The organism is Streptococcus minor DSM 17118 (assembly GCF_000377005.1).
GTDB classification, from domain to species: Bacteria; Bacillota; Bacilli; order Lactobacillales; family Streptococcaceae; genus Streptococcus; species Streptococcus minor.
This window is the reverse complement of the sequence record NZ_AQYB01000033.1, coordinates 1-115,343: the sequence shown is the minus strand read 5'-3', so window position 1 is coordinate 115,343 and position 115,343 is coordinate 1. Positions and strand designations below refer to the sequence as shown.

The 115,343-nt window shown below is 40.0% G+C and carries 109 protein-coding genes and 5 pseudogenes (1 of these 114 running past the window's edge); 20 read left to right on the top strand and 94 right to left on the bottom strand.

Annotated elements, in window-relative coordinates; all coding sequences use genetic code 11:
• Nucleotides 1–1,289, bottom strand: the 5' portion of a protein-coding gene (gene uvrB, locus F602_RS0106885) for an excinuclease ABC subunit UvrB (protein ID WP_026183350.1). Its footprint begins 703 nt before the window's first position; only the first 1,289 of its 1,992 coding nucleotides appear in the window; it begins with the start codon at nucleotides 1,287–1,289; its stop codon lies off the left edge, out of view.
• 169 nt (nucleotides 1,290–1,458) lie between these two features.
• Nucleotides 1,459–2,382 carry a CPBP family intramembrane glutamic endopeptidase gene (locus F602_RS0106880; RefSeq protein ID WP_018167234.1) on the bottom strand — a complete coding sequence of 308 codons (924 nt, stop codon included), beginning with the start codon at nucleotides 2,380–2,382 and terminating at the stop codon, nucleotides 1,459–1,461.
• A gap of 170 nt (nucleotides 2,383–2,552) precedes the next feature.
• On the opposite strand from F602_RS0106880, the gene F602_RS0106875 reads away from it, so the two are divergent.
• The gene (locus tag F602_RS0106875) at nucleotides 2,553–4,763 is read left to right on the top strand and encodes an ABC transporter substrate-binding protein/permease (protein WP_018167233.1); all 2,211 of its coding nucleotides are present in this window, start codon (nucleotides 2,553–2,555) and stop codon (nucleotides 4,761–4,763) included.
• On the top strand, nucleotides 4,763–5,503 hold the full coding sequence (locus F602_RS0106870) for an amino acid ABC transporter ATP-binding protein (RefSeq protein WP_018167232.1): 741 nt from the start codon (nucleotides 4,763–4,765) through the stop codon (nucleotides 5,501–5,503). The genes F602_RS0106875 and F602_RS0106870 overlap by 1 nt, the downstream gene beginning before the upstream one ends.
• A gap of 42 nt (nucleotides 5,504–5,545) precedes the next feature.
• On the opposite strand, the gene F602_RS0106865 is transcribed toward F602_RS0106870, so the two are convergent.
• The 4 genes from F602_RS0106865 to F602_RS0106850 all read right to left on the bottom strand — a co-directional run bounded on the left by F602_RS0106865 (nucleotide 5,546) and on the right by F602_RS0106850 (nucleotide 8,998).
• Nucleotides 5,546–6,421 carry a DUF4097 family beta strand repeat-containing protein gene (locus F602_RS0106865; protein WP_018167231.1) on the bottom strand — a complete coding sequence of 292 codons (876 nt, stop codon included), beginning with the start codon at nucleotides 6,419–6,421 and terminating at the stop codon, nucleotides 5,546–5,548.
• Between the two features lie 8 nt (nucleotides 6,422–6,429).
• Entirely contained in the window at nucleotides 6,430–6,981 is a 552-nt protein-coding gene (locus F602_RS0106860) for a DUF1700 domain-containing protein (protein WP_018167230.1), read from the bottom strand.
• Nucleotides 6,978–7,292 carry a PadR family transcriptional regulator gene (locus F602_RS0106855; RefSeq protein WP_018167229.1) on the bottom strand — a complete coding sequence of 105 codons (315 nt, stop codon included), beginning with the start codon at nucleotides 7,290–7,292 and terminating at the stop codon, nucleotides 6,978–6,980. Before F602_RS0106855 ends, F602_RS0106860 begins: the two co-directional genes overlap by 4 nt.
• A 131-nt stretch (nucleotides 7,293–7,423) precedes the next feature.
• A complete protein-coding gene (locus F602_RS0106850) occupies nucleotides 7,424–8,998 on the bottom strand; it encodes an L-lactate permease (protein WP_018167228.1) in 1,575 nt (524 codons plus the stop codon).
• Between the two features lie 400 nt (nucleotides 8,999–9,398).
• On the opposite strand from F602_RS0106850, the gene F602_RS11005 reads away from it, so the two are divergent.
• Nucleotides 9,399–9,545, top strand: coding sequence for a hypothetical protein (locus tag F602_RS11005; RefSeq protein ID WP_018167226.1), 147 nt, complete (start codon nucleotides 9,399–9,401; stop codon nucleotides 9,543–9,545).
• A 26-nt stretch (nucleotides 9,546–9,571) separates the two neighbouring features.
• Nucleotides 9,572–11,077, top strand: coding sequence for an ATP-binding cassette domain-containing protein (locus tag F602_RS0106835; RefSeq protein WP_018167225.1), 1,506 nt, complete (start codon nucleotides 9,572–9,574; stop codon nucleotides 11,075–11,077).
• Between the two features lie 32 nt (nucleotides 11,078–11,109).
• On the opposite strand, the gene F602_RS10920 is transcribed toward F602_RS0106835, so the two are convergent.
• The 14 genes from F602_RS10920 to F602_RS0106765 form a co-directional block, all read right to left on the bottom strand.
• Nucleotides 11,110–11,277: a hypothetical protein gene (locus F602_RS10920; protein ID WP_018167224.1), complete on the bottom strand. Its 168-nt coding sequence runs from the start codon at nucleotides 11,275–11,277 to the stop codon at nucleotides 11,110–11,112.
• 292 nt (nucleotides 11,278–11,569) lie between these two features.
• Complete coding sequence (gene obgE, locus F602_RS0106825; RefSeq protein WP_026183349.1) at nucleotides 11,570–12,886, bottom strand: GTPase ObgE; 1,317 nt, start codon at nucleotides 12,884–12,886, stop codon at nucleotides 11,570–11,572.
• A 101-nt stretch (nucleotides 12,887–12,987) separates the two neighbouring features.
• The gene (locus F602_RS10775) at nucleotides 12,988–13,113 is read right to left on the bottom strand and encodes a DUF4044 domain-containing protein (protein WP_018167222.1); all 126 of its coding nucleotides are present in this window, start codon (nucleotides 13,111–13,113) and stop codon (nucleotides 12,988–12,990) included.
• Between the two features lie 167 nt (nucleotides 13,114–13,280).
• A complete protein-coding gene (gene uvrC / locus F602_RS0106815; protein WP_018167221.1) occupies nucleotides 13,281–15,065 on the bottom strand; it encodes an excinuclease ABC subunit UvrC in 1,785 nt (594 codons plus the stop codon).
• Between the two features lie 175 nt (nucleotides 15,066–15,240).
• Nucleotides 15,241–15,933 (bottom strand): pyrimidine 5'-nucleotidase PynA, encoded by a 693-nt coding sequence (gene pynA / locus F602_RS0106810; protein WP_018167220.1) that lies wholly within the window; start codon nucleotides 15,931–15,933, stop codon nucleotides 15,241–15,243.
• 372 nt (nucleotides 15,934–16,305) lie between these two features.
• Nucleotides 16,306–17,199, bottom strand: a complete 894-nt coding sequence (locus F602_RS0106805) for an ROK family protein (protein WP_018167219.1) — start codon at nucleotides 17,197–17,199, stop codon at nucleotides 16,306–16,308.
• Nucleotides 17,200–17,206: 7 nt separating this feature from the next.
• Nucleotides 17,207–19,075 (bottom strand): alpha-amylase family protein, encoded by a 1,869-nt coding sequence (locus F602_RS0106800; protein WP_018167218.1) that lies wholly within the window; start codon nucleotides 19,073–19,075, stop codon nucleotides 17,207–17,209.
• The gene (locus F602_RS0106795) at nucleotides 19,065–20,396 is read right to left on the bottom strand and encodes an alpha-L-fucosidase (protein WP_018167217.1); all 1,332 of its coding nucleotides are present in this window, start codon (nucleotides 20,394–20,396) and stop codon (nucleotides 19,065–19,067) included. Before F602_RS0106795 ends, F602_RS0106800 begins: the two co-directional genes overlap by 11 nt.
• A complete protein-coding gene (locus F602_RS0106790; protein ID WP_018167216.1) occupies nucleotides 20,393–21,232 on the bottom strand; it encodes a carbohydrate ABC transporter permease in 840 nt (279 codons plus the stop codon). The genes F602_RS0106795 and F602_RS0106790 overlap by 4 nt, the downstream gene beginning before the upstream one ends.
• Nucleotides 21,229–22,152, bottom strand: coding sequence for a carbohydrate ABC transporter permease (locus F602_RS0106785; protein ID WP_018167215.1), 924 nt, complete (start codon nucleotides 22,150–22,152; stop codon nucleotides 21,229–21,231). The genes F602_RS0106790 and F602_RS0106785 overlap by 4 nt, the downstream gene beginning before the upstream one ends.
• Nucleotides 22,153–22,244: 92 nt before the next feature.
• Nucleotides 22,245–23,531, bottom strand: a complete 1,287-nt coding sequence (locus F602_RS0106780; RefSeq protein ID WP_018167214.1) for an ABC transporter substrate-binding protein — start codon at nucleotides 23,529–23,531, stop codon at nucleotides 22,245–22,247.
• A gap of 30 nt (nucleotides 23,532–23,561) precedes the next feature.
• Nucleotides 23,562–24,206: an L-fuculose-phosphate aldolase gene (locus F602_RS0106775; protein WP_018167213.1), complete on the bottom strand. Its 645-nt coding sequence runs from the start codon at nucleotides 24,204–24,206 to the stop codon at nucleotides 23,562–23,564.
• Between the two features lie 12 nt (nucleotides 24,207–24,218).
• On the bottom strand, nucleotides 24,219–26,006 hold the full coding sequence (locus F602_RS0106770) for an L-fucose isomerase (protein ID WP_018167212.1): 1,788 nt from the start codon (nucleotides 26,004–26,006) through the stop codon (nucleotides 24,219–24,221).
• Complete coding sequence (locus F602_RS0106765) at nucleotides 25,990–27,420, bottom strand: rhamnulokinase (RefSeq protein ID WP_018167211.1); 1,431 nt, start codon at nucleotides 27,418–27,420, stop codon at nucleotides 25,990–25,992. The genes F602_RS0106770 and F602_RS0106765 overlap by 17 nt, the downstream gene beginning before the upstream one ends.
• 168 nt (nucleotides 27,421–27,588) lie before the next feature.
• Here F602_RS0106765 and F602_RS0106760 point away from each other — a divergent pair, with 168 nt between their 5' ends.
• Nucleotides 27,589–28,359, top strand: coding sequence for a DeoR/GlpR family DNA-binding transcription regulator (locus F602_RS0106760; RefSeq protein WP_018167210.1), 771 nt, complete (start codon nucleotides 27,589–27,591; stop codon nucleotides 28,357–28,359).
• Between the two features lie 307 nt (nucleotides 28,360–28,666).
• On the opposite strand, the gene F602_RS11120 is transcribed toward F602_RS0106760, so the two are convergent.
• From F602_RS11120 to nox, 22 genes and pseudogenes are all read right to left on the bottom strand, one after another.
• Nucleotides 28,667–29,419, bottom strand: coding sequence for a glycerophosphodiester phosphodiesterase family protein (locus tag F602_RS11120; RefSeq protein WP_018167209.1), 753 nt, complete (start codon nucleotides 29,417–29,419; stop codon nucleotides 28,667–28,669).
• Between the two features lie 12 nt (nucleotides 29,420–29,431).
• Nucleotides 29,432–30,514: a glycerophosphoryl diester phosphodiesterase membrane domain-containing protein gene (locus F602_RS11115; protein WP_018167208.1), complete on the bottom strand. Its 1,083-nt coding sequence runs from the start codon at nucleotides 30,512–30,514 to the stop codon at nucleotides 29,432–29,434.
• A gap of 196 nt (nucleotides 30,515–30,710) precedes the next feature.
• Complete coding sequence (locus tag F602_RS0106750; RefSeq protein ID WP_026183347.1) at nucleotides 30,711–32,129, bottom strand: cryptochrome/photolyase family protein; 1,419 nt, start codon at nucleotides 32,127–32,129, stop codon at nucleotides 30,711–30,713.
• 105 nt (nucleotides 32,130–32,234) lie between these two features.
• Nucleotides 32,235–32,435, bottom strand: a complete 201-nt coding sequence (locus F602_RS0106745; RefSeq protein ID WP_018167206.1) for a cold-shock protein — start codon at nucleotides 32,433–32,435, stop codon at nucleotides 32,235–32,237.
• Nucleotides 32,436–32,596: 161 nt separating this feature from the next.
• A complete protein-coding gene (locus F602_RS0106740; RefSeq protein ID WP_018167205.1) occupies nucleotides 32,597–33,079 on the bottom strand; it encodes a YkgJ family cysteine cluster protein in 483 nt (160 codons plus the stop codon).
• 206 nt (nucleotides 33,080–33,285) lie between these two features.
• Nucleotides 33,286–33,945: a GNAT family N-acetyltransferase gene (locus tag F602_RS0106735; protein WP_018167204.1), complete on the bottom strand. Its 660-nt coding sequence runs from the start codon at nucleotides 33,943–33,945 to the stop codon at nucleotides 33,286–33,288.
• A gap of 23 nt (nucleotides 33,946–33,968) precedes the next feature.
• Nucleotides 33,969–34,328 (bottom strand): DUF6054 family protein, encoded by a 360-nt coding sequence (locus F602_RS10630; RefSeq protein WP_018167203.1) that lies wholly within the window; start codon nucleotides 34,326–34,328, stop codon nucleotides 33,969–33,971.
• Nucleotides 34,329–34,345: 17 nt separating this feature from the next.
• Nucleotides 34,346–36,178 (bottom strand): translation elongation factor 4, encoded by a 1,833-nt coding sequence (gene lepA, locus F602_RS0106725; protein WP_018167202.1) that lies wholly within the window; start codon nucleotides 36,176–36,178, stop codon nucleotides 34,346–34,348.
• A 146-nt stretch (nucleotides 36,179–36,324) separates the two neighbouring features.
• Entirely contained in the window at nucleotides 36,325–36,750 is a 426-nt protein-coding gene (gene ndk, locus F602_RS0106720) for a nucleoside-diphosphate kinase (protein ID WP_018167200.1), read from the bottom strand.
• A 322-nt stretch (nucleotides 36,751–37,072) separates the two neighbouring features.
• Complete coding sequence (gene addA / locus F602_RS0106710) at nucleotides 37,073–40,723, bottom strand: helicase-exonuclease AddAB subunit AddA (RefSeq protein ID WP_018167198.1); 3,651 nt, start codon at nucleotides 40,721–40,723, stop codon at nucleotides 37,073–37,075.
• A gap of 26 nt (nucleotides 40,724–40,749) precedes the next feature.
• Nucleotides 40,750–43,968 carry an ATP-dependent nuclease subunit B gene (gene rexB / locus F602_RS0106705; protein WP_018167197.1) on the bottom strand — a complete coding sequence of 1,073 codons (3,219 nt, stop codon included), beginning with the start codon at nucleotides 43,966–43,968 and terminating at the stop codon, nucleotides 40,750–40,752.
• Between the two features lie 262 nt (nucleotides 43,969–44,230).
• On the bottom strand, nucleotides 44,231–46,510 hold the full coding sequence (pcrA, locus tag F602_RS0106700; protein WP_026183345.1) for a DNA helicase PcrA: 2,280 nt from the start codon (nucleotides 46,508–46,510) through the stop codon (nucleotides 44,231–44,233).
• Nucleotides 46,511–46,657: 147 nt separating this feature from the next.
• Nucleotides 46,658–46,820, bottom strand: a pseudogene (locus F602_RS11110) (ClbS/DfsB family four-helix bundle protein); the annotation flags it as partial.
• A 37-nt stretch (nucleotides 46,821–46,857) separates the two neighbouring features.
• Nucleotides 46,858–47,262, bottom strand: a complete 405-nt coding sequence (locus F602_RS0106690; RefSeq protein WP_018167194.1) for a DUF6608 family protein — start codon at nucleotides 47,260–47,262, stop codon at nucleotides 46,858–46,860.
• 120 nt (nucleotides 47,263–47,382) lie between these two features.
• Complete coding sequence (locus F602_RS0106685; RefSeq protein ID WP_018167193.1) at nucleotides 47,383–48,732, bottom strand: glycoside hydrolase family 32 protein; 1,350 nt, start codon at nucleotides 48,730–48,732, stop codon at nucleotides 47,383–47,385.
• 30 nt (nucleotides 48,733–48,762) lie between these two features.
• Nucleotides 48,763–50,373: an ABC transporter substrate-binding protein gene (locus F602_RS0106680; protein ID WP_018167192.1), complete on the bottom strand. Its 1,611-nt coding sequence runs from the start codon at nucleotides 50,371–50,373 to the stop codon at nucleotides 48,763–48,765.
• A 107-nt stretch (nucleotides 50,374–50,480) separates the two neighbouring features.
• A complete protein-coding gene (locus tag F602_RS0106675) occupies nucleotides 50,481–51,368 on the bottom strand; it encodes a carbohydrate ABC transporter permease (protein ID WP_018167191.1) in 888 nt (295 codons plus the stop codon).
• A 9-nt stretch (nucleotides 51,369–51,377) separates the two neighbouring features.
• Nucleotides 51,378–52,295: an ABC transporter permease gene (locus F602_RS0106670; protein WP_018167190.1), complete on the bottom strand. Its 918-nt coding sequence runs from the start codon at nucleotides 52,293–52,295 to the stop codon at nucleotides 51,378–51,380.
• 175 nt (nucleotides 52,296–52,470) lie between these two features.
• Entirely contained in the window at nucleotides 52,471–53,460 is a 990-nt protein-coding gene (locus F602_RS0106665; protein WP_018167189.1) for a LacI family DNA-binding transcriptional regulator, read from the bottom strand.
• Nucleotides 53,461–53,860: 400 nt separating this feature from the next.
• Nucleotides 53,861–54,262, bottom strand: a complete 402-nt coding sequence (locus tag F602_RS11160) for a hypothetical protein (RefSeq protein ID WP_281158436.1) — start codon at nucleotides 54,260–54,262, stop codon at nucleotides 53,861–53,863.
• Nucleotides 54,156–54,812 (bottom strand): hypothetical protein, encoded by a 657-nt coding sequence (locus F602_RS10620; RefSeq protein WP_018167187.1) that lies wholly within the window; start codon nucleotides 54,810–54,812, stop codon nucleotides 54,156–54,158. The genes F602_RS11160 and F602_RS10620 overlap by 107 nt, the downstream gene beginning before the upstream one ends.
• A 197-nt stretch (nucleotides 54,813–55,009) precedes the next feature.
• Nucleotides 55,010–56,380, bottom strand: a complete 1,371-nt coding sequence (nox, locus tag F602_RS0106650) for a H2O-forming NADH oxidase (protein WP_018167186.1) — start codon at nucleotides 56,378–56,380, stop codon at nucleotides 55,010–55,012.
• A gap of 213 nt (nucleotides 56,381–56,593) precedes the next feature.
• On the opposite strand from nox, the gene F602_RS0106645 reads away from it, so the two are divergent.
• Complete coding sequence (locus F602_RS0106645; protein ID WP_083915256.1) at nucleotides 56,594–57,031, top strand: NusG domain II-containing protein; 438 nt, start codon at nucleotides 56,594–56,596, stop codon at nucleotides 57,029–57,031.
• Between the two features lie 23 nt (nucleotides 57,032–57,054).
• Here the strand turns inward: F602_RS0106645 and menA are convergent, their stop codons facing one another.
• The 5 genes from menA to F602_RS0106620 all read right to left on the bottom strand — a co-directional run bounded on the left by menA (nucleotide 57,055) and on the right by F602_RS0106620 (nucleotide 62,808).
• On the bottom strand, nucleotides 57,055–58,014 hold the full coding sequence (gene menA, locus F602_RS0106640) for a 1,4-dihydroxy-2-naphthoate polyprenyltransferase (protein ID WP_018167184.1): 960 nt from the start codon (nucleotides 58,012–58,014) through the stop codon (nucleotides 57,055–57,057).
• Nucleotides 58,004–59,056, bottom strand: coding sequence for an FAD:protein FMN transferase (locus F602_RS0106635; protein ID WP_018167183.1), 1,053 nt, complete (start codon nucleotides 59,054–59,056; stop codon nucleotides 58,004–58,006). Before F602_RS0106635 ends, menA begins: the two co-directional genes overlap by 11 nt.
• A gap of 138 nt (nucleotides 59,057–59,194) precedes the next feature.
• Nucleotides 59,195–59,704 (bottom strand): FMN-binding protein, encoded by a 510-nt coding sequence (locus F602_RS0106630; protein WP_018167182.1) that lies wholly within the window; start codon nucleotides 59,702–59,704, stop codon nucleotides 59,195–59,197.
• Between the two features lie 100 nt (nucleotides 59,705–59,804).
• On the bottom strand, nucleotides 59,805–60,800 hold the full coding sequence (locus F602_RS0106625) for a polyprenyl synthetase family protein (protein WP_018167181.1): 996 nt from the start codon (nucleotides 60,798–60,800) through the stop codon (nucleotides 59,805–59,807).
• Between the two features lie 160 nt (nucleotides 60,801–60,960).
• Nucleotides 60,961–62,808 carry an NAD(P)/FAD-dependent oxidoreductase gene (locus F602_RS0106620; RefSeq protein WP_018167180.1) on the bottom strand — a complete coding sequence of 616 codons (1,848 nt, stop codon included), beginning with the start codon at nucleotides 62,806–62,808 and terminating at the stop codon, nucleotides 60,961–60,963.
• Between the two features lie 165 nt (nucleotides 62,809–62,973).
• On the opposite strand from F602_RS0106620, the gene F602_RS0106615 reads away from it, so the two are divergent.
• Entirely contained in the window at nucleotides 62,974–63,519 is a 546-nt protein-coding gene (locus F602_RS0106615; RefSeq protein WP_018167179.1) for a Gx transporter family protein, read from the top strand.
• A gap of 152 nt (nucleotides 63,520–63,671) precedes the next feature.
• Nucleotides 63,672–65,156, top strand: a complete 1,485-nt coding sequence (locus F602_RS0106610) for a DUF1846 domain-containing protein (protein WP_018167178.1) — start codon at nucleotides 63,672–63,674, stop codon at nucleotides 65,154–65,156.
• A gap of 169 nt (nucleotides 65,157–65,325) precedes the next feature.
• Here F602_RS0106610 and F602_RS0106605 read toward each other — a convergent pair whose 3' ends face one another.
• The 8 genes from F602_RS0106605 to miaA form a co-directional block, all read right to left on the bottom strand.
• Nucleotides 65,326–65,727 carry a PaaI family thioesterase gene (locus tag F602_RS0106605; protein ID WP_018167177.1) on the bottom strand — a complete coding sequence of 134 codons (402 nt, stop codon included), beginning with the start codon at nucleotides 65,725–65,727 and terminating at the stop codon, nucleotides 65,326–65,328.
• A gap of 90 nt (nucleotides 65,728–65,817) precedes the next feature.
• Nucleotides 65,818–66,489 carry a ribose-5-phosphate isomerase RpiA gene (gene rpiA / locus F602_RS0106600; RefSeq protein ID WP_018167176.1) on the bottom strand — a complete coding sequence of 224 codons (672 nt, stop codon included), beginning with the start codon at nucleotides 66,487–66,489 and terminating at the stop codon, nucleotides 65,818–65,820.
• A gap of 199 nt (nucleotides 66,490–66,688) precedes the next feature.
• On the bottom strand, nucleotides 66,689–67,138 hold the full coding sequence (locus F602_RS0106595; RefSeq protein ID WP_018167175.1) for a hypothetical protein: 450 nt from the start codon (nucleotides 67,136–67,138) through the stop codon (nucleotides 66,689–66,691).
• Between the two features lie 261 nt (nucleotides 67,139–67,399).
• The gene (locus F602_RS0106590; protein ID WP_018167174.1) at nucleotides 67,400–68,155 is read right to left on the bottom strand and encodes an SDR family NAD(P)-dependent oxidoreductase; all 756 of its coding nucleotides are present in this window, start codon (nucleotides 68,153–68,155) and stop codon (nucleotides 67,400–67,402) included.
• Nucleotides 68,152–69,081 (bottom strand): ribonuclease Z, encoded by a 930-nt coding sequence (gene rnz / locus F602_RS0106585; protein ID WP_018167173.1) that lies wholly within the window; start codon nucleotides 69,079–69,081, stop codon nucleotides 68,152–68,154. The genes F602_RS0106590 and rnz overlap by 4 nt, the downstream gene beginning before the upstream one ends.
• A 6-nt stretch (nucleotides 69,082–69,087) precedes the next feature.
• Nucleotides 69,088–69,720: a cystathionine beta-lyase gene (locus F602_RS0106580; protein ID WP_026183343.1), complete on the bottom strand. Its 633-nt coding sequence runs from the start codon at nucleotides 69,718–69,720 to the stop codon at nucleotides 69,088–69,090.
• Nucleotides 69,717–70,955 (bottom strand): GTPase HflX, encoded by a 1,239-nt coding sequence (gene hflX, locus F602_RS0106575; RefSeq protein ID WP_026183342.1) that lies wholly within the window; start codon nucleotides 70,953–70,955, stop codon nucleotides 69,717–69,719. The genes F602_RS0106580 and hflX overlap by 4 nt, the downstream gene beginning before the upstream one ends.
• Nucleotides 70,948–71,832: a tRNA (adenosine(37)-N6)-dimethylallyltransferase MiaA gene (gene miaA / locus F602_RS0106570; RefSeq protein ID WP_018167170.1), complete on the bottom strand. Its 885-nt coding sequence runs from the start codon at nucleotides 71,830–71,832 to the stop codon at nucleotides 70,948–70,950. Before miaA ends, hflX begins: the two co-directional genes overlap by 8 nt.
• A 149-nt stretch (nucleotides 71,833–71,981) precedes the next feature.
• Between miaA and F602_RS10770 the strand changes: the two genes are divergently transcribed.
• The gene (locus F602_RS10770) at nucleotides 71,982–72,152 is read left to right on the top strand and encodes a DUF3042 family protein (protein WP_018167169.1); all 171 of its coding nucleotides are present in this window, start codon (nucleotides 71,982–71,984) and stop codon (nucleotides 72,150–72,152) included.
• Between the two features lie 32 nt (nucleotides 72,153–72,184).
• On the opposite strand, the gene F602_RS0106560 is transcribed toward F602_RS10770, so the two are convergent.
• The 10 genes from F602_RS0106560 to F602_RS0106515 form a co-directional block, all read right to left on the bottom strand.
• On the bottom strand, nucleotides 72,185–72,538 hold the full coding sequence (locus tag F602_RS0106560; protein ID WP_245537563.1) for a hypothetical protein: 354 nt from the start codon (nucleotides 72,536–72,538) through the stop codon (nucleotides 72,185–72,187).
• 83 nt (nucleotides 72,539–72,621) lie between these two features.
• Complete coding sequence (locus tag F602_RS0106555; RefSeq protein ID WP_040840052.1) at nucleotides 72,622–73,803, bottom strand: MFS transporter; 1,182 nt, start codon at nucleotides 73,801–73,803, stop codon at nucleotides 72,622–72,624.
• 78 nt (nucleotides 73,804–73,881) lie between these two features.
• On the bottom strand, nucleotides 73,882–74,223 hold the full coding sequence (locus F602_RS0106550; protein WP_018167166.1) for a VOC family protein: 342 nt from the start codon (nucleotides 74,221–74,223) through the stop codon (nucleotides 73,882–73,884).
• A 163-nt stretch (nucleotides 74,224–74,386) separates the two neighbouring features.
• Nucleotides 74,387–74,761: a VOC family protein gene (locus tag F602_RS0106545; protein ID WP_018167165.1), complete on the bottom strand. Its 375-nt coding sequence runs from the start codon at nucleotides 74,759–74,761 to the stop codon at nucleotides 74,387–74,389.
• A 231-nt stretch (nucleotides 74,762–74,992) separates the two neighbouring features.
• Nucleotides 74,993–75,784: a helix-turn-helix transcriptional regulator gene (locus F602_RS10415; RefSeq protein ID WP_051070667.1), complete on the bottom strand. Its 792-nt coding sequence runs from the start codon at nucleotides 75,782–75,784 to the stop codon at nucleotides 74,993–74,995.
• A gap of 62 nt (nucleotides 75,785–75,846) precedes the next feature.
• A complete protein-coding gene (locus tag F602_RS0106535) occupies nucleotides 75,847–76,602 on the bottom strand; it encodes a DNA alkylation repair protein (protein ID WP_018167163.1) in 756 nt (251 codons plus the stop codon).
• Nucleotides 76,595–77,173: a TetR/AcrR family transcriptional regulator gene (locus F602_RS0106530; RefSeq protein ID WP_018167162.1), complete on the bottom strand. Its 579-nt coding sequence runs from the start codon at nucleotides 77,171–77,173 to the stop codon at nucleotides 76,595–76,597. Before F602_RS0106530 ends, F602_RS0106535 begins: the two co-directional genes overlap by 8 nt.
• Complete coding sequence (locus tag F602_RS0106525) at nucleotides 77,166–77,576, bottom strand: VOC family protein (RefSeq protein ID WP_018167161.1); 411 nt, start codon at nucleotides 77,574–77,576, stop codon at nucleotides 77,166–77,168. The genes F602_RS0106530 and F602_RS0106525 overlap by 8 nt, the downstream gene beginning before the upstream one ends.
• Before the next feature lie 190 nt (nucleotides 77,577–77,766).
• The gene (locus tag F602_RS0106520; protein WP_018167160.1) at nucleotides 77,767–78,234 is read right to left on the bottom strand and encodes a GNAT family N-acetyltransferase; all 468 of its coding nucleotides are present in this window, start codon (nucleotides 78,232–78,234) and stop codon (nucleotides 77,767–77,769) included.
• A 64-nt stretch (nucleotides 78,235–78,298) separates the two neighbouring features.
• A complete protein-coding gene (locus tag F602_RS0106515; RefSeq protein ID WP_018167159.1) occupies nucleotides 78,299–79,033 on the bottom strand; it encodes a PHP domain-containing protein in 735 nt (244 codons plus the stop codon).
• Between the two features lie 183 nt (nucleotides 79,034–79,216).
• Between F602_RS0106515 and F602_RS0106510 the strand changes: the two genes are divergently transcribed.
• A complete protein-coding gene (locus F602_RS0106510; RefSeq protein ID WP_018167158.1) occupies nucleotides 79,217–80,365 on the top strand; it encodes a cobalamin-independent methionine synthase II family protein in 1,149 nt (382 codons plus the stop codon).
• 32 nt (nucleotides 80,366–80,397) lie between these two features.
• Here the strand turns inward: F602_RS0106510 and F602_RS0106505 are convergent, their stop codons facing one another.
• The gene (locus F602_RS0106505) at nucleotides 80,398–81,057 is read right to left on the bottom strand and encodes a DUF4956 domain-containing protein (protein WP_211205364.1); all 660 of its coding nucleotides are present in this window, start codon (nucleotides 81,055–81,057) and stop codon (nucleotides 80,398–80,400) included.
• A 1-nt stretch (nucleotide 81,058) separates the two neighbouring features.
• Complete coding sequence (locus F602_RS0106500; RefSeq protein WP_018167156.1) at nucleotides 81,059–81,805, bottom strand: polyphosphate polymerase domain-containing protein; 747 nt, start codon at nucleotides 81,803–81,805, stop codon at nucleotides 81,059–81,061.
• A 144-nt stretch (nucleotides 81,806–81,949) separates the two neighbouring features.
• Here F602_RS0106500 and F602_RS0106495 point away from each other — a divergent pair, with 144 nt between their 5' ends.
• A complete protein-coding gene (locus F602_RS0106495) occupies nucleotides 81,950–82,264 on the top strand; it encodes a hypothetical protein (protein ID WP_018167155.1) in 315 nt (104 codons plus the stop codon).
• 36 nt (nucleotides 82,265–82,300) lie between these two features.
• Here the strand turns inward: F602_RS0106495 and F602_RS10410 are convergent, their stop codons facing one another.
• The 7 genes from F602_RS10410 to F602_RS0106455 form a co-directional block, all read right to left on the bottom strand.
• Nucleotides 82,301–82,666 (bottom strand): cytidine deaminase family protein, encoded by a 366-nt coding sequence (locus F602_RS10410; protein ID WP_245537572.1) that lies wholly within the window; start codon nucleotides 82,664–82,666, stop codon nucleotides 82,301–82,303.
• Between the two features lie 114 nt (nucleotides 82,667–82,780).
• Entirely contained in the window at nucleotides 82,781–85,186 is a 2,406-nt protein-coding gene (pheT, locus tag F602_RS0106480) for a phenylalanine--tRNA ligase subunit beta (RefSeq protein ID WP_018167152.1), read from the bottom strand.
• 47 nt (nucleotides 85,187–85,233) lie between these two features.
• Nucleotides 85,234–86,277, bottom strand: a complete 1,044-nt coding sequence (pheS, locus tag F602_RS0106475) for a phenylalanine--tRNA ligase subunit alpha (RefSeq protein ID WP_018167151.1) — start codon at nucleotides 86,275–86,277, stop codon at nucleotides 85,234–85,236.
• 518 nt (nucleotides 86,278–86,795) lie between these two features.
• Nucleotides 86,796–87,641 (bottom strand): DNA/RNA non-specific endonuclease, encoded by an 846-nt coding sequence (locus F602_RS0106470; RefSeq protein ID WP_018167150.1) that lies wholly within the window; start codon nucleotides 87,639–87,641, stop codon nucleotides 86,796–86,798.
• A 26-nt stretch (nucleotides 87,642–87,667) separates the two neighbouring features.
• Nucleotides 87,668–87,844 (bottom strand): DNA-directed RNA polymerase subunit beta, encoded by a 177-nt coding sequence (locus F602_RS0106465; protein ID WP_425423265.1) that lies wholly within the window; start codon nucleotides 87,842–87,844, stop codon nucleotides 87,668–87,670.
• A gap of 7 nt (nucleotides 87,845–87,851) precedes the next feature.
• A complete protein-coding gene (gene murA / locus F602_RS0106460; RefSeq protein ID WP_018167148.1) occupies nucleotides 87,852–89,135 on the bottom strand; it encodes a UDP-N-acetylglucosamine 1-carboxyvinyltransferase in 1,284 nt (427 codons plus the stop codon).
• 19 nt (nucleotides 89,136–89,154) lie between these two features.
• Nucleotides 89,155–89,385, bottom strand: a complete 231-nt coding sequence (locus F602_RS0106455) for a DUF1146 family protein (RefSeq protein WP_018167147.1) — start codon at nucleotides 89,383–89,385, stop codon at nucleotides 89,155–89,157.
• A 149-nt stretch (nucleotides 89,386–89,534) separates the two neighbouring features.
• On the opposite strand from F602_RS0106455, the gene F602_RS0106450 reads away from it, so the two are divergent.
• Entirely contained in the window at nucleotides 89,535–89,861 is a 327-nt protein-coding gene (locus F602_RS0106450) for a hypothetical protein (RefSeq protein ID WP_018167146.1), read from the top strand.
• Between the two features lie 77 nt (nucleotides 89,862–89,938).
• Here F602_RS0106450 and F602_RS0106445 read toward each other — a convergent pair whose 3' ends face one another.
• The 13 genes from F602_RS0106445 to F602_RS0106385 form a co-directional block, all read right to left on the bottom strand.
• Nucleotides 89,939–91,120: a TPM domain-containing protein gene (locus tag F602_RS0106445; RefSeq protein ID WP_018167145.1), complete on the bottom strand. Its 1,182-nt coding sequence runs from the start codon at nucleotides 91,118–91,120 to the stop codon at nucleotides 89,939–89,941.
• A gap of 10 nt (nucleotides 91,121–91,130) precedes the next feature.
• Nucleotides 91,131–92,222 (bottom strand): TFIIB-type zinc ribbon-containing protein, encoded by a 1,092-nt coding sequence (locus F602_RS0106440; protein ID WP_018167144.1) that lies wholly within the window; start codon nucleotides 92,220–92,222, stop codon nucleotides 91,131–91,133.
• Nucleotides 92,223–92,259: 37 nt separating this feature from the next.
• Nucleotides 92,260–93,486, bottom strand: coding sequence for an SPFH domain-containing protein (locus tag F602_RS0106435; RefSeq protein WP_018167143.1), 1,227 nt, complete (start codon nucleotides 93,484–93,486; stop codon nucleotides 92,260–92,262).
• 182 nt (nucleotides 93,487–93,668) lie between these two features.
• Nucleotides 93,669–95,255 (bottom strand): hypothetical protein, encoded by a 1,587-nt coding sequence (locus tag F602_RS0106430; protein WP_018167142.1) that lies wholly within the window; start codon nucleotides 95,253–95,255, stop codon nucleotides 93,669–93,671.
• Between the two features lie 474 nt (nucleotides 95,256–95,729).
• Nucleotides 95,730–97,139: a 6-phospho-beta-galactosidase gene (gene lacG, locus F602_RS0106425; protein ID WP_018167141.1), complete on the bottom strand. Its 1,410-nt coding sequence runs from the start codon at nucleotides 97,137–97,139 to the stop codon at nucleotides 95,730–95,732.
• 99 nt (nucleotides 97,140–97,238) lie between these two features.
• Nucleotides 97,239–98,927, bottom strand: a complete 1,689-nt coding sequence (locus F602_RS0106420) for a lactose-specific PTS transporter subunit EIIC (RefSeq protein ID WP_018167140.1) — start codon at nucleotides 98,925–98,927, stop codon at nucleotides 97,239–97,241.
• Nucleotides 98,924–99,244 (bottom strand): PTS lactose/cellobiose transporter subunit IIA, encoded by a 321-nt coding sequence (locus F602_RS0106415; protein ID WP_018167139.1) that lies wholly within the window; start codon nucleotides 99,242–99,244, stop codon nucleotides 98,924–98,926. Before F602_RS0106415 ends, F602_RS0106420 begins: the two co-directional genes overlap by 4 nt.
• Before the next feature lie 38 nt (nucleotides 99,245–99,282).
• Nucleotides 99,283–100,116 carry a PRD domain-containing protein gene (locus tag F602_RS0106410; RefSeq protein ID WP_018167138.1) on the bottom strand — a complete coding sequence of 278 codons (834 nt, stop codon included), beginning with the start codon at nucleotides 100,114–100,116 and terminating at the stop codon, nucleotides 99,283–99,285.
• A 233-nt stretch (nucleotides 100,117–100,349) separates the two neighbouring features.
• The gene (gene lacD, locus F602_RS0106405; protein WP_018167137.1) at nucleotides 100,350–101,330 is read right to left on the bottom strand and encodes a tagatose-bisphosphate aldolase; all 981 of its coding nucleotides are present in this window, start codon (nucleotides 101,328–101,330) and stop codon (nucleotides 100,350–100,352) included.
• A 6-nt stretch (nucleotides 101,331–101,336) separates the two neighbouring features.
• Nucleotides 101,337–102,269, bottom strand: a complete 933-nt coding sequence (lacC, locus tag F602_RS0106400) for a tagatose-6-phosphate kinase (protein WP_018167136.1) — start codon at nucleotides 102,267–102,269, stop codon at nucleotides 101,337–101,339.
• 10 nt (nucleotides 102,270–102,279) lie between these two features.
• The gene (gene lacB / locus F602_RS0106395; RefSeq protein ID WP_018167135.1) at nucleotides 102,280–102,795 is read right to left on the bottom strand and encodes a galactose-6-phosphate isomerase subunit LacB; all 516 of its coding nucleotides are present in this window, start codon (nucleotides 102,793–102,795) and stop codon (nucleotides 102,280–102,282) included.
• 36 nt (nucleotides 102,796–102,831) lie between these two features.
• Nucleotides 102,832–103,257: a galactose-6-phosphate isomerase subunit LacA gene (lacA, locus tag F602_RS0106390; RefSeq protein ID WP_018167134.1), complete on the bottom strand. Its 426-nt coding sequence runs from the start codon at nucleotides 103,255–103,257 to the stop codon at nucleotides 102,832–102,834.
• 286 nt (nucleotides 103,258–103,543) lie between these two features.
• Nucleotides 103,544–104,299 carry a DeoR/GlpR family DNA-binding transcription regulator gene (locus F602_RS0106385; RefSeq protein WP_018167133.1) on the bottom strand — a complete coding sequence of 252 codons (756 nt, stop codon included), beginning with the start codon at nucleotides 104,297–104,299 and terminating at the stop codon, nucleotides 103,544–103,546.
• Between the two features lie 306 nt (nucleotides 104,300–104,605).
• On the opposite strand from F602_RS0106385, the gene F602_RS0106380 reads away from it, so the two are divergent.
• The 4 genes and pseudogenes from F602_RS0106380 (at nucleotide 104,606) to F602_RS0106360 (ending at nucleotide 106,842) form a co-directional block, all read left to right on the top strand.
• The gene (locus F602_RS0106380) at nucleotides 104,606–104,974 is read left to right on the top strand and encodes a hypothetical protein (RefSeq protein WP_018167132.1); all 369 of its coding nucleotides are present in this window, start codon (nucleotides 104,606–104,608) and stop codon (nucleotides 104,972–104,974) included.
• Nucleotides 104,961–105,254: a DUF5960 family protein gene (locus F602_RS0106375; protein WP_018167131.1), complete on the top strand. Its 294-nt coding sequence runs from the start codon at nucleotides 104,961–104,963 to the stop codon at nucleotides 105,252–105,254. The genes F602_RS0106380 and F602_RS0106375 overlap by 14 nt, the downstream gene beginning before the upstream one ends.
• A 267-nt stretch (nucleotides 105,255–105,521) precedes the next feature.
• Nucleotides 105,522–105,674 (top strand): annotated as a pseudogene (locus F602_RS10765) (aminomethyltransferase beta-barrel domain-containing protein); the annotation flags it as partial.
• A 79-nt stretch (nucleotides 105,675–105,753) separates the two neighbouring features.
• A complete protein-coding gene (locus tag F602_RS0106360; RefSeq protein WP_018167129.1) occupies nucleotides 105,754–106,842 on the top strand; it encodes a bifunctional transcriptional activator/DNA repair enzyme AdaA in 1,089 nt (362 codons plus the stop codon).
• A gap of 199 nt (nucleotides 106,843–107,041) precedes the next feature.
• Here F602_RS0106360 and F602_RS11105 read toward each other — a convergent pair whose 3' ends face one another.
• Entirely contained in the window at nucleotides 107,042–107,266 is a 225-nt protein-coding gene (locus F602_RS11105; RefSeq protein ID WP_072353678.1) for a FanG protein, read from the bottom strand.
• Between the two features lie 28 nt (nucleotides 107,267–107,294).
• Between F602_RS11105 and F602_RS0106355 the strand changes: the two genes are divergently transcribed.
• The 3 genes and pseudogenes from F602_RS0106355 to F602_RS10405 all read left to right on the top strand — a co-directional run.
• Entirely contained in the window at nucleotides 107,295–107,909 is a 615-nt protein-coding gene (locus F602_RS0106355; protein WP_018167128.1) for a CadD family cadmium resistance transporter, read from the top strand.
• A gap of 11 nt (nucleotides 107,910–107,920) precedes the next feature.
• Nucleotides 107,921–108,259: a Cd(II)/Zn(II)-sensing metalloregulatory transcriptional regulator CadX gene (cadX, locus tag F602_RS0106350; RefSeq protein WP_018167127.1), complete on the top strand. Its 339-nt coding sequence runs from the start codon at nucleotides 107,921–107,923 to the stop codon at nucleotides 108,257–108,259.
• Nucleotides 108,260–108,302: 43 nt separating this feature from the next.
• Nucleotides 108,303–108,770: pseudogene (locus F602_RS10405) on the top strand (helix-turn-helix domain-containing protein); the annotation flags it as partial.
• Between the two features lie 416 nt (nucleotides 108,771–109,186).
• Here F602_RS10405 and F602_RS11100 read toward each other — a convergent pair.
• The 4 genes and pseudogenes from F602_RS11100 to F602_RS0106325 all read right to left on the bottom strand — a co-directional run.
• Nucleotides 109,187–109,548: pseudogene (locus F602_RS11100) on the bottom strand (recombinase family protein); the annotation flags it as partial.
• A 92-nt stretch (nucleotides 109,549–109,640) separates the two neighbouring features.
• Nucleotides 109,641–110,483: a nucleotidyl transferase AbiEii/AbiGii toxin family protein gene (locus F602_RS0106335; RefSeq protein WP_018167124.1), complete on the bottom strand. Its 843-nt coding sequence runs from the start codon at nucleotides 110,481–110,483 to the stop codon at nucleotides 109,641–109,643.
• Nucleotides 110,480–111,073: a type IV toxin-antitoxin system AbiEi family antitoxin domain-containing protein gene (locus F602_RS0106330; RefSeq protein ID WP_018167123.1), complete on the bottom strand. Its 594-nt coding sequence runs from the start codon at nucleotides 111,071–111,073 to the stop codon at nucleotides 110,480–110,482. Before F602_RS0106330 ends, F602_RS0106335 begins: the two co-directional genes overlap by 4 nt.
• A gap of 265 nt (nucleotides 111,074–111,338) precedes the next feature.
• Nucleotides 111,339–112,226 (bottom strand): hypothetical protein, encoded by an 888-nt coding sequence (locus F602_RS0106325; protein WP_018167122.1) that lies wholly within the window; start codon nucleotides 112,224–112,226, stop codon nucleotides 111,339–111,341.
• A 319-nt stretch (nucleotides 112,227–112,545) separates the two neighbouring features.
• On the opposite strand from F602_RS0106325, the pseudogene F602_RS11095 reads away from it, so the two are divergent.
• Nucleotides 112,546–112,743, top strand: a pseudogene (locus F602_RS11095) (nucleotidyl transferase AbiEii/AbiGii toxin family protein); the annotation flags it as partial.
• Between the two features lie 190 nt (nucleotides 112,744–112,933).
• Here F602_RS11095 and F602_RS10905 read toward each other — a convergent pair.
• Complete coding sequence (locus F602_RS10905) at nucleotides 112,934–113,362, bottom strand: SWIM zinc finger family protein (RefSeq protein WP_156801871.1); 429 nt, start codon at nucleotides 113,360–113,362, stop codon at nucleotides 112,934–112,936.
• A gap of 326 nt (nucleotides 113,363–113,688) precedes the next feature.
• Nucleotides 113,689–114,984 carry a hypothetical protein gene (locus F602_RS0106305; RefSeq protein ID WP_018167119.1) on the bottom strand — a complete coding sequence of 432 codons (1,296 nt, stop codon included), beginning with the start codon at nucleotides 114,982–114,984 and terminating at the stop codon, nucleotides 113,689–113,691.
• Nucleotides 114,985–115,343: the final 359 nt, after the last annotated feature.

The window sequence follows — 115,343 nt, the reverse complement described above, 5'->3', positions numbered from 1 at the left end:
CGTACTTCTACTTCTGGATCCAAGAGTCCTGTTGGACGAATGATTTGCTCAATCACTGTATCAGTCTGCTCACGCTCATAATCACCCGGTGTAGCAGATACGTAAACAATTTGATGGACATGGCTTTCAAATTCTTCCCTTCTCAAGGGACGATTATCCAGAGCAGATGGCAGGCGGAATCCGTAGTTGACCAACATTTCCTTACGAGATCGGTCTCCGTTGTACATCCCCTTAATCTGTCCCATGGTCATATGGCTTTCGTCAATCATGATGAGAAAGTCCTCAGGAAAGAAATCTAACAGTGTATACGGAGGTTCCCCTTCTGCACGTCCATCCATATGACGAGAGTAGTTTTCGACCCCGTTGGTATAGCCCATCTCACGTAGCATTTCCACATCATATTCTGTCCGCTGGCGAATGCGTTGGGCCTCAATTAGTTTACCTTCTGCCTCAAAGAGTTTGACTTGCTCCTCCATTTCAGCCATGATTTGGGAAATAGCCATTTCCATATGCTCCTCATTTGTCATGAAGTGCGTGGCAGGAAATAGAACAAGATGCTCCACCTCTCCTAACTGTTTGCCTGTCAAGCTTTCAACTTCTCGGATTCGGTCAATCTCATCCCCAAAGAATTCCACACGAAAGGCGTGTTCATCACGACTAGCTGGAAAAATCTCTACCACATCTCCGCGCACACGAAAGCGCCCCCGCTGAAAATCAATATCATTGCGCTCAAACTGAATGTCTACCAGTTGGTTCAAAAGCTGGTCTCTAGAAATTTCCTGCCCAGGACGTAGACTGACGGCGGAGTCAGCATATTCTTTTGGAGAACCCAGGCCATAAATACAGGAGACCGATGCGACTACAATGACATCATTTCTTTCCAGAAGTGAGGAGGTAGCCGAATGGCGTAGTTTGTCAATCTCATCATTAACAGAGCTATCCTTCTCGATATAGGTGTCGCTTGAAGGCACGTAAGCTTCTGGCTGGTAATAATCATAGTAGGACACAAAATATTCAACAGCATTATCTGGGAAAAATTCTTTGAACTCTCCGTAAAGCTGGCCTGCAAGTGTCTTGTTGTGGGCAATAACTAGAGTTGGTTTATTGACCTGAGCGATGACTTGGCTCATGGTATAGGTCTTTCCTGTACCAGTTGCCCCCATAAGAATTTGAGCCTTTTCTCCTCCTTCAATATTGTCCACCAAGGCCTCGATAGCCTGAGGCTGATCACCAGATGGTTCATACTTGGATACCAATTTAAATGGTTGGTGTTCTCTTCTATCAATCATATCTTTACTACAAAGGACACTGTAACCAATCGGCCCACGTTCCTTCCCCTTCATTTTCTATAGGTATTCCTATTTTATCATATCGGACAAAAAAAGACTGGGTTGACAAAGCCCAGTCTATGTTTATTTTCATTCATCCAGTAATGAGACTGGCTTCATTAGTTTTTTGTCATTGCTCATCAATAGCTTTAAGCTTACTTCCTTGGTACAAATTCCAGGTAAGGTAGAAAATATACACACTCATAACTAAAGATGAAAAGAGGCTAGCTTCTGGTCCAAAAAAACCACCCGACATCAGTTCAGGAACATCTCCATTTTCAAACCGCATAGGAGCATAGCCTGTAGACAAGCCTGATACACTTAATCCAAAGAAACTTCCCTGAAAGCAATTCCAAGCTGCGTGGATCGCAGAGATGCCCCAAATATTGTCAGTTTTGAGAACATAAAGACAAGCCAGCAGACCAAACAAGGCAATATTAAGCAGAGAAATCCAGCTGACCGATGGATTCTGTAAATGAAGAATAGCAAAGAGAAGGCTGGAAACCGCTCCACCAATCCAGATACGAGTATGCTTTGATACGACTGGGAAAAGCCAACCACGGGTCAGGAGTTCCTCAGTGCCACTTTGAATAAACCAAAAAGGCATAATCAAGATAAAACTGAGAATATTTTCCCTTGAAAAATCAACTTGAGAAAGTCGAATACTGCCTGTCAGAACTTGAATCCCCACTACTGAACCAATCAATAGAAAACCAATAAACCAGCCTTTGAGAAGCTCCCATCCAGCCTTTTCTTTGAAAAAACCAAGTCCCTTGGGCGAACGTCGCTCAACAGCCAAAACCCAAATACAAACAAGGGCAGCCGGAAATATGAAAATAAATAAATCCACAAAAATCGGATCAATCGTATACATCAGAAATTGTATGACATCTGGAGAGCCAGCCATGATGAGATTCCAAACCACCAGTCCTCCTAAGAATGAACCCAGATTAATAAATAAAACCAATAAAAAGATAACTGCCAAAGCATAAAGCCAGCCAAATAGCTTATTATTAAATGGCTTAACTGCTCCTATCATGCGTGTCTCTTTCATTTGATTCCTCCCATAATTTTATTGCTTTATTGTACCAAATTTCTTTCAAAATGGGAAGCTTCTCATTTTCAGTTTCTATGTAATAAAACCTAACATGAGAAAAGGGTAAAGTTTGATAATTTTCAGAATTTATGCTATACTCTTCATTATATCTAGAGAAGGAGATTGACATGAAGAAAAAAATGTTACTGTTGATGGCAACAATTTTGCCATTATTCTTTGTCTATTCGAATGTGAAGGCAGATGAGAAGATTACCATTGTCTCAGATACAGCCTATGCACCCTTTGAGTTTAAAGACTCCGATCAAGTTTATAAGGGAATTGATGTAGACATTATCAATGAAGTGGCCAAGCGTGCTGGTTGGAATTTTGATATGAACCATCCCGGCTTTGATGCAGCTGTCAATGCGGTTCAAGCAGGTCAGGCTGATGCTATCATGGCTGGTATGACCATTACAGAAGCCCGCCAAAAAGTCTTTACTTTTTCCGATCCTTATTATGATACCAAGATTGTCCTCTATACTCGTTCTGATCAAAAGGTTAAGGATTACAGCGAATTAAAAGGCAAGGCAGTTGGAGTTAAAAACGGTACGATTTCTCAAACCTTCCTTGAAGAGAATAAAGAAAAGTATGGTTATACAGTAAAAACCTTTGATACAGGTGATTTGATGAATAACTCTCTGGATGCTGGTGCTGTTGATGCGGCTATGGATGACCAGCCTGTTGTTCAATTTGCTATCAATCAAGGTAAACCATATGCTATCAATATAGCCGGTGAATCTGTTGGTAGTTTTGGCTTCGCTGTAAAAAAAGGAAGCAAGCACGAGCAACTTGTTGAAGACTTTAACAAGGCTTTATCAGAAATGAAAAAAGATGGTACCTATGCTACTATCATGGCGAAATGGTTAGGGGAAGAAGAAAACTCAAGTGATACCACTTCAACTGCTGTGGCTTCTAGCAGCTTAACACTAACCGGTAATGCCACTGCTAAAGCTACTCCTGTCAAATCCAACTATAAAATTGTCATGGATTCCTCTTTTGCCCCCTTTGAATACCAAAACGATGCTGGCCAATATGTGGGGATCGATGTTGATTTGATTAAAGCGATTGCCGAGCAACAAGGTTTCACTGTTACCCTATCTAATCCAGGTTTTGACGCAGCCCTTAATGCTGTACAGGCAGGGCAAGCAGATGCGGTCATGGCTGGAATGTCTATCACCGATGCACGTAAGAAAATCTTTGATTTCTCAGATGCTTACTACACTTCCAATATCCTTTTAGCAGTAAAACAAGGAAGTTCTTATACTACTTATGCTGACCTAAAAGGCAAGACAGTTGGTGCAAAAAATGGCACTTCATCTTATACTTTCTTAGAAGAGCATGTTGCTGAGTACGGCTATACATTAAAGGCTTTTGACGAAGCATCTACTATGTACGATAGCCTGAATTCTGGTTCTATTGAAGCTCTTATGGATGACGAAGCAGTCCTTCGTTATGCTATCCAACAAGGTCGTAAATTTGATACTCCAATTCCAGGTGAGCCATCTGGCGAGTATGGTTTTGCTGTGAACAAAGATGCAAATCCTGAGCTAATTGAAATGTTTAATAACGGTTTGGCTGCCTTAGTCAAGTCAGGCAAATACGACGAAATCGTTCAGAAGTACCTCGGTAACAATAACACCAATGAGGAGGTAAAAACCAACACAGTTGATGAAACCACCATCTTTGGCTTACTTTCTAATAACTACAAACAACTATTGTCCGGTCTTGGTACAACACTGAGCCTAACGCTAGTATCCTTTGCCATTGCTATGGTTATCGGTATTATCTTTGGTATGATGAGCGTCTCCCCAAACAGTGCCCTTCGTACTATCGCTTCCGTCTTTGTTGATGTAGTCCGTGGTATTCCCTTGATGATTGTTGCAGCCTTCATCTTCTGGGGAATTCCAAACTTGATAGAGTCCGTAACTGGCAACCAAAGTCCTATCAACGACTTTGTGGCTGCTATGATTGCTCTCTCTCTCAACGGTGGAGCCTATATTGCTGAAATTGTCCGAGGTGGTATCGAAGCTGTGCCGATTGGACAGACAGAAGCCAGTCGTAGTCTAGGAATTAGCTACAGCAAGACCATGCAAAAGGTCATCTTACCTCAAGCAGTCAAGCTGATGCTCCCAAGTTTAATCAACCAATTTGTCATCTCTCTGAAAGATACCACTATCGTATCAGCTATCGGTTTGGTTGAACTCTTCCAAACTGGTAAAATCATCATCGCCCGTAACTACCAATCCTTCCGTATGTACGCAATCTTGGCAGTTATTTACTTGATTATGATTACCCTACTGACTCGCTTGGCAAAACGATTAGAAAAGAAGGTTAAATAATGGCAGAATTGAAAATTGATGTCCAAGATTTACATAAATCCTTTGGAAAAAATGAAGTATTAAAAGGAATTGATGCCAAATTCTACGAAGGAGATGTTGTCTGCATCATCGGTCCTTCAGGTTCTGGCAAATCAACTTTCCTCCGTACCCTCAACTTGCTTGAATCAATTACAAGCGGTAAGGTGGTTGTGGATGGCTATGAACTATCCGACAAAAACACCAATGTTGATAAGGCTCGTGAAAATATTGGAATGGTATTCCAACACTTCAACCTCTTCCCACATATGTCGGTTTTAGACAATATCACCTTTGCTCCTATCGAACTTGGAAAAGAAAGCAAAGAAGCTGCTGAGCAACGCGCTCGTGAACTGTTGGAAAAAGTTGGACTTTCCGACAAAGCCGATGCCATGCCTGAGAGCCTATCAGGCGGTCAAAAACAACGTGTGGCTATCGCTCGCTCGCTAGCAATGAATCCTGATATTATGCTCTTTGATGAGCCTACATCCGCCCTTGACCCAGAGATGGTTGGCGATGTACTCAATGTTATGAAAGACTTGGCGGAACAAGGTATGACCATGTTGATTGTAACTCACGAAATGGGCTTTGCGCGCAAGGTAGCCAATCGTGTTATTTTTACAGATGGGGGGCAGTTCCTTGAAGATGGTACACCCGAAGAAATTTTTGACAACCCTCAACACCCACGTCTGATAGATTTCTTAGACAAGGTTTTGAATGTCTAATAGATAAAAAACGGAGCTCAAATGAGCTCCGTTTTTGCTGTCTTATTGATCAAATCGAATAGTGATATCACCTGAAGTTGCTTCTACTCGAAGTTGCTTGCTCCCACCTTCCAGATGTTGAGGTAGGCTATTGTCTCCAGAAGTGACTTTCGATTGAATGGTGTACTCAATCATTTGGCCAACTAAACTACCGCTAATATCACCAGAGGTGGTTGATAAATCCGTTTTTTGTCCAGCTTTAAATTGAGAAAGGACAATGTCACCAGAAGTTACCTCCATCGTCGATTGATTCGCTACTATTACACGATCAACATCCAAGTCACCAGAGGTAGCTTTCAAATATAAATCTTTTGACACTATGTTGGTCAGCTCAATCTCACCACTGCTCAACCGTACAGAAGTTTCACCTGCAACGGTGGTATCTTGAAGATAGACATCACCCGAACGTAGACTAAGTGCTAAGTTTTTCTTAATCACCAATTTGGAAATATCTACATCACCAGATGCCCCATTTAATGTCAATGTCTCAAGACTATCTACAGGTAGAACAATCTGAATAGTCCATTTTTTCAAGTTAAAGAAATCAATATCGAATCTAAAGAAATTTAAAATCCGATCATGTTTTTCTGTAATCGTTACCTTCCCATTTTCCTCTGTTATGCTGTAACTTTGCTTTTTACTTTCAGGATATTTTATCACCACCTTGTCTGTATCTGCACTGCCAACCACTTCGACATCTGTTGAAGACATATCAAAGTTCAACTCTTTCATTTGACTAGCCTGAAAACTTTTTTCTTTCTGCTCAACTGTTTCATTGTTCAATCGTGAAAAATCACCACCAGTCCTAACCAGAACGATTCCTCCAATAATGACTCCAAGAAGAAGAAAGACACCTGCAATCCGTTGAATGGTTTTCATAGAACCACCTACTTTCTATGTTGTTTGGCATAAGTCTTAGCAAAACGGAAAAGTTGTACAATCCAGCTGAAGACCAGCAGTCCCAATCCAATGCTGAGAAGGGACAAAGCAATACTAAGCAATTGACCATCTAAGCTATTGTTGGTGCTAAAAGGTACTGCAAAGAGTAGGGCAACTCCAGTTAAAATACCCGCAATAGCCCCCAATCCAATAGAAATAACAGTGATGATAAGAGAGAGGATGACAGTCGCCAACGCTAGGAGTAAACTCCCCCAAATTGGAAATCCAAGAATGATGAGAATCATTTCCCAAGTAGCTAGACGACGTTTGGGGATAAATTTATCCTTGACTCTCTTTACCAAGGTCTGATTTTCTACCAATAATTTGGTAGCAATCTCATCGACATGCCCCATATCAGTAACTGCTTCTTCTTCAGTCATCCCATCATCCATCCGGTCATCTATCATTTCATTAAAATAAGCTAAAGATGATTGAATTTCTTGCTCTGGTAAATCCTTCAAGGCTAATTTCAGTGCCTCTAAAAATGCTTGCCTTTTCATAATTTCTCCTTTCCAGCAATAAAATCATAAGCTTTTTGTAACTTGTGCCATTCATCCTTAAAAGCTTCAATCTTATCCAAACCAGTCTGGGTAATCCTGTAATATTTACGTAAACGACCGTTATGCTCGATAGAATAAACGGTCAGACTCCCACTGGCTTCCAATCGTTTTAGAATAGGATAAAGGGTGGATTCGGAAATAGATAGATAAGGAGATATGTCCTTTATAATTTGATAGCCATAAGAATCTTGAGTCCGAATAGCAGCCAAAACGCAAACTTCAATCAAACCACGTTTGAGTTGTGATTCCATACTTATACCTCCTTTACAATTATACTATACAATACATAGTATATCGTGTCAAGTAATAATATATAAATTTTGAATTATCTTGATCAAAAAATAAAAACCTCACTTACCTATGAGGTTTTTATCTTACTATGTTATCTAAGAAACAAGCCAACTAGAGCTGCAACAATACCATAGATTAGCATCGGCACAGCTGTTTTCTGCATGATATAACCTTCTTTCCGATGAACACCTGATACAGAAGAAGCTGCAATGATGTTATTGATACAAGTCATATTACCCATAGCACCACCGACAGATTGCATAGCTAAAATAGTCGTCATATTGAGTCCTGTTTGGGTGGCTATTGACTGCTGGACACCCCCAAAAATGAGATTGGAGATTGTGGCAGAACCAGAGAAAAAGGCGCCAATTGCTCCCAGATAGGAAGCAAAGATACCCCAGTAGGGACCTGTTGCTGTGGCAAGAGAGAGGCCGATGATAGATACCATCGAATGTTCTCCATTTAGGAGCATAAACTTAACCATGGTCACTCCACCCAAGAGGGCGAAAAAGGGGACCTGCATCTGTTTAGCTGTCTGTGCAAACATCTTACCAACCTGCCCTCTCATACTCCTATAGAGACCTGCGTGAGTCAGGATAATAAAGAAGAAAGGAATAAAGGCTGGGGCGTAAAGCAGTTCATAAGACTCACTAGAAGTTGTTCCAAAAACATGGCTCAAGGTGAATTTAAGAGCCTTTGTGACTTCAAAATCCGCAAATCCTAGATTGGCCCTGAAAAGGATAGCATCTGTCCGCAACAAACCTTTCAAGCCCAATTGAGGTACACGCGTGATGACTAGAATCATGACTAAAGAAATGAGGGGGAGAATGGCTAAGAAAAGATCTTTTGGAGTTACTTTTTCTATTGTTTGAACTGTTTTTTCTGTCTTGGCTAGGCCAATATCTTTCTTGGCCATCCAGATAGAAATCATAAAGCCGCTAGCTCCACCTAACAGGGAGGGGAATTCGTAATTAAATGTTGCTAAGAGGGTCATTGGCAGTGCACAGGCAAAAACAGTCAAATAAATATAAATTATATTATTTTTAATCTCCTGCCAACTGAAGACCTGTTTCAGTGCTAACAGAGGAATAATCAGGCCTGCTATTAAGTGAATCATGGAAGCCTTCAAGCCTAGATCGGTGATTTGTTCAGTAGAAAGACCCAAGGAACCAAAACCAAACCAGGTGGGTGTACCAACAGCTCCGAAGGAAACAGGGATAGAATTGAAAATCAAAACCGCAATCACGACTTTTAGGGGTTCAAAACCCAAGGAAATCAGAATGGGAACCGCAATGGCAACAGGAGTTCCAAAACCAGATGCCCCCTCAATCATAAAGGCAAAGGCATAGCCAATAATCATTATTTGTGCGATAGGATTGGATGTCAAAGAAGACATCCAGCGATTGATAATTGCTTGGTTGCCTGTCTGCTTCTGAAAGTTATTAAAGAGTACAGCTCCCATAATAACGGTGATTGGGGTCAGCGTTGCCCAAAAACCCGTGGCCATTCCAGAGTTCAAAAGAGCAAAATCTGTCCTGAAATAGAGCAGCAAGATAAGATAGACCAAAAACGCAATACTAGGTAGGGCGTAGTGAGCAGGTACTCTCATCCTAATCATTAAAAAAATCAAGATGATAATTGGTAACACACTTAGTATAGTATCCATAATATATATCGTATCCTCAATTCGTTTTGTAGCTACTGCTAAAGGAGATAGCCTACAATCATATCATCCTATTATACCTTATGGTCGATGAGATTGGTATTTTAATACTCATTTTTAGTAATATTATCCGTTTTTTAAATTGACAACGCTTCCAATATGTGCTATAATCCCCTTAGAAATATAAGGAGGTAAGGGAGTCATGAAAAACTAAGAAATCACAGATGAATGCAGCATTTTTGTTTATCAACTGGATGCTAAACTTTATCAAGTTGTGGTTTTTTAGTGCGCTCTACTTCTCCCTCCTGCTAGCCATCTATGGTCTAGTCTTTTTGAAGTAGCCAAACTATCCCTGCTTGATAAAGTAGGGATTTTTTATTGCACTTACAGAAAGGAAGATACTATGAAACACTTAACTGACCTAAAAAAACAAATCAAACAACCACAAGGAACTCATCAGACCAGAAAGATAGCTAAAAAACATGTCCATCCTGGTCATACCAATCAGCATAGCAAACCGATTATCAGCCATAATCAAGGAAATCGCTAACTAACAACTACCAAAAAGGAGGTAACATGTTACACATTCAAAACCTCACTATTACCCATCAAAATGACTTACAAGAGCTCATCAAAGATCTCAATTTGCTACTCAATACCGGCGAAAAATTAGCTGTTATCGGTGAAGAAGGTACTGGCAAATCCAGTCTTATAAAAGCTATCGTTCAACCTGATATGCTAGCTTCCTATGCTCATCTTACTGGGACCATCACCAATAAATTTCATTTAATTGGCTATTTACCACAAGAGCTGGAAAAAGAGACTCTCAAATGGACAGTGACAGACTTTCTCTATCGAGAGGTAGATTATGGACACTTTGATTTTAACCTTTTATACAAATATGCTGGGCTCTTCAATCTAGATTTGAACAGGTTTGAAACTCACCATCAAACTTTGTCCAGTCTTTCTGGTGGAGAGCTTCTAAAAGTACAGTTGCTAAAAATTCTAGCCATTAATCCTGATTTGCTGATTTTGGATGAGCCATCCAGTGACCTAGACTTAGAGACCCTCCAATGGTTAGAAGGGTTTATCTGTCATTCAGAAAAGACTATCCTCTTCGTCTCTCATGATGAAAGCCTACTAACTAGAGCAGCTACTGCTATCTTGCACTTGGAATTGCTAAAAAGGCGGACAGTTCCTCGAGCAACCTATTTCAAAGGACAGTATGAAAGCTACAAGCAAGAACGAAAAGAACGGTTTGAGCATCAACTACAAATCGCTAGGAAAGAACGAGAGGAGCATTCAAAAAAGATGGCGCGCCATCATCGGATTCACCAAAGTGTCGAGCATGCCCTACGCAATACCCACGATAGCACAGCTGGGCGACTCTTGGCTAAGAAAATGAAAAATATCCTCAGCCAAGAAAAAAGACTTACTAAGGAAGGTGAGAACTTGACAGAAATTCCTCAAGATATGGATGCTATGGCTCTCTTTTTCTCTGAAATCCAGACCGTGCCTGCTAGCAAAAAAATTCTTTTCTGGGAAAATAAGGTCTTATCAACCGGTCAAACGATTGATTTGCAAATTCGCGGTCAGGATAAGCTGGTTATTACCGGTAAAAATGGTATTGGAAAAACAAGGTTACTCAAAGAGATTTTAAAAACCTTACAAGCACGAAGGGATATATCTGTTGGCTACATGCCCCAATATTATGAGGAAGAGTTTGCAGAAAACGAGACTTCTCTTTCCTTTTTGAGACCAGTTGCTGATGAAGAAAAGGCACGAAGTCTTCTTGCTAGCCTAAAATTTACCAGCCAGGAAATTAAGCATTCTGTACATGATTTGTCAGGGGGACAAAAAGCCAAACTTTTCCTAGCCCGCATGGTACTGGCTGGGAACAATGTATTAGTTCTAGATGAGCCTACTCGACACTTTTCTCCGACCAGTCAACCTCTCATTCGTCAAGTTCTGACCGATTATCCAAGCGCTATTATCAGTGTTTCCCACGACCGATTCTTTACTGAGGAGGTAGTTGATATAGAATATCACCTAAAAGAAAATACTTTGGTTCGAACCAAATAAGAAAAACCTACTGTTTTTTAGCAGTAGGTTTTTTAGTTTTCTTTAGATTCTTCCTTAGCTAAGCGCTCACGTTCTAAACGTAACTTGCGGTTAGGATTGAGCTTGTTAAAGAGTTCTTCTAGTTTTTCAGCATTCCAGACATCGGCTGCCGAAACGAAATTTCCATCTTTGTCCTTAAAAGATATAGGCTTATCTCCCATGTCAGGTCCTCCTTTAGTTGATTGGTTAGAAGGCTAAAAATTGTTCTAGTCTATTCATTTCTAGGATCGGGTACTTTATGGTCTCTTTCTCATTTCAAGGTGACCAGCTGAAAGAGTCTATTCCTAGACTCTTTCAGTCCCCCAGACTGCCTCGCTTTTCATTTCTAGGCTCGGGTTAAAACAGTCCCCCAAACTGCCTCGCTTTTCACTTCTAGGCTCGGGTTAAAACAGTCCCCCGGACTGCCTCGCTTTTCATTTCTAGGCTCGGGTTAAAACAGTCCCCCGGACTGTTTTAATCCACAAACTCAAATTCAAAATTGCCAATACGAACCATATCGCCGTCTTTAGCACCTCGGGCACGGAGTGCTTCATCTACTCCCATTCCTCGCAGTTGACGGGCAAATTTCATGATGGATTCATCACGATCCATATTGGTCATAGCAAAGAGGCGCTCTAACTTCTCACCGTATAAAACCCAAGTGGCATCATCATCACGAGTGATTCCAAACGGCGCTTCGTCACTCTGGAAGCCATAGTAAACTTCCTCTTCATCTTGAAATTCTGCTTCTTCATAAAGCAAGAATTCTGGTGTTTTCTCTAGCAATTCAGCTGTTGCTTCTAAAAGATTTTCTAAGCCTTGATGGGCCAAAGATGAAATCGGGAAAATCATTGGCAACTCGTCAAATTCATCATAATTAGTAGCTAATTTTTTCTTGAAAACTTTGAGATTTTCCTCAGACTCTGGCATGTCCATTTTGTTGGCTACAATAATCTGAGGACGCTCCATCAGACGCAGATTATATGTCTCCAGCTCATTGTTGATGGCTAGGTAATCTTCATAAGGGTCACGACCTTCACTGGCTGACATATCAATGACATGGAGGATAACACGTGTCCGCTCAATGTGGCGAAGGAACTGGGTTCCAAGACCAACTCCCTGACTCGCTCCCTCAATCAGTCCAGGTAGGTCTGCCACAGCAAAAGATTCACCTGACTTAGTACGAACCATCCCCAGATTGGGCACAATGGTAGTAAAATGATAGGCTCCTATTTTGGGTTTTGCTGATGTAATCACACTGAGGAGGGTTGATTTACCAACAGATGGAAAACCAACTAGGCCTACATCTGCTAAGACTTTCAGCTCTAATTCCAGCTGGCGCTCTTCCCCTGGCTCTCCATTCTCAGATATTTCTGGAGCTGGGTTGCGCGGGGTAGCAAAACGGATATTGCCGCGACCACCACGACCGCCACGAGCAACGACAAATTCCTGACCATTTTCAACTAAATCAGTGATAATCTTGCCAGTTTCAGCATCGCGGACAGTGGTTCCTTGTGGCACACGAACAATCAAATCCTCTGACCCACGACCATGCATGCCCTTGGACATACCTTTTTCACCATCCTTGGCTCTAAATTTACGATTATAGCGAAAATCCATGAGAGTTCGTAGTCCTTCATCGACGCAGAAAACAACAGAGCCTCCTTTGCCGCCATCGCCGCCCCATGGTCCGCCATTTGGTACATACTTTTCACGGCGAAAGGCCACCATGCCATCGCCACCCTTACCAGCCTTCACTGAAATCTTGGCTGTATCTAAAAACATACTCATTTAATACTATTTAGGACACTTGTAAACCGCGCTCAAATGGATAAACACGAAAAAAGGTCCATTCCTTTCTCTTTGCAGAAAAAAACGCTTAATAGCGTTTCTTAGAGGAGAGCGCTGATAGCTGGGAATACCAGACCAGCAATGGTTGCCAAGACCATCAAGACAATGATGACCATGGTGATTTTTTCAAATTTTGTTTTTTTGTGTTTTTCTTCTCCGAAAGCCATGGGACTTCTCCTTTAAATTAAGATACAAAGGCCTATGCAACACACAGCAAAATAGAAAAACTGACAAAGATGATACGTATCTAGGAGAGCTTTATCTTTTTACAAGTGTTGTAGCCGTGTTCAATTTTGTTCTTATCTATTCATTCTATCATGAATAGTGGTTGAATTCAATCGCTATTGCTTGAATTTAGCCTTTCCTTTACCAACTCTGCCACATTTCTTGGAACACCACAGTTGATAATATCTTCAATGTCAGCCTCTTGGATATTGGTCAGGTTTTTAAAGTGTTTCATGAGGGCTTGTTTGCGCTTTGGTCCAAGACCAGCGATACCATCTAGTTTAGAGCTAAAGGAGTTCTTCGAACGCAGTTGGCGATGAAAATGAATAGCAAAGCGGTGAACCTCATCTTGAATACGATGAAGGAGGAAAAATTCTTCAGAATTTCTTGGCAAATCAATGACTTGTAGAGGATCACCAAAAAGTAGTTCGTGGGTTTGGTGTTTGTCATTTTTCTGAAGACCAGCTATGGGAATGTCCAGTCCTAACCTATTTACAATAACATCACGCGCCACATTGACCTGACCTTGTCCTCCATCAATAATAATAAGATCTGGTGGAGTTAAACCATCTTTTAGGACACGACTGTATCTGCGGTAGATGACCTCGCGCATGCTGGCATAGTCATCTGGGCCCACAACGGTTTTTATTTTATATTTGCGGTATTCCTTTTTACTGGCCTTACCGTCTACAAAAACTACCATAGCAGAGACAGGACTTGTTCCCTGAATGTTTGAGTTGTCAAAAGCCTCAATACGAACTGGCTTAGGAATATTGAGTAACTCGCCTAAATTTTCAATAGCACCGTGGGTCTTCTTCACATCTTTTTCTAGCAAATCAAACTTTTGTTGTAAGCTAATACGAGCGTTTTTGATGGCTAGATTGACTAGCTGCTTCTTCTCTCCCTTTTGGGGCTTCACCACCTTGGTGTCCACTAGCGCCTTGACCATGTCTTGGTCAATATCTTGGGGGATAAAGATTTCCTTGGGCAAAAAATGCTTGCTATCTCTATAAAATTGACCAATGTAGGTTAGGAAATCTTCCTCAGGTTCATTGTAGTAAGGGAAAAGATTGACATCCCTCTGAATCAGTTTTCCTTGACGTACAAAGAAAACTTGGACACACATCCAACCTTTTTCCACATAATAACCAAAAATATCTCGATCCATCATATCTTGGTGCATCACCCGTTGTTTGGTTCGCAAGAGACCGATAGCTTGTATTAAATCGCGGTACTCAGCCGCTCTCTCAAATTCCATGAGAGTCGCAGCCTTTTCCATCTTATCACGCAACTGGTGAATAATCTTATCGTCCTTGCCATTAAGGAAATTCTTGACATCCTCTTTCAGACCATTCCAATAGGCTTGGTCCGTTTTGCAAATGGTGTGGGCATGGCATTGACCCAAATGATAGTAGAAACAGACTTTATTGGCTGGATTGGTGCATTTTTTAAAGGGAAACAACCGATCCAGAAGGCGTTTAATCTCCGTCGCAGCCCTAGCATCTGGATAGGGGCCAAAATAAATACCATCCTGTTTTTTGACCTGACGCGTAATGAGGAGACGAGGATAGACTTCATTGCTAATTTTGATGTAGGGATAGGATTTGTCATCCTTGAGACGAATGTTGTATTTGGGCTTATTCTCCTGAATAAGATTGATTTCTAGAAGCAAGGCCTCCGTATTGGACTCTGTGACAATAAACTCAAAATCCTCAATCTCTGAAACCAGAAGTTCCGTCTTAGTATCATGGCTTCCTTGAAAATAAGAACGTACCCGATTTTTTAAATTTTTAGCCTTTCCTACATAGATGATTGTGCCCTTTTTATCCTTATGAATGTAGCAACCAGGACTATCTGGCAGCAATTCTAACTTGTGCTTGATTGTTGTGTTCATAATGATATTGTATCATATTTATTGATGAAAAAAGCTAGCTAAGACCACTTAGCATACACTTAGCAATCAACCAAACAAACTAGTTTAGAGAAGTTGTCACATCCAAGCAGTATTTCATGAAAAAAGCACCCTACTCGTTAGATATTCCTCTAACTTTTAGGGTGCTGCTGACTTTCTAAGAGTTCTTAAGAATTTGCAGGAGTTCTGCGTAGCTTTTCACAGTATAGTTCGGCTTGGCTATGGTTTCGTTGACTAGATTGGCTGTATTATACCAGACTGTATCTATGGAAGCATTGTTTCCGCCTAAAACATCCGCCATCAGACTATCTCCAATCATGAGGGCTTGGTGGGACTTGAACCCTTCTACTTCCCTTGCAATGGCATCATAAAATTCCTTCTCGGGCTTGTGATGGCCCACTTCATCTGAAATAAAGATTTTTTCAAAAAAATGAGCAATGCCTGATTGAGCTAACCGTCCTTTTTGAATGTAAGTCACCCCATTAGTCGCTGCCAATAGTCGATAATCATTTTGGACTAACTCTGTCAAGAATTCTTCCACACCATCAAAAACTTGGCCTTGCTGGCTTAAATGTTCCTGGTAACGATGAGCAAAAACCACCCCATCTACTTCCTGTCCAAAATGGGCAAACAGTCTAGCAAAACGTGTCGCGATCAGGTCAGCCTTGGAAATTTTTCCCAAGGTCAAATCCTGCCACATCGCTTTATTCATGGGTACATAGTAATCTAAATAGGCCTGAATATCGCTAACTCCTGCTTCTTCCAGCAAGAGTCTCAAAGCCACATCTTCTGCCAAATCAAAATCCAACAACGTGTGATCAAGGTCGAATAGTAGAAATTTATAATACAATTTGGCTTTTTTCCTTTCTAGGGGGATTATTCAATAACTTGATTTCTATTGATTTTATACCCTTTTCATTCCTTCATTCATTGTATCACACTATTAAAGGTTTGTGTTAACGTTAAAAAGCCATACCATCATAGATATGACTTTAGCGTAAAAAATATAATAAACACTTTCTTTACGATTCAAATTTAGGATTTTTAGATATCTCATAATGGTCTTTCAATTTGAAGGTGCTTATCTTATTTTAACATCGCATTGATTCCAAATTTATCAACTAAATATCCAAAGTAGGCAGCCCAAAGTTGAATTTCCCATGCCATAGACAGCCTCTCACCTCTGAGATAATGCACTAAACTTCTTTTTCTTCAGCTACTTCTATAATACCAGGAATGCGGCTCCTATAACTCCATTATTACCTTTAATTGTTGAAAGGGTAATGTGCTCTAATATATGAACCTGTTCATTATGTAATCTAGTTCTGAGTTCCAAAATGATTTTTTCAACAAAATCTGGATTATGTAGTGCAACACTACCACCAAGTACAATAACTTTTGGATCTAGTAAACATATCATATTATGAAGTGCATCGACTAAACCATCTAAAGTATTCTTTACTATAATATTGGCTGTACTGTCTCCATCTCTCCATTGGGCAAATACCTTCTCTGCAGTTATAGTCGTATCTGCATATAGTTGCTGCCCATATCGTTCAATTGCTGGCCCTGAACACGAAGCTTCTAATGAACTTGGCTTGTCAAAACTCCTAACTGGCATAAAGCCTATTTCACCAGCAAACCCACAACCTCGCAAAATTGTATTATTCACTATATTGGTTGCAGCAATTCCTGTCGAGATGGTAATATAGCCAAACATAGCATCTTCTGGTAAATCTAATAATCTGTATTCAGCATATGCAGCTACTTTCACATCATTATCAACGCTAATAGGAATGGGACCGAAAACTTCTTTTAATCTGCTAACAACCGGAAAATTTTCCCAAGGGATATTATTTTGAAAAATAGCAATACCATTTTTCACATCAACTTTTCCAGGCAATCCAACGCCAATCCCAATAATATCTTCAATTGAGATATTGTTAGTTTGCAGAAGATTGTTTACGGCACGGACTACGCAAGAAAATAGTGCTTCGGAACTAGAAACATCACTCGGTACTTTTATAGCATCTTTGACTCGACCATCAGAAGATACCAAACCGACAGCAACTTTTGTTCCACCAATATCAATACCAATAGCCAAATTTTTAGTCATAGTTCTCCTACTTTTCTAACAATAAAATTGTATACGGGGGAATTTCTATTCCATTTTCCGAAATAATACAAGCTGTCTCCTTGATGACCGAATAAGTACTAAAATCGAGTTCCGACTGGCAGAATAGCTTCGTCTTGCTTGATGGATTCCTTAAAGATAAAATTTCTTTTCCGGTTTTCGGATGTTGGCAATGATATCCGTATATTTCAAAAAGTTCTGGATCTCCACCGATGCGACGACTATGCTTTAAAACAGAATAATTAGCTTCAATCCATTTTATAGCACGCGCATTAGCTGCCCAACGGTCCTCATCAAACATACTGTATGAATAATGAAATTCCCAGAAAGCATTCCCACGGGTGGAAATAAACATTAAATAATCTTCAAATTCTTCAACTGTTGCATACATCTGGTGATCCATATACCAAGTATGAGCTGTTGTTGCATAAACAGGTTCGTGATTATATAAGGCCCAAAGAGGTAATTGAATATCACGTTTATCCAAAAATTCTTTATATTGAATATCCCGATAGGTTATCATACGATTAATATCATTGCCAGCACCTTCTGTAAAACCAACATCTTGCGAAATCTGGATCCAAAGACTATTCACCCATTGTAAGAACCACGGACTTGGATTAACATAGGAAGTCAAGTTCAACCAGCAATCCCTATCGCCACGCTCCCTTCTTAAATCTGTCAAAAGCTCAATCAAAAACTCATAAACTGGTGTCATAATATGCATAGCAAAGTCCCCACTACAGTCAGTAGTATCCGGTTTCAAAAGCCAGCCATCAATCTTCCAATAGCTAATATCGTAAGTTTTTTGATACTCTAGCATCTTCTCTTTCATACGTTTGAGATAGTTAAAGTCAGCAATATTGACATCATTAGATAGGCTATTTTTACTACCCATTTCTGGATGTTCAACAAGCCAATCACTCATAGTCACTTCCGTACCATTATAACCACCACGTGGACCAATCCAGAGACCAAGACTAGAACCTAATCTATTAACCAAAGATTTTACATTTTTGAGTTCACTTGGAAACTTTTTATTAAACTCCCAAATACTCTGATAATCACACCAGCCATCGTCAACTACGTAAGCATCTAAATGGACTCCATGTTTTTCAAAGCCGTGATAAATTTCTGAAAAGCTATTTAAGATGATTTCTTCATCAATTTCAGTCATGTGGTCATACCATGAATTATACTGTTTTCGGAAATAACTTGGCTGGGCAATTCCTTCAATATACAAGAAAAATGCTTTTTGCATAGATAGTTTATCTGAATTTTGCGCTGCTCCCATAACAGCAGGCCAGATTTTCTTAGGCTCTATCATCTCGTGACCGATATAATATCTTGAAAAATACTGAGTATCAGAAATACGATTTTCACCCATAGGGAATTCCATCCCAAGATAAAGCGTTTTAGCATAAACTGGTTGTCCGAGTTCAACATAGTAACCTGAGAAATCTGCCATTTCTTTAATATTATCTTGCTTCTTGGGATAGAAAATATCTTTCACATCAGTAAACTCTAGTACTTCAACATCAATATAATTGATAATCTTATTACTTTGGATAACCGTCATTTCTTTTGCAATGATGTCTTCACGGGCTGTAAAAAGTACATTTACTTTAACATCTTCACGGTAAAAATGTACTTGCAAGCTATCTTTTGTTTCTTCGACAATGTGCGCTCCAAAATCAGAAGATGTGTAGGAAGATCCGTCACAGAATACAATTCTAAACTCCTGGTCAGAACAATTTTCAACTGTAACATCTATGTGCTTATTTAGAATGTGGGTTGTATAAAACTTATCCTCACGGAAGTTAAAATAACGAGCCAGTTGTTGATTTTCAATTTTCATCTGCTAATTCCTTCAATTCAATCTTGATAACACTATCTATCTCATCTGGGAGTGGATAAGTAAAGTGTGGAACTTCGCCATATTGAGCAAAACAGATATCTTCATAAGCTAAAGTTGTGAAACTACTTGAAATAGATACCTCACTACCATCATGTAAGAAGGACATCCGTTTTATTTGATTTTTATCAATACCAATTAAAGCTAAAGGCCCGATAGGCTGTTCAAATACGTGTGCGTAAATAGTGTTACCTTTTTGTGTGTAGTAGCCCCACTCGGGTTTTGGTAAGTTGCTAATACCACATCCATAAATTGATTCACCGTTTTTCTCAATCCAAGCACCGATATCTGCTAAAATATCTTGACTTTCCTGTGGAATTACACCAAGTGCTGTTGGCCCAACATTAAGAATCATATTACCATTCTTGCTGACACACTCTACCAATTTACGAATGAGAGTTTTTGATGATTTATAAAGATAATCGGTAGGATTGTAAGCCCAGTTATTATTCATGGTCAAACAAAGTTCCCATGGTATAAATTCTCCCTTATAATTACGAATACCTTCATGAGGGACAATTTGTTCTGGACTAACGAAATCACCGGAATAGGAGGTAATCTGTTCTGTTACAATACTACCAAATCCCTCTCCTGAACCTTCCAAACGATTATCCACTATGACATTTGGTTGATATTGCCGAACCAATTGCATCAATTCCTCTGCTCGCCAGGTCTCTCCAGACATTTCCTCATAAGAAAAATCAAACCATAAAATATCTAATTGACCATATTTTGTCACAATTTCCTTTACTTGATGATGGAGATAGTCAACATAACGATTTAAGTCAAATGTATCATCTTCAAATCTGCTATCTCCTCGCATAGGATGATATGGATCCTGATACTTAGGATAATCAGGATGATACCAATCTACCAAACTAAAATAAAGTCCCACCTTCAATCCTTCTTGACGAACTGCCTCTACAAATTCCGCGACTAAGTCCTTACCAATTGGTGTATTGGTAGACTTATAATCCGTATAGTCAGAATCAAATAGACAGAAACCATCATGATGTTTAGCTGTTAAAACGACATATTTCATACCAGCTCGTTTAGCCTGTTTTGCCCATTCACGTGGATTATAATCCGTGGGATAGAAAGTATCAAAATATGGCTGATAATCTTCTATTGAGAGTCGTTGATGACTACGAATCCATTCACCTTTTCCAGGAATGGAATAAAGTCCCCAGTGAATGAACATGCCGAATCGATCCTTACGAAACCATTCTGTTCGTTGATTAATGTCATATAGATTGTTTTTCATCCTTTTACTGCTCCTCCTCCTAAAGCTTCAATGAAGTACTTACTTGCAAATGTAAAGAGTAGAATTGGTGGTAGAATAATCACAACAATTGCTGAAAACAAACCATTATAGTTTGTATTAAAGTCTGTCGTAAATTGGGCTAGTAAGGCTGGAACTGTCAATTCTTTCGGATTGATAACTAGCATAGATGCCCAATAAAATTCATTCCAGTTGTTGATAAAAGAAAGAATTGCTGCTGTTAGAATGCCTGGCCGCGCAATTGGTAGCATAATTTTCCAAAAAATCTGAGGATAACTGGCTCCATCAATTTCTGCAGCTTCTTCCAAATCTTTTGGTATAATTGCAAAATAGTTTCGGATGATAAAGAAACTCATCGCTATTCCACTACAAGAATAAACAAACATCAAGGCAAGTGGGGTGTTGTAGATTCCTAAAACATTTACCAATCTGTAAACAGGAAAGGTCATTGCGGTGGCTGGAATGAATAGCGTAGAGTAAAGCATCATAGTAATCAGTTTTTTTCCACGAAATTCCATACGTGCAATAACATAAGAAGACATAGAAATCATGATAATACTAATGAATACCGAAATAGATACCACCTTAAAGCTATTCCAGAAGTAGTCTAAAACGTGTAACTCAGTAAACACCTTGATATAGCCATCAAAGCTAAGTTCAGTTGGCAAACTAAGTCCAGGATTTTTCATAGGGTCTGCTTTTAGCGAAGACAAAAATATCCATAATATCGGAAATACAGACACCAAGCAGGTAAACAACATATACAAGTAGATAATAATCTTACCTGATTTGGTCAAACCATTCATTTGATCTTTCATTTCTTACTCCTTTTACCTTCTCTAAACACTAGATTAACACATAGAATAATTAACATGCCTCCAATAATTTGAACCACACCTACTGTATTGGCACGAGAATATTGAGTACGTGCACTCGCCACTGCTAATTCTCTTATGATATAAGAAATACTTCTTGTTCCCGCCGCACCATTTGTCAAGAAGAATACTTCATTATACAATAAGAATCCTGCAGTACCCGACATGATTGCGATTGTTTTGATGGTTTCTTTTATCATTGGAATCGTGATGTACCACTCCCGACGCCAACCAGTTATATTATCAAGAATTGCTGCTTCATAAATTTCTTTTGGTATAGCAAAAATCTGACCTAAAATCATAATAGTTGCTGTTCCTGCAAAGAAGATATACGCACAAGTCATCGCTACAATATTAATTCCAGGTGTCAATAATACAGAGGATTGAAAATCAGGATCGAAAAGACGAATAACCTGATTCACAACACCATAATTTGGATTATAGATTTGTAAGAAAATCAATCCCATAGCCGCACTCGAAATAATGCTTGGAATAATATAAAGATTTCTAGAAATTTTCCACCCAGGGAGTTTCTTAGACAGAGCGATGGCTACTGTCAAAGAAAGCGGAACCCCTACTACTATCCCTACGATAGCCCAAATAATAGAATTTCGTAGTGCTTCAGAAAAGAATGGATACTCTGTAAAAATATACTTATAATTATCGAATAAGTTATCCCACCCAAGAAATTGTGGATTGTTCAAGTTTGAGTAGTCCCACTTGGTAAATGAAGTAACAAAGATAGACACTACTGAGTAAAAATAGAACAGGAAGAAACAAATAAGAGTTGGGAGTAAAAACAAGAAAATAAAGCGGCTTTTTTGCTTTTTTCTATTCTTCAAACTTAAAACTTTATTAGACATAACAATTTCCTCTTTCAAAACTTATATCCCAAGTGACGAGTAGGTTCCTAGATATTTCTAAGAACCTACTAGATACACTCAGAAAAGTTCTTTTATCCAATCAATGCAATCAGAATTGCTTGAGTATCTTTTACTTTTTGATCAATATTTACTCCTTCTGAAGCACTTTCTGTCAAAGCATTAATCAATGCACCGCGAACATCTTCTCCCCAAGCAGAAATAACTGTCGGAACAATATTATCTGCTGTGTTTGCTAATGATGTTGCTTTACCGAGTAATTTAACAGTGGCATCATCAGAACCTTCAGCTACTTTTGCTGTATCAATTTTTTGACTAGCAGGGTTAGCACCAAGTTCAAAGATTGTTTGTTGGACTTCATCACTAAACATGTACTTCAAAAATTCTAAAGCCAGTTCTTGTTTTTCCTTAGACATCTTGCTAGAGATAGTGATACCACCCCCAGGTGAACTGATAGCTACACTACCAGGATAGATACCTGGCTGCAATGCTGGGTTCTCAACCATACTTCCAGAAGCCCAAACACCATTGAAAAAGACACCTGATTTATTAGCTTGAAAATCTGCTGTATAAGCATTTGCATCTCCACCAGCATTAGCGGAACCATTTGCTTGTACTTCTGTCATAACAACTTTCAGAGCTTCAGCAAATGCCTTAGATTCAATCCCCTCTTTTGTCAGAGGACCTGTGAGCAATTTCCTGCCTTCCTCTGTCGTACCTAAAACTGTATTGAACATACGAATTGCAGGCTCTCCGGCACCAAAAGCATAAACTCCATCTACTTTACGAACCAGTGCCATTGCTTCAGAAAAATCATTCCATGTCTTCCATTGGTCAGGGGTCTTAGCACCAGCCTTGCTAAAGATATCTGCGTTATACCATAGCCCAAGAGTTAATAACTGATCATGTGCAGTATAGATTTTGCCATTAACGTTGTTTTGAGTATAGTTAATACCCACATTTTCCTTAAGTCCGTTTTCGTCAATATAAGGTTTCAAATCAAGAACAAGTTCTTGCTCAATGGCCGCTAGGGAAACACCGTGTCCCGCAAGATCAATCATATCTGGAAATTCTCCACTAGCTACCTTATTGTTCATCACATCCGTAAGGCTACCTGTTACTGGTATTGGTTTAAATTCGACCTTATCCGTATTGTGCTCTTTAGCAAACTTATCATACAAATCACGAACTGCCTTCGCTGGGGGCCATTCTGCTTCACTTTGATAATTGCCATGATAAAATTCCAAGACTTCTTTACCCGAAGAGTGGCTTGTGTCCTCTTTCGATGTGCTACATCCCGCAACACCAATCAATGCAGCTAAGCATACAGTTGCGCATTTCAGTAAACGTTTGTTCATCATACATTCCTCCAATGTAAATATTTTTAGTTTTTATTTCCTTTGACCATATGTTTTAAAGCGCTCAGCCATCAATTCCATTTCTTCATCAGGTAGAATGATGGGCTCTCCTATGCTTCGAGCAACGCAGTAAATTTTAGCACAGTATTCAACTTCTTCAATAATATTATAGGCATTTAGTAGATCTTGCGCTCCTGCCAAAATACCATGATTGGCAAGAAAAACCGCTCGACGATCTTCCATAGCTTTCACTGCATTCATCGCTAGTTCTTGCGTACCATAGGATGCGTAGTCTGCTACTTTGACATCTTTTCCAGCTACTGCAATCATATAATGACTCGCTGGCAGTGGTTCCCGTAAACAAGCCAACACTGTTCCATAGGTAGTGTGAGCATGAATAACAGCATCAATATCCTCTCGCTTCTGATATTGTATAAGGTGCATAAACCATTCACTAGAAGGAAGTTTATCTCCTTCGACAACCTTACCATCTAAGTTCATGATGACAATATCTTCTTCTTTAATATCAAAGAAATCAATTCCTGACGGTGTAATAGCCATCAGTCCTTTTTCTCTGTCAAAGACACTTAAGTTTCCACCTGTTCCTTTTGTAAACCCTTCTGATACTAATTTTTTACCGTAATTAACAAGTTCCTTTCGTTCATTTTCCATTAACATATACTTACCTCTTTATTTGCTATAAAGCGGACCTAATACTTCACACATTTTGAAATCTGCCGCTTCTAAATCTTTTGTACCAACACCACCAAAGATACTTGGTCGGAAAATCCGTTCTCTAGGAACATTGTGGAGAGCAACTGGAATACGAAGCATGCTAGCTAGTGTAATCACCTGATCTCCGATGTGCCCATGTACAAATGCTCCGTGGTTTGATCCCCAATGGTTCATAACATCATAAACTGTTTCAAAACCAGGCTCTCCAAGATTTGGAGCAAACCAAGTCGTTGGCCAAGTCTTATCTGTGCGTTCATCAAGAACTTTATGCACTTCATCATCTAGTAAACAGGTATAGCCTTCTGCAATTTGCAAGCTTGGTCCAACCCCTTTAACCAAGTTCACTCGAATCAAGGTAATCGGCAACTCTGCTGCTGTCTTAAAGTGCGAAGAGTAGCCACCACCTCTGAAGTATTCATAGTTAGCACGGCACCAATCAGTGTTCTCTAGACAGGACTTGATATCCTCATCTGTCATATTCCAAAATTCCTTCATGGTTGGCTGACCATCTTTATCTTTAGCTGCTGCTGTACCATCAAGGGCAGATGCACCCGAATTAATCAAATGAAGAATACCATCTTTTGCGCGACCTTCTAACTTCTTACCTGACACTCGTTCGACTGCTTCTGGGCTCCAGTAAGTCCTCACATCTGAGAATATTGGGGCCTTATTGGTCAACAGAGTGCCAAACAACATGGCTGTTGCATTAAGCGTATCATTTTCAGTCGCAAAAGCTGTGACAGGCCTTGCACCATTCCAATCAAACGTAGAAGCTAGGATAGCCTCAGCAAAGTCTCCATTTGGTAACCAGTCCGTCCATTGGCGCTGACCTTGAAAGCCGCCAGAAATGGCATTACGACCACGAGCCTCTTCTTCCCAGCCAATATCTGCTAAAGCTGGATTACCAAAGAGAATGTCTCGAATAATCAAAGTCTGTTTAGCGATAAACTCCCAATCTTTATCAGCTGGCACAACTTTTGATTTAGTAATGACTTCAGGAAAGTCTTTACCTTTGTTAATATCAATTCCCTCTTTGCAATTTTCTTTAATCCATGCCAGTGCTTTTTCATATTCTGCCTGATCATAGATTTCCAGTTGTATACGACGTAAGATTTCAGTCATATCCACAAATTCAACCATCATGCCAAGATAATCTTCAAAGAAACTGCTAGTGACTTGTGAACCAGCAATGCCCATAGAGGAAGCTCCGATGTTGACGTAGGATTTTCCTTTCATTTGCCCAACTGCAATGACACCCTTTGCAAAGAGTAATATTTTTTCAGCAACATCATCTGGGACGCTATTATCATCTAAATCTTGAACATCGTGGCCATAGATTTTGAAAGCTGGATAACCTTTTTGAGCATATCCACTCATTGCAGCAGCCAGATATACTGCCCCTGGACGCTCAGTTCCATTGAATCCCCAAATCGCTTTAATTGTATGTGGATCCATATCCATAGTCTCTGTACCATAGCACCAACTTGGGGTTACAGACAAAGTTCCGATGATATTGTGTGTTGAAAACTCATCGTAGACGAATCCGGCATCACCTTGGCCACCAATTGTCCGACTAGCAATTACACATTGCACTGGAGTACCGTCTGCATAACGTAGATTGCTTTCAATCAAATCCTTAGCTGCCAAAGCCATTTGCATAGTTTTTTCTTCCAAGGACTCACGAACGCCTCCTTGCCGCCCATCAATGGTTGGACGAATACCAATTTTAGGATAATGTGCCATCATCCACCTCCTTATTATTAGGATAGTAGTTCTTAAATTGAATAGACTGCTTCACCAGAGCTCTTGCCTCCTTAATGGAAGCCAATTCCTCCAGAGCGATAAACTGTACCAGTGCATTTCCTATTGAAGTGGCTTCGATCAGTCCAGTGATGACTGTTTTTTGTGTCACATCGGCTATCAATTGAGAGAAGTAGGTTGACTTAGAGCCGCCGCCAATCAAATGCAGATTTGTAAAGGAATATCCCAGTATATCTTCTAAATCTTCAATAACTTGATGATATTTATAAGCCAGGCTAGTATAAGCAACTTTGAAAATTTCTCCAGATGTTTTAGGCACTAGCTGACCTGATTGCTTTGCATAAGCCTGAATTTTTTCAATCATTTGCCCCGGTTCAGAAAACTCTCTGCTATCCGTATCAATTAATGCAACTGGCTCTGTCACAGCTTGCACCATTTCTACAATTTCATCAAAGTTAAAGTCTTTCCCTTGTGCTTCGTAGCTCCTCTTTATCTCTTCCACTATCCAAAGTCCTGTGCAGTTCTTGAGAAAAGTTGTTGTACCACCATAACCTGCTTCATTCGTGAAATTATGCTTAAGAGATTGCTCATTGATAATGGGATAAGGTAATTCTGTTCCAATTAGTGACCACGTCCCTGAAGAAATAAACAAGGTTTTCTCATCTTCTGTTGGAATAGCTGTAATAGCGCTAGCTGTATCATGTTCACAAACAGTTATAACTGATGGTGTCCCAACCTTATATTTCTCAAGTACGTCACCAAGAATAAGTCCTTCATCAACTAAGGGAGGAAAAAGGGCCTCCGATACTTCAAACATTTCTAAAATTTCATTGTTCCAAGTTTTGGTAAATGGATTAACCAATTGCATAGTTGAAGCAATACTTCGCTCAATGACCTTTTTTCCTGTCAACAAATAATTAAAATAATCAGGTATCATCAGTAGATTTCTTGCTTTAAAATAACTATCAGGACTTTTAGATTTGGCTCTCAACAGCTGAAACAGAGTATTGATTTCCATTAATTGGTTGCCTGTTTTGAAGTATAGTTCAGAAAGAGAGGAGATTTGTGCTACTTCTTCTAGCACACCTTTAGTCCGATTATCTCGATAATGAACAGGGGAGGAAATCAGTTGCCCTTTATCATCAAGTAGAGCAAAATCAACTCCCCAGGTATCAATACCCACCGACTGTAAATCAGAAAGGGAGTTCGCCTGTTTAATCGCATCTAAAATATGTGAAAATAGATCTTCCATATTCCAACAAAGAAAACCTCGCTCTTTCATAGGTTGGTTACTGAATCGGCAAATTTCTTTTGAAATAAGTTTTCCTTCTTCGATGTGATGTAGTACCGCTCTACCAGAAGTTGCTCCCAAATCAATGGCTAAAACTGACTTCATTAAAACCTCCTCTTTGTTAGCGTTTTCATAGTTTTATTATAAATTTAGGAACAAATTATTTCAATACTTGAACGAAATCTTGGCATTTGTTCAAGAAAATCCCCCTATTTCATTCAAAAAAATTCATTTTTTTCTAAAATATGCTAATATCATTACAGGAGGACTAATATGAGTAGAACTGAACGTCTAAAAGAGATTACAAATATATTGCATATAAAAAAAAGAATTTCGGTACATGACTTAGAGCAACAAACCTTTTCAAGTACTTCAACATTGCGTCGTGACCTCATATTTTTGGAAGAACAAGGATTTCTAAAACGCAAACATGGTGAAGTAATTTTGAATACTTTTAACACTGTAGAACTTTCTCATCATATTCGTGAGTCAGAACAACGTCAAGAAAAGAAAATCATCGCCAAACTTGCCAAGGACTTTGTAGGGCCAGGAATGTGCATTTATCTGGATTCTAGCACGACTGTTTATGAACTGTGTCCCTATCTTGTGGGCATTGACAATCTTATCATCTTTACAAACGGCTTGAATACTGCCCAAGCCTTATCCACTCTGGCCAACCCAACGATGAAGATTTTCATTACTGGTGGCGAAGTCAAGCATCATTCAGCATCTGTTGTCAACCATAATATAGAAAATTCTATCCTAGATCACTTCCGAATTGACTTAGCTTTCTGTTCCGCTAGAGGAATCGATGAAGAATTTGTCTATGAAGTATCCTTTAGCCAAGCACTTGCCAAGAAAAGCATCATTGACCGTTCTAAAGAAACAATCCTCTTGATTGATCATTCTAAATTTTATCAATCAGGATTCTTCAAAATCAACAACCTTGCACAGTATAAAACAATTATTTCTGATAAGCTTCCTGATGAAAAACTTCTAGATGCTGCAAATAAAGAAGGGATCGAATGGGTAGGAGAGGAATAAAAAAACTTTGAGGAGCTGGTTCCTCAAAGTTTTTTTTACTCTAACGTAATTTAACTATTCAATACTTTTTAACATTTATAAATCGTAGTTTTCAAAGTCATTGAAACACCTAATTGACAAAACTTCAATCTATAATTATCCCATTAGAACCACCTTGAAATCTAATCATTTCGAGAGATATATCATTTTTTATAAAACACTAACCAATGAAAACGGTCAGAATAGTATAGTCTAAAGGGAAGTTGCAATGTCCAAATCCATCTACGTTAGCATAAATAAACTACTACTTCTGCTTGACAAGATGGTATTATGTACCAAAGATAGCATCAATAATAATATCAATATCAGATCGGTTATCTTGATCTTTTATCCCTTGTTTTACTTTCCTGACATAATCTGTAATGATACCATCAACTTCAGAAGCTGTGAATCGGTCAACAGATTCATCGGTATTCACTGTCCAAACAATAACTTTTTTACCGTAAGATTTGAGTTCAGCTACTTTTTCAGGTATCGCCTCCCTTTCTTCCATAATGAGATAGTCACCTAGAAGATCCTTAGTCTCACCGACAGCAAAATAATAGAGATAACCAGTTTGGATTTCAGGATAGGTCTGCTCAATATAGGTAATCAGATTATAATCCAAGGATAATAGAACGGCTTCTTGCTCTATCCTTTCATTTTTGATAAGCTCTACCATATCATCTGCCATTTTTTCATCAGCCGTTTGACCTTTTAACTCGATAAAAAGACCGATTTTCCCTTTTGACACCTCAACAACTTCTTCAATAGTCGGAATAGGCTGAGAAGGTTTGCTTGGATCAAAGGAGTTCTTAACACGCATTTTTTTAACTTCTGCAAGAGTTAGTTGATTAGAAGTTCGAGAATTACCTGCAACACGTTTAAAGTCACCATCATGATTCAGAACATAAGCTCCATCTTTGGTGCGTTGAATATCAATCTCGGTCCAATCAACCTTCTCTTTTATCGCTTCTAGGATACCCTCAATAGTATTTTCAGCACCCAAATCGCCACCTGCACGGTGTGCAATAACTGCCATTTGCGTATTTGTCTAAAAAAGAGACTCAAAGTGAAGCGTGAAAATAGCAGATAACAAAGCATTCATCCCTACCAAAACGAGAACGAAAACAGCTAGAAAAAATTTTGTTCTCAGGCGAATTTTATGCTCAATATCAGGAGCCCAACGACTTGCTTTGATTGGAAAAACAAGGCTGATGGTCTTACCTTCTTTCTCATTGTAATCATAGAAAAGTTCTGTGATGGATAAAATGAACAAAGGTATCCATAAGAACATGAATACCGCTACCACTTCTGACAGAGCTAACAATAAGAAAAATAGAAGAAAACGGGTAGATTCCAGATCATCAGCATTCACCAACCAAAAGGTTAGACCGAGCAGAATGATGAACAACATGGCTAAGGGAAGAATAACCATGAATCCTTTCATAAGAGATTTTTTCAAAAGAGATTTTAAGAAAGAAAAACCATATTTTTTCGTTAATTGAGCTGATAATCTGAAAGATTCCTTGGTGGGTTTGCCCATAATTAACATATAATGAAAGGTAAGAATAAAACGATAGCTGAGATAGGTCAAGAAAATAAGGACAAGACTATAGAGAGTCAAATAAAGTGGATTGGCATAAATAACAGATGTAATGAAGTTAGGAATTTGAAAGTCTTTCATTGGCGAAATCGTTATCCCCAAACCAACCAGAGGAAAAATCAGTGAAATATACACCATCATCAACAAACCAGCTGGACTGAGGAAATGCTTCAGCGACTGTAAGCTCACCCAGATCATCTGACGGGCAGTCACTTCAATCCTACCTTCCTTAATCAAGGCACTCATGAGAATGAAACTGTTCACATCTAAACCGATAAATATAACCATCATCACAAGAGTAATGAGCAATAATCCGATTCCATTAAAGCTAAGAAGAAAGGATATAAAATCTCCACTAGAGAAAACCGTTCTACCAGAACTATTGAGTAAGAACTGAACGAGAATATGGTAAATTGGATACATCAGTAGAGCCAAGATGGTTTTGGATAATAATTGGTACTTCGTAAAGATCCAAAGTACACGACCTTTATATACCTTTGTATCTTCCACTCGTCGCATCGTCTTCGTCATCAAAGACTTCCTCTATTACATTTCTTTTTGTTTGATTTTTTATAAAATAGCAGTATTCTTGACACAGTTGGTTTATTTTCTAGATCGACAACTTCCAACATCATTTCAAAGCAACCGCTCTCAAACTGTATCATCTAAGTGTTGACATATTCATAAAACAATTGCCAACAAATCGTCTACCAAGATATAAACATAACTAGCTTTTCTTATTTGAGTGATAGTTTTCCTTGGCCCATTCATACTTGGCGATAGCACGTTTTCGTTGGAGACTGTGGTCTACGATAGGCTTTGGATAATCTCTACCGAGCTCAAAATTGAGTTCTTCCTCTAGATTTTTGGGTAATTTCCAAGGCTGGTGAACATGTTTAGCTGGTAAAGAACGCAATTCTGGCAGGTAGGTCTTGATAAAATCTCCTTGTGGGTCAAAACGCTGACTTTGCGTAACAGGATTAAAAATACGGAAATAAGGCACCGCATCGGTACCAGTAGATGCAGCCCATTGCCACCCTCCAATGTTACTTGCTGCATCATAGTCAATCAACATTTCCTGAAAATGCTTCTCCCCTAATCTCCAATCAATCAACAAATCCTTCGTCAAAAATGAAGCCACAATCATCCGCAATCGGTTGTGCATCCAACCAGTCTGAGAAAGCTGGCGCATGGCAGCGTCAATGATAGGATAACCTGTTTGACCTTTCTTCCAGGCCTCTAAATCAGCAGGATGATTCTCCCATTCCACCAAATCAAAGGCAGGCTGGATAGATCTCTCCTTTTGTTCTGGATGACAAACATAAATCATATTGTAAAAATCACGCCAGGCTAACTCTTTGATAAAAGTAGCTTGTCCTTGACTAGTCGGAGCCTGTCTGACTACGTGATAAACTTGACGAATACTAATCTCTCCTGAACGCAAATAAGAAGATAAACGGCTCGTACCACTCTTGGCCGGAAAGTCGCGCATCTTATCGTATTCTGCCAAAGAACTACTCACAAAATCAGCCAAGACAGCCTGAGCTTGCTCAGTCCCTGGATAGTGTAGGCTAGTTCCATCCCATAAATGTTTGATTTGGTGTAAAACCTGTGAGGATGTCTTCATGCTCAACCAAGTAGCTTGGGAAAGTTCAATAGAAATAGGCGTTTCTTTAGGTAGTTGAATCCAAGACTTATAGTAGGGAGTAAAAACTTTATAGGATTGACCCGTTTGGTTCAGAACTTCCTGACTGCCATGCAAATAATGGTCCTGATAAGCATGGATAGCTATACCCTTTTCTCGGAAAAATGTAGCAGCAGCTTGGTCACGCTTTCGACCAAAACCTGACTCATCATAATTGAAATAGACATCTGTCCAGTCGGGCAAATCACAATAGAGTTTTTCAAGTGACGGTAATAGCTCTCCATAGACTAAGTGAAGTTCGATATTTTTTTTCTTAAGCTCCTCCTGAAAATGCATAAGGCTGGCGAGAAAAGCTGACTGGTTGGGAGTGGGACTACTAGACAACTGTTTCTCATTCAGGTGAAAAAAACATAGAATTGGTTGCCTAGCTGCAATAGCTTTGGCTAAAGCCTTATGATCTGTCATCCGTAAATCTCTTCTAAACCAAACCACAGAAACCATCATTACCCCCATATACTCTTTATTAAATAACCCCTCTTATTTTACCATAATAAGAAAGAGTGGATAGCACAAAAAAACCACGAACACAAGTTCGTAGTTCGATTTTTATAATTTAACAATATTGCTAGCTTGTGGACCACGGTTGCCTTCTGTGACTTCAAATTCCACTTTTTGGCCTTCGTCCAAAGACTTGAAGCCATCTGCTTGGATTTCTGAAAAGTGTGCGAAGACATCTTGTCCATTTTCTTGTGAAATAAAGCCAAAGCCTTTTTCTGCGTTAAACCATTTTACAGTTCCTACTGCCATGTTGAGTTACCTCTTTTTTATTTATTTGTAAAAACTTTAAAGAGATAAAACATAGATAAAACTGATACTTTGACTCAAAAAACTTATTACTCTCCTACTCTAACAGGTTATCTGGTAGAAGTCAATGATTTAGGTCAGATTTTGTTCATTTTTCACAAAAATCAAATTCTTTCCCGCAACTTTTCAACAAAAAGATAGGCTGCCGGGCAAATCAGAGTATTTTTGAGAGTCAAATGATTGATCTGGTAGATCTTCTTACGGTCAGTATGAGGGAACTCACGGCAAGCCTTTGGTCGAACATCGTAAATATCACAAAGATTGTCTGGCCCCAAAAACGGACAAGGCATGCACTGGAAAATCTTATCACCATCTTCATCCACTTGCAGATAAGCAGCTTCAAACTCCTGTAGCTTCATACGAAAATGTTTGGAAATTCGAGTGATATCTGCTTCTGTCAGATCCGGTCCCAAGGTCTTGCAACAGTTAGCACACTTGGTACAGTCAATCTCCATAAAGACTTCCTCATGAATTTCCTGAACAATTTTATCCAAGTGTTTTGGGACCTTCTTTCGTAAGGTCGCTAAAAATTTCTTATGCTCTACTCTTTTTTGCAAAGCTAACTGTCGGTATTTTTCGATATCCATATCTTTACTCATTTTACTTATGATTTTTTGAAAAATGAAGGAAACACTGACAAACGTCAACAAACTTCAGATTCCAACTATGAAATTATGACCTGTCCAAAGGTCAGTGTACATACCACAATGCACTTGGGTACTGTCCAAACCAGACTATCTCCTACAGCAACTTCAGCCAACTGTTTAGCTTGTCGTTTTGGCTTGCCACAATCTTATTTCGCATCGTTGCTTATCTGCTTGATTAGTTTGATAAAGGGATAATAACCGCCATTCGTGGATTGGTAATAATCAGCAACTTTAGTATAGCCGACTTTTTGATACAGCGTCAAGGCGCGCTGATTAAAACTAGCAACGGATAAGCAAAACGTAGGGCAATCGAATTGAGAACGAGCAAAATCTTCGATTGCTTGATAGAAAACAACTCCCAGTCCTTGTCCCGTCTGGTTTGGTTTCATCCCGAGACCAATTTCTAGCTGTTCTTTTTCTGGATAAAAACAGGCAAATCCAAAGAGGGCCCCATTACGTATGACTTCATAATAGGTATTTTTTCTGGAAGTTGCTGATAAGAGCTCGGTGAGATCTTCCTCATCTGCTGCCATATCATAAAAATCATAGGGAGCAGGGTAACACCATTTTGCAATCTCCTCAGCAGACTCTTGGCTCATCGGCTGAATCCAGAAATAGGGCTCTATCAGCAAGCGCCTGAAATTCTTATCTAAATTTTTGATTCGCCTTGCCTGAACATCAGGCTTATCCGTTTGGAAAACATAATCCACATAGCCAGATATATAAGCCGGAATCATGGCCAGATAAATCTCACGTCCTTGTGGACTTAATTTCTGAGCAATCTGGTTCACTCGCTTCTCTAACATAGCTCTTCTTTCTAATCATGACACTAGGGACTATCTTTTTGTGCCAAGACTTGGAAACCTTGTTGTTGCAAAATGTCTACAACCATCCTGGCAAAAGAACCGTTGGCGCCCCAGCTGATATTAAAGACACCTTGACCAGCCCCTGAAGCAATGATATCTGCAAAAATCTGCTGACCATCATTGGTAAAGAGAACCGTCAAACTAGCCATACTCTCTGTCCGAAAAAAATGCCGCTCGAATACGTAAAGAATGGTCTGCATCGGGCCTACTTCATAGCCAACTGCTTCAATGACAGTTGCTTCTAACTTCTTAGGAAATGCACTAGCAATTTCTGTAAAGCTATCTGCTTTCCCAAGGCACAATTTATAGATTTCTTTATCCATAGTGTTATACACAATCTTTATTTTTTCTCATCTTCATCCATAGACAGAACGCTAAGAAAGGCTTCTTGTGGCACTTCCACAGACCCAATGGCCTTCATGCGTTTCTTACCAGCCTTTTGCTTTTCAAGAAGCTTACGTTTTCGGGAAACGTCACCGCCATAACACTTGGCAAGAACATTTTTACGCAAGGCCTTGATGTCAGAGCGAGCCACGATTTTTTGACCAATAGCCGCCTGAATGGGCACTTCAAACTGCTGACGTGGGATAATTTTCTTGAGTTTTTCAACAATGAGTTTACCGCGCTCATAGGCAAATTCCTTGTGGACGATAAAGCTGAGTGCATCGACCTTATCACCGTTGAGGAGGATATCCATCTTGACCAGCTTGGATTTACGGTACTCTGAAATTTCATAATCAAATGAGGCATAACCACGAGTGGAAGATTTGAGTTTATCAAAGAAGTCAAAGACAATCTCCGCTAGCGGAATTTGATAGATGACATTGACCCGATTTTCATCGATATAATCCATCGTCACGAAATCACCGCGCTTGCGCTGAGCCAATTCCATGACGCTACCTACATACTCTTGTGGTACCATGATTTGTGCTTTTACATATGGCTCTTCAATACTATCCACCTTGGTCGGGTCTGGGAATTCGGATGGATTAGATACTTCCACCATCTCTCCATCTGTTGTATGAACATGGTAAACCACCGATGGAGCTGTCATGATGAGATCGATGTTGAATTCACGCTCTAGACGCTCCTGGATGACATCCATATGAAGAAGACCCAAGAAACCACAACGGAAACCAAAGCCTAGGGCTTGAGAAGTTTCAGGTTCAAATTGAAGACTGGCATCATTGAGTTGTAGCTTTTCCAAGGCTTCACGAAGGTCATTGTATTTATTTGATTCGATAGGATAGAGACCGGCAAAGACCATCGGATTCATCTGCTTGTAGCCAGAAAGGGGGGCTACAGCTGGATTGTTGGCCAAAGTAATGGTATCCCCGACACGAGTATCTGCAACGGTTTTGATTGAGGCAGCAATGTAACCAACATCCCCAGTTGCTAAGACATCACGACCCATAGCCTTAGGAGTAAAAATCCCAACTTCCGTCACATCAAAGGTCTTCCCATTAGACATCATTTGGATGGTATCACCGGGCTTAACCATACCATTGACGATACGGACTTGGAGGATAACGCCACGATAAGGATCATAAACCGAGTCAAAAATAAGCGCTTGGAGAGGTGCTTCAATATCACCAGTTGGGGCTGGGACTTTTTCAACGATTTGCTCTAGGATTTCATCGATTCCAATTCCTGCCTTAGCAGAAGCTAGAACCGCTTCTGAGGCATCCAGACCAATCACATCTTCGATTTCTTGCCGCACACGCTCAGGATCAGCTGCGGGTAGGTCAATCTTGTTGATAACAGGCATGATTTCCAAATCTGCATCTAAAGCAAGATAGACATTGGCCAGAGTTTGAGCTTCTATCCCTTGAGCAGCATCCACGACTAAAATAGCTCCTTCACAGGCCGCCAAAGAGCGCGATACCTCATAGGTGAAGTCCACGTGCCCCGGTGTATCAATCAAGTGGAAAATATAAGTTTCTCCGTCCTTAGCTTTATAGTTGAGCTGAACAGCATTCAGCTTGATAGTAATGCCACGTTCGCGCTCCAAATCCATACTGTCCAAGAGTTGGGCCTGCATTTCACGACTAGAAACGGTCTCAGTTTGCTCTAAAATCCTATCTGCCAAGGTTGATTTCCCATGGTCAATATGAGCAATGATGGAGAAGTTTCTGATTCTCTCCTGACGGTTTTTTAATTCTTCAATATTCATGTTATTTTCCTATTACAGTCAAAATTTTATTACCCTTCATTATACCATAAAAAGCCGAGTTTCTGCTCGACTTTTCGATTGCAAATATAATTGACTGAACTTTTTTTATGAAAAAAGTAAAAATGATTTTTCTCCATGAAAAAGATTTAGAGGGCATCAGAGCCAAACCAGAGAGCAATCTCTTTCTTGGCTGATTCTGCGGAGTCAGATCCATGTACTACATTGAAAATACCACCAGAATCCCCGGGTGCCTGAGCGTAATCCCCGCGAATAGTCCCTGGAAGAGCATCCTTAGGATTTGTAGCTCCCATCATGGTCCGCCAAGATGAGATGACACGATTACCCTTAATAACTCCTGCCAAGAGTGGACCTGAAGTCATATATTCTTCAATTTCGGGGAAGAAAGGTTTGTCCACTAGAGCCGCATAATGCTCTCGCAAAAGCTCAGGTGTAGCCTGCCGCATTTCCAACCGCTCAATCACAAAGCCACGGCGCTCCATCCGATGCAACACATGTCCCACCAAACCACGGCTCACTCCGTCTGGTTTGATAATAAAAAAAGTTTTTTCCATATGACACCACCTTTGTACTTTTCTTTTATTGTAACACAAGCGAGAAAGTTGGGCAAATCTGAGAAAGGTTTTATTGATTTAAATCTTGAGAGTACAAAAACAGAACCAATCATGGTAAAAATTAATTCTATTTTACAGTCCAAAAGCTAGATTGATACTAAACTAAACTTTATAAAAAGGGGCACCGATTCGGTGCTATTTTTATTGCTCATCCAATGTTAATCATTAGAAAATTTCACTATTCTATTATACTACTTTTCACTCAAAAAGCAAACGCTTACAGTCGCTTGCTTTTTGGTTTTTTAGTAAAATTTATTGTTTTTTAGACCCTTATAACCTCTACTTTTTCTCCTCCAAGAAGGATGAGGTAGGCCTCCACTTGGTCTACTTGATAAGAGCGTTGTAGGGCTTTGGCATATAGTTTCATTTGAAAGGCGTAACGATCACGAATCTGGCTAGCTTGCTGATACTGGTCGGTTTTATAGTCAAAAAGAACGATACGGTTATCAAAGACAAGATAGCCATCTACAATTCCGCGGATGACATAGTTTTCCTTACTGATAGGATCTTCTTCTAGCATGGCAAAAGGGGCTTCGCGGTAGAGCTTATCTAGATTGGATAAGATGAGTTGACCTAGTTCTGTTTCAAAGAAACTGAGGATTTTCTGTAAGTTCATCTTGTTCTTGACCTGTTCTGGAGACTGGACCTGATCTAGTGCTATCTCTACATCAGCCAAGCTGACAGTCTCACTCAAGTACAATCGTTGCATCAGCTCATGGGTGGCAGAACCAAGGGCTGTGCCTGTGATGGGGGGCTCTTTCGTCACATCAGGCAATACAAAGCTAACTGGACTTTCTTTTTTGGCAGCAACCTTATCCATGATATCTATACCTTCTGTATCCATGACAGGTTCGTAGAAAGCTTTAACTTGACTGGGAGTCCGAAGACTAGGTAGATTGATAGCTGGGGCATAGAGCTGATTGAGTTGCTCCACACTATCCAGTACTTCAAGGGCGCGCTGGATGTCGGATGACTGACGATTATCAGCCAGATTGTCAGCTTGAATGCGATTAGTCAGTTGTCCCATTTTTTCTGGTCTTAGTTCTTCCCTATCCACATAACGAATGGTGTAAGAAAGCTCCTTACTTGGAAAGGCAGCATCGATGGCCAAAAGCCAGTCTTGGAAGGATAAGAGGGTTTCCCGTTGACTGGCTGGCAAAAAGCCATTCTCGCTACTGCCATCAAATTTTTCTGTCAGCTTGTCCTTCTGGCCCTTACCGACTAGGTACAATTTTTTCTCTGCTCTGGTCATAGCAACATAGAGAAGACGCATCTGCTCCGATAGGGTAGCTAAATTGAGTTCTCTACGATTGGCTTGATAAGGCAGGGTTTCGATAGCAACTTTGAGCTGAGGTAAACTTGTCTCAACTTGCCCCTTCATATCTGCTAGGTACTTCATACCTAGACCATTTTCTCGGCTTAGAATCAGAGGAGATTGGGAGTCTTTCATACTAAAGCGTTTGTCAATATTAAGGATGAAAACATACTTGAATTCCAATCCTTTAGAGTGGTGAATAGTCATGAGGTTGACAGCATTTTTCGGAGCAGCTACTTCCACTTCCATCAAGTCTTTGTCACCCTCTAAAATCTTATCAATCATACCGATAAATCGGGCTAGTCCCTTAAAACCAGTTTGCTCGAAATTGTTAGCACGCAAGGCTAGGGCATAGAGATTGGTCTGTCGACGTTGGGCGTGAGGGAGGGCTCCTACATAGTCATAGTAGAGTCGGTCATTGTAAATCTTCCAAATCAGATCATAGAGACTGTGTTTTTTCGAAAATTGTCTCCAATCCGCTAGCACATCTAAGAATAGAGTCAACTTATGGGCTAGTTCGGGTAAAATCAGATGAGGATGTTGGCCTTGCCCAGCTTTTGCTAAAAGCATTTTCTCATAAAGCTCGATTTTTTCTGCCTGCACAGCTAGACGAGCTAGTTGATCTTCATCGAAACCAAACATCGGAGACCGTAAAAGAGCCGTTAGGGCAAAGTCGTTCAGTGGATTATCGATGACACGCAAGGTATCTAGCATAATCATGACTTCCAAGGACTTGAGGTAATTCTTCTCTCCGCCGTCGGACTCGACTGGGATGCCATGCTGTTCAAAGCTAGCAATCAAGGGCTCATTACGAGTACGAGAGGCCACCAAGAGAGTGATGTCAGAAAATTTGACCTGTTCTTCATTGTGAAGACGGATGATTTCTTTAGCTACTAGGTCAATTTCCCCTTGGCTAAAGCTAGATTCTTCCGAATCTACAATAGTCTCTACTTCCTCGGTATTGTATATCAAGACTTCTGTCTGATGCGCTGGATTTACTTCTTTTTGCGAGGCACTACCTGCTACTAAGAGATGTGTCTTATCGTAGAGTATGTCACCCACCTGCTCATCCATCAGGTGGCTAAACACTCCATTTGTAGCATCTAACACTGTGGATTGACTGCGAAAGTTCTCTTTGAGAATAATGAGTTTGCCAGCCTTAGGATTTTCTTGATAAAGCTTAAACTTGCCATTAAAAATCAGAGGATCTGCTTGGCGAAAGCGGTAGATGGATTGCTTGATATCCCCCACCATAAAGCGGTTATGTCCATTAGATAAGAGTTCTAGGAGGCGTTCTTGCATATGGTTGTTATCCTGGTATTCATCCACCATAACTTCATGATACTTGTCCTTAAAAATCTGCGCTACACTAGGATTTTCTTCCAAAATGCGGATGGCAAAATGTGCGATATCATTAAACTCAAAAGCATTTTCCTGCATTTTAACAGCTAGATACTTATCAGCAAAATCCAAGACAAAGGCCTGTAAAAGCTGCAACATGGGTAATATTGCCGATTGATGAGGTTCCAATGCTAAAATAGCAAAACTTGCCTGAGCGAGGTTTCGGAAAGGTTCAAGGTAGCTATTTCGCTCTTGATTATAGGTAGTAGCAAATGTTTTAAGTGTCTCGTCCTTCGAAGCTCCAATAGCCATGACCAAATTCCGTCCAGCAGATAAGCGGTCTATCTTGGCACAGAAAGCTTGTAAGTAGGCCAAATCTCCATGAATATCAAATGCCGCCAATTCATCTAATAAGGCTTCAACATTGTTCAAGTATTTATAGGATTTCTGAAATTCCTGCCTAACCGTCTCCAGATGGTTCTTGAAATAGGTTTCAGCCTTTGCAATCACCTCTATCAAATCTTGACCAGACAGAACTGTCTTGATGAGTTCAGCTGGTTGGATGGTCGTCTGGTTTTCATAAGGTTTGAGAAAAACGTGTTTGAGCCAATATTCTGGCGAAGCTGTTGACTGGCTAAAATTGTAAATCTGGTAGATAATCTGACGAAAAGCCCGACTGTCTTTACGATTGCCAGAGAAATTTCGAACCAAGGTTCGAAACAGTTCAGCCTGTGCTCCCTGCATATAGTCTGTAAAGAGTTCTGTATAGACTTCTTTTTTGAGGATGTCCTGCTCATGTTCATCTGTCATGATGCGAAAAATGGGAGAAATCCCCATCAAATAACCATACTGGTTGACCAGCTTCTGGCTAAAAGCATCCATAGTCCCAATATCTGCTGTTGGGATGGCAGCCAGTTGAGCAGAATAATGTTGACGCTCCTCCTCACTATTAGCTTGTGCTAGCTGTGCCATCAATCGTTTCTCCAACCGCTCCTTCAGTTCTCCCGCCGCCTTGACAGTAAAAGTGGAGATAAAAAGCTGGTCTATTCGGATGCCACGACGAATCATATCCAAGATCCGCTCAACCATGACAAAGGTTTTACCAGAACCAGCCGATGCTGAAACTAAGATATTGGTACCGTTGCTATAAATAGCGGTTAGCTGCTCAGGTGTCATCTTCTGAGTCTTATCGGAAATAGCTTCTGCTGCGATACGTTCTTGAATTTCTTGTTCGGTTAAAAAATGAATTCCTTCCATAAGATATGTTTTTGTACGGTTACTGACTAGTTTTCCGTTTCTCCTCCTTTCATCAAGTCTAGATAAGCTGCTTTTTTGCCACGACTTGGCAATTTGAGTAAGCGACGGGCTGCGCCCATATGCCGATCTGCCTCAAAATGAGTAATACTTTTGATTTGCTCACCTTGAACACTCCGACCATCTGTTGTGTAAGGATTGATAAGAAACTTGCCACTCCGAATGGTCTGTGCTGCATCTAAATAAAGCTCCTCGTTATAGTTGAGTAAGGTTTCAATTTCATCCACACTGTAAGTTGCGTTATTGAGATGGTAGGCGCCCTCTGCTAGGAATTGTTTCTCCTGCTCGGAAAATAGTCCCTTATAAACTAACTCACCACTAGCTTGCTGGCTCAAGTCTTCAAAGGATTTGGCAGTTTTCAAGTCCAGTTTTGGCTCTTGCATATGCAAATACATGGCTCCAAAAAGCTGGTCAACACTAGCACCATACTGACTGCGTAAGGCTTCTAGGTAAGTGACCAATTGGGAATTAAGACCGTTGTAAAATTTAGAAATATCAAATTGGTTGGCTCCTGATTTGTAATCCACTACGCCTAAACTACCATCCGATAGGCGGTCCACGCGGTCAATAATCCCACTAATCTGTACAGTATTTTGCAGAATCAGCTTAAATTTTTCCTCCTGAGAGGCTACTCGAATCGCTCGATTGTTTCGGAGAATCGTAGCTGTCGAACGTGCAATATCATTCAAAATAGCCTGTGAAAAACGACTTTCCTCATCTTGCTGGTAGAGGGTCTGATAATGCTTATCTTGACTGGTCTGAATGATAGCCTGCTCCAAATGTTTATCAAAATCCTGTCCATCCTCCTGTAAAGCTAACTCAAAAATTCTATGCAAGTACATACCGTGATGACGGTGGTCTGGATGGATACTGTCTAGCTCTTGCAACTGAAGGATATAGTTGAGGAAATAAAGATACTGGTTATTATAGAAAGTGGTCAAACCAGATACAGATAAATGAAGGGGTTTATCTCCTGGAAAACGAATCTGCATCACTTCATCGGATACCTTGCTAGTGGTCACTTCATCTAGAATATGTGGGATGGTCAGTCCATCTTCACTCAATCGCTTTCGTAAATAGCGGACTGCTACTGACCAAAAAGTTTGATTCTCTTTTGTCCATTTCTGATCCCAGTCGAGCTGATTGACAGCAATGACGGTAGATAATAAATCCTTATAATGCCCAATCTGATCCCCGCTTGCAGTCAGATAATCCTTTGTTTTGTCAATTTTTGGAACACCTAGTTCTATCCACTCTTTCAAATAGACAGAAAGTTCTTCTTCGCCCTCGTTAGCCACTTGAGGATAGCTCAGAACTAAAGATTGATGCGCTGCATTCAGCAAAGATAGGGCAACGAAATGATTTTTCTTCACAGTATCTGCTGATGAAATCTCAAAAGATGAGAATTTCCCTACTTTCTCGTTAATAGATTGTCTCTCTTCATCTGTCAAGAGGCTCTTATTTTGAGCCGTTTTAGGAAAATGACTTTGACTCATACCTATAGCAAAAATATAAGGTGCTGTGTGGGGTTCGACCAGATCATAGGATTTTATATTGACCACATCTACAGTGGCGGGAATAGTGCGGTAGTCAGCTGCTAGCATTCCAGAACGGAGCAAGGCTAGAAAATCATCAACTGCGAGCTTATCCTGACTAAAGATAGCGGCCATTTGCAATAACAAATCAGAAAAAACCTTCCAGACCTGTTCATGCTTCTCCATTTCCTCCACACTAGCTCCACTGGCTAGTTGTTCCATATTCGTAGACAAAGAGATAGCGTTTAAAAATTGGGATAATTTATCTAGCAGACTAAGCCCTTGCTGCGGTCGAGCAGCGAGAAAGTTGTCCAATGGCTCTATCATTCTTTTACGAATCTGATTGATTTGTACCAGATCATACTTACCTGCATGATTCGCTGTAAAATCCCGAGCGAAGCGCGAGCGTCCTTTGATATCTGCATAGGCCACGTAATGAGCAAAACGATCGACCTCCATCTCTGTAAACTGACCATACAGTCCCGTTTTCAGAAGGTTGAGGACATCTTCTGCTCGATAGTTATATCGCTTGATACGTTCTAGCGAATCCACAAAATGAACGAGCGGATGACTGGCCATAGTTTCACCCTTACCAAAATAATAGGGAATATCAAATTTTTTGAACAGTTGGCTTATTTGCAACTGATAACTCTCTACATCTCCCAAAAGAACGAGAATATCCTTATAACGAACCCCGTCAGCTAAAAGTTGCCGGATTTTCCTTGCAACGCCTTCTACTTCTTCTTTTTGGTTGCTTGCTTGCCAAATTTCTAGACTAGATGGATGTTCTGCTTTCCATTGACCATCTAAAGGTTTGAAATCATGGAGACCTTCCCAGAATTGACTAAAATGAGAGAAATCAGATGGATTGCCCTTATTTTCAACATAAATTGGTTTCACAGCGTAATCATTAGCCAAATGACGTAAAAATTCAACCGGAGCTTGGTAGATATTTCCTTGGATAAAATTGGATTGATAGGCCTTCTGACTAGCATAGGTTCCAATTAAAATGTCATGACATCTTTCTGCTAGTAGAGAAATCAGATAGTCTTCCTCAGCAGAAAACCGCGTAAAACCATCTATAATGAGGACAGTATCTGCCAATTCTTCATCTAGATAGCCATTCTCAATTTGACTAGCAAAGAGGGCTAATTTGGACTGATTTTCTATCTGATGGCGATTGAGCCAATCTGAAGCTGCTCCAAAAATTTTACATAAATCCTCTGCTTTTGCATCACCCAGATGCTGTAAATCAAGAATAGTCAGATTAGCTGTTTTTAATTCCTGGAAAAGTTCTACTAACTGCTTGATAAATGCTGAATCCTTGCGCAGGCGTCCGTAAACCTGCAATTCATTATCCGAAAATTGGGATAAGACATGGTAAAACACCATGGAGAGTCCTGTGTTATCCATGGTTTTCTTTGTCGATACATTGTTCAGCACAAAGTAACGAGCCATCTGCGCAAAACGGGTTACTGTAATGCGAAAAGATGCTTGTTGAGGCAGATCTTCTAAAACAGTGCGCTCTTTTTCAAAAGATAAAGAGTTAGGCGCAATGTAGAAAACCCGCTTGCCCGCATCTGCAAAATGCTGAGCTTGCTCAACTAAATAAGAAGTCAGATTTTGTTCAACACTTGTATAATATAATTTCATAGGCACTTCCTAAACATATCTTATGCCTATTATATCAAAAAAAGAACCAACCTGCTTTAGCAAGTTAGTTCCAATCATCCGTCAGAACTTTGAAACATTTGGCTTTTATTATCGTTTTTTCAATACATTCTTGAGAAAGTTGTAGGCTGTTCTAAAAATCTCAGCACGAAGTACTTGTTTAAACAGTGCTATCCAGCAGTGAAAGGCACTCTGTCTGCTCCTTAAGATAGCCAGACTTTTCTTTGCAACCCGTGCGGTTCTCCTACTCTTTTTTCTTGATTGGTGCAATGGCTGCCAAAACTTTCTTCAAGCCTAAACCTGGAAAGTTGATTTTCAACTCTTGTTGCTGGCCACTGCCTGATACTTCTAAAACTGTTCCCTCACCCCATTTTCTATGGACAGCAATGTCACCAATAGACCAGGTCGTGGTCGATAAAAGTGAATCAGTTGACTTCCCAAAAGGTAAGTCTCCACCTAGATGACGAACTGGTTGGGCTGCTGATTTTCGAGTTTGCAAGGCCTGTGCTAGACTCATCCCCTGACCAAACTGGCTAGTTTTTCCGTTGACATAGGAGGCCTTAAAGCTGGTATTGGCTGGCCTTGCCAATCCTTGGTAATCCAGCAAGTCAGAAGAGATTTCACGGATGAATCTACTAGGCTGATTGTAGCTGGTTCGTCCATACAACAAGCGCGAATTGGCATTTGTCAAATAAAGAGTCTTCTCTGCCCGTGTAATACCGACATAGGCAAGACGACGTTCCTCTTCTAGCTCACTTTCATTGTCAGAGGCTCGACTGAGAGGAAAGACATTTTCCTCCATCCCAATCAAAAAGACCACTGGAAATTCTAAACCCTTAGCTGCGTGGAGAGTCATAAGGGTTACTTCCGCTGCCTCGCTATCACCATCATCTGTATCCGCAATCAATGCCAAGTCATTAAGAAAACGGCTTAGCTTATCCAATCCTGTCTCTTCTTCTTCGGATTCTTTCTCATCAAAGCTCTTGGTAACGGAGAGAAATTCCTGGATATTTTCAATGCGGGCATTGGCCTCCAAAGTTCCCTGAACAGTCAGAGCCGTCATGTAACCTGTTTCTGACAATACGGCCTCTGCAAGCTCTGTTACAGTCATCTCATCCAACTGACCTCGTAACCGGTAGAGTATTTGAGCTAAATCCCAAACGGCCTGGGCAGCTTTCCCTTTAACACCCGACAGCATAATGTTATCCGCAGCTTCTAATAGAGACATCTCCTGTGCGCTAGCAAAATCACGGATTTTAGTGAGACTCCCTGGACCCACTCCACGTTTTGGTTCGTTAACAATCCGCTCAAAAGAAATATTGTCTGCTGGGTTTGCAATGACATTCAGATAAGCAATAATATCACGGATTTCCTTGCGGCTGTAGAATTTGGTCCCACCAACCATAGTATAGGGGATATTAGACTTGAGAAGGGCTTCTTCGATGGTCCGAGACTGGGCATTGGTGCGATAAAGGACAGCCATATCCTTATAATTAGCACCTTCACGCGCTAATTCATCTATCTTACCTGCAATAAAGATAGACTCATCTTGCTCATCATTTGCCCGATAGTAGACAACCTTCTCTCCCTCTTCATTTTGAGTCCAGAGTTTCTTAGGACGGCGGTTCTTATTGCGCTCAATGACATCATTGGCAGCTCGCAAGATAGTCTTTGTCGAGCGATAATTTTCTTCCAACAAAACCACCTTGGCATCTGGATAATCTTTTTCAAAATCTAAAATATTCTGCATGTCAGCTCCCCGCCAACCATAGATAGATTGGTCTGCATCTCCGACTACACAGATATTTTTAAAACGGGAAGCCAAGAGTTTGACCAGCTGGTACTGGGCATGGTTGGTATCTTGGTACTCATCGACATGGATATACTGATAACGTTGCTGGTAATAAGTCAGGACTTCAGGGTGTTGGTCAAAGAGACGTAACGTCATCATGATAAGATCATCAAAGTCCATGGCCTCCGACTGGCGCAATTCCTTCTGATACGCCTTATAGCACTTGGCCACGACTTCTGTGTAAAAATCACCAGCCTGCATGTCATAAGCTATTTCATCTATCAGGTCATTCTTTGCATTCGAAATCGTTCCTAAAATCGTGCGTTCACTCCACTGCTTTGGATCTAGATTAAGCTCCTTCATGATCCGCTTCATCAGGGTCCGCTGCTCACCAGGGTCCACGATAGTGAAATTTCGATTGTAGCCGATATGATCTGCATCCCTGCGCAAAATCCGTACACACATAGAGTGGAAAGTAGCAATCAAACTATCCTGGGTTGCAGGATTGAGCAACATAGCCCGCTCCTTCATCTCACGCGCCGCCTTGTTTGTAAAGGTAATAGCAAGGATATTCCATGGATTGACCATCTTCTCATCGATTAAGTAGGCAATGCGGTGGGTTAAGACTCGTGTCTTACCAGACCCAGCTCCGGCCATGATTAAAAGCGGTCCTTCCGTTGTTCGCACCGCCTCCGCTTGTCTGTCGTTCATTCCGTTTAATAGTGAATTCATTCTTTACTCCGTTATAAAATACTGCCTTCCTATCATACCATTTTTTACGGAAAAATGCTGGCTTGGTTGAGTGGAGATTTTGCTTTAAAGAATGAAGGTAAGAAAAAGAGAAGGTTAAATTTCCTTCTCCTTCTCTGTTTATTTAATCTTACAATTTTTTTGATGGGCCTCTTTTTTCTTTTCATCCTTGGAAAAATCAAAGGGAGTATGAAATTCTTTCTCGGACATTTTTTGAAATGAGAGTATTTAACTTCTCATAGTTTTTCTGAGCAGCAGCCAATAAATCGTCCTTTGTGGTTGGTCTTGGCACGAACATCAGCTCCTTCTATTTTAGGTTATAAAACAGATTAAACTTGCCCTTTTCCTCTTACTTTTTGACCAAACATGGCGATTGAAGAGACAATCAGAAAGAGTCCAGTATAATTGAAGAAGATGTCTCGATAGGCACTTTCTGCCAGGGGTTCGATGAATTGCCACATCCAGACCATACAAAAGACAAAAGGCAAAGTGATAGCATAAACGATGCCAGAGCGGAGGAAGACATTTTTTACAGGCAATTTTTTAGCCAAAATATAGGCCAAAACTCCGATAAAAGTAATCATAGCCCGTGTCAGTTCGTGCCAGTTGCCACTAGGGTCTTCTCTGATTCCCTGCATGAGATAGGCGATGCTGTTTACAATGGTGACTGCTGTATAAATAAAGCAGTAGATAAAAACAGCTTCTTGCAACCAAGAATTCCATATTTTTTTCATGCTACAACCTTCCCCTGAATAATTATTTTATAGTAATATTATATCACTTGTTGTCAATTTACTTAAGCATTAATAGGTAGATATCAAAAAAATCTGAAACGAAAGGTTCAGATTCTTTTTTTATTTTACTTGTTGCAAGATTTTTTTCCCTTGCAGATAGATAGCTGATGTCAGACTTTCCTGTCCATAATTCACAAAAATTTCCAATGAGTTTTTATCAAGGAAAACCTGTAAATGGTGGGCATCTATGGAAACTGAACGGCGGCTGATATCCCATTCTTCTTCACCAGTAATAGTCAATTTTTGTTGGCTGCGGTCAATGAAAACGGAACCAGCTTGGTAGCCAAATTCGATATAATCAGACTCATCCCCCAAGCGGAAAACTGCATCGTTCTGGATGTCCAATTCCAAGCGACCGATGCAATCTACCTCATCTCCGACTTGGAGCTCTGGGAAGGATGCCACTACTGCCTCCGGTACTTCCTGCCTCAGCTTTTGTCCATCCTTATGAAGGATACGAGGAAGAGTCATATTGCAGGCCCAGCCATGCTCCAATTCATGAGGAACGACAGTCCGTCCCCAGTTGTGCATCCAGGCGATGATGATGCGTTGCTCTTTATCGTCTAGGAGACTTTGAGGGGCATAGAAATCATGTCCATGGTCTATTTCTGACACAGCGGTCTGGACAAAAATTTTCTTGTCCCAGTCCACCTGACCTGCGATAGCAATCGTTGAATTGAGATTGATAAAATCTTCTTCTGTTCTCTCGTAACGCATTGGAGAAACGGTGATATAGGCTTGACCATCCAACTCAAAGAAGTCTGGACATTCCCACATGAAACCTTGGTGGGATTGACCTTTGAGGAAAATGGACTCGAAATTCCATTTAATCAAATCATCTGATCCCAGAAGAACTACCGTTCCAATTTCATCCTTGTGCTTGGCAGCCACCACTGCATAGTAACGGCCATCTTTTTCAAAGAGCTTAGGATCACGAAAATCCGCAGCGACTAGTTCTGCTGGCAAAATCTCTCCTGTCGCAACAGGGTTCTCCTGAATCTTTTCAAAATGGATGCCGTCCTTGGAATAGGCCATGTTTTGAATCTGCTCAACAGTTCCGTCATTATTGACGACATTTCCGGTGTACATGAGCCAGAGGGTATCATCTTTGACGATGGCACTGCCAGAAAAACAGCCGTCTTTGTCGTAAGGCATATCAGGAGCCAGAGCCACAGGCAAATGCTCCCACTCTACAAAATCCTTAGTTTTGGCATGACCCCAGTGCATGGGACCCCAGAAGGAACCGTAAGGATAGAATTGGTAAAAGAGATGGTATTCGCCTCGGAAAAAGATAAATCCATTGGGATCATTAATCCAGCCGATAGGGGCGGAGAAATGGGCACTTGGTTTAAAAGTCTGATTTATGGAGTTCTTCTTCTCTGAGATATAGTGATTTGCATCATCAATCATGCTCGCGGAAATCTCCTTTCTCATTTCTTATTATTCGTTTTCTTTATATTGGTCGTAGTATTTCTGTTTGATTTCAAGCCAGTCAGACAAGCCATAGCTTTCCAGTTCTTTCAGGTAGCTATCCCACTCTTCGTCGACACCACCATTTACGATCCACTCAGCCCGTTTACGGTAAATATAGTCGTTCATGTCTGCCTCAACTTGGGCAATCTTGTCCAAATCTTCCTGTTCCATGAAGACGCGAGGATAGATATTGTCATTTGTCACATAATCAAGGTAGGTCGCATGCATCAAGTCCAAACGCCATTTGGCATCGTCTGGCATGGTTGTTACAGTTCCATAGTACTCATCCAGAATCGCCAATGGACCGCCGACTTCTGTCTTCTGACGAAGTTCACCTGGAGCCGTACCGTTTAGAGGCAAGTGTTTGAGGCTGTTAGTTGCTTCATCGTATTCAAAGATGTTCTGTTGGGTCTCATCACCATATGTACCCCAGTTATTTTGTACAGATTGAATTGGCTCGTATTGTGCATCAATCCACTTAGCGGTCAACTCAAGGTTTTTATTAGCTGATGTGATGACCATCCGATCACGCTGGAAGCCCATACCGTTTGTACGAGTGATATGTTTGGTACCATCAGGACCTGCCAATACAGGCAAGATATCATAGGTATCATTCATACCAGTGATGTTGGCCTTGTCCCAAGTAAAGTAAACACCGTAGAGGTTTTCACTTCCCTTAGCTAAGTAAGTATTCCAGTCTTGTTCAAAAGCTTCTGGGTCAATCAGACCTTTTTCTTGCAAGGTGCGCATGAATTGAACACCTTCTTTATAGTCCTCGTTATCGGCAGTAAAGTCTACCGTACCATCATTATTGACTACCAAATGTTCGTCATTATCTCCGACCCCAAAGGCACCAAAGAGAATCTTGAAGTCTTCGCCGCCGTTACCGTTGACAAAGGACATTGGGATTTCATCTGCCTTACCGTTGCCGTTTGGATCTTTTGTCTTGAAGGCTTCAAGGACCTTCACCAGGTCGTCAGTTGTTTGTGGCATTTCAAGACCTAGTTTGTCTAACCATTCTGTGTTAATCCAGGCAATATCACTGACTGTATGGATAGACTCTTTTCCTTCTCCCAACTCTTCGATCCATGGGAAGGAATAGATATGGCCATCTGGGGCCGTAATCATGGAACGGTACTCTGGATTTTCATCCAAGATCTTCTTGAGATTTGGCATATGCTCATCGATCAAATCTTCAACTGGAACAATAACCCCTTGATTAGCCCAGTTCATTAACTCGACATCGGATGCCCCATCATTGTGAATCGCATCTGGGAGGTCTCCCGAAGCGATATCTAGGTTCCGTTTTTCACCAAAGTCAGACTGGTAGTTGGTCCACTCGATATGCACCCCAGTTGCTTCCTCCATGCGTTGGAAGATCAATTTTTCATTTGGATTTGCTGGCGCAAGTGGTGAACTTGCTGTCATGAATTTCAAGGTCACTTTTTCCTCGAGTGGGAATTGAACATTTTTCAGTTCATAGTCCGGACTAGATGCTTGTTCTTTCGAGCCACAAGCTGCTAAGAGAACCGTGCTAGCTAGAAGAGCAACAACTGTTTTTCCAAATTTCTGTTTCATTAGAAACAACCTCCTATTTTTTTACTTAAATATGGATAATTTTATCGTTTCCATTTTACTGCATGAACCTTTTGATGCTCAGGAAAAGGAAACTGGGTGACAAGCTATTAGCCTTTTAAGGATCCAGCCATAATACCCTTGTCAAAGTATTTCTGGAAGAATGGATACATCACAATCAATGGCAAGCTGGAGATGACAATGGTCGCATACTTAATCATTTCAGCAATCCGTTTCATCTCATTCATGGCTGCTTGAGCCCCAATCATATCCTTTGCTGGCTCACTTTGGATGAGGATTTTACGAAGAACTAGTTGGAGTGGCTCCAAATCAGGATCCTTGATGTAAATCATAGCATCAAAGTAAGAGTTCCACTGACCGACAAAGGCATAAAGGAAGAGAACAAACATAATGGGCTTAGCGAGCGGGAGCATGATTTTCCAAAAAATCTGGAACTCATTGGCCCCATCAATAACAGCTGCTTCAACCAGCTCATCCGGAATCCCTTGGAAGTAGGTTCTAGCCAAAATGATATTCCATACGTTGACCGCACCAGGAATGATAATGGCCCAAACGGTATTGAGCATTCCCAAATCCTTGACCAATAGATAAGTCGGTACCAAGCCACCACCAAAGAACATGGTGAAGACTAGGAAGGCGTTGATCCATCTCTTACCAAGCAAATCCTTTCGAGAGAGAGGATAGGCTGTCAAGACAGAGACTGCTACTGTAATAAAGGCAAAGGCAAAGGAGTAAAAGAGAGAGTTGAAGAAACCACGAAGAATGGACTTATCAGAGAATACCCGTTCGTAGCCTTCAATGGACCAGTCATTGGGGTCAAAACTGATTCCCTTACTCACCAAAGCCTGTGGATCCATAAAGGAGGCTATCAAAATATAGACCATCGGAACCACTGTAATCAAGACTAAGAATGCTAGTAAGATTTTATTGACAATCAGCATCCTTCTGTCAAATTTTGTGTACATTTGTGTATTCATGTAAGCCTCCTATAAACCTTGACCGTCATTGATACGTTTAACAACCTTATTGACAGCAATCAAGAGAATAATATTGATAAGGGCGTTGAACAAACCAACTGCAGTTGAATAAGAGTAGTCACCTGATACCAAACCGATTTTATAGACATAGGTAGAAATAATTTCGGAGCTGGTTAGGTTGAGCGAGGTTTGCATCAGAAAGGCTTTTTCATAACCGACGTTCATGATGCCACCAGCGGCCAAGATAAACTGAATAACCATGACAGGCTTAAGGGCGGGTAAATCAATATGCCAGATGCGCTGGAAGATATTGGCCCCATCAAGTTTGGCTGCTTCGATTAAAGATGTATCAACATTTACGAGGGTTGCCGTGTAAAGGGTAGAGGCCCAACCCATTCCCTGCCAGATACCACTCAGGATATAGAGGGGTCGGAAGAAATCTGCATCGGTCAAGAAGTTGGCTTCAATCCCAAAAATTCCAAGGATGGCATTGACCGGACCGCTAACGGAGAAGAAGAGGAAAATCATACCGACAATGACCACGACGGAAATAAAGTTTGGCGCATAAAGAACCAACTGGATCCGTTTCTTAGCTTTTTCGCTCAAGAGTTGATTGAGCATAATGGCCAGAATAATCGGTGGTAAAAAACCTAACAGCAAGCCATAAACACTAAGTTTTAAGGTGTTGCCTAGGAGCATTCCAAAGTTTGGTGAGGAAAGGAATTTGGTAAATTCCTCGAATCCGATCCACTCACTTCCCAGGACCCCTTTTAAGGGGTTGTAATCCTTAAAGGCAATGAGGACCCCATACATGGGGATGTACCTAAAAACAAATGTCAACAAAAGTCCCGGAACCAACATCAAGAGTAAGAGTTTTTGTTGCTTGAGCTTTTCCAAGAAACTTAGGTTAGAAACATCTTTTCGCATGTAAACCTCCTTTTTTGAAACGTTTCAGTTTTTTGTGAACTTAAAGACCTTATATGAATAAAGCCTCTAAATTTTTGAAACGTTTCAGTTTTTGACCAAAAAATAAAAATTTATTTCTTCTTGAGACCATCTTATCATTGTGAGCGCTTTCTGTCAAGAGAAAAACTGAAATTTTTTATTTTTTTGTGGTCGGACCTTCCTTAAAGCTAATAGGCAGAACGGATTGGAGGGGGTAAGACTCCCCATCAATGACACTAAGCAGCATCTGCACCGCTTCTTTTGCCATCAATTCAAGGGGTTGCTTGATCGTGCTAACTGGATACCTTCGTTCATTTGCCAATCGGATCCCATCATAACCGATGACTTGTACATCATCCGGAACTTTTTTTCCTAAATGTTCTAAAATATCGATGACATCTAGGGCAACAAAGTCATTGATTGCAAAGATACCATCAATTTGAGGATGTTCCTTCAAAAATACTTCCAGCTGCTCGACAAAATTATCAAACGGTTCCTCAATATCAAAAGAATGGCAATGGTAACCTTCCCTTGTCAAATACTGCTCGAAATAAAGATGCCGGTTCTTTGTCTCATTATTGGTGCTATTGTGGCTTCCAACAAAGGCAATTTCACGACAACCCTTTTCAATCAGTTTTTGAGCGGCTAGTTGGGCACCCGCCTTGTTGTCAGAAGTAACACAGGCAATATGTTTATTCTCATAAGTCCGATCGATACTGACAAAAGGAATATTGGTCGTCAGGTAATCTTCAATGGGACTGTAAGTAATGGCGATGATGCCATCCACCTTATTTTGCTTGAGCATGGTGATATACTCAATCTCTTTTTTATCCCCATCAATATTGCAAAGCAGAAGCTTATAACCCTGTTTACTCAATTCATTTTCAACATAAAAAGAAAATTCTGCAAAAAATGGATGCCAAATGGTTGGAATGATGAGGGCCACCGTCTCGGTCTTATTGATTTTCATACCTCTTGCATAAGCATCAGGCAGGTAATCCAATTCCTTAATCGCCTTGTGCACTTTATCAAGGGTTACTTTCTTAACGCCCTTTTCGTTATTTACAACCCGTGAAACAGTCCCAACGCCAACTCCTGCCAAACGGGCAACATCTTTCATGGTCACGGATTTTTTGATTTCTTTCATTTTCTCACCTCCTTACTTCTAACCATTTTAGCACGCTTTGCAATCGGTTTCAAGTTTTTTTCCAATTTCTTGCCTTTCAAGATGCAAAAAGAGAGTGTGACAGAAATCGGTCATTTCGAAGAAATTCGATTTCGTCAACAAATCTTCATTTCCAATTGTTGAGCTCGAACTGTCTGGGAGACAGTTCGAGGTTGGAGATAAAGCGAACACTGTTCGCGTCAGTCATAGAGGGATGTAAAAGCTGGATGTTCTGCGTATTTTGACACAAACTCCATTTGTTTCATTTCTGACCTCTAACAATCTCCCGGATTGTTAGAGCCCACTCAACCACTTCGCCATTAGTATCTAAAACGAAAAAATAGAGTTTGGGACACCCTTGTCCCAAACTCTTGCTGTTAAACTATTGACCATACCATGCGATTCCCTCATAGATCCAACCTCTGGTTTGTACAACTTTTACTTCGTTCTCATCAAGGGTATAGTGATGAGAGCCAGAAGTCAAGCCCTTATGGAAGAGGCGATGTACCTTTTTAGTACCTCCCGAGTACCAAGCAATCCCTTCTTCTTTCCAACCATGCTGGCTCGATAGAACACGGACTTCATGTTGATCCAAGGTATAATGATGATCCTTAAGAATAGGATTGTAAAGGCGATAAACAGGGATACCCTTACTTGGTGCCTGCCAAGCAATCCCCTCATAAAAGCCCCAACCAATATTTCTCGTGTAAGTTAGCGGTGTAAAAATGTTCCTTGTTATTAGGATTGTAGAGACGGTACATAACTTGAGACTCAGGCTCCACAACGGTGATGGTCATGGTAACAGCCACATCTTTCACCTCTAACTCCACATTTAGTTTTGTCAACTCTTCATTAAATCTCTTTGCTTGGGCACTATCGCCACTTGGAAATCCAAAAGTGACATCCGTCTTACCTGCCTTGTGGGCTGTCCAGTTGCCTTCTTCATCAAAGGAAAGGACAGATGGGTCAGAAACAGTCATCGCAAATGAATAAATAGAATCCTTGAGTGGCGAATTCTGAGGTCGACGGATTTGTCCCTTCTCCCCAACCACTAATTTCTCCTTAAAGGTCTTCAGTTCGTATTCTGAACCTCCCACACTGCTGTATGTTACCTTAGTGACAGGTTCTTGTACAGTCGTTGTCTCACTGACAATGATAGGTTCTTGTACAGTCGTTGTCTCACTAACAATGCTTGTTTCCGTTGTTCTATCATCAGAACCAATTATCTGCTCTTGACCTATATACTCAACAGTATCCAAAGCAACCACAAAAGGACCACCGAAAAAGGAAGCAACCAATAGTGCGATGATACATAAACTAAATCGTTTCTTCATACCAATACTCCTTTATAAAATGATTGATATTATTACATATGAAGTATACCATCAATGTAAGCGCTTCTTCAACTATTTATTTTGTCTACAAAGAATCTTAATAATGAATTTTAAGTGTAGAAAAAAGGTTGAAGAAAATCGTCCAAAATGGATTTTTTCTTCAACCAAAACAGTCCTACTGGATTGTCTTATTTGTATTAATCTTTCGCGCCCAAAGCTGCCATTGTGATGTAGTTGTAAGGTTTGTTGAAGTGTGGCAAGAAGAAGATATCTGTCAATGCCAATTTCTCGATGGTTACACCTTCTTGAACAGCGAGTGAGAACATGTGGATACCCATAGAAATATCTTCACGAGCTGCCATTTGCGCACCAAGGATACGGCGTGAATCTTTGTCGTAAACAATCTTGATGGTTACTGGGAAGTTACCATGCTCCATGAATTCTGGTTTTTGGTTGTCAGTGTACTCAGTAACAGCTGCATCAAAACCAAGGCGTTTAGCTTTCTCAAGTGTCAAACCTGTTGACACCAAGTTGAGACCGTAGATAGAGATACCGTTTGAACCTTGTACACCGATACCTTCAAGGTCAGTACCACAAGCGTTGTGTGCTGCTACGATACCTGTACGAACAGCGTTTGAAGCAAGTGCGATGTAGCTTGTGTCACGAGTTGCGTTATCATAGATAGTTGCACAGTCACCAATAGCATAAACACCTGGGATTGAAGTTTCTTGGTGTTTGTTTACAAGGAAGGCACCATTACGGAAGCGTTCGATTCCTTCACCTGCAAAGGCAGTGTTTGGACGGAAACCAACTGCAAGGATAACCATATCCACATCGTATTCGTTCTTGTCAGTGATGATTTTCTCAACTTTACCATCACCAGCGACTTCTTTCACTGTTTCACCAAATGCCAATTGGATACCGTTGTCTTCCATGTTTTTCGCCATCATATCAGACAAATCACGATCATAGTAACCAGCCAAACATGTGTCCACAACATCGATGAGAACAACTTCTTTGCCTTTACGTTGGAAAGCTTCCGCAAGCTCTACACCAATGTAACCAGCACCAACAACTGCAACTTTGTTGATATCTTTATCTTTCAAACGCTCGATAACATCTGCTGAGTTTTGGTACAATTTAACAAATTGGAGGTTTTCAAGTGTTGATTCAAATTCGTAAGAACCTGATTTAAATTCTGCACCTTTAATTGGTGGCAAGATTGGTTGTGAACCAGTCGCAAAGATTAATTTTTCATAGATCTCTACATGCTCTTTTCCATCAACAAGAGCGGTAACTGTTTTTGCATCGTAGTCGATTGAAAGAACTGGTGATTCCATGTAAACTTTCGCACCTAGTGACTCCAACTCTTCTTTATTTGAATAGAAAAGTCCATCAGCACCCGCGATTTGTTCACCAATCCAAAGAGCCATACCACAACCTAAGAATGAAATGTTTGAGTTTTGGTCAAATACGACAATCTCATTAGCATCCCCATAGTTTGTCAACATGGTTTTGATACATGCAGTACCAGCATGGTTGGCACCAACAACAACGATTTTAGACATAGTAAAATCTCACTTTCAAAAATATATTTTTTTACTCTTACATTATAAGCGAATATGTTACCGATTTCAAAAAATATGCTCACGAAATCACAATTTTATTTTTTTCTACAAATAGCCATAAAATCTCTAGATGATAAAGTGGCTTTTTCCCTGAAGTTTGTCTATTTATGGTACAATAGAAAAGTTAAAGAACTTACAGAAATCGAGTATGAAATGAAAGAAATTTTAAAACAATTTCGTCCCTTTGATTTCATCCTAATAGGCCTAGCTCTTCTTCTTTCCTTTACTCCACCACTGGTAACAAGTCTTGTTTACCAACAAACAAGTGAGGATGAAAGTCAGTTAGTTGCTATCGTGAAAATCAATGGATTGCAAGTTGACGAACTGCCCTTAGGAGAGGGACAGGCAAAAGAAATCACCTACCATCCTAACGAGGGTCAATACAATATTGTTGAAGTAAAAGGCGATGCCATCCGTGTCAGAGAGGACAACAGCCCCGACCAAATCGCTGTCAATACAGGTTGGATAAGCAAACCTGGACAAGTTCTTATCTGTCTTCCACACCAGCTTATCATTGAAATTGTAGAAAAAGGAAAACCATCCAATCCAGATGGCAATGAGCACGATGATGAATTGATACTCCCATTATAAAAAGCAGATAGTTCTATCTGCTTTTATTTTATCCATAAAGCTACTAGTAAAACCAATACATATAATCCTGAAAACAGTACAAAGTTCTTGATAGAATTGACGAATGTCTGTGATTTCAATTGAACCTTGCGAAAACGCATGAGGTTCTTGGTAAAAGGGAGAAACATAAAGAGTCCTAATAGCGCCCAGCTTGGTAAGAAGCCCATCATGATATAGACAAGCCACATCAACCAAGGAACAATACTGAGCACCGTGTAAAGCAAAATCCCACCTTTTATGCCAATATAGTAGACCAAAGTAAAGCGATGATTGCGCAAATCCTGCTCATAATCACATAGATTGTTGGCTAGCATGATATTAGCAATCAAACAAATCAGGGGAATGGACATGAAGAAAATCTTCAGAGTCTCTCCCACATGCCAGTTAATCGTCACTTGCCAATTTCCTAGTGTCCAAGCTGTTGACAAAAAATCAGATGGCGACTGAATGTAGACAGCTAGAAAAAAGATACCAAACCCCATGGTGATTCCAGAAAAAAATTCTCCCAAAGGTAGACGAGACAGGGGCATTGGGCCAAAAGTATAGAAAATCCCAATAAGGAAGCATACCATGCCTAATGGCAGTAAAGCTAAGTCTGTCCGCCAGACCAGAATCAAGGAAAAGAAGGTCGAAATCAACAAAAGGGTCAGGATAATTGCCACCATTTCCTTGAAATCCAAGCCATGCTTACCCAGAACATTTTCTTCCTCACGGTAAGCCAAATCTACTGCTTTGTGGTAGTCCATGGTATTGTTAATTGCAGTTGTGCACATATCAAAACTAATAATCGCAAATATAAACAATAGGGTGTTAATCCAGTTGAGTTGGTGATAATGGTAAAGGGACCATAACAGACCAATTAGCATAGGAAAAACACTAGCAACCTTGGTTTTCAACTCAACAAATTCGAAAAAGACTGGTAAAGTTAAATTTTTATTCTGCAAGATGGTACTCCTTGTTGGTTAGTTCAAATTTATCCTTGAGACCATCACTTAGGTGAACGCCATGGTCTTTATCAATAAAGACCGCCTCCACTCCTTCCAAATCATTGATATAGTCCAAGCCTTCTCTGATACCGTATATAAATAGAGTTGTAGATAGGGCATCACCTTGAGTGGATGTATCAGTAAAGACTGTCACACCAGAAATATCATTTTCAACTGGGTAGCCAGTTGCAGGATTAAGGATGTGATGGTAGACTTGTCCATCGACTTCTATATAGCGTTCATAGATACCAGAAGTAACGATAGAGCAATTTGTCTGATAGACATGACCAACCGTTTCTCCTCGAACTTTATCAGGATCTTGAACCCCCACCTTCCAGCCTTTTTCTTGATTGGGAGAGGTTCCCATAACCACTACATTGCCTCCTAGATTGATGATAGCAGTTGAAACACCCTGTTTTTCTAGGTATCTTTTCACCTGATCAGCAATATAGCCTTTAGAAATAGCCCCCAATTCCAAACTCATGCCCTCTTCGATATAGACCGTCTTCTCCTTAGAATTCAACTTGACCCTCTCATAGCCAATATAGGGAAGAGCTGTTGCAATCTCTGCTGCCTCTGGTTTACGAGCTTGCTCAGATCCAATATTCCACAGTTTATTGATAACACCAATCGTGAGGTCAAAGCGGCCTTGACTGATATTGGATATCTTCACTGCTTCTTCTATTAATTCGAAGGTTCGATTATCTACCTTTACAGGCTCTTTACCAGCCGACTGATTGATACGGTAAATATCTGAATTCTCTACCGAAGTGGATAAGAGATTTTCCATTTCCTTGATGAGTTCAATCGCACCATCCATGGTTTCTTTCTGATTTTCATGGTAAATACTTAATTGAACAACTGTGTGTAGGAGCGATTCCGTACGTGTCTCAGGAGTTTTGACTACAGGCCATTGGTTTGGGGTTTCTTTTTTACTGCCACATGCAATGAGAAAAATGATGGAACAAACCAGCAGTAAGGTAGCAATTCCTTTTTTCATCTTAAATTTCCTTTTTATATGATAAAAAAAATGAGACAAAGCCCCAAATCATCGGACATTTATCCCATTTTTATAAGATAAGGCAGAACGAGCAATCATCTGCTCCTTTCTGGCTATCTTTGTCTCTTAGCAAAAGAATTATTCACCAAGTTTGAATGTTACTGGGTCAGTTTTTCCTTCTTCTGCTGCTGCAAGAAGAGCTTTTGTAGCTGCAATGAAGTTGTCTGAAGAGTGTGTCGCACCACTAACGACTTCAACATCGTCAACATTTTGTGTTTCAACCAATTGAGCATTTAGTTTTTCAGTTGCCTCTTTTGAAGAAACACCTGATTTTTCCTTCATGCTTTTGTTGTACTCTTCGTTGTCAGCTTTCATTTTGCCATCTTTATCAGCATAACCAAATGCAGACTCAGTAATCATGCCATCTTTGATAGTGATAGAATGAACTACTTTCCAACCACGCTCATCAAAATCTGATTCTCCAGTGTAAGTACCATCTTTCCAAGCAGCCATTGTTTCCATTGCTTCCATTGTTGTAGCTGGAGCTTCTGAAGAACTTTTTGTATCTGATGAAGAATTACCACACGCTACAAGTGCAAGACTTGCACCGAACAGGACAAGACCTGTTAAAACTTTTTTCATTTTCATGAAATGTCTCCTTTTCTTTGTTAAGCGGTTTCGCTCTTGATATTATTATACTATATTTTCGTTTAAATGTCCATCATATTTCATATGGTCATCTCAGATTTTAATAATTTCTGGCCATCATCTTATCCAAGAATGGAGCGATGTGCAAATCTTTCTTTAGTCTTATTCGAGCAAGAAAATCTTCACTTTTCTCGATATAACTAGCTATTAAGTTCTGAGTGAAAGCATAAGCCTGACTATTCTCCAACTTTTCTTGCAAAAGATTCAACTCTTCTTGCGTCCAAACCTGATTCGCTTTAGAATGAACCAATTTGGCAAGACTAGTATCTTGTCGCATCGCTAGCAAAAGCGGGGCTGTATAGATACCATTTTGTACATCTTGCAGAGCTGGCTTACCGATATCTTCTTGTGTTAGCTGAAAATCTAAAAGATCATCTGATAATTGAAAGGCCATTCCAATAGCTTGGCCAGCCCGAAAAGCTGCTTGCATGTTTTGATGATTGGTAGGCAAAGTATAGGCACCAAGTTGACAGGCCAAAGCAAAGAGAAAGGCAGTTTTACCTTTGATTTGCTTAAGATAATCCTTCATTGTCATGTCCGATTTGTTTTGGTTGATAAGCTGGGCCAATTCCCCAGCTAAAATCCGTTCAAGAATCCGTTGATTAACCGGACTAGTCTTCTCCAACTCAGGCTCTCCCATGAGTTCTTGTCCAGTAGCAATCAAACGCCCAGAATAGGCCAAAAGATAATCACCAGCATAGATAGCAATACGATTAGAGAAGGTTTGTTGCATAGCAATAATTCCTCGTCTACTCTCTGCGCCATCAATGACATCATCATGGATCAGAGTTGCCAAATGTAAAACCTCGATACCAGCTGCAAAATAGAGTTTCGATTTGCTTATCTCTCCCTCCACAGCTTGTGCTAACAATAAGGAAAGACCTGCCCTGATATATTTACCAGGAGCATCCAAATATTCTATGATTTTATATTTCACCTGAGGATGAGCTAGGCGGAGTTCCTCTTTTATGATTTTTTTGACTTCTACCAGTCCTTGCTGGACAGCTGGAAAATCATTCCAAATGGGATGTACCAAACTGATCTCCTTATTCTTTATTCTATCTACTTTTAATTAGAAAAGCTAGGCTTTCCCCTATTTTACCATAAAGGGAGAAACCTAGCTTTCGTTTTTACTCATTTTTAACAAGATACTAGAACACAAACCACGTATCTTAATACAAGCTCATTATTTCTTATTATTTCTTGCTGTAGATATGCTTTGGTTTTCCGTATATCCATCTATCCAGCTTGTTGCCAATCCATGGCATAACCCAGTAATCCAAGCCAAAGGCGCGACCTGCACCATTCATGAGAGCAATGGCTACTGGTACAAACCACATGTTAACCCAGTAGAACATGCCTGATAAGCTAAACATTGCCACCAACATAATGGTCAGTGCAGAAATCAACCAAACGAAGAGTCCTGCAATGAGGGCTAGACCAATCGCAATTTCCAGGAAGGTCATCATTTTTTGCATGAAAAGGGCAACATCTTGGTTTGGCATCATGATTTTCATAATAGCTTCAAACCAATCTGGCATCTCTTTCAAAACCTGCATCGGTTCTTCACCATAAGTATAGTTCAAAGCGAAGATTTGGTGTGCCACTTCTTCAGTCGCTGCTTCAGAAGCACCAGATACAGGATCCTTCAACCATTCAAATGGGAAGACGATATCGTTGCCTAGCCATGAAGTCGTTCCAAACCAGCCAAAGGCTTTTTTCAAGCCTTCAAAAAGCCACATAGAACCGAAATAAACGCGAAGTGGGACCATCCAGAGATTGTTCCCCTTACTAGAAGTCATGCCACCAAAGATATTGCGCTTGTGCTTGATATCAAAAAATTCATGACGGAGATAGGCTCCGATATTGTAGAAACTACTAATGGATAGGAAGTAGACCAAGTTAATCAAGTGCTTGACAGCCATAGCTAAAAAGCCAGATAGGTGGAACTTGTTGTTTAAGAAAGCCACACCGTACTTAGAGCCAATTGAAACCATGAAACCATCATATTTTCCTTTGAAAGCTTCTTTTTTTCCTCCAGTAATAGCTGCAATGATATTGTGAGCCGCTGTATGACCTGTTTGTTCTGCTGCCTGAACGATTTGAGGAGTTGGTTGACCATTTTCTTCATAGTAGACCAAGTCACCAGCTACATAGACATTTTCTTTGCCTTTGGCTTCCATAAACTCATTGGCTACCAAACGACCAGCACGTGCCTGCTCAATCTCAAAATCAGCTGTGTCTGTATTGGCCTTCACACCCGCAGTCCAGACTGCCGTATAGGTAGGAATCGCTTTTCCGGATGCTAGGTTTAAGGTACCTTCTTCGACACTGGATACACCATCACCCAAGATAAGTTCTACACCTTTTTTCTTTAGGTAGCGAAGAGCCTTGGTTTGCTCTTTTTCTGTGACCATGTTCAAGATGGTTGGCATTGCCTCAACCACCTTAAGAGAAAACTCATCCTTATCCAATTTGTACTCTTTGGCTAGGATAGGCACCCAATCAATAAGTTCTCCAATCATCTCAATACCGGTAAAGCCAGCACCGATAACTGTAAAGGTCAGAAGGGCACGGCGCTTAGCTGGATCATGCTCAATTGCGGCACGTTGGCAAGCATCGAGAATGTGGTCATGCAAGCGTTCTGCTGCTTCGATAGACCAGAGAGTGAACGCATGTTCCTTCACGCCAGGTGTTCCAAAGTCATTAGCTTCGCCACCCATAGCTAAGAGAAGATAGTCAAATTTGAGCGTTTGATGCTCAGCAATCACTTCCTTCTTATCGTAGTCAATCCGAAGGACCTTATCTGTTACCAATTGAACTTTTGGATATTTTTTAAAGATACGTTGCAAATCGTACTTAATAGCATTTGCTTCCACACGACCACCAGCTACCTCGTGTAACTCAGTCATATAAGTATGGAAAGAATTCTTGTCAATCAAGGTGATGTTGACTTCTTTATCTTTTTTTAATTTTTTTGCCAGGGTTCTAGCTGCAGATACGCCTGCAAACCCCGCACCAACAATAACAATCTCTTTTGTCATTGTAATCTCCTTTCGATTCTCACTACCTATTAGTATATAATACTGTGAATTAAATAGCAATGTTTTTTGCAAGTGATGATAAAAATTTGCAAAAATCTTCAAAAATGAAACAATAGGTAGTATAATAGACTGTATACTTATATTAAATAATTGTTAGGATTCTTTATGAACAAACGCTATCAAAAGATGGCCTATATTACCATGTTAGCAGCTCAGGCTATTGTAATTTCCGTTATGGAACGCTGGATTCCAGCTCCTTTTACTTTTGCACCCGGAGCCAAACTAGGATTGGGAAATCTCATCAGTATTATTGCCATTTTTACCCTACCACCTAAAGATAGTATCAAGGTGATTGGACTTAGGCTCTTTGTCTCCACCTTTCTTAGTGGTACCTTTTCAACCTTCCTATACAGCTTTTCAGGTACCGTTTTGAGCTATCTAGTCATGCTAGGTGCTAAGCAATTGGGACCAAGGAAAGTCAGTATTATCGGCATTTCCACTCTAGGAGGTATCTGCCACAATATCGGTCAACTCCTCGTTTTCGCCCTTATCGCCAAATCATGGACTGTACTCAACTACCTGCCCATTCTAGCCTTTAGTGGTATTCTATCTGGCTTTTTGGTTGGTATAACTGGCAACTTTCTTTTGAAAAAAATCCGCATTCTTCACATCTATCACGAAGAAGTCCTGACAGAATGGGGAGCACCTTGAAACCTAGAAAGACTTTCTTCTAGGTTTTTTACTTGTAGCCGGAGAGGAGGACAATGGACTAAACCATTCAAAAAAATGAATTTTCTGACATTTTAATAAGACTTTAACTTCTGACCTTTTTCTGTTATAATCTATAGACAGAGGTGAAAAAAATGAAAAACATTGCTTTTGATTCTGAAAAATACTTGAACCTACAACGCGACCATATTTTAGAGCGAATCAATCAGTTTGATGGCAAGCTCTATATGGAGTTTGGGGGCAAGATGCTAGAAGATTTCCATGCTTTCCGAGTTCTGCCTGGATATGAACCGGACAATAAAATAAAGCTTCTGCATGAATTACGAGACCAAGTGGAAATCGTCATTGCTATCAATGCCAATAATATCGAACATTCCAAGGCACGGGGCGATCTGGGCATTTCCTATGACCAAGAGGTCTTCCGTCTCATGGATAAATTTAATGACTTGGAGCTCTTTGTAGGATCTGTGGTCATTACTCAATATGCAGGCCAACCTGCAGCCGATACTTTTCGTCATGAATTGACTAGAAAAGGCATCACTTCCTACCTACACTATCCAATCGAAGGCTATCCTACTGCTATCGATCGTATTATCTCTCCAGAAGGTATGGGAAAAAATGACTATATTCAAACCAGCCGAAAGCTGGTCGTAGTTACAGCCCCTGGACCTGGTTCTGGTAAATTGGCAACATGCATGTCCAACCTCTATCATGACCAAGTCAATGGAGTAACATCTGGCTATGCCAAGTTTGAAACATTTCCTGTTTGGAACCTTCCCCTTCACCATCCTGTAAACCTAGCCTATGAAGCTGCCACAGCTGACCTTGATGATGTCAATATGATTGACCCCTTCCACTTAGAAGCCTACGGTAAAACGACCGTCAACTACAACCGTGATATTGAGATTTTCCCAGTCCTCAAACGGATGTTGGAACGTATCCTAGGTCAATCCCCATACGAATCTCCAACCGACATGGGAGTCAATATGGTTGGCTTTGCCATCGTAGACAACGATGCCGCCATTGAAGCATCCAAACAAGAAATCATCCGCCGCTATTACCAAACTTTAGTAGAGTTTAGGGCAGAACGTGTTTCCGCTACTGCAATTAAGAAGATTGAATTGCTGATGAATGATCTAGGCATCTCACCACAAGACCGCAAAGTCACGCTCGTTGCGCGTCAAAAAGCTGAAACGACTGGCAATCCTGCCCTCGCCTTAGAATTACCAACTGGGCAAATCGTAACCGGAAAGACCTCCGAGCTCTTTGGTCCATCTGCTGCAGTAATCGTCAATGCCATCAAGGCACTAGCTGGTATTGATAAAGAAACTCTCTTGATTGAGCCTGAGTACGTCAAGCCGATTCAAAGCCTAAAAATCAATCACCTGGGTAACAAGAATCCTCGACTTCATTCTAACGAATTGCTCATCGCCCTAGCTATTACTGCCATGAACAACCAAGAAGCAGATCTTGCTATGAAGCAACTAGGCAAACTCAAGGGAAGCGAAGTACACTCAACTGTCATACTCCCAGAAGAAGATAAGAATGTCTTTCGTAAATTAGGCATCAATGTAACGGTTGATCCTGTTTACCAACATAAAAAACTCTACCATAAATAAACTTGAAGCCTGAGAAGGCTTCTTTTTTATACAAAAGGCTCCCCAAGTGCCCTTGGGGAGTATTGATTGTTACTATTAGAACCAGCAGACTTGACCACTATGACAGTTTACCATTTATAACAACTCCATCAAAAAAGGATCTTTTGATTGGTAAAGTAGATGGAATTCTTTAATCTGTATGGTTAATCTTTTTGTGCTCTCCTGTTACATACATGCTAAAAATCGCCTTAGCAACTGCTTCTTTGTGCTGGTTACTGATAGTAACCTCAATAATCTTGGTAGTCCGTCCATCATGGACACATACACCCTCAATCAATAAGCTATCATCCAGACGACCTGCTCTCATGTAGTTGATACTGGATTGCATAGTCACCACATCAAAACCTGTAGAAATGGCTGTCAATCCTGCCACCTGGTCACACATGGTAAATAGATAACCTCCGTGAGCATAGCCGTAATAGTTAAGAGAAGAGTCGACTACCTTGGAAGAGATAATGACATGCCCTTTTTCAAAAAGATCTATCTGATGATTTTCAAAAACCTTAATTTCGTGTAAATATTCTTGTAGCATAATGATTCCTTTCTTCAAACAAGTTTCATTATAGCACTTTTAGAAAAAGATGACTGTAAAAAAACACTGCCGATGGACAGTGTTACAGGATTATTTTTCAATAATTTGAGGACCTTCTGGGCGACCGACGATAATCTTGGAAATCATCCCTATAAAGAGACCATGCTCAACTACACCCACTGTGCGATCCAACTCCTCGGCTAGTTTTTCCGCATCCGTGATGACTTTCAAATCCAAATCAATGATATAGTTGACTTGGTCTGTGACAAAAAGTTCACCATCTTTCATCCGGAAGCTCGGCTTGTAGCCCTTCTCTTCAAATTGACGGAAAAGATTGTGCGCACCGTACTGGACAACCTCGACTGGAAGCTTAAAGGCACCAAGTTGCTCAACCAACTTAGATTCGTCAACAATCCATATGCAGTCCTTACTGTTGGAAGCCACTACTTTTTCCATAAGAAGAGCGCCACCACCACCCTTGATACCGTTGAAATGACCATCCACTTCATCCGCACCATCTACGGTCAAATCTACAATCTCCACCTCATCAATCGACTTGAGCGGAATTCCCAATGTTTGTGCTTGGGCAGTGGTAGCACTGGACGTAGTGACACCTGTGATATTTAAACCCTCCTCCTTGATACGACGACCGATTTCTTCGACAAAATAGTAGGCTGTTGAGCCCGTTCCCAGGCCTACAATCATCCCATCCTTGACAAATTCTGCGGCTTTAATACCCACTTGTTGCTTCAAATGTGACATGGACATTCTCCTTTTTTCAAACGTTTACAGATTTGATTATACCAAAAAATCCAGCTCCTTCCTACCAAAAAACGAAGTGCTATTAGATTTTCCACTTATTCTTTACCCCTCTTGTACTTATTATAAGGACGTTATAAGGACGAAAAAATCCGACAGCCTATCATCAGACTGTCGAATATCACAATACCAATATATCTGCTTAGTTATTATTACTCTTAAGAGCTTCTTTTGCCTCACCAACGGTGGTCGCCTCTGGACTATAAAGGTTGTAATGTGTCTTTGTTCCATCAGGATTCACCACATAACCTAAATCGCCATCTCCCTCATAGCCCATTTTAAGGGACATAAGCCCACCGTACTCATCTGCTAAAATCCGTTGGTCGTCGGATTCAAAGTGGCCGAAATAAGCATCTATTTCCTCATCCGTTTTGCCTACCAAAGTTTCTTTCAGAATGGCAATAGTAACATTTTCATCAGGATTCACCATTACAACATGTTGACTATCATCTTCATGGATAATGGTGATTGCTCTACTTTGATCACCTTGACTCTGGGCAAACAGAGGAGAGGAATGATTTAGAAATACTCCTACAATACCTGCTCCTACTATTAAACTCATCAAAGGTTTTGCCTTTTTAAATTGAATCATTTGCTATCCTCCTACCAATTTTCGATAATATTCTTATGGTTTACACCCTTTCTAAAATATATATAAAAGGTACTACTTGTATATCAATTACTTGATCATCCTACCTCTTCACAGTATAGTTCCCGTTTTTCCCTCCTTTCAAACAGAGATCTGATTATCAGTAATTCATGAAACCACTTACAATTGTATTCTACTTTTTTTAGTTTGTCAAAAATAAAAGAATGAAACAAAACAAAGAGAGTCTAGAAACACTAGACTTCTCTACTTAAAATTAAAAACTTTTCTAGCTAAAAAATCAGCAAAATTGGGAAAGAGCGTGTAAAACTTATTTGCAGCTTCAAGGACCCAAGGGAGGTTGATTTCGCGTTTTTTGGTTCCCATGGCGGCCACAATCTTAGTAGCTACTTTTTCGGGCGAAATCATAAAGGCTTGAACACTCTTTTGGTAACTGCCATCAGGATCAGCTAGGTCAAAAAAGCCAGTCGCCACAGGACCAGGATTGACAGTGGTGACACCAACATTATGTGGAGCCAACTCTAGGCGGATGGTGTTGGAGAAGCCCAAGGCTGCAAACTTAGTGGCAGTATAGACAGAGGATTTGCTGGATGCAATTTTTCCAGACATGCTGACGATGTTGATGATATGACCAGACTTGACTTTCTTCATCTCCTTGCCGACTAAGCGACAGAGAGCCATGAGGGCAAAGAGATTGACATCAAACATAGCTCTTACCTGTTCCTCTGAAAAATGTTCAAAATCATCATAGGTAGCGTAGCCAGCATTGTTGACTAGGATATCAATCTTCCCTTGTTCCTGATAGATTTTTTTCACCAAAGTAGACAATTCAACTTCATTGGTGATATCGACTTCGTAGATAACTTTGTTGGGATGAGTAGCATAAAGCTCTTCGATTTTTTGGCCACTGCGTCCCAGTAAAATGAGAAAATCATCCTTTAGCAAAGGAATCATGGCCTGTGCAATGCCACCAGAAGCTCCTGTTAGCAAGATTGTTCTCATACTTCTACCTCTTCTAAGTCCTTGACTACATGAACAGCTTCAAAAATCTGAGCCGCATCCCGACGGAGCTGGCTGACATCCTTGGATAAGAAACGAGGACTGATGTGGTTGAGCAGGAGGCGCTTGGCACCTGCATCCTTAGCTACTTGAGCGGCTTCCATATTGGTTGAGTGTCCATGTTTACGTGCCATAGTCTCATCTCCTTTACCATAAGTGGACTCATGTACTAGGATATCCGCATTTACTCCTAGACGGACACTGGCATGGCAACGTCGAGTATCTCCTAGGATGGTTACGACTTTACCTGGTCGTGGAGGAGATAGATAGTCACTGGCAATGATTTCTCTTCCGTCTTCTAAAACCACATTTTCTCCACTTTTCACTTTACCAAAGAGAGGCCCAAAGGGAACGCCTGCTACTCTCAATTTTTCGGCATCAAGAGTTCCTTCCAAATCTTTTTGGATAACACGAAAGCCAACACAGAAGGTAGTATGGTCCAATTTTTCCGCATAAACAGAAAACTTTTCATTTTCAAAAATTTTACCTAAAGATGTTTCATTAAACTCGTGGAAATGAATATGGTAAGGCAGGCGCGAACCTGACACTTTAAGACTAGTCAAAACAAAGGAGCGGATGCCTATTGGACCATAGATGTCAATATCTGTCTGCTCATCATTGGACTGAAAAGAGCGGCTCGATAGGAATCCCGGTAATCCAAAGATATGATCTCCGTGCAGGTGGGTGATGAAGATTTTAGAAATCTTGCGAGGACGAATGGCTGTCTCTAAGATGCGGTTTTGTGTGCCTTCACCGCAGTCAAAGAGCCAAATTTCATTGAGTTCATCTAGTAGCTTGAGAGCCAAACTAGATACATTGCGGGACTTAGATGGTTGCCCAGCTCCCGTCCCTAAAAATTGAATAAACATAATCTCTTACTTTCTAATATAGATAAGGGCCTGTCTTTCTGACCAAGCATAGTAGACTTGATTTGTGTAAGAGGCTGCTGCTTCTAGGACTTCTTCCTGATTGAGACCTGAAATCTTTACCCAGTCGGGACTTTCAGCTATCTGGGTCAGTAAAAATCTTTCTTGCTTCACCTCTTGCCAAGCTTGATTAGCTAAATCTAGTGAACACATCCAGATTTTTTCATTTTCTTGAAAAATCAGATAATGTGGAAAAACTTGAGCGAGTTCAAAGAGCAAGCCAGGTTGGACTTCTTCTGGTTTTTCCGCGAAGACTTGAGCTAAGCCAGAGTCATTGACATAGACAAAACCATAAGACTGACCAGATAGATTCAGGCGGATAAAAGGCTTCACCTCCACAAAGCTTGGATCTACTTGAAAGAGTTGTAGAGCTTTGGATAATTGGAAATAATAGTCAGTCGCAGCTTGCGGGCTTTGTTTCTGATAGATTTCAGCAAAGTAGGCATTGAGGACAGAAGGAGGTGGCGTGATAAAGGCTAACTGTTGCTCAGGTGTCAAGTGTGACAAGACCTGCTCCAAATAAGCTTTATCAAGAGTTGTAAAGCCACCGTATTGCAGAGCCAATTCCAGCATTTTTCTCATAAAAATTCATCCAACTTCCATTTCATATTTTCAGCAATATAGCCTGATAGGACTTCCATATTGTCGACATACTCTCTCTTTTCTACCAGACAAATACTAGCCAAATCATGGAGACGATAAGCCTTGGAAATAGGGACTTTTATCTCAAAAGGGGTGAACATGGTTTTGATCTTTGCTAGGACCATCATCTGGATGTGGGCACGCGCATCCTTGTGCTTAGCTGAAATCATGACATGAGGAAACTGAGTTGGATGAAAGTCATCTTCCACTTTATCCAACTTATTATAAAGAGCTAGGCGTGGAATGTCCAGCATATCCAGATCTTTAAGAATTTCCAGCACGACTTCCTCTTGTTCAGCATGATTGGGATCAGAAGCATCTATGACATGGAGGAGAAGATCGACATGCATGGATTCTTCTAAGGTAGATTTAAAGGCTGAAATCAACTCGGTTGGCAAGTCCTGAATAAAACCAACCGTATCCGTCAATGTCACCTGAAATTTATCGGCAAGATGAATCTGCTTAGTAGTAGCATCAAGCGTAGCAAACAATTCATCAGCTTCGTACTGCTCCTTATCAGTCATGGCATTCATGATGGTCGATTTACCAGCATTCGTATAGCCGATGAGGCCAATTTTGAAGATGCCCGACTGCATACGACGTTCCCGAATAGTTGCTCGATTTTTCTCCACCGCTTTTAACTGGCGCTCAATATCATGAATCTGATTGCGAATACTACGGCGATTGAGTTCCAGTTGGCTTTCACCCGGCCCACGCGACCCAATTCCTCCTGCCTGACGACTCAGCATGATTCCTTGCCCAACTAGGCGCGGGAGTATGTATTTGAGCTGAGCTAGGTGAACCTGAAGCTTCCCTTCGTGACTGCGAGCTCGCATAGCAAAAATATCTAAAATCAGCTGCATTCGGTCAATGACCTTGATACCTAGTACTGCTTCCAGATTCGCATTTTGACGAGGTGTCAGGCGGTTATTGACAATCAAGGTATCAATCTCATCGGCCTCCACCATCAGTGCAATTTCGTCCAGTTTCCCCGAACCAACAAAGGTCTTACTATCGTACTTGTCTCTCTTTTGGGTGTAAGTGCCCTTGACAACAGCTCCAGCAGTCTTAGCCAGACTAGCTAATTCTTCCATAGACATGGTGAAATTTTCCATCCCTTGCAACTCGACACCTACCAGGAGGACCTTTTCTGCTTCTTTTTTTGTTTCAATCATGTAAAAATCCTTCCACTCTTGCAACTATCTTCTCTTTAAATTTAGGATCAGAAATCCTATAAAACTCGACATTCATGCGGTTTCGAAACCATGTCAGCTGGCGTTTGGCAAAACGACGGCTATTTTGCTTAACCTTATCCACTGCTTCCTGCAACGATAGCTCTCCAGCAAGATAAGGAAAAAACTCCTTGTAACCGATGCCTTTACTAGCCTGAGAATCCGGATAATTGTGATAAAGCCAATCGACCTCAGCCAGAAGACCAGCCTCCATCATCACATCTACTCGCTGATTGATACGCTCATAAAGCAACTCTCTCTCATCAGTCAAACCCAGCAACAAAACCTCATAGGGTTGTTCCTGATTGGTTAACTGTTGGCCAAATTTTGCCAATTCCAAAGCTCGGATAGAGCGCCGGCGGTTCATCTGAGAAATAGTTAAATCAGCTTCTGCTACAGCTGAAAAGAGTTGCTCATCCGACCATGTTTCCAGATGTGCACGGTAGGCTAAAAGGGCATCTTGGTCTACTTGACCGCCCAGATGATAGCCTTCTAGCAAACTTTGTATATAAAGACCAGTCCCTCCAACGATAATAGGAAGATGTCCCCGAGCCACAATCTCTTGAATCTGTTGACTAGCTTCCTGAACAAAGTCAAATGCAGAATAGCCTTGACTGACAGACCGCACATCAATCAGGTGGTGCGGAGCCTGAGCTTGTTCTATCTCATTGACCTTGGCTGTGCCGATAGAGAGCTCCTGATACACCTGCTGGCTATCTCCTGAGATGATTTCGCCCTTAAACTGTTGAGCCAATTCAATTCCTAAGGCTGATTTCCCCACCGCCGTAGGCCCAACTAGGACAATTATTTTTGTTTTCATCTTTTTTCCTTGAAATTTTCTGATTTTTTCGTTAGTATTATTATAACATAAGAAAAATGAATCCGACTTTCAGACTTGTTTTGATTTTTGGACCATTGGACTGTTTATCCGGCATTATGCCCACTCTTTACAAAGAAAGGAAGATTACTATGGCTAAAGGATTCGGAAAAGGTTTTTTGGCAGGTGTACTGTCAACTGTTGCAGCAAGCGCAGGCGCTATCTTCGCTATTCAAAAGGTCATTATTGAACCAGAAGAAAAGAAAGAAGCATTCATCGAAGAAAACCGCAAGAAAGCTGCGCGTCGCCGCATTGCACATTAAGAAAGAAAACCAGCTAAAAGCTGGTTTTTTTGCTACCTAAATTGTCTTTTGGCAGTTTTTCTCACAATCATGGAGATGCCTGCTGTAAGCGTAAAAAGAGCTAGAGAAATATAGAAATAAATGAGGGCAGAATCATTGTAAACCGTGTAAATAACTAAGAGGGACGTCACTACATGTACTAGGAGATAAAGTCCCATATCTATTTTTGTCTTAAGTAACAAACCAGTAAAGATAGGATAGACCGTCATGGCCAAAAGTGCTAACAGCATATAGAGGGTATAGGACTCAAGATAAATATCCAGCCACATCATGGCATAGGACAGACCGATATTGACTAAGAGCGGACTAGTAATGATGCTATTTTCAAGCTTCAATAATTTCATCATAAGGTTCCTTTCTGACTTTTATTCTACTGCTTTCAGGTGAACATGACAAGTCTGGAGCAAAAAAAGCCAAGATAGCTTGACTTCTATATAATTGTATCATGTTTTTCAATAGCGATAATACTGACAATCATGACTAGCGTGACAGCCAGAAGTGCAAAAATCAAGGGTTTCCACGTACCGAAAACTGGAAAACTGTAGCCCAACAAAACAGGTCCGATGGAGGCAAGTAGATATCCTCCCGACTGAACCATCCCTGACAGACGAGCCGTTGCCTGCCCATCACTCGTTTTAAGGGTAAAACTCAGCATCATATATGGGAAAAGAGCACCAACTGATAGACCTAAAATCAAACTGATAATAATCCAAAAAACAAAGTTTGCTGGTGCCAGAAGCATCAAGATTAGTCCAATAACCGTCAAAAGAGAAATACCTGACATAAACCAAGCCCGTTGGCTATTGTTCAAGCGAGATACAATGGCAGGGATAACCATGGAAACAGGGATACTAATCAGGTTAAAAATACCAGCCAGCAGGCCCCCTTCTGCTTTAGACAAGCCAGCTGTTTGTGCAATAGTCGGTAACCAAGTCATCTCTGTATAAAACAGTAACGACTGAAGACCACCAAAAACTAGAAAGTTCAGGGCAGCTTTGTTTTTCCAAAGAGAACTTTGCTTAGTATGTGTGGATGGTTGTGCGAAACGGTGATTGTAGCGCCAATTTGGTAACCAAATCACAGCAGCAATTGCCACTAAAAGGGTCAAAAGAATGACAAACGTCTGCCAAGATGTAGCAGCAACAATCGGTACTGCTACCATGGAACCAACCGTTCCAGCTAACCCCATCATCGTGATGTAGATAGTCGTATAGGTTCCTACCTTCAAAGGAAAATGGACTGATACCAAGCTAGGCAAAAGCACATTGATAGTGGCAATAGCTACACCAATCAATAGCGTCCCTAGATACAATCCAGAGACACCAGCAATTCGGAGCAAGGATCCAACTGTCATCACTAAGAGGGCCACACCCAACAATTTTTCCAAGCCCAAGCGAGCCGCCCACTTAGGAGCCAAGGTCGAACAAAGAGCAAACATGATAAGAGGCAAAGAAGTCAGGATACCTAAGTCACTGACTGGTACTCCCAAACCCATGGCAATATCTGTCAAAACTGCTGGAATAGCTGTAAAAGGGACCCGCATAACGGCTCCCATCATCATAATCCCCATCAATAAAAAGAATGTTTTTTTCTTGTTGCTATTCTCTCTCATAGACCTAGTATAGCATAAAATCGAAAAATTCGGTAGGTATTTTGTATAATCAAATAAAATGATTGGCTAAGAGGTATCCTAGATAGCGACTTCTTGAGCAAAAGAAATCCGATGACCATCTGGATCCTCTATTTCACAGGTAAAGACGACCTCCCAATCCATGATATCACTTGTCTCTAAACCCTGATTAAGTAGCTGTTCTCTCACCTTATGAATATCGTCTACTCCTAAAATAATGCTTGTTGCCGTTCCTTCTTCTTGGGTTAATTGTAGCCAGGCATTTTCCGTTAACTGATACTCGGCCACACCTTCCATAGGGATGACATCTGGTTGACCCAACCACTTACTGTACCACGCAAGGCTAGTTCCCAGATCTTTTACAGGAAAAACGGAAATGAGATTTGTAAATTGTGATTTCATATTGATGACTCCTTAAATGTATTCTCCTTATGTAGCTTTCAAAGTAGCCACATCACGTTTTTTATCTGCATTACGGCTTTAGACATCTTGGTGTATTGACCTGCATCTTCTTGGCCATCCTCCTCTTTAGCTAGTTTGTAGTGTACGTCCTAATGAGGATACTTTAGCCTTCAACAGTAAAACACCAAGGTATGCCCCACGGATCGATAACACGACCGAAATAATCACCCCAAGGCTGAGCCTCAAACGGATAATCAACTTGACCTATTTGAGCAAATATGTCATATTTACTTTTTGCTTCTACAATATCATTGAAAAATAAATGCAAATCAATATTTCCGGGACTCTGATCTATATCTTTTGAATCGGTTGCTAAAATTGAAAAATTGTCAAACTTCGCCATGCAGTGCAGGATTCTATCTGGATTTTCAGGATTTCTAAACATCTCTCCTTCAAATTTACCTCCCAAAGCCTTGATATAGAAATTCATCGCTTCTTCAGCTTGACCATTGAAACCTAAATGAGCCATTAGTTGCATGCTACTATCTCCTTTATGATTGTGATATCTTAGAGAACTATGTATCAGTTTATCCAAATCATAATATATAGAGTATTTCTATCAAAATATTCTTCATTTTTATCTATTATTGTATCCAATGTAAACAAACACATAATTCCTATACTTTATATAATAAGTTTAGCATAGAAGACAGATAAAAACTTCTTCTCAATTGCGGTCTTTTTGTACTAAAAAACTAACCACAAAGGGTTAGTTTGAGCTTTGATTTCCAAACGGCACGGACACTTTGTCCAGCAAAGCATCTTTAATCAAGAGTGGTAGATTCATAGTGATAGGTGGGTCGCTATCAATGGGGCGGCGCATCTCTAGCTCACAGTGAACTTGTGTATCCCCTGTAAATGTTAGACTTGCCTCCAAAGTTGCACGAAAGTTTTTATCTAATACATAGTTCTGTTTAAAAGATAAATCTTCCAATAGCTCACAGGCCAATAGAAAGTAGGTTCCATTTGGTATATTGTCAAAGGTATGCGTCAAATCCTGACTCATCGCTGCTCCAATAATGGGATTTCCTTTTGGAATACGAGACTGGAAAAGACCAACACAACTGATATGAGGTTGATAGCCTTCGGGATAAATGAGTTTAAATGACAATGTATTCTGAGTCTCGATGTTTTTTTCACGGTGAATGAGGACATCTTTTTTGGACAGAAAAGTCTGCAAAATTCGATAGGATAGTGTCGAATCCTTGATAAAATTTCTGGGAGCTAGGCCCGTGTGTCGTTTAAATGTTGTCGAGAAGGTTGTCAGACTAGAGTAGCCCGAGTCAAGCGCAGTGGATGTGATATTCTGAGATTTCATCACCAGATTATCAATGCTGCCTTTAATTTTCAGAGCTTCTATATATTCCTTGATTGAATAGCCCATTTCTTTCTTGAAAGTCCGAGATAGGTGGGATGGACTATAGTGAAAATGTTGCGCCAAATCGTTTAGAGTCAGTTCATGATGAACATGCTCTTGGATATAAACAGCAACCTCTTCCATCTTTTTTTGCACAGACCTATCTCCTCCTCTTTTACTGCCATTATACCATAGGGGAATAGAATTTATACTGTCTTTGCTTTTTTACGTAAAGTTCTAGAGCCATGTTTGATAATCCATTGACAGGCTAAACTGACTTCTCCATCTCTTTGCCACGATTGAACAATATATTTAAACTTTTCCAAATCCACTTTTGATAGATCATTAAGATTATTGGCCACACTTTTTTGAATAGACTTGTCTTCATCATCCTTGAGGCTAGTCAAAATCCAGACATAATCCGCAAAATAGTCCAGAACTAGTGTGGTTTTTTTGGCCCAAGGCAATGCGATTCGCAGGCACTCACAAGATAGGCGACGAACCTTATTATCCTCATCTTGACACCAATACTTAGCAAGCTGGATGGTCTGCTCAGGATAGCGGAGAAAGAGCTGGCGCATACCAAATTCCCCTGTATGCCGTTTCGTGAGCTCTTTAAGAAAGGCTGTGCTCGCATCAAAATCATCCATTCCGTAGAGTTCTACATATTTACCAACAGGCCAGAGCCAATAGCCTTGCGTAAACATCCCAAGGCTAGTTTTTAATTCTGGTCCTAAAATCTTATAAAAAATAGCCAACGTTTCTTTATAAGGTAAAGGGATATACGTTTTGAGAGATTCCGCAATCAGCATCTGACGAGGCCCAAAGTCCAAAGTTTCTAACCTAGCCATAACTGTCTGCTTAAAGCCAGCACTATCAAAAGGTGGATAGGCTAAGGTGATTTTCTCTATCAAATCGTCTAAAAATAACTCATCATAATAGTCTTTTAGTTTTTTAGCCATACTTTTTAAATCCTTGTAATTGTCTCTCTATCAACTCTTCCAATCCTTGAAAGTTATCTCGGTCAACCAAAGTAAGGGCCAACTCATTCAAGCCGCCAGATATGAGCGCCGTCATAGCATGACAGTCCAAGTCTACCACGATGCCTTGCTCTTGAAGAAAGCGCAGGTGCTCATACAAATGGTATTGCGAATTGTGCTCATCCATCTGCCTCCAATCCTGCCAACCAATCACACTAGGACCGTCAATGAGGAGAATCTGCATGACATCCGGCCGACAGGCTTCCTTGACAAAAGTAAGACAGCCAATGACCAGTTGTTGCCAGAGGTCATCGGTTTTGTCCGCCTCCGCTGCTACTCTTTGACCGATTTCCTCTTGAATTTGCAAGAGGACTGCCCTAAATAACTCTTTTTTATTCTTATAATGATGATAAAGAGCCCCTCTAGTCATGCCAAGTCTGCTCACAATCTCTTCCAAAGAGGTCTTGGCGTAACCTTTTTCGGTAAACAAGTATCTAGAAACACCCATCAATTGATCTATAGTGGCTTGGCTGGCCTCCATTTTTTTATTCATGGTAAAACCCTTCCTGAAAATATTCCTTAAAACTATCTGATGGCTCAATCTCTTGAATCACATCGATGAGCACGCCGTGTAGCGCTACAATAAAATGACGCTGTCCAAAATCCTCATCCCTCAATGTTAAAACAATGGACTCTGGAATATCTTGCTGTATTCTTTTATAAATCTCTGAAATATCCTCCACTTCAATATTGACCAAGACACCCTGAACGGACTGTCTAAACCCCTGTGGGATAGTCTCGTGGTCTGAGAGCAAAAAGGCAATTTCATGGTCCTTCAAGCGCAGACTGATGTACCAATCCGACACAAAGGTTTTCTCAAAGCCAAAGTAATCTACAAAAAATGCCTGTAAACTAGCCAAATGTTGTGTCATGATAACAGGGTACAAACTCTTCATCACTTCTTTCTCCTTAAACCTACATTGTGTATGTTATTTTTTATATTATAACATACATTCTGTATGTATGCAATCACTCCATTTAAAAAACGCTAGATTTTCATCCAACGTTTCTGCTAGCAGTAAAACTGAACTGATAGGAGAGAGCACCAAGCTGCTGACTGACTATCTTGAGCTATTTTCCCTTAGTTCATAATTCCAACACCATGACAAAGTCTGTCTCATTTTCCCGAAGAATGCGAAAACCAAGTTTGCGGTAGAGGAAATATGCTGGGTTCTCCTTGGAAACCGATAAGGAAAGACGCTGAATCTGTCTAGATTTCAAGTCTGCAAAAAGTGCCTGAAGAAGGCGACTTCCAAGCCCCTGACCACGGTAACCCTCTAGCAATGCAATGCTAAGGGAAGGTGTTTGGTCATCCACATAACCGTAATCTCGGATATGACGAACCCAGGCAACGCCAACAACTTGACCATCTACTTCTGCCACCCATGCTACATCACCTGCTTTAGTGCCAAAATCACTGAAATAATGCTGTAACTCAGGCAATTGAAGAATAGCTCTATCTGGCTGCTTAGCCCCTTCAGGCACAAAGATAGCTTGATAAAGAAACTCCTCCAAGAGAAAATATTCTTCCTGTTTCATCGGACGATTGAGCATGCTGACCTCCTCAAAAAGATTTAAAAAATAATATTACCAGATAAGTGTTTATTCATCATTCTTATCACATAATCTCTTTCTCCTCAATCCCTTTCTCCTGCAACATCTTCTGAATACGATCGAATTGGAGACGGAAGTGTTCCAGTTTGTGCCCGTCAGAGCCGATAGAATACTTGTGACAGCCCAGTTCCTTGACCAAATCTAGGGCATAGACATAAAGATGCTCATGGTTATAAAGGTACATGGACTTACTGTTCAGCTCAAATGCTAAGCCATGGTCTATCATTTTTTTGAAAATACGGCGGAGTTGCTCCTCATAAGTTTTCAGCTCCTCAACCGAGACATCAAAAAGCCTGAATCCATAGTCAAAATGAGCTAAAACATCCGCTTCTACACGCCCGATGGCGTATTCCAACGTATCCAAATACTCCTGCATGATAGTATGTTTATCCATATCTGCCACTTCTTCATCTAGGTAATCATTGACTCCATTGTGATGGACAGATAGGAGCTTGAGATCAAAATCCTTATCTGCTAGATAGGCTATTATATCTGCCTCCCGTGGTTGGTAATAGCCAATCTCTATACCTTTTTTGATGCGGTTGCCGTATGTTGCATTTAAGTCTGCAATTTCTGCAACATAAGCTTCATAGTCAGGCACATCGTCCTGTTTACTGTAAGGATTGGATACATCATAATGCTCTGTTGTTACAATTTCTCCATCAAAAGATTCCAGATAATCTTGAAATGCTGCATCCGAATCATAGGAAAAATGTGTGTGTAAATGGTTATCGCGCATGTTGTTCTCCTTGGGATTGTTTTCACTATTTTATCAAAAACAAGAAAGGAAAGAAAGTGTTTTCATTTTACAAAATCTTCCATCCTATAGTTTACGCCTATATCCTCTCCTTAGAAATAACTATTTTCCAAAGGAAGATAATTGGGTTACAATGAGAACATCAAATGAAAAGAGGTAAGATAGATGACCAAATCAAAATTTCAATTAGTTGGCTCTCTTCTCCGTCCAGCAGACTTGCGGAAATACAAGGATGAAATTGAACACCGTGATGATATTCACTATCCTTTCTATGATGCCTTACCAGGTTACAAAGAAACAGAAACAGCTGATATCAAACGAATCGTTGCAGAACAAAAAAACAATGGTATTGACATCCTGACAGATGGTGAATTTGGTCGTTCTATGTGGCATCTTGACTTCCTCTGGGGTCTTGAGGGAATCGAGCGCTATATCGCCCCTCATGGCTATACTTTTAAAGACCACGATGGTGGAACCTATGAGACGAGAAAAGACATCGGTATCCGCATCACAGGGCCACTTTCCGGTAAAAACCATCACTTCCTTGACATATACAAGTTGGTCAAGGCTGAAGCTGGCGATGCAGATACCAAGCAGACTATCTATGGACCAGCCCACGCTTATACAGAATTAACTGTTTTCAATGGCCTAGCCGGCGACAATCAGTTTTACAAGACCAAAGAGGAGCTCAAAACTGCACTCATCAATGCTTATAAAGAATTCTTAGATGAATATAAGGAGGCTGGAGGCAAGATTATCCAATTTGATGACTGCCTATGGGAACTCTTTGATGAAACAAATACCAACTCCTTCTTCTCACAAGGCAATATTAGTCTGGGTGACCTGGCAGATGAATTCATCAATATCAATAATGAAGTGGCTGACTATGCTCATGAAATCGGTCTAACTGTTTGGACCCACAATTGCCGTGGAAACTATGAGAGCCGCCACGCAGTCGGGGGAACTTATGAAGCTATTGCTAAGAAATTCTTGGCAAACCAGCGTTACGATCGCTTCTTCTTAGAGTGGGATGATGAGCGTGCAGGTGACTTGAAAGCATTGGAAGCCCTAAAAGACAGAGATGTTGAAGTTGTTTTAGGATTGCTTTCTTCTAAAACAACAGACCTAGACGATGAAGAACGTGTCTACCAACTGCTGGAAGAAGCTAGCAAGATTATTCCTAAAGAACGTCTCTTCCTCTCACATCAATGTGGTTTTGCTTCCTGTGACTCAGGGAACGAATTAGCTACTCCTCAGCAATGGGCGAAAATCAAGCAAGGGCAAGAAATTGCTGAAAAATTCTTTGCGCAATAAAAAATAGAGGCTGGAACTTTCCAGACCTCTTTTTAAAGTCTTTTTTTCTTGGGAATTTGTTGGTGCAAAACAAGATCTATCACTCCTTCCTGTAATAGCAGATTCAAAATGTCCTGATCTGAAACTTGATGATTCAACTCCAAGATAATTTCCATGACTAGCACATCTGTTTTCTTCTTATAGTGTATGCAAACCAACTCCATCTTATTCCATAAATTGTGAGAATTTTGCTGAAAAAAATCGTCCACATCAAATCCCTTGGGGGCTGTCAGAATCATATAGCGAAACTTGGCATTTGGTTTTCCAAAGGAAGACTGCTCTAAAAGAAAGATAATGAGGGATAAAAGAAGGGTAAAGGTAAGAGCTAAAAGCAAGTAGCCCATACCTGTGGCTAGTCCGATAGCGGTAGCCAAAAAGACGGCCAGTAGCTCCTTGGAGCTACCTGCTGCTGAACGAAATCGAATCAGACTAAAGGCTCCGGCAACAGCCACACTGGTCCCTAGATTGCCATTAACTAAAAGAATGATAACCGCAATCAGGGTAGGCATTAGGCTTAAAGTGATGACAAATTCCTTGGTGTGTTGGGTATGATACTTGTAGATTGTAGCCACAAGGAAGCCTAGACTCAAGCTTGTCAACAGTATCCAAAAAAGTTGAGTGACTGTGATGTTACTGCTTGTCGTAGTTAGGATATTAGAAAATAAGTCTGTTTGCAAGAGAGACTCCTTTCATCATTTCTTGGCGTAACTGATAAGCCGTCCCATACTTAGAGAAGGACTGTTGTTCGATCTGGTACTTTTCGAGTAGGTTTAAAAGCCAGTTTGGTAGCTGATTAGGTACCTTGATTTCCATAATCATCAGCTGCTTAGGTAAGAGTGGAAAACCAAACTTTTTCTGAAGCAGCATCACTTCACTATCTCGGAAAACCAGATTTTGATCAATGGTCAGACGAATATGATGATCTGTTTTGCCTCTATAAGAAAGACGATCATAGTAGATATACATTTTGGGCCTTAACTTGCCATAGCGCTGGACTACGTGTTGAAGTTCTGAACTCACCTTGGTATCCATAATATTATTTTTTTCAGAAAAATATTCCACATCATGAGCTATTGAGGTGGGAGTGGAAACCAAGCGATACTTGTAGCCAACGTCATCTAACTTTTTCTTGATTTCTAAAAAAGCTTGGCTCGTCTGACTTGGAATCGCATCATAGATGCGCATTCGAACCTTTTCACGACCATTCCTTTTAGCTAAGGCATCCTGAATCATATCAAAATCTTCATTATCAAAGTAAACATTGCTGATAGTGGAGTTAGCAAACTGATCTTCTATCATGTACTGGCTCAATTCTTTCTTAAACTGAGCAAAGATTTTCTCATCTAAAATATATTTACTTTCCTTGCGTTTAAACTGCTGTTGAATAGTCCTTGTTGTCATCTTTTTTCCTCCATCATCTGAGTTCTATTTTATTTATAGGAGTTAGTATAGAATTCAAACTTTAAATAAAACTGAAGGATTGGTTAAAGAAAGCTTAATGGACTTCTTTGCTTATTTTAAGAAGTATGGTAAAATAAAGAAAAAATGAAAGCGGGTACAAATATGTATGAACTATGTTTAGAGTACGGAACCTTTCCTATTAGTCTTGATTCAAACGATGCACTGGACCTTCAAGCTGTCCCGGATTTTCTGCTTGGAGATACCGAATTAGTGGCTAAATTGACCGAAATGAACGACCTTTTCCATAGTCTCTTCATAGAAATTGAGGGAAGTCTGGACTATGTTGGACGAGAAACTCCTGAAAAAGTCCAAACCCTACATAAGCTCTTTGATGAGGTCGCTACAGTTGTCAAAGATAAGTATGAACAGGTGCGTATCGAACCCTTTTACTTGGAATAGGATAAGAAAAAAGCTAGATACCTAGCTTTTTTCACTTTATTTTTCTGCTCTTTCTTTTCCCCACCAATAGGGCATGAGTTCTCCAAGAGTCACGCTAGTCCTACTTTCATAGTCTTGTAAAAACTCTGTCTTAGTATTCTCACTATTGAGTTGAATAAGAAATTCCCGACAGGCTCCACAAGGCATTCCAGAACCATCTCCATAAGGTGGTTTATCCCGAAATGCAATGATGCGTCTTATCCTAGTTTGACCAGATTCTTGGTACATATTGAAAGCAGCAGCTCGTTCTGCACAAAGATGGAAAACACCTGCAGTAGCTTCAAAACAAAAGCCTGTAAAAATTTGACCATCTTCTGCCTCAATGGCTGCAACGACATGGTTTGAATATACAAAGGGAGATATCTCCTATGGATGATAGTGAACCTTTGCAACTTCATACATTTTTTCCCAAATATCCATTTTTACCTCTCACTGATGGCTATCCACCTAGTTGAACTAGGTGGATATTTGCATCTTCTATCTCACTTCTGCATCCAATTTCTGGATGAGGGCATTGGTGATTTTTTCCATGAACTTAGCTACCTCTTCATCCGTCAAGCTAGCTTCTGGATGTTGGAAGGTCAGACTATAGGCCATGGATTTTTTGTCTGCTTGGATATTGACACCAGTATAGACATCAAATAGTTTGATAGCGGTTAGGCGTTTGATACCAGCTGACCGAATAGCTTCAACCACCTCTTGATGGGTGATATCAACTGGCAACAGGAGGGCCATATCACGAGAAACAGCTGGGAATTTCGTAATTTCTTGGAAAGTCTGGCTTGGTTTGAGAGCTACTTCCACTGCGCTTAGATTGATTTCAGCTACGTAGGTTTCTGGAATGCCATAATCTTTAGCGGTCTGCGGGTGTACCTGTCCTACAAAACCGATAATTTCCTTATCCAAAAGGATAGCTGCTGTTCGACCTGGGTGCATGCTCTTCAAACCTTTTTCTGCTACAAAATCAAAGCTGAGATTCAGTTTGTTTGCCAAGGCTTCCACGATTCCTTTAGCATAGAAAAAGTCAACTGGAACTCCTTGCGTTTGGAAGTCTTTTTCAGCAACTAACCCAGAAATAGCAAAAGCAAAAGTCTCCACTTCTTGTGGCAAATCGGCTTTGCTGTCTCCTTTTTGATGGAAAATTTTTCCGATTTCATAGATAGCTAGATTGCTATTCTTGCGGTTGACATTGTAGGCCACTGTGTCTAGCATACCCGATAGGATATTCTGGCGGAGCGCTGAGCGGTCAACAGTCATCGGCCACATGAGCTCAGTAATCTGGCTTGGCTCCATCGTAAACTCCACTGCTTTTTCTGGTGTAGTAAGGGCATAGGAAATAATTTCTGACAAACCAGAGGCTTCTGCTAAGGTACGAACCTTGCGACGTAGGACCTGACCACTTGTCAATTCACCTGCAGTTGCTCCAGCTTCTGGTAAGGTCGTTGGTAACTTATCATAGCCATAAATACGAGCAATTTCTTCTACCAAGTCAGCTTGAATCTGGATATCCCAGCGTCGACGAGGGACAGATACAGTGAAATAGTCCGCATTTCCAGATAGACCAAAATCGAGTTTGGCAAAGACTTCTTCTACTTCTGCGAAGCTCAGCTGAGTACCTAGACGGACATTAACATAATCTAAACTTGTTGATACTTGAATAGGCTCAAGTGGTAAATCACCGGCTGAAACTTGACCTGCTAAAACAGAACCATTACCTAGTTCTTGCAACATAGCGGCCGCAAAATCGAGAGCTTCTGACACAGTATCATAGTTGATACCTTTTTCAAAACGAGCTGAAGATTCCGAGCGTAAGTTGAGACGACTAGATGTTTTACGGATAGTTTTGCCATCAAAAACAGCTACTTCCAGGACGACATTTTTTGAAGAAGCATCAATTTCAGTAGATTGACCTCCCATGACACCACCTAGTGCAACTGGCTTGTCAGCAACTGTGATGACGATATCCTCTGTTGTCAATTCACGTTCTTCCCCATCTAGGGTCACCAAGGTTTCACCCATACGGGCATCGCGTGCTAGGATTGTATTTCCTTCAAACTTATCCAAATCAAAGGCGTGCATCGGCTGTCCAAAGAGCAAGAGAACATAGTTGGTGACATCGACAATGTTGTTAATTGGACGGATTCCAGCATTCATGAGACGATTTTGTAGCCATTGGGGACTAGACTGGACAGTCACATTTTCCACTATACGGGCCTTATAAGTCAAGACCTTATCAGATTCAATAGCCACTTGAATGGCATCTGTCGCTACTTTGTCAGACTCATTCAAACTTTTCACTGGAAAATGAACTTTTTTGTCATAAATAGCTGCGACTTCATGGGCCACACCACGCATGGATAAAGCATCCGCGCGGTTTGGTGTGATGGAAAGCTCGATAATTTCATCATCCAAGTCTAAGACTGGGAAAATGGATTCTCCGGGCACCGCATCTTCTGGTAGGAACTGAATGCCATCGGCATATTCTTTTGGAATTATAGCATCGGGCAGTCCCAACTCTTGTAGGGAACAAATCATGCCTAGGGACTCAAGACCGCGAATTTTCCCTTTTTTAATTTTGTAATTATCTGCAATACGGGCACCTGGTAAGGCAACGATGACCTTTATACCAGCCTTTACATTTGGCGCACCACAAATAATCTGACGTGGTTCATCATCCCCTGTATCTACCATACAGACATGCAGATGAGTATCTGGTACCTCTTCACAAGAAAGGATGTGACCGACCACTAGATTGGATAAACCTTGGGCTGGAATGTTCACACCTTCCACCTCAATACCTGTTGTTGACATTTTTTCAGCAAGCTGGTCTGTTGTTGTATCAACATCCACCAACTCTTTTAACCATTTATAGGATACAAGCATATTTTACTATTTCACTTTCTAGATTCTTCTGGTATTTTTAGAAATGCTTATTTGAATTGCTCCGTAAAGCGGACATCTCCTTGGTAGAAACCGCGGATGTCATTGATACCATAACGTAGCATGGCAATCCGCTCCTGACCAAGACCGAAGGCAAAACCGGAGTATTTTTCAGGATCAACGCCTGACATTTCTAATACTCTTGGGTGCACCATCCCGGCACCTAGAATTTCAATCCAGCCAGTCTTTTTACAAACATTACATCCAGCACCACCACATTTGAAACAGGAAACATCAACCTCAACCGATGGCTCCGTAAATGGGAAATAAGAAGGACGCAGGCGAATCTTTCGTTCTGCTCCAAACATCTTTTGGCTAATCATCTGCAAAGTTCCTTTGAGATCAGCCATAGAGATATTTTCACCAACAACCAGACCTTCGATTTGATGAAACTGATGAGAGTGAGTCGCATCATCCGTATCACGGCGGAAAACTCGCCCTGGTGAGATCATCTTGAGAGGACCTTTTGTAAAATCATGCTGATCCAGCGTTCTAGCCTGAACAGGTGATGTGTGGGTACGTAACAAGATTTCTTCTGTGATGTAAAAAGTATCCTGCATATCTCGGGCTGGGTGATCCTTTGGTAGATTCATTCTCTCAAAGTTATAATAATCTTTCTCTACTTCAAAACCATCCACAATCTGAAAGCCCATACCCAAGAAAATATCTTCAATTTCTTCTGAAGTTTGGGTCAAAATATGACGATTTCCAAGAGAAACCTTGCGGCCAGGAAGGGTCACATCGAGACTTTCAGATTCTAATTTGGCGCGGATTACTGCTGCTTCAACGATTTCGGCCTGTTCTTCAAAAGCCGCAGTCAAAATATCGCGCACTTCATTGACCTGCTTACCTACAACTGGGCGCAAGTCAGATGATAGATCTTTTAGGCCTTTTAAAAGTTCTGTCAATGAACCCTTTTTCCCAAGAACTGCCACGCGCAGATCCTGTAATTCCTTCTTGTGATCACCAGTCATTTCTTTTAACTTGGCCTGAGTTGAACGCTTCAACTCCTCTAATTGTGTTTGTAAATCCATAGATAAGATACAAAGCCCGTAAACGGCATAGTAAAGAGTAAGGAACTCGGTTCTAAGAGTTCTTTATCGTGTTACACAGACGCTAGGGCGTGTTCAGTTACACTAGTTAACCAAACACTCCTTTCATTTATAATCATTTGTTTTGAATAGCATTTCTGAAAATAAAGGTATGTCTCCCTCAAATTGGATTCAGTCAAAGAGCTAGGATGTAGCAACAAATTTACAAATAGCACTTCACTTTTTTTGAGGCAACTCAAAAGAAAAAACGCGCCAATACTCCACATAACTCGGAGCGTTGACACGCGGTACCATCCGTTTTCATCTAGACTAGCCAGACCTTACTTTCTTTGTCCTGATGCGAGTGAATTCAATAAGTTTTCACTGATTGAGCTTGCAGTCTCGGCTCAAATCCCTGGACAGTTTCCACTTACTTACTGGTCTCACAGACTTCTATTCAATTAGATTTATTGTAACAAATTTTAGCTAGCATGACAAGTGTTATAGTATCTCTCAAGCGTCTATTCGTTTACTCTTATTTCCCCAGTTCGGTAATTGATGCTAAGACCGCTTTGGACATTGGGCACAAAGACATTGAACTCTAAAGTGCCATCTGCTGATTTGGCTTCCAAGTGACTGCCGACTGCCAAAAGGTCTTCCTCATGAGCATAAATGAGAGTGACCCGATAACGGATACGTTTATTTTTATCCAGTGCTCTTCTAATTAGACCTTCGTAATAGTTTTGTCCCGTTGACCACTGCTCGTCTGCCTGATTAGACCAGGCCGTTTGGACAGCGATATTTTCAGGATTGCTAGTGGAAGCGTCAAAACCTGACAAACCACCTATAATCGCGTACCCCAAAAGGTGCCCACGATCGACTGCATGGTCATACGGTCCTTGTAAATCATAGACTTGGTGCCAACCTGCTGGTTTCCAATGAGTACTTCCTTGACCCGTCTCATTCCTGTCCTTGTATTGGCGGGTGGACCTAGCTAAAAGAGCATTGGCCTTGGTGGGCACGATTTTTCCATCAACCTTCTTGGTTTGATTACTGGCATAGGGACTGCTTGCCACATCTGCATTAAGATTGGTTTTATTCCCATTGAGAATAAAAGCTCCTGCTCCATTCCACTCGATTTGCTGTCCTAGCTGGGCACGAACGTTTTCAGTCAGGATACTGGTAGCTAATTCCTGGCTAGGAGTCTCCTGATGAGCCTTCGAATCATTGACATAATAAGAAGGCTGACCCAACTGAGGAATTTCTTGAGTCAGTTGAGGAAAGAAATAGGTTCCAACAAGAATCAGACCAGCTACTACTAAACTGAACAAATTGATGCTTTGTTTTTTCATTTTATTTGTAGACATCATTCTCCAAAAAAAGTAGGACTAGCCTACTTTCCAGTAAATTTACTAATAATTTCCTGCCATTTATCAAGAGACAAGATGGACATAGCATTATCTCCATCACCGACCACACTATAGCCCACCATCAGGCCAATAGCAAAAATGATGAAAGCCAAGATTAGGATTAAAAAGACAAATAGGAGTTGTCGTCCTACATATAACATCGTATCTCTATTCATCGTCATCCTCACTATTCACACGTTCAATATCTGCACCAAGAGCGGCCAGCTTTTTATGAAAACGATAGTAACCTCGGTCCAAGTGCGTTAACTTACCAACAGCGGTCTCCCCTTCTGCGACTAAGCCCATCAAGATAAGAGCTGCACTGGCACGTAAATCAGTCGATAGGACCTCTGCTCCTTGCAGTGGATGGCCTCCAGAGATGATAGCGGTATCTCGCAAAATCTCAGAATGCAAATCCATCCGGCGTAGTTCTTCCAAGTGTTGAAAACGATTTTCAAAAACCGTCTCAATCATAGTGGACTCTCCCTTGGCGACGGCCATCAGCGCTGTAAATTGAGCCTGCATATCAGTTGGAAATCCGGGGTGTGGCATTGTCTTAACCATAACCGGTTTCAACTTATCTACCTCAGCACGAACTCGGATACCTTCTTCTTCCTCGGTCACTTCTACTCCCATCTCCATCATCTTGGAAATCAATGGACGATTGTGCTCCCAGATAGCATCCTTAACTAGGACATCTCCACCTGTCATCGCAGCTGCAACCATGAATGTGCCTGCTTCAATCCGATCTTGGACTACTTGATGATTTGCACCATGCAGTTTATCGACACCTTTGATGGTTAGAGTGTCTGTACCAGCACCCTTGATGTTGGCGCCCATCTTGTTTAAAAGGATGGCTAAATCAACAATTTCTGGCTCACGTGCAGCATTTTCAATAACAGTCACACCTTTGGCCAGACTAGCTGCCATCATGAGATTTTGAGTTGCTCCAACACTTGGGAAATCAAGATAGATATGGGCACCTTTTAGGCGTTCAGCTCGGGCTTCGATATAACCAGCCCGCTGGCTAATCTGTGCACCCATTGCCTCCAAACCCCGCAAATGCAAATCAATCGGCCGACTGCCGATAGTGCACCCGCCTGGCATCGAAACACGGGCATACCCATTGCGGGCCAAAATTGGACCCAAAACAACTATGGAAGCTCGCATTTTGTTAACATAACGGTACGGAGCCTTGCTGCCAATCGGATGGCTAGCATCTACTGTGATTTTTTTATTGAGCTTATCAAAAACGACATCAATATCCAATCCCCTTACCACATTGTTCATGGTAAAAACATCTGAGAGAATCGGAACATTAGATAAAGTCGTCTTGCCTTCACTGGCTAAAATGGTAGCTGCCAAGAGTGGTAAGACAGCGTTTTTTGCTCCTTCGATAGTCACTTCACCTGTCAGGCGTGTGTGCCCACCTCTTACAATAATTGTATCCATATTTATCCTTTAGTGCATTTTATTGGGTTAGTAATTCAGAAAAACTACGACCGATGGTCATCAAATCCAAGAAAAAAATAGAAACCAAATAGCCAAGAGCAATGGCTATAAAAAGTACCAGTAATTGGATTTTTTGTTGGTTTTCCGCTGTTCCTTTGAGGAATTTATTCCAGTCAACGACCTTTGTCAATAGCTGATGTGCTATATAAATAAACAAGAGGTGACTGACAAATTTTAAGAATAATATCATATCGGTATTATATCAGAAATTGACTGACATGGCTATTATCAGCCTTTAGATGCATAGGTTTTATCTTTAGAAATTAATATATTATTTTCTTGCATTTGAATGCTTAGGAGCTTATAATAGAACTAGATTACGAAAAAAGGAAGAAAAACATGCAGATTATCACTCTTATTTTATTGGGATTATACGTTGGTATCGTAGTCTTTGCTGCTATTCTAGGCTATATGACTCGCCATATCAGCGGTCGAAACCTAGCATGGACTATTGTTTGGACCAGTTTCATCATCATCTTTGGCTTTGTCTTTGTAACCAAGGACAATCTTTATGCCCTAACTGGTATTGCAGCTGGTCTCTTTGGTTACTCATCCGTTGCCCTTAGAAATGCCCAGTACATGGGGCAAGCACCCCAACTCAAGCACCACCTCACCCGTATAGCTATTCACCTGTTTTTCTTAGCTCTGCTCTATTTCACGAGATAAAAAGAAACTCTCTCTAAATAGTTTTTGGAGAGAGTTTTTATATCAAAAAACGGCCACTTTTGTGTCCGTTTTTTGCTTTAAAATTTTCCACCGCCTCCGCCATGACTTCCTCCTGAAAAAGAACTATGGCTACTGGAGCCTCCACCACCTGTAAAACCACTAGAGCCACTGGTAGATTTAGGTCTAGCTTGCTTGGTAACATTTCTGTACAGAAAGAGGTCCTTGGAATCGGTCAGCTTAAAGCTACCATTTTTCATATACTCTTTCGCATCGGAACGTGGCTGAACGGTGGCTAGCTGCCCTTTGAGTAATGCTGTCACTAACCAGGCTATCACGAAGCCTAGAAGTGCGGATGCTGGTAGCCAGAGGATACTAAGTGGAGCTTTAGGTAAATGATCAATATCATAGGGTTTATCTGTTTTGGCCTGAGACACAAATTCATCCACCAAATCTGCATAGGTATCGAAAGCTAAAAAATAATTCCCTGAACTGAGATGATTTAAAAATTGTTCTGACATGTAGTCTAGACCGGCATCGGTAATGGCATAGATTGCAAATCCTGTGGTGGAAATATGCCAATCTCGCTCTCCTATATTGACAAGGAGCAAAACACCATCCCGACCATCTCCTTGCCCATAGCCATTATAATCAAAAAAGTTATCAGCATAGTCTTGTGGACTTTGCCCATACAAGCTAGGGACTGTCAGAACAACTACATCTAGTTTTTGTCTCTGACTGATCTCATTAAGTTTGTTCAAGAGTTCTGTTTCCTCTTGAGCATCTAACAAATCAGCTTCATCGACAAGAAGGGAGGGTTTTTCAAATCTGGTTTTAACCGTTGTAAGATAAGATTTTGCTCCCATATACCAGTCTGATTCTTTGGCAAAAGAAGTCCAGAGAAGATCTGTGATTTCCAGTCCCAACAGGCTCTCTCCTTGTCCTCCATAATAGAGATGCCATCGGCTTTTATCAGCAGTCACCACGAGCAAAATACCATCTGCATCACCAGCCTCTGACTGATAAAGATCTTTAGCATAACTTTGTAAATCTTCCACATTGGACTCAGCAATGGCAAAATGAGCCTGAAAGTGGTACTTTTGGTCAATGTCAGCAGCCTCTGCCTCTAAGATTTCTTCATCAGAAGCATCTAGATAACCGATAGTATCACGAATATAGCCCGTATCGTCAGCCCATACAGGCAGAGTTACTAGCAAGCAGCATAAGCAGCTCAGGATTAATAAGCATATCTTTTTCACCACAAATCTCCTCCTACTGCATCCAATAAATCAACCAGACAAGACCATACACTAGCAATGTCGTCACCAGTGCTATTGAAATGAAATACCTCCAGTAAGCCCTCTTGTCTAGAGGCAAATCACCCACAAATTTTCCTGTTTGACCATTCATAGCAAAGGTGTATTTTTTCCCCTGCCAACTGGTATTGAGTAACCAAACAGGATAGAGAACATAGAGAGGTTCCTCATTGTTGAGACGAATGCTAGTATTTTCCTTTTGCACACTACCATAACCTTGAACAGTGCTAGCTAGCCTGGTTTCTGTCGATTTACGAATCCGTCGACTCGCCAAATCTAAACTGGCATCTGCTGTTTGATCATATCTATCTGCCAGATAACCTGCTAGATAGGCTGTTTGAAAATCGACTGCTTCTTTAAAGTCAAAGGGTTCAAGAGATTGCATGAGACGGTCATCCAACTTACTGGAGCCATCTACTGGCACTCGCTCATAGGTCATTGTAGCAGAACGTAGGAGAGAATAATGGCTGGTTTCTATATAGTTGTAGTTTGCATCGCTCCAAGTCCTAGATCGAATACCTCTATACTTACCATCAGCGAATACCTCCGCATCAAACAGCCAGAAAGGGACATAAATCCCCTTGACTTCATCAATGTGTTGTTCTTCCTTAAAAATCTTGGGCAATAATCGTTTACCTGATAAATGCTTATTCAGTGCTGCTTTAGCCGCTTTCTTATCCAATTTAAAAGGTAGAACATAATGGGGTTTCAAATCTCCAGCCAAGCGCTCCTTTAAAACAACTGGATTATCACAATAAGGACAGGAAGTGGCTGCTGTCGTATCATCCGCCAGCAACTGGCCACCACAAGACTCACAAGCGTAGACCTTCATCTGGTCCACTTCACCCTCCTGCCATTGATTAGCCTTTGATTTATCCCAACTCAAATCTTCTGAAGCTGGAAAATCTACTAATTGTTCATCTAGCTTTTTGAGACTATCCATTTCAAGCTCTGAGTCACAGTAAGGGCAGAGCATCTTCTGAATAGTAGAATCAAAGGCAATAGCTCCTGAGCAGTTGGGACATTTGTATTCGATTACTTCTGCCATGGTTTCACCCCCTTATCACTGGCAGTCGTAACCCCAACTAGAAGGCTGTACCACATTCTGGACAGAATTTTGGTGGGTTAGAAAGGTCTGGCACCTGCCAGCCACAGTTACTACAAAACTTGGCTATACTAGTTGCTGGTTTAGCTTTACCACAATTGCTACAGAAATTGCCCGAATTATCCATTTGACAATCTGGGCAAATCCAACCACCTGTAGTTGCTTGTGGTGATGCATGTGGTGCGACTTCCTTGGCTTGTCTTTGTCCCATTTCATAGAGAGCCTGAGTATCCACACCTCCAGCTTGTTGCGCCATACCCATACCCATGTAACCCATAAAGGCACCGTTTGGATTTTCAGCAGCGGAACGCATAGCATCTGCCGTAGCGGCAGTCATAGCTGCTCCTGCCATGCTTGCATCGCGATAGATAGCCGCTCCTTGTGCTTGGCGAATCATGTTCTCGTATTCTTCAGTCAAGGTGATTGGATTCATGGCAACGGAAACCACAGAAATTCCCCGCTTTTCAGCCCATTTCTGTGTCAAGACATCATTCATGGCAGCAGAAAGTTCTTCTGCATGAGCAGGCAGGGCACTTGGTCGGACCTGAAGCTCAGAAATTTTTGCCAGAGCTGGTTGCAAAGCACTGATAAATTCTGTTTTGAGCTGGCTGTCGATTTCCTCGCGTCGGTATTCTCGCTCCACATTGCCAGACACATTGGTATAAAAAAGAAGAGGATCTGTAATCCGATAAGAATATAGACCTGAACAACGTAAACTCACATCCAAATCTAGCTTGATATTGTGATCTACAACACGAAAGAGGATGGGACTCGGTGTACCAAATTTATTATCCATCAGCTCCTTAGTATTGAAATAGTAAACCCGCTGATCGGCTGCTACATCCCCACCATAGGTGAACCGCTTGCCAATTTCCTTGAAAGTAGCCATGATAGATTCGCCTAAATGGCCTGAAAATATAGTAGGTGCAATCGAATTATCATAGGTAAATTGCCCCGGTTCGGCACAGACTTCTACCACCTTGCCCTGCTCCACAATCATCATACACTGACCATCAGCTACAATGATACCTGAGCCGTTACTAATGACATTGTCATTGCCTTTGGTATTTGACGAGCGACCTGAAATCGTCTTGGTTCCCTTTGCGACCAAGACATCATTTGATAGGGCATCACAGGAAAAGAACTCTTTCCACTGATCTGCTAAAACACTCCCTAGGGCGCCTGTCCCTGCTTTAATCAATCCCATTTGATACTCCTTTTTCCGATAACACTTGGATAAGTGGCCAGTTATTTCGGAATTGGCTAACCAACCACAAAAACGTTTTCATTTATCTCTATTATACTCTTTTTTTAGGAAAAAATCTGATGCAATGTATAAAAAACTGATTTTTCAAAAAAAGAAGCCTAGTGGCTTCTAAATCTATTTCATTAAATATTGATCCCTGAAATGTCCTTTAAATCCACCTCTGAACCGATAATATAGAACTTGTAGGTGACACTCGAAGAATCCGCTTTATAGGCTCGGAGCCAATCCTCATCCATCTGCAGATAAATGGAATAAGTACCGTAGTTTGATGAAATGGTTCCCATCAGATAATAATCATCGATTCGTTTTTCACCATCGTATGGATCTAGATCTTTCATGCTGGCATATTGACTGGTTAAGTCTTTGATGATCAGCTCCTGGTAGGTACCATAAGCCTCAACAAAAATACTATTATCCGATTCCAGGCTGATAGTCAAGTCATAGTCGTCACCATTCCAGATACCAGAATAAGCCACCTCATAGTCTTCATACAGGATAATTTCTTCACTAAAGTACTTCACTTCTTCTTCCAAATTGTCAGGATAACTATAGTCATCATCCCAGCTATTGTATGGAAAATCAAACCATGAACCAAAATTGAAATAATCTACCTGCCCCTTATCGACTATCATCTTGAAAGCTGCTGGTACATCCTTTGCACCTAGGCGGAAAGGATTGGAAATGTAACCCAGCACTGGGAAGAAATAGATCAGGATTGTCACTGTCAAGAGGGTCTTCATATTAATCTTATTGATAGCCCAAACAAAATAGGCTATTGCAAAGAGTAAGGCATAAGCTGCACCATAGCTAAACTTATGGGCATTGGCAATCAATAAGATGATGAAGAAGACAGGCTGAATGGGGCGAATCTTGTGGTAAATGACTGAAAAGACATCTTCTTTCTTTTCCACCGTTTTGACAAAAAGAGAAACGACAATACTCAGAAGCACAAAGAAGGCACCAATCCCAAATCCGATATCATTGGGCTTGATGATGTAAGATAGGATGGATAAATCCATCACCACCAGCCAAATGGCAGCCATTTTGACAAAATTATCAGTAGCCAAATCTGGTAAAACACGCTTTTTAGCTGGATCAAGGGGATTGAACATTGTATTGGCCTTGATTTCTTCCATCATCTTGGAAGACTCTTCTAGTTTGCTAACAAAGCTGGCTTCGTTCGCCCTCGATTTTTCTAAAAATGTGTAAAGAAAGTATTGAATTCCAAAGATAAGAGCTGTATTTCCCCCATACTCTAGGAAGGAGCCTGCCCAGAGTGAGTTGGCAATGTTGAATACTATGTATATACCGAGTGAGAAAGCGCCTGTCAAGAGTAACTGTTGCCAGCGGAAACGATAGGTAAATTTATCTGTGATATCAGTCTTTAAGAAACTATCCTTCGGATAAAGATACCAGACGATAAAGATAAGTTCAATCGCTTGAACACCGGTTAGCCAACCGAGATAATTGAAACCAAAGATAGCTACAATGACATTCACCAGATAGGACACAATCCCTAAAATCCTTAAAATCGGGCGTTTAGACAAAAGGCCAATAGTCAGTAAGGTTATCGTTGAAAAAACGGAAAATCCGATTCCTTCCTTGTTATCAAACAGAAAAACATTAGCAAAAGCAAATAAGACCAACCCAAAAATCAGATAGACTTGCTTGGCAATATCTACTTTGTTTACTTGTTTCATTTCTTCCATCACAGTCTCCAATCTAGTAGAAATAGCTGATTTTATACTTTCTCTACCATTTATTACTATATTAAGTATACCGTTTTTTAGGCTAATCTTCATTTTTTTTGCCGATCAGTCTGTCACATCGGATGGAATGAACAAAACCACATCTCTGGTATCAATTTTTCACTTTCACAAGTCATCAAGCGGTTATTCTCGTACCTTCTTGTAGAATCTTCCTAGCAATCAGACCTTATACCTTAGTCTCTCGGATTCTCTGGAATTTGCTGAATTCTATACCAATATACTACGTAGAATAGAAATAAAGTAAATCTAATCGGATATCTATCAAAAACTACTCTACTCCACACTAAAAAGCCTTGAAAACAAGGCTTTTCTTTCTCTCATTTTTCTGGGATTTCGGAAAGTTCCTAAATAAAAAATATGTTCGATGTATCTAAGTGTTTATGATGCTGCAGATAGCTCATATTTTCTCCATCGCTAGTCATCAATGATTTGGGTTTCTGCAACTTTCTTATACCAGTGAGCTGATTTTTTAGGATAACGCTCTTGGGTTTCAAAGTCTACATAAAAGAGACCATAGCGTTTCTCATAACCATTGGACCATGAAAAGACATCCATCAGTGACCATATAAAGTAACCTTTGACATTCGCTCCATCAGCAATGGCATCGGAAATAACTTCTAAATGTTTCTTCACATAATCAATACGAGCATCATCATAAACAGTGCCGTCTACAAACTGATCCTTATAACCAAGCCCGTTTTCAGTGATGTAGATTTTCTTATAATTAGGATAATCTGCTTTCACACGCATAATTTGATCATAGAGCCCTTGAGGGTAAATAATCCAGTCCCAATCTGTTTTTGGAATATTTACTGGGGCCTCTCTGCGACCAACACCCTTGATTTGGTATTTGGAGCTTCCTTTTTCACCCGTACCATTATGGATGATTTCTGTCTCACCCTCACATGCACGCATCCAATCACTCATGTAATAGTTAATACCTAAGAAATCATTGAGGTCTTTTGCTGCTTCAAGAATAGCAAAATCTTCTTCACGAAGGTCTAATTCACCACCATTTACTGCCAGAATATGTTGAACCCCTGCCATTGTTTCTTCAGAATAGTGTCCAAGATAAGTAGCATCCAAAATAAACCGATTATGAATAATATCTTCTAATTCTGCTGCACGAACATCCGATGGATTAGCAGGGTCATAAGGGTACTTGGTTGGGAGTGCATGGACCACACCAATTTCTCCTTTATATCCCTTATCCTTGTATAGCTTAACAGCACGAGCATGTGACACCATCATATTGTGATGGGATTGGAAAACTTTTGCCAAATTGTACTGAATCCCAGGAGGAAATTTACCAACAAGGTACTGACCATCACCGATAGGGCCGATTTCATTGAAAGTTGTCCAATAATTGACTTCAGGAAATTCTTCAAAACAAAAAGCAGCGTAAGCAACAAAATGATCAATATTCTCACGATTTAAAAAGTCACCATTTGAATGAAGAACTTCTGGAGTATCAAAATGATGCAGTGTAACAAATGGCTCAACACCACGTTTATGGCATTCTGCAAATAATTTGTGATAATACTCTACACCCTTGCGGTTCACATCACCATAACCTGTCGGAAATATCCGTGACCAGGCTATCGAAATCCGAATACCATTGACACCATATTCTTCCGCTAACTGCAAGTCAACTGGATAGCGATTGTAAAAATCACTTGCAGGCTCAGCGGTATACCAATAATTATCTTCTAAATATTTATCCCAAGCAACTGGACCTTTGCCATCTGTTTTTGTAGCCCCTTCTGCTTGATAGGCAGCTGTTGCACCACCAAAAATAAAATCTTTTGGTAAAGTTTTAGTCATGTTGATACCTCTTTCATGTGAGAAAAAAGAAAGGGAAGAGTTGATTACTCTGGGATAAACCTCTCCGTTAATCTCACCATTCCCTTACATTTTAAAATACTAGCCTTCGATTTGTTTGGTCACAAAGTCTAGGGCTCCTTGACCGTCACGAGTCAATCCAATATATTGCGCACCTTCTGTTTTAGCCAACTTGATACCAAGTGCATCTGTTTCTAATTTCATATCTTCATAGTTAGAAGCCACTTGAGGTGCCAAGATAACCAGTTGATATTGTGGCAAGATTTCACGGTGAGCACCATAGCTACCAGCAGTTGCTGTAACAGGTACGCCGTATTCCTTAGCCGCCTTATTCAGGGCATTTGCTAAAAGGCCACTTGTACCGCCACCAGCACAGAGTACAAGGACATTGGTTTGCTCTTTGATTTCTTTAGTTGAAATACCTGCATTTTCAAGAATTGCATCAGCTTTTGCTGTATTGAAGTTGGCAGCAACCTTTTCTTTCAAGCTATCTGAAGCTTTTCCTGACCGCTCCTCTTCGAGAATTTGTTGATCATAAACCTTTAAGAATGGGTAATAAATGGCAACATCCACAACAATAAGGGTAACAGCCAAAACGAAAGCCATTGGAGCAAAACCTGTTCCCATGACGATACCAAGAGGTCCTGGCGTTGTCCAAGGAAGATTGGCAATAAAGCTATTCATACCTAACACTTCAACAAAGAACTTGAAAATCCAGACATTGGCAATCGGTGCGAAAACAAACGGGATGAAGAAGATAGGATTTAAGACAAGCGGTGCACCAAATAAAATTGGTTCATTTACACCAAAGAATGTTGGTACCACTGAGGCTCTTCCGATAGCCTGATTTCGTTTTGATTTGGTCAACCACATAAACATGAATGGAACAACTAAGGTCGCTCCTGTACCACCCATTGTGACAATGAACATCTGTGTTCCAGAAGTAATGATTTTATCAGCATGCTGACCAGCACTCACAAGAGCGAAGTTGGTATCAATATTAGCATAGAGAATCGCTGCAATAGCTGGTTCTACGATAGAAGGACCATGGATGCCGACAAACCAGAACAAGGCGTAAGCACCAAAAATAATTGTAATACCAACATATCCTTCAGCAGCGCTAAAGAGAGGAGCAAAGGCCTTGGAAATAGACTCTGCAACACTTACGCCTACAGTGCTACGAACAAGAATATCTAGTGCGTATAAGCTTAAAATTGAAAATGCAAATGGGAAGATATCCTTAAACGCCTGTGCAATATTTGGTGGTACTTCTTCAGGCATGCGAATCGTCACATTGTTTTTGATAAAGAATTTATAAACATTAACCGAAACAAATGCTGCCAGAAAAGCGGATAAAAGACCTTTTGTGCCCAAGAACCCTGCACCAAAACCACCTTCAATTTGATCTGACGCTAGTAATAAGAAACCACAGATTGAAGCCAGCATCGTTGATAGATAGTTGATTTGTTTCGTACTTTCCATTTGACGATTGACTGAATCTGTTAAGGATTTAGCTGTCGTCCCTGCAACTAAAACAGCTATGATACCCATGGTATAACCAAAGGGTTTCATAATCATACCGACGATTTCGTCAGGCCATGAGAATCCAAAAATATTTGGAACAAAGGCGATTAAAAGGAAAATACTAGAAAATAGGATAACCGGCATGCTGGCGATAAAGCCGTCACGGATGGCACGCAAGTAAATATTGCGTGAGAGTTTTTCAAAAAATGGTTTCCCTTTTTCAATTTGAGCAATGAGCTTATTCATTCGTTTGTACCTCTCTTATATAGTTCAATCATATGTTTCATCATATCCTTCAACAGAAGGGTTGTCATTAAGTGGTCTTGTCCATGCATCAAAGTCACACTAAATGCCAAGTCTTCACCAGCCGCTTCTTTTTGAAGAAGACTTGTTTGAGCATGATGGGCTTCTACGATACTTGAATTGGCTGATTCGACCAATGCTTCAGCTTTTTCAAATTCGCCATTTTGTGCTGCTTTTAAAGCATCTAGTAATTTTGAGCGTGCTTCACCCGCATAAGATACAATTTCAAATCCTAAGAGGGTAATTTCTTCTCTATTCATTTATGTTCTCCTTTATTATTTATTGATTATTTGGATAGTTAAAGCAATCGTTGCACATGAAGTACAATATAGAATTTCTCACTTTCATGGATAGCACGACCAGTCTCTGTGGCGATGATTTGATAGATTTTATCTCCTACATCGTAAGCTTCTGGATAGGCTGTCTGGATATGTTTCTTCATATCCAAAAGAGGGCCATTGTCATTTGGACTTCTATCCAGATATTGTAAAAAATAAGTCAAATGAATCATTAAGCGATCGTAGAAATTGCTATTATCTTTTGTTCGCCTAATACCCAATCGCTCTAGCTCCTCTTGAACTTTTGATAAGACCGAGCGTGTCAAATCTGCTTTGGGTGATGTTTCAATAGCAGTGACCCCCTTGGCATTGATAAAATGCAAGGCGATTCTTCCTATTTCATCATCTGGCAAATCATTTAGGAGTTTCTGACGAAATATGGCTAAAGCTTCCTTGGCTATCACGTACTCTATGCTGTATTCTTGTGAAATATTTGGTAACTTACTCACTTGGTAATTATCCTCGAGTACTGCCTTATAAGCACAATGAATGTGGTCTGTTAGAGTGACATAGAGATATTCTTGAACAGGATATTCATACTTACGGGATAAGGTTTCAATCACGTCATAAGTAACTGTAATAAAGTCAAGCGGTACATCCTTCAGCAAGGTCATGAAGTTTTCCTGTGACTCCGTGCTCTTCAAAGAGAAGACTTTTTCGATCTTATCAGCAACAATAAGGTCTCCTTTTTTCTTTTGAAACGTAACTCCTAGTCCCATGACAACAAACTGTTGACCATGCTCATCTTTTACTAAAGCGACATTATTATTGAGCGCTTGTAAAACACGGTACATTCATTACCTCCTCCTCTTGTTTGTCATTGGATAGAAAAAGAGACCACAAACAAACTTAGGATAGCCTTTTCTTATCCACCATTCATTTGTAGTCTCGCCTATTCGCAATAGTTACGATCTACCCATATTTAATTGATACACTTATTGTAGCATAGGAATTTCAATTTGTAAACCCTTTCTGTTTAAAAAAATAACATTTTTTAGAAATTGTTTACTTTATGTTTTTATTTTGTTTAAATACGCTCTGTCCAAGGTGTTGCAGTCTCTTTTAGCACCTTGTTTAACTCATCGATATTTTGAAAACCAGTTGTACGCAACCAGTGACGAGCAGCCTCTTCACCTTGTTCAATATAGTCCTTAACACTACCTGCCCAAGTCGCACGCCCACAAAGTACACCGTTGAAATTTGCGCCAGATTCTTTGGCAAAAACTAATGTCTCTTGGAACAATTTAGCAGACACCCCTGCACTGAGGTAGATATATGGAAGATGAGTGGCCTCATCCTGCTGTTTGAAATACGAAGCAGCCTCTTTCTTGGTATACACGATTTCATCTTGTCCGTAGCCTTCTACAAAGTTCATATTCACTGGCACTTCGACTTTCAAGACATCAATGCCAAAACGCTCGTCTGAAAATACTTTCATAGCCTCGATAACCTTATTTGGCTTAACTTTAGCATATTCTGCACTCGAAGCATCTGCAATCGTTTCATCATAGGCTAAAATTTCAAGATAAAATGGAATATCTTCAGCTGTACATTCTGACCCAATGCGTTCAATATAGGCTTGCTTTTGACGATTTGTAGCTTCATCGCTATCAACATCATAATAAAGGAGGAACTTAATGGCATCCGCCCCTTCTTCTTTCAGGCGTTTCACAGACCAGTCGTCTAAGCAATCTGGTAAACGTTTTGTGCTAGTGGTATCATAACCTGTTTTTTCATAAGCTAGTAGTAAGCCAGCATCTTTATGAAGGACTTTGGTGGCTGGCAAACCATATTCTGGATCCAACAGCATAGAAGAAGCAAATGGTGTCAACTCCTCAGAGACCAATACTTTTAACTCTTCCATTTGAGCAACTGTTGGTTCATCTGTTTGGTGTTGAGCCATCAAGCGTTTTAAGGCTCCACGTTGGTCAAATGCTAGAGCTGAAATAATGCCATTTTCATCACTCAATTTTTCCATATAAAGACGCTTTTGTTCTGTTAATACCATGTTTGTTTATACCTCTTCTACTTTTATTTGTTCAACTAATGAAGAATAGTTCGCCATGTTGACAAGACCTGTCTGTTTTTCTTGGGCATTCAACATCCCCAAACAGTTTGCTTTCTTCAATAGATTTTCATCCGATTCAGCATGGAATAATGCAGATGTAATACCGGCGACGGTGGAATCTCCAGAACCAACTGGATTCACAACTTCAATCTTTGGAATGCTGACCTTGTAGTATGTATCCTTATGTTTTGCAAAAGCACCTTTTGAACCAAGGGAGACAATCACCCACTCAATACCATCAAACAACTCTTGACTCAAGGCTGTTTTTAAGGCTTCACTATTAGCGGTTACTTCCATATCTAGAAGTTGTGACAACTCTTCTGTATTGGGCTTAATCACAGTCGGTTTAGTTTGGCTCTTCAATACCTCCATGAGAGCAGCTCCTGAACAATCCAACACCACAGGTTTTTGGTATTTTGCACATACTTCAATCATCTTCGCATAAAAGTCTACTGGCAAGCCTTTTGGCAAGCTTCCTGACACTGCGATAATGCTCACTTGTTTGACCAAGTTTTCAAAGTGTTCTAAGAAAGCTTTTCCTTCCTCGTCAGAAATGGTGGGCCCTGATTCCAAGATTTCTGTTTGTTGACCTTCATGCAAAACAGCTATGCAGTTTCTCGTTTCTCCCGAAATGGGGGAAAAATCATGCTGGATAGAAGCCTTATCCAACTCTTGCTGAATAAACTCTCCCAACTTTCCACCTAAAAGTCCAGTAGCCATCACCTGATCCCCCACTTGGGAAAGAACACGGGTGACATTCAAACCTTTTCCACCTGGTGTTTTATGTGTTTCAACAACCCGGTTTACAGTATCTAGATGGAAGACATCCAGTTGATAGGCAATATCGACCGACGGATTCATTGTGACAGTCAAAATCATCTTGCACCTCTTAATCGTGGTATTCGCCGCGATCCCACTTTTCTAAAAATTCATCGAAGAAATGTGGATCTGCCTGACCTTGATTCAAACTTTCCACTTTGGAAATTTTGTCAATCAATACTTTATTCTCTTCAGTTGGTTTGTACTCGGCATGGATAAATGCTTCAATAATATCAGTCATCAACAATCCGCCAGTAATCTTACCACCAAAGCCAATAACATTCGCATTTAACTCTTCTTTTGCATAGATGGCTGAAGTCATATCTCGCACAAGAGCAGAGCGAATCCCAGGGACTTTGTTGACAGCATTGTTTATCCCGACACCAGTACCACAGATACAAATCCCCAAATCTGCTTCACCGCTGGCAACAGCCTCACCCACTTTTTTACCAAAGATGGGATAGTGTGTCCGAACGTTATCATATGTTCCATAGTCAAGAACTTCATAACCTTGCGTTTTCAAATAGTCAACAACTGCAATTTTTTCATTTGTTACAATATGGTCACAACCAATAGCAATTTTCATCTTTTTCTCCTTGAATCTTTTTATGCCTGCTTCTAATTAACACATTTTGTTCAACATATCCACACGGATTTGGTGACGACCGCCATCGTACTCGCCTTCAACAAACCCCTTAGCAATGTTTTTGGCAACTCCAGGACCAACAATCTCTGCCCCCATGGTAATCATACGAGAGTTATTGTGCCCACGGGTCATGTATGCAGAACGCTCATCTGAAACCTCGGCAGCAATCATACCCTTGATTTTAGTGGCTGTCATAAATGGGCCAACTCCGTATGCATCGATGACTATCCCTAGATTTACATCATTTGCTGTTACCTCTTTGGCAACTGCTAAAGTTGTATCTACAAAATCATACCCCTCAGTAGAAACATCCAACACATCATGTCCAAGCTCTACTAGGTAGGATGCAACAATTTCTTTTAATTCCAAGCCTGCTTTATCAGCACCAATGATAACTGTCATTTTGTTCTCCTGTTTAAAAATGTTTTTTTTGTTTTATAAGCTCATTATAAACACTAAAATCCTTTTTGTCAACTGTTTTTGTTTATTTTTTGTTTATTTTTTGTTTTTTTAAACAAAATAACGCTCAATCTGAGCGTTGTTCAATGAAATAAGATATTCTTTTGAGAAGATAATAGGCTATCTAGCAGGCTGCTATAGTCTCGCTCAAACTCTTCTGGCAGATACTAAGCATCATGATACAAATACGATAAAATTCAAGAACACTTCTTTCTGTGTCGACTATTCATTAATTTATTATTTCTGTCCATTTTGAAATCTGAGCAACTTTGTCCTCATCTTTTCTATCGGTGATAACGGCTGTCAATTGCGATAGCTGGCAAAAAACTGAGAAATCTTCCTTTCCGATCTTTGAACTATCCAGAAGTAAGTATTGTTCCACTGACCGACTAATCGCCAAACGCTGTGTATAGGCTTCTTCAACTGTCGAAGTCATCACATCATTTTCGCGGATGCCATTTGCACTGAAAAACATCTTGCTAAAATGCATTTTTTCTAAGCTGGTATTAGCCAATTCTCCCACAAATGATTCAGTCACCTGACGCATTTCCCCTCCCAAGAGAAAGACCTTAAAGGTTTCTGATTTTTTCTTGAGCAAGATATTAAAAACAGGCAAACAATTTGTAACGACGCTTAAACGCTGGTGGTTGATTTCTTCTGCAAGGCTCTCAACTGTTGTTCCAGGACCCAGAAAAATCGTATCTCCCTCTTCTATGATGTTGGCAGCTAATTGAGCAATATAGCGTTTTTCTTCTATATTAAGGGTGTGTTTTTCTTTATGCGAAATCTCTCGATACTGAAAGGCTGAATTACTTCTTGCACCACCATGAATCTTTTTCAACAAACCTTGCTCCTCTAGTTCAAGTAAATCTCTACGAACTGTCATATCTGTTACACCAAAAGATTCCATAATTTCCGAAATGCGGACCGTTCCCTTTTTATTCACCAATTTCGTTATTTCTTCTAGTCGTTGGAATTTATTCATTTTGTCCCTCCTCCCCTCATTATATCTCTTTTTTAAACATTTTTCAACATTTTTTGTTCGTTTTTCAAACAGCACCGCCGATTACACTCTTAAAGCTCGATGTCATCCTCATTCTTGACTGGAATGATTTCCCACTATACACGAAAAAGCCTTGAAAACAAGACTTTTAGTATTCTATTTTGCAAAGTTTAAGTCTTCTGCTTTAATAGTTGATAGATCCATACTAGTTCTAACCGAAGGTTCCAGAAATATTGAACGTAGTAAACTTATCGGCAGTCATTCCGTTGGTGGATTGGAAGGATTACAATGACTGACCGGTCATACTTGCCTTTTCAGTCAGCAAGAGAGTACCAAGATATTAAGATACAAAAATGGATGGGCTTTTTCCTATCTGAGCATACAAGTGCCCTATCTGAAGATATACACAAGATTACTTTCTTTAGTGACCTAACACTCGAACAAAAATTGCTTTTACTCAGTCAAGTCTATGCGAACCAATTAGTCACTCGCCTACAAGTTAGAGAAGACAAGAGGATAGGATATTTCACAGGCAAAATACCATCAATAACACGAGAGCATATCATTATTCGTACTGCAGAAGGGCATATCAACATCCGTTTGACTGATATCCTTAGTATTGAGCCTATAGAGGAGGTGCACCATGAATCAGCTTGAATTTCGTAGAAATGAATTACAAATGGACTACTTTAGCGAGAGCTATCAGAGATTTGAAGTTGACTTCTACCGATACTCAGCTTTAAACACACCTTTGACTTTCCTAACGGATGATATCATGAGAAGCATGGCTAAATCACAACAGCCATACTTCAAATTGAATAAGGAAAATGCGAGAGATAATCGGGACCACTACTTCTTATTCAATGTTGAAACCATTGATAACAACAAACTTATAAAGAAATTCACCTACTTAAAAACGGTCTATTATATAAAATAAAAAGGAAACAATAGGAATCTTCATTTTTAAAGATTCCCATTTTCTTTAACTGCAATATCTTTTTGAGTTAGGTTATTATCCTTTCTTAAGTCTTTCAACCACTGATACATTTAGTAGTCTCCTATATCTAGTATAGGTGGTTTTTGGCTCATTTCTTCCATATTGTCCAAATTGGACAGTATTATCATTGACTTCATCATCTTATCTAAAGTTTATTTTTATTTGAGTAGAGATACTAAAAAGAGCTAGGCACAGCCTGGCTCTTTCAAGGTTAAGAAAAGAATGGAGGTCATCTTTGACGAGCTCCAGCGGGCCATCACCCCAGGCCAGGCAGTTGTCTTCTACGATGGCGACGAGTGCCTGGACGGCGGCATGATTGACCTGGCTTATCGGGATGGCGAGGTTTGTCAGTATATTTAAAAAATACTTGTTCATTTTTCGATTGCAAATCCGCTTTCCTTGATTTATAATGGGTTGACAAATGAGGAGAGTGTTGAGAATGATTGATAATCTGGATTTGAAGAAACGCTATTACCAAGCCTTGGTGGAAAGAGATTCACAATTTGATGGTATTTTCTTTGTAGCAATTACGACAACAGGTGTTTTTTGTCATGCCACTTGCCGAGCTAGAAAACCTAAGTTTGAAAATTGTGTTTTCTATAAAAAAGCTGAAGAAGCTCTGCTTGCTGGGTACCGTCCTTGTAAAATTTGTCTGCCCTTATCTTATCCGAAGCAAATGCCTGAAGAGGTTGCGATATTGGTTAAGGCTGTCGAGAACCATCCAGAAAAACGCTGGAAGGAAGCGGATTTTCGGGCTTTGGGCATTCATTCTGCAACAGCTCGTCGTCAATTTAAAGCTTACTATGATATGACCTTTGTGCAATATGCACGTGCTAGGCGGATGGGGATAGCTTTCAAGGAAATTCGTGACGGAAAACGTAAAATTGACCAGCAAGTGGATTTAGGTTATGAATCGGCTAGCGGATTTCATGATGCCTTTACTAAAATTATGGGAAATCCGAGAAAGCAAGCTAATATTAAGCTGATTTCGGCAACCTTTATTGAAACGCCACTTGGTCGTTTGTTTGCACTGGCTGATGATAATTTTCTCTATCTCCTAGAATTTGATAACCGAAGGGGGCTTGAAAGAGAAATTGAACGACTGCGAATCACATTAAATGCTCGGTTGATTTACGGCACCAGTCCAGTATTTGAGCAGCTTAGAGCAGAACTAGATGCTTATTTTGCTGGGAAATCTGCTGATTTCAAAACTCCTTTATACCTTGGAGGAACGCCCTTCCAACGTTCGGTTTGGAACTTGCTACAACAAATACCATCAGGTCAGACTAAAACATACAAAGATTTAGCTATCTTATTAGGAGATCCGCATAAAGTTAGAGCGGTTGGTAATGCTAATGGTGCAAATCAGATTTCGATTTTAATTCCTTGTCATCGAGTCATTGCTAGTAACGGAGACTTAGGTGGCTATGGTGGAGGCGTAGAACGGAAGCAATTTTTACTGGATTTAGAAGCTAAAATTGCAGACCAGCTATCAAAGGAAGCAAAAACACTTAATACCAATGCTTAAGAGTAGTTTTGCAGTATATTTGGTTGACATATCAGACGACTATTTGATAAAATACCCTTAACAACACGATGAAAGTCAAAGCTCATGGTCTTTGTAGGTCTTTTTGCCCTGCAAGGATTTGGAGTTTTGGCTATTTTTGTGTTTTTATGAGGTTAAGTAAGGGTTTCAGTACACGTCAATAGACGTCAAAATATTGATTTTAAGCGATTTTTGAATTTTTAAAGTTCATTACATTGCAATATAAATCAATAAGAACTCTACCTTTTACTCTACCTTTTTTAGATGAATATATCATTTGGATATTGAAGTTAAGCCCTGCTATCATTTCGATGGCAGGGCTTTTTAATATTTGGTACACTAACTTCTTATCTATATTTTGGTGGAGCTGAAGTTGACATCTACAAAGTTTAATGTTAAAATACATTCAAAAATATATTTGAATGAGGTATTTTATGATTCAAAATGTTGTTACTTCAATAATCCTGTATTCTGGGACAGCCGTAGACTTACTTATTATCCTAATGTTATTTTTTGCCAAAAGAAAAAGCAGAAAAGACATCATTAACATCTATTTAGGACAATTTCTAGGCTCTGTTAGTCTAATATTGCTAAGTTTGCTTTTTGCATTTGTCTTAGATTATATTCCTAGTAAAGAGATTTTAGGTTTGCTCGGTTTGATTCCAATTTTCCTAGGCCTCAAAGTTTTGCTTTTAGGAGATTCTGATGGAGAAGCTATTGCCAAAGAAGGTTTGAGCAAAGATAATAAAAACCTGATTTTTCTAGTCGCTATGATTACTTTTGCAAGTTGTGGTGCTGACAATATTGGTGTCTTTGTCCCATATTTTACTACCTTAAATTTAGCAAATTTGATAGTGGCTTTACTTACCTTTCTAGTCATGATTTATCTCTTGGTTTTTTCTGCCCAAAAATTGGCACAAGTCCCTTCTGTTGGAGAAACTTTGGAAAAATATAGCAGATGGTTTATTGCCGTTGTTTATTTAGGATTGGGGATATATATCCTGATTGAAAACGACAGTTTTGACATGCTATGGACTGTGTTAGGCTAGGAGAAAATATTATGAAAAAAGATAGTATCTGCCAAGTGAATGTTATAAATCAACAAAATGTTACAACTGCAACGAACTACCTTGAAAAGGAAAAAGTCCAAAAATCACTTCGCATTTTATCAAAGTTTACCGATAATAAACAGATAAATATCATCTTTTATCTCCTTGCTGTTGAAGAACTCTGTGTCTGCGATATAGCCTGTTTACTAAATCTCAGTATGGCATCTGCCTCCCACCATCTTCGTAAACTTGCCAATCAAAACATCTTGGACACTAGAAGAGGGGGGAAAATTATATATTATTTTATAAAAGATGAGGAAATCAGAGATTTTTTTAATCAACTAGGATAAGAACTATTTTTACTACTTTTCCATGTTTATAGGGGGCTTATCTATGAAATTTTTTGATGAAAATTACTCACAAGAAATACCTACTCGTATCAAATGTTTAAGAAAAAAGTATAATTTAAAGCAAAGTGACCTAGGTAATGCAGGTCAAGTTAGCCAAGTTGAAAAGGGAAAGCGACCAATTACGAGTTCGATGTTAGTTTATTTAAATGCTCTAACCGCTTCGAGCTATACGTATATCGTTTTTGGAGAGTTAGATGAGTTTATTGAGAATCTGTTTCATTATTTTTTCAGTTCTATTTTATATAGAGATTTAGAGGCTGTAGATGAAAACCTATATTCTTTCATGAGTGATGATTTAATTTCAATCCAATCAAGTTGTCTAAGTATTGCCAAGACATTTGCAAATTTCAATATTCAAAGAAAAAGATTTATGATTTCTACTGAAACTGAAATGGATATTTTTCACAAGAAAGATGACATTGACATATGGGTTGGTGGAAAAAGTTATTCCCTCATACTCCTATACTCTTGTCCCCACCTTGTGTCTACGGAAATAAAATCCTCTAAAATCCCCCAGCACCTCAACTACCTCAACTGAGGTAGTCACTCTGATACTTCCCCACCATAAAGCAAAAAGCCTTGCAATCAAGGCTTTTCATTATCCCTTTCGTTCCAAGGTTTCTAGGCTTTTACGAGCAGAGCAACACACTCAGCGGTTCGCTGTTACCGCATCGTTTCGTCGTAAAACTCCTTATTCTACGACAGGCGCAGTGGTTACTAGCCTTCAAGCTTCATAGCCTCGCTTTCCTGGAGTAACTGTGCTTAGCATATCCCTAAGTTGCTAAAGCAAGGGCTATCCTATATTGCATGGGCGGAAGTAAATGCTATTCGTCGTCGCTTCACTCCTTGATTAGCAAACTTACCGCCTCAACATGTGTTATTTATTCCTTGGGAATACATTTTTTTATCCTCGTCACTGTTTTGAGGACACAATTTCTCTGATTCTAGTTTAGCATTTTTACGTTTACTTTTAAATTGTTTACCATTCTTATTTTGAGTTTCTCCTGTTTTGAAAATAATGGTTAACATTGCAGGATCAATTTCACCATCGCTATTAACACCATCAACAATATTTTCTAAACGATACTCTCAAAAACTGTACAATCAAACTCAGTAAGCATTTTCTGTGAAGACAGTAATTGTTTAAACTCAGTTAGTCTTTTCTTAACATCAATTTCTGACTTCAATGTTGTTTCAACATTTACTTTTTCTTCTGCAAGATATTCTTTAGATTACTTGCGATTTTCAAGTAGAATCACAATCTCCACATGTGATGATAACAGTCGCCCATCATCTGTAAAGTTCCTGTCAACATACAATACTAAGCCTCCAAATTTTTTAAAATAATTGCCACCACTTCCACCGACTCCTCAAAACTAATTTCACTGGCATATCTGAATGATTTTTGATAACGAGTCCAAAGCCGATTCTGGTAGTCAGAGCTACGGATTACCTCTAATTGATTTTCCCAATTTGTCAAAACAACTAAGCTTTCTCTTTTCTTTGCAGTATTGTGCACAGCACTTTTTAATACAGGCACATCAATCTCATCTTTTCGAAGGTGATACAATGTGTAGAGATCATAGCGGTCACGAGGTCTAGTTGAAGCAGCTCCTCGACGAATAATCGTTTCTAACTTTTCAGCAAGAACAGTTTCTAAATTATAAGTCCAAACTTCTAGCTTATTCTCTGAGAAAACGGATTGCAATTGATAAGAAATTTCTCGTGGCGTAATCTGGTCACCTGTTGTTATATCAATAATGACAACTTCACGCAAGGTGTCAAATCTCGCATTTAGTTTAAGGGAAAAACCACCATATTCGTCATCTTGTCGAATTGGCTCTAACTTATCAATTTCAAATTGGAACCCTTCAGAAGGTTGACTGACTATTTCTGTGAAGATAGTTTGAATATTTTCTTCGCTAAGAGGTTGACCTTTCAAGGTAACATCCAAATCCATAGTTGTCCGTTTATCCAAACCAATCATCTGTCCGATAAGAAATCCACCTTTCACAATGAAAGAATCTTTATACCTGCTCTCAGAGATGAGTTTTAAGACTTGCTCAATCAAATAGTTTTGCTGAACTTGCTGAGCAGGTATCCCTTTTTCTCTTGCAATATTCTTGATTTTGGCTTTGAAACTATTAGCATTTGAAAATTTCACGACAAGACCTCCACATAAGATTGCAGTTTTTCAGTTACTTTAAATAGTTGGGCATAGTGATACAACTTAGCGTAATCTACAGCTCCTTTTTTGAAGTAAGTTTGAAACGCGGGAGCAATGACTTGAATATCAACACGATAAGTTGTTCGTAAGCACTCGACCAAGGTTCGTTCCATATCATATACTGAGATAAACTGCCCAGCCTGCCGCTCCAGTTTTATAATACCAATTTCATGATAATTTCTAGCAACAATCGGTTTAACACCTGCTTCTTTCATCAGTGTCGTGTTTGTCCCAAAAGGAAAAGTCATCACAGGTTCAAATGGAACACTAAGTGAAAGACTATGTAACCAGAGCGCTGTTTCTAAGGAATAGATTCCTTTTGGAAAACGATATTGTAAACTAAAATAATCATCGATATAGGTATCAGGCAGATGATAGATACCTCTTTCAATTGATTCCAGTTTACCTTCTGCAACTAATTGATTTAGTTGCTGGTAAGAAAAGTTAAGCTCTTCCATATCACGGAAAGTTATGACTCCATGATTTTTCTTAATATAATGATAGACAGGTTTCTCTAACAAATCCACATCGCCACCTCCTAAACAATATGCTAACACTTTATCATAATGTTAGCATATTGTTTTGAAATAATCAATAATAAACGAAAATAATATGCTAACAAATCCAATTATTGTTAGCATATCCTTTTTTATTTCGTTGTATAAGCCAAACTCAAACTACTATTCTCTCCTGATAATTTACTGAATGGTTAGTTTGGAGTATTATTTTAATTGCTTAAAATGTAACATAAATTTTTGGTTTAACTATTTCTTGAAAATGCTTTTCAAAATTTTACTTGGTACAAAGCCTGTCAATAAAGACAAGTTTTATCAGATAATAAATTATTAATGATAGTGCCAGCAAGAATAAGTGAATTGATTGAACAGAAAGAAAATTATTTCGTTGCTGAATTGAAACCAGAGTATTCTCTGATAATTCAACTTTTATAGTCTCTTTTAATTGTACAAGTGAATTTTCAGTTAGTTGAAACTCTATTTCAGAAACTTTGTCACCATCTTTTGTAGTTAAATAATTATTCTGATTGAAATATTTTAAATAAGTTCCTTTGAATAGCGTAATATTTGACCCACTCTTTATTTCATATTCAGATGAACTATTTATTGGATCAAACAATTGATTTATTTCATGGTTCTTGCCACTTTGTGATGGTATAAAGTCATAAATAAATGATGTGTTTTGGGGAATAATTACTGAATACTCCTGTTTATTTACTTTAATAATTCCTTTTGCTTCTTCATTAAGAAAATTTTGACCTTTTAAAAGGGATCCTACAAGTAAAAAGATTATGAAGGGAATAATGACATTGGAGAATATCATATAAAAACACAAATTTTCTTTTTTATTTCTTCTCGTTAAGATTCTATTTATAAGTGTTGAAATACTTGCATTTAAATTGAAATAAATAATTGAAAAAACATAAATTAACAGAAGTATGATACTATCATCTGTTGTTAACATAAATTTGGTTGTTTTCGTGTTAATAAAGTAGATGAGGAAATATATAATTACAATCAATAAACTTGAAATACTGTACTTTACCATTCTTTTCTTAAATATGTCATGGTTTTCAGCATTATCAGTTAGTGATTTTATTGAGCTATCTACTAAAAAAGTCAATAGAGAAATAAAAATATAAACAATACCATCATTAAAATTCAACTATATTACCTCCTTAGAACATAAAAAAATAAAAATCTACCAATAAATCTTGCAAAACTTCAATTACGTTTTGTAGTTCAGAATGTTTAATTCAATAACTAAGTCTCAAGATGAATTAACTATTCTATTATACCATACAAAATACGCTCTCTCCCGAGTTCGTCACTTAAAAAAGTATAAAGAACAGCTAACCCCTTGTTTCTCAAAGGATTCCGCTGTTCTTTTCTCTTGTTTTTGTGTTGTGTATGGACGCTTCCCATACTTCTTGAGTGTTTCAAATTTGACAATCCCATTCGTCCAATCAATCCCCAAAAGCTTATTTAGCTCCTACATATCTGAACTCGAAGTTGATAAAATCATTGAACTACTAAAGAACTTCAAATCTGACCCTATTCAGAATCAACAATGGCAAAATTATGCGAAGAAATATAGTTATACACAGGGCATTCTTCTTTCAGATGTACTTGATGAAATGAACAGTCTCCTAATGACTCTCAAGTCTACAAACTCTGATTAGAACCAAACTGACAAACTTTTGGTTCCCTTTGATTACCGTGTCATGAAAAACAAAAAGGATATCCTAACATTCTTCTGTTTTGTTAGCATATCCTTTTTTATTTCGTCGTATCTAGTACAGAAACACCCAAAAAGCTGTTACCGAAACAGTTTTCTGTTTTCAGTTACAGCCTTTCTTCTTTTTCTGACAATCAAAAATAATAATCTTCATCGTCATAATACTTATCATCTGAATAGGCACTATCAAATTCTTTCATAAGAGCCTTTATTAATTCTTCTCTGATTTGGTCATCACTCAAGCTCCAGACATAAGCTGTGACTTCTTCAAGCTTTTTTTGTCGGAACGCAGAATAGTCGGCTTCCCATTCCCGATAGCGTTCTTCTTTTTCCTGCTCCTCCTCTTCCCACTCTGCAAGAACAGCCTCTGCCTGTTCAGGAAAATGGAAAAAGTATAAGGCGACCATATGCTTACAAATCACCTGTCTTCCTGCCGCAAATGGACATGTACAGACTGACTTTCTAGGATGGCTGATGTTGATGACGACATCGTATATTTTGTCCAGTGAACCACTAACTTGCCCCTTATAGAGGCCATTCCCACTCTCTTCTCCATTTAACACTGCTTTACCTTGATAATATTAAAAGAGGCGTTACTGGCCAAATGAACCAGCTTTAATTCATCCCAAATACTCATGCGACCTCCTCTTTTTATTCATTACTCTACATTTTTTTTGCTAACAGCCCGATGATTGTTGTATCATGCATCTATGGAATCCAAAAATCTAAGCGAACTTTCAAGCAACTTGCTAAAAAGCAAAAACACAAGCTGGACAATCTACTTGCGTTTTTCTAACAAACCAACAACTTCTGTATGTGATGTCAGTGTCTACCTAACTATCAAACGAAATGAGGTTGGTCAAATTTAGAATCATACTTTGGAACGAAACTATTTATCTTTATTTAGTGCTTTTAGAATCAATCTCTCCGTCCTTGAAGAATAAAGATATTTTCTCAATGAATCACTTGCTCTCTTAAACCTGTATAGCAACTCTAAGTTATCATAAATAGACCAAGATAATAGAGAAAATTCCTCTTTCCTCCTCTTATCAATTTGCTCTTGAGTAAAGTCATACGAATGAGTGCGGCGATTATTCAATTTAGAAGTCATCCCTTTTTTAGTATAGAAAGACTTTTCTATTTTCTCTTCTTCATCCAATGAATGAAAATCCCAAAAATAAAGATACCAGATATCAAATCGTTTAGCCGAGAATATTCGTGTAAATTTCATTAATCTATCACTAGATAATTCAGTAATAATTTCCCGTAACTTAGTCAAATCAGCTATCTCAACAAATCTAAATCTCTCAACCCCTCCGTGTATGTAATATTGTTTACTAGCTAACGATGTATAGTTTGAGACTTCCTTTTTCAAAAATGTCTCAACAATTGAGTCTTGACAATTAATTACGTAATCAAAGTTCTCAGATATTTCATAAATATGACGATCAAGCCAAATTAATAATTGTTCGTATAGTAGGACAACCTCTTCAAAATATTGGCTATTTTCTTTATCAATTATTTTTCGAACATCACGTTTTTGACTGTAGAAATAAAAGAAAAAAATCACTGGTACTATTGTTATTAGAGCTACTAGAGCAGGCAATCTTGAAAAGATCTCACCAATATTTACTTTTATTTGTAAAAAAACTCTTAAAAATTCTTGAAGCTTATGCAAATAATAGGCAACATCTCCTCTCAATACGCTCAATGAAAAACAAGCAAACAAAAATGCCAAGAACATAGGTGCACTTATTATTATTCTAAATATATTAAGTAATAGCTGAGTCAAGGAGAGTTTAGATAAGCCTATCCAGACTGAACTTTTTCCACCACTACCATAAGTTATCCAACCTACACGTAATAATTGACAGAGTCTTAGCAAATAATAATTCAATCTAATGGTGTAAAGTGCAAGACTCACCTTTTTCGTTCTTACCGCCAATCGTCCTAGTTTACTCAAATAATAGCTTATTCCGCTATATAACCCAAGAATTACTAAATCATATATCATTAATAAAAAGAGTATTTCTAACCAAAATATAAAAGTTAATACAAACAAATTTCCCTGAGAAACTTCCAAATTAGTAGAAACAACTGAATTTACTATAATTTCTCTCAAAAATAATAACAATACTAGCACTATAAGTAGCAAGATAAATTTAAATATTTTACTAAACTTCATACCTTCAACTCTCTCATAAATTTATTTTAATCTGTTAGTCTCTAGAATCTCTATAATTTCTGCCCAATAATCATACTCAGCATGAAAATATATCTCCTATTCATCCTACTATCATACCTACTCTTTCAACTTCAAATCTCACTCTGATACTTTCCTCTTATACGACAAAAAGCCCTGAAACCAAGTCTTTTCATTATCCCTTTCGTTCAAAGGTTTATAGTCTTTTACGAGCAGAGCAACACACTCAGCGGTTCGCTGTTACCGCATCACTGTGTTCTGCGACAGCTATCGCATGGGCAGAACATCTGCTTCTACTTCGCTGATAAATCAACTCGTACAAGCAGTGATACTGCCTCAAC

What these genes read in the sequence shown, in the direction of transcription:
- F602_RS0106470 (WP_018167150.1), bottom strand. Translation starts at nt 87,641, where the DNA reads ATGTCTACAAATAAAATGAAAAAACAAAGCATCAATTTGTTCAGTTTA.
- F602_RS0106855 (WP_018167229.1), bottom strand. Translation starts at nt 7,292, where the DNA reads ATGGAATCACAACTCAAACGTGGTTTGATTGAAGTTTGCGTTTTGGCT.
- F602_RS0106495 (WP_018167155.1), top strand. Translation starts at nt 81,950, where the DNA reads ATGAAAGCGGGTACAAATATGTATGAACTATGTTTAGAGTACGGAACC.
- F602_RS0106665 (WP_018167189.1), bottom strand. Translation starts at nt 53,460, where the DNA reads ATGAAAGAAATCAAAAAATCCGTGACCATGAAAGATGTTGCCCGTTTG.
- F602_RS0106610 (WP_018167178.1), top strand. Translation starts at nt 63,672, where the DNA reads ATGAAAAACATTGCTTTTGATTCTGAAAAATACTTGAACCTACAACGC.
- F602_RS0106545 (WP_018167165.1), bottom strand. Translation starts at nt 74,761, where the DNA reads ATGCAACTAATGGCTCATTTAGGTTTCAATGGTCAAGCTGAAGAAGCG.
- F602_RS0106520 (WP_018167160.1), bottom strand. Translation starts at nt 78,234, where the DNA reads ATGCTCAATCGTCCGATGAAACAGGAAGAATATTTTCTCTTGGAGGAG.
- F602_RS0106745 (WP_018167206.1), bottom strand. Translation starts at nt 32,435, where the DNA reads ATGGCAGTAGGAACTGTAAAATGGTTTAACGCAGAAAAAGGCTTTGGC.
- F602_RS0106770 (WP_018167212.1), bottom strand. Translation starts at nt 26,006, where the DNA reads ATGGCACATTATCCTAAAATTGGTATTCGTCCAACCATTGATGGGCGG.
- lacB (WP_018167135.1), bottom strand. Translation starts at nt 102,795, where the DNA reads ATGAAAATTGCTATTGGTTGTGACCATATTGTAACAAATGAAAAAATT.
- F602_RS0106870 (WP_018167232.1), top strand. Translation starts at nt 4,763, where the DNA reads ATGGCAGAATTGAAAATTGATGTCCAAGATTTACATAAATCCTTTGGA.
- F602_RS0106685 (WP_018167193.1), bottom strand. Translation starts at nt 48,732, where the DNA reads ATGATTGATGATGCAAATCACTATATCTCAGAGAAGAAGAACTCCATA.
- F602_RS0106535 (WP_018167163.1), bottom strand. Translation starts at nt 76,602, where the DNA reads ATGGCTAAAAAACTAAAAGACTATTATGATGAGTTATTTTTAGACGAT.
- F602_RS0106785 (WP_018167215.1), bottom strand. Translation starts at nt 22,152, where the DNA reads ATGTCTAATAAAGTTTTAAGTTTGAAGAATAGAAAAAAGCAAAAAAGC.
- lepA (WP_018167202.1), bottom strand. Translation starts at nt 36,178, where the DNA reads ATGAATATTGAAGAATTAAAAAACCGTCAGGAGAGAATCAGAAACTTC.
- F602_RS0106560 (WP_245537563.1), bottom strand. Translation starts at nt 72,538, where the DNA reads ATGATGAAATTATTGAAGCTTGAAAATAGCATCATTACTAGTCCGCTC.
- F602_RS0106465 (WP_425423265.1), bottom strand. Translation starts at nt 87,844, where the DNA reads ATGTTATATGTAGGACGACAACTCCTATTTGTCTTTTTAATCCTAATC.
- F602_RS0106435 (WP_018167143.1), bottom strand. Translation starts at nt 93,486, where the DNA reads ATGGGATTGATTAAAGCAGGGACAGGCGCCCTAGGGAGTGTTTTAGCA.
- rnz (WP_018167173.1), bottom strand. Translation starts at nt 69,081, where the DNA reads ATGTTTATTCAATTTTTAGGGACGGGAGCTGGGCAACCATCTAAGTCC.
- F602_RS0106775 (WP_018167213.1), bottom strand. Translation starts at nt 24,206, where the DNA reads ATGTTAATGGAAAATGAACGAAAGGAACTTGTTAATTACGGTAAAAAA.
- nox (WP_018167186.1), bottom strand. Translation starts at nt 56,380, where the DNA reads ATGTCTAAAATCGTTGTTGTTGGTGCCAACCATGCTGGTACTGCATGT.
- F602_RS0106630 (WP_018167182.1), bottom strand. Translation starts at nt 59,704, where the DNA reads ATGAAAATGAAAAAAGTTTTAACAGGTCTTGTCCTGTTCGGTGCAAGT.
- F602_RS0106375 (WP_018167131.1), top strand. Translation starts at nt 104,961, where the DNA reads ATGAATCAGCTTGAATTTCGTAGAAATGAATTACAAATGGACTACTTT.
- F602_RS0106590 (WP_018167174.1), bottom strand. Translation starts at nt 68,155, where the DNA reads ATGAGAACAATCTTGCTAACAGGAGCTTCTGGTGGCATTGCACAGGCC.
- F602_RS0106735 (WP_018167204.1), bottom strand. Translation starts at nt 33,945, where the DNA reads ATGTTAGAGAAGCGAGTGAACCAGATTGCTCAGAAATTAAGTCCACAA.
- F602_RS0106380 (WP_018167132.1), top strand. Translation starts at nt 104,606, where the DNA reads ATGACTGACCGGTCATACTTGCCTTTTCAGTCAGCAAGAGAGTACCAA.
- F602_RS10620 (WP_018167187.1), bottom strand. Translation starts at nt 54,812, where the DNA reads ATGAAGAAACGATTTAGTTTATGTATCATCGCACTATTGGTTGCTTCC.
- ndk (WP_018167200.1), bottom strand. Translation starts at nt 36,750, where the DNA reads ATGGAAAAAACTTTTTTTATTATCAAACCAGACGGAGTGAGCCGTGGT.
- F602_RS0106515 (WP_018167159.1), bottom strand. Translation starts at nt 79,033, where the DNA reads ATGCGCGATAACCATTTACACACACATTTTTCCTATGATTCGGATGCA.
- F602_RS0106595 (WP_018167175.1), bottom strand. Translation starts at nt 67,138, where the DNA reads ATGATTCAATTTAAAAAGGCAAAACCTTTGATGAGTTTAATAGTAGGA.
- F602_RS0106875 (WP_018167233.1), top strand. Translation starts at nt 2,553, where the DNA reads ATGAAGAAAAAAATGTTACTGTTGATGGCAACAATTTTGCCATTATTC.
- F602_RS11005 (WP_018167226.1), top strand. Translation starts at nt 9,399, where the DNA reads ATGAAACACTTAACTGACCTAAAAAAACAAATCAAACAACCACAAGGA.
- pheT (WP_018167152.1), bottom strand. Translation starts at nt 85,186, where the DNA reads ATGCTTGTATCCTATAAATGGTTAAAAGAGTTGGTGGATGTTGATACA.
- cadX (WP_018167127.1), top strand. Translation starts at nt 107,921, where the DNA reads ATGAAAAAAGATAGTATCTGCCAAGTGAATGTTATAAATCAACAAAAT.
- F602_RS0106525 (WP_018167161.1), bottom strand. Translation starts at nt 77,576, where the DNA reads ATGAAGAGTTTGTACCCTGTTATCATGACACAACATTTGGCTAGTTTA.
- F602_RS0106670 (WP_018167190.1), bottom strand. Translation starts at nt 52,295, where the DNA reads ATGCGAAAAGATGTTTCTAACCTAAGTTTCTTGGAAAAGCTCAAGCAA.
- F602_RS0106580 (WP_026183343.1), bottom strand. Translation starts at nt 69,720, where the DNA reads ATGAGAAAAATGCTGGAATTGGCTCTGCAATACGGTGGCTTTACAACT.
- F602_RS0106795 (WP_018167217.1), bottom strand. Translation starts at nt 20,396, where the DNA reads ATGAAAAACAATCTATATGACATTAATCAACGAACAGAATGGTTTCGT.
- F602_RS10775 (WP_018167222.1), bottom strand. Translation starts at nt 13,113, where the DNA reads ATGGCTTTCGGAGAAGAAAAACACAAAAAAACAAAATTTGAAAAAATC.
- lacD (WP_018167137.1), bottom strand. Translation starts at nt 101,330, where the DNA reads ATGGTATTAACAGAACAAAAGCGTCTTTATATGGAAAAATTGAGTGAT.
- F602_RS0106550 (WP_018167166.1), bottom strand. Translation starts at nt 74,223, where the DNA reads ATGAAATCACAATTTACAAATCTCATTTCCGTTTTTCCTGTAAAAGAT.
- F602_RS0106385 (WP_018167133.1), bottom strand. Translation starts at nt 104,299, where the DNA reads ATGAATAAATTCCAACGACTAGAAGAAATAACGAAATTGGTGAATAAA.
- F602_RS0106530 (WP_018167162.1), bottom strand. Translation starts at nt 77,173, where the DNA reads ATGAATAAAAAAATGGAGGCCAGCCAAGCCACTATAGATCAATTGATG.
- F602_RS0106880 (WP_018167234.1), bottom strand. Translation starts at nt 2,382, where the DNA reads ATGAAAGAGACACGCATGATAGGAGCAGTTAAGCCATTTAATAATAAG.
- F602_RS0106850 (WP_018167228.1), bottom strand. Translation starts at nt 8,998, where the DNA reads ATGGATACTATACTAAGTGTGTTACCAATTATCATCTTGATTTTTTTA.
- F602_RS0106510 (WP_018167158.1), top strand. Translation starts at nt 79,217, where the DNA reads ATGACCAAATCAAAATTTCAATTAGTTGGCTCTCTTCTCCGTCCAGCA.
- F602_RS0106860 (WP_018167230.1), bottom strand. Translation starts at nt 6,981, where the DNA reads ATGAAAAGGCAAGCATTTTTAGAGGCACTGAAATTAGCCTTGAAGGAT.
- F602_RS0106800 (WP_018167218.1), bottom strand. Translation starts at nt 19,075, where the DNA reads ATGAAAATTGAAAATCAACAACTGGCTCGTTATTTTAACTTCCGTGAG.
- F602_RS11120 (WP_018167209.1), bottom strand. Translation starts at nt 29,419, where the DNA reads ATGGCAGTTATTGCACACCGTGCAGGTGGCGATTTGGGTGCTGAAAAT.
- F602_RS10920 (WP_018167224.1), bottom strand. Translation starts at nt 11,277, where the DNA reads ATGGGAGATAAGCCTATATCTTTTAAGGACAAAGATGGAAATTTCGTT.
- F602_RS0106690 (WP_018167194.1), bottom strand. Translation starts at nt 47,262, where the DNA reads ATGAAAAAAATATGGAATTCTTGGTTGCAAGAAGCTGTTTTTATCTAC.
- F602_RS0106450 (WP_018167146.1), top strand. Translation starts at nt 89,535, where the DNA reads ATGCAGATTATCACTCTTATTTTATTGGGATTATACGTTGGTATCGTA.
- F602_RS0106645 (WP_083915256.1), top strand. Translation starts at nt 56,594, where the DNA reads ATGAAAGAAATTTTAAAACAATTTCGTCCCTTTGATTTCATCCTAATA.
- F602_RS0106305 (WP_018167119.1), bottom strand. Translation starts at nt 114,984, where the DNA reads ATGAAGTTTAGTAAAATATTTAAATTTATCTTGCTACTTATAGTGCTA.
- F602_RS0106615 (WP_018167179.1), top strand. Translation starts at nt 62,974, where the DNA reads ATGAACAAACGCTATCAAAAGATGGCCTATATTACCATGTTAGCAGCT.
- F602_RS0106555 (WP_040840052.1), bottom strand. Translation starts at nt 73,803, where the DNA reads ATGAGAGAGAATAGCAACAAGAAAAAAACATTCTTTTTATTGATGGGG.
- F602_RS0106835 (WP_018167225.1), top strand. Translation starts at nt 9,572, where the DNA reads ATGTTACACATTCAAAACCTCACTATTACCCATCAAAATGACTTACAA.
- pcrA (WP_026183345.1), bottom strand. Translation starts at nt 46,510, where the DNA reads ATGAATTCACTATTAAACGGAATGAACGACAGACAAGCGGAGGCGGTG.
- lacG (WP_018167141.1), bottom strand. Translation starts at nt 97,139, where the DNA reads ATGACTAAAACTTTACCAAAAGATTTTATTTTTGGTGGTGCAACAGCT.
- F602_RS0106360 (WP_018167129.1), top strand. Translation starts at nt 105,754, where the DNA reads ATGATTGATAATCTGGATTTGAAGAAACGCTATTACCAAGCCTTGGTG.
- pheS (WP_018167151.1), bottom strand. Translation starts at nt 86,277, where the DNA reads ATGGATTTACAAACACAATTAGAGGAGTTGAAGCGTTCAACTCAGGCC.
- F602_RS0106805 (WP_018167219.1), bottom strand. Translation starts at nt 17,199, where the DNA reads ATGACTAAAAATTTGGCTATTGGTATTGATATTGGTGGAACAAAAGTT.
- rexB (WP_018167197.1), bottom strand. Translation starts at nt 43,968, where the DNA reads ATGAAATTATATTATACAAGTGTTGAACAAAATCTGACTTCTTATTTA.
- F602_RS0106790 (WP_018167216.1), bottom strand. Translation starts at nt 21,232, where the DNA reads ATGAAAGATCAAATGAATGGTTTGACCAAATCAGGTAAGATTATTATC.
- lacC (WP_018167136.1), bottom strand. Translation starts at nt 102,269, where the DNA reads ATGATTTTGACTGTCACAATGAATCCGTCGGTCGATATTGCCTATCAA.
- F602_RS0106430 (WP_018167142.1), bottom strand. Translation starts at nt 95,255, where the DNA reads ATGGAAGAAATGAAACAAGTAAACAAAGTAGATATTGCCAAGCAAGTC.
- murA (WP_018167148.1), bottom strand. Translation starts at nt 89,135, where the DNA reads ATGGATACAATTATTGTAAGAGGTGGGCACACACGCCTGACAGGTGAA.
- obgE (WP_026183349.1), bottom strand. Translation starts at nt 12,886, where the DNA reads ATGAGTATGTTTTTAGATACAGCCAAGATTTCAGTGAAGGCTGGTAAG.
- miaA (WP_018167170.1), bottom strand. Translation starts at nt 71,832, where the DNA reads ATGAAAACAAAAATAATTGTCCTAGTTGGGCCTACGGCGGTGGGGAAA.
- F602_RS0106605 (WP_018167177.1), bottom strand. Translation starts at nt 65,727, where the DNA reads ATGCTACAAGAATATTTACACGAAATTAAGGTTTTTGAAAATCATCAG.
- F602_RS0106355 (WP_018167128.1), top strand. Translation starts at nt 107,295, where the DNA reads ATGATTCAAAATGTTGTTACTTCAATAATCCTGTATTCTGGGACAGCC.
- hflX (WP_026183342.1), bottom strand. Translation starts at nt 70,955, where the DNA reads ATGATTGAAACAAAAAAAGAAGCAGAAAAGGTCCTCCTGGTAGGTGTC.
- F602_RS0106635 (WP_018167183.1), bottom strand. Translation starts at nt 59,056, where the DNA reads ATGAAAAAAGGAATTGCTACCTTACTGCTGGTTTGTTCCATCATTTTT.
- F602_RS0106750 (WP_026183347.1), bottom strand. Translation starts at nt 32,129, where the DNA reads ATGGTTTCTGTGGTTTGGTTTAGAAGAGATTTACGGATGACAGATCAT.
- F602_RS10770 (WP_018167169.1), top strand. Translation starts at nt 71,982, where the DNA reads ATGGCTAAAGGATTCGGAAAAGGTTTTTTGGCAGGTGTACTGTCAACT.
- F602_RS0106455 (WP_018167147.1), bottom strand. Translation starts at nt 89,385, where the DNA reads ATGATATTATTCTTAAAATTTGTCAGTCACCTCTTGTTTATTTATATA.
- F602_RS0106760 (WP_018167210.1), top strand. Translation starts at nt 27,589, where the DNA reads ATGAGTAGAACTGAACGTCTAAAAGAGATTACAAATATATTGCATATA.
- F602_RS0106410 (WP_018167138.1), bottom strand. Translation starts at nt 100,116, where the DNA reads ATGTACCGTGTTTTACAAGCGCTCAATAATAATGTCGCTTTAGTAAAA.
- F602_RS0106675 (WP_018167191.1), bottom strand. Translation starts at nt 51,368, where the DNA reads ATGAATACACAAATGTACACAAAATTTGACAGAAGGATGCTGATTGTC.
- rpiA (WP_018167176.1), bottom strand. Translation starts at nt 66,489, where the DNA reads ATGTCACATTTGAAGCAACAAGTGGGTATTAAAGCCGCAGAATTTGTC.
- F602_RS0106780 (WP_018167214.1), bottom strand. Translation starts at nt 23,531, where the DNA reads ATGATGAACAAACGTTTACTGAAATGCGCAACTGTATGCTTAGCTGCA.
- F602_RS0106740 (WP_018167205.1), bottom strand. Translation starts at nt 33,079, where the DNA reads ATGGATATCGAAAAATACCGACAGTTAGCTTTGCAAAAAAGAGTAGAG.
- F602_RS0106420 (WP_018167140.1), bottom strand. Translation starts at nt 98,927, where the DNA reads ATGAATAAGCTCATTGCTCAAATTGAAAAAGGGAAACCATTTTTTGAA.
- F602_RS0106680 (WP_018167192.1), bottom strand. Translation starts at nt 50,373, where the DNA reads ATGAAACAGAAATTTGGAAAAACAGTTGTTGCTCTTCTAGCTAGCACG.
- F602_RS10415 (WP_051070667.1), bottom strand. Translation starts at nt 75,784, where the DNA reads ATGGAAGAGGTTGCTGTTTATATCCAAGAGCATGTTCATCATGAACTG.
- addA (WP_018167198.1), bottom strand. Translation starts at nt 40,723, where the DNA reads ATGGAAGGAATTCATTTTTTAACCGAACAAGAAATTCAAGAACGTATC.
- F602_RS10630 (WP_018167203.1), bottom strand. Translation starts at nt 34,328, where the DNA reads ATGGATAAAGAAATCTATAAATTGTGCCTTGGGAAAGCAGATAGCTTT.
- F602_RS0106415 (WP_018167139.1), bottom strand. Translation starts at nt 99,244, where the DNA reads ATGAATAGAGAAGAAATTACCCTCTTAGGATTTGAAATTGTATCTTAT.
- F602_RS11105 (WP_072353678.1), bottom strand. Translation starts at nt 107,266, where the DNA reads ATGTATTTTAACATTAAACTTTGTAGATGTCAACTTCAGCTCCACCAA.
- F602_RS0106620 (WP_018167180.1), bottom strand. Translation starts at nt 62,808, where the DNA reads ATGACAAAAGAGATTGTTATTGTTGGTGCGGGGTTTGCAGGCGTATCT.
- F602_RS0106440 (WP_018167144.1), bottom strand. Translation starts at nt 92,222, where the DNA reads ATGGCAGAAGTAATCGAATACAAATGTCCCAACTGCTCAGGAGCTATT.
- uvrC (WP_018167221.1), bottom strand. Translation starts at nt 15,065, where the DNA reads ATGAACACAACAATCAAGCACAAGTTAGAATTGCTGCCAGATAGTCCT.
- F602_RS0106865 (WP_018167231.1), bottom strand. Translation starts at nt 6,421, where the DNA reads ATGAAAACCATTCAACGGATTGCAGGTGTCTTTCTTCTTCTTGGAGTC.
- lacA (WP_018167134.1), bottom strand. Translation starts at nt 103,257, where the DNA reads ATGACAGTTATCATTGGTGCTGATAAAGCAGGCTTGGAATTAAAAGAA.
- F602_RS0106765 (WP_018167211.1), bottom strand. Translation starts at nt 27,420, where the DNA reads ATGAAGTCAGTTTTAGCCATTGATTTGGGAGCAACTTCTGGTAGAGCG.
- F602_RS11115 (WP_018167208.1), bottom strand. Translation starts at nt 30,514, where the DNA reads ATGACGAAGACGATGCGACGAGTGGAAGATACAAAGGTATATAAAGGT.
- F602_RS0106500 (WP_018167156.1), bottom strand. Translation starts at nt 81,805, where the DNA reads ATGACAACAAGGACTATTCAACAGCAGTTTAAACGCAAGGAAAGTAAA.